Here is a 114,956-nt window from a genome sequence, read left to right as displayed (position 1 = left end):
CTGCCGCGGGTTGGCATCCGCCGGGCAGTTGTCGACATCGCCGCACAAGCCATCGCCGTCTGCGTCGTTGTCCCGATCGTTCGGGCAGGCGTCGCAGCCGTCGGGCTTACCGTCGCCGTCCACGTCGATTCTGTCGTCAAAGCCCGGGCAGATGTCGCACGCGTGGCCTGTGCCGTCGCCGTCGGTGTCCGTAGCCGTCTGCGCGGGGTTCGCGACCGTCGGACAGTTATCCACGTCGCCGCACACCCCGTCGCCGTCAATGTCATTGTCCCGGTCGTTCGGACACGCGTCGCAGGCGTCGCCGATTCCGTCGCCGTCCGTATCCGTCTGCCGCGGGTCGGCATTCGCCGGGCAGTTGTCTTTTGCGTTAAGCACGCCGTCCCCGTCTATGTCCGGGTCGCACGCGTCGCCGATGCCGTCCGCGTCCGTATCCTCGTGCAGTAGGTTGGCGTCCGCCGGACAGTTGTCGCACACGTCGCCCACGCCGTCCTCATCCGCGTCCTCCTGCAACGGGTTGGGCACCAACCAACAGTTGTCGCAGACGTCGCCCAAGCCGTCCTTGTCCGCGTCCTCCTGCCGTGGGTTGGCATGGAGTTCCGGCCCGCTCAGGCCGTAGCGGGGGGGGCCACATGGTGCGAGGCGGACAACGAGAGCATCCGGGCCTTGAAGCTGGATGCCCGGGCAGTTGTCGCTCGCGTTGGGCACGCCGTCTCTGTCGGCGTCCGGGCACTGCTCGAGCACGATGGCCTTGGAATCCACGCCCTTCACCCGGCTGTCGGTAACCGATGCGGAAGAATCCACGCCCTTTACCGAGGTGTCTGTGGCGGTGACCCAGGAACTGACGCCCCTCACCGCTGTATCGGAAACGAGCGGGCAGGAGGCGTCAATCTCTCCGTTCGCGTCCAGCTTCAGAACCCAGACATCATGACCGCCCACGCCGAGATGCGTCTGTCCCCCCACGATGTAGCCTCCGTCCGTGGTCTGCTTGATGGAGGTAGCGGCCTCGCCATCACTGCCGCCGTAGGCCTTCTGCCATTGGACTTTGCCAGAGGCGTCCAGCTTCAGAACCCAGACATCAACGTTGCCCGCGCCGAAGGAACGTGTCCATCCCGCTACCACAAAACCGTCGTCTGTGGTCTGCTGGATGGCAGGGGTGCCATCCGCATCAGCACCGCCGTAGGTCTTCTGCCACTCGACGTTCCCCGAGGCGTCCAGCTTCAGAACCCAGGCATCATACTGGCCCGCGCCGAAAGAACCTGTCCGTCCCGCCACGGCGAATCCGCCGTCCGAGGTCTGAACAACAGATAAAGGAATGTACTGGCGCCCTGCTCGACGACGCCGGTCGCCTTCATCGCCACCACCATAGATCTTCTGCCACTGAACATCACCCAAAGCATCTAACTTTAAAATCCATACATTATAATCTCTCTTACCGAAGGAACCCGTAATTCCTCCCACAACAAAGCCGCCGCCCGAGGTCTGTTGGGCGGAATGTGCATAATCGGAGCTCGAGCCCCCATAGGTCTTTTGCCATTCGATACTCCCCGAGGCGTCCAGCTTCAGAATCCACGCATCAGAACTGGCCGTAAGGCACTTCGTACATCCCGCCACGACGAAGCCGCCGTCTGAGGTTTGCTGGATGGAACTGGCTACACCACCGGAGTAGACCTTTTGCCACGTGATGTTGCCCGAGGCGTCCAGCTTCAGAACCCACGCATCAGAACTGTCCGTAAAGCACTTCGTACATCCCGCCACGACGAAGCTGCCGTCCGTGGTCTGCTGGATGAAGTAGGCTTCGTCACAGGAACCGCCGCCGTAGGCCTTCTCCCACTGGACGTTTCCCGAAGCGTCCAACTTCAGCACCCAGAAATCGTCGTCGCCCGCGCCGAAGGACTCCGTAAATCCCGCGACGACGTAGCCGCCGTCCGTGGTCTGCTCGATGGATCGGGTGAAATCTTCCAAAATGTCGCCGTACAGCCGCGCCCAGGTCGCCTGCGCGAAGGTGGAGGGATGCAAAAGCGCGAGAAGAGCTCCCGCGAGGAAAGCGATTCGAAGTGATTTTATCACGGTTTTTCTCTTTGGGTTGAAGCAAAAGGACAAACCATCGCTTTCGTGCCATGGTCGTCTCCTACACATATTATGTGCCTTCTCGTCCGAAAGTCAAACGCCTGGGGCCAGCGGCATAAAACGACAACCACTTCCTCAAGAGCGACAGCGCGTCTTTCGAGCCATAGCGCCCGCCTGACGAGGGGAGGCTGCTCCGGCAACGCGGGAGCTTGCCCCCCCGCGGAAGTCTGTTACCATGCCTTCTCCTTGAAAACGATTCCGGGAAGTTAAGAAGTTAATAAGAGATGCTTTCCTATCTTAGTCCGCACTGGCTGGGGCTTACGCTTACCGCGTTGGTTCTCTACGGGCTGGCGCAGGGATTCATGCGGCTGTACATCGAGGACGTGCCGCCCGCCCGCTTCTGCCTGTACGCTCTGGCGACCGATGCGGTGGTGAACATAAGCTTTATTCTGTACCAGCACCTGGCTCACACCGAGCCATGGCCTTTCGCTCCCTAGGGGCGGCCTTTCTTGTTCTTCGCGCTGCTGTCGGGGCTGCTGGGCGGGACGTCGTCGATCCTCTATTTCGAGTCCGTCGCGGGCGGCCCCATCAGCATCGTCGGCACGGTGTCCGCCACCTATCCGGCCTGGACCGCCGTGATTGCCCGCTTATTTCTGGCGGAGCATCTGTCCCCTCTCCAATACGTGGGGGTCGTGGTCGTGATCCTCGGGTGCATGGGCGTTGCGTACGAGCCCTCCGACAAGTCCGACGCGGGCGAGAAGACCACGAACCGGCTGTGGTTTCTGCAGGCCAACCTTGCCGCGGCGGGATGGGGGGTCTCGGGGGTGGTGACGGACCACGCCTACGAGCTGCCCAACGCGAGCGAGGCCAACCTCGTTCTGTTCGCCTTCCTAGGCGGAGTGCTCACCCTGGGGCCGTACGGCCTGCTCCGGAGCCGCGGGAGAAAATTTTCTCAAAGAGAGTTTACCCGGGGCGCCCTGCCAATGGCGATGTTCACCGTCGGCAACCTGCTGCTCACGTTCGCCTTCCGCCACGGCGACGCCACGCTCGTTCAGACCCTGTCGTCCCCCTACCCGGCGATCACGCTGGTGTTCGCCTTCATCATCCTCAAGGAGAGGCCCACGTTCTTGCAGTGGGTGTGCATCGTGTTGATCCTGGTGGGCATGGTTTTATGCCCCGGGGTGGCGTAGGGAAGAGTTTTCTCTATTCAGGAGCCGATCCAGCGCTTCGTGAGCGGACCATAGGCGTCCACGCGGCGGTCGCGCAGGAGCGGCCAGAGGCGCCGGACCTGTTCGAGATACTCGAGGTTGCACTCGGCCACGAGCACTTCCTCGCCGTCTCCCGCCTCGGCGAGCATCTCCCCCAGCGGCCCGGCCACGAACGAGCGGCCCCAGAACTTGATGCCCTCGTCTTTTGGTGCGTTCGCGTTCGCGCTCTTCTCGTACCCGACCCGGTTGAGCACGGCCACGTAGCAGCCGTTCGCGACGGCGTGGCCGCGCTGCACCGTCTGCCACGCATCGAAGTAATGGCGGTCGCTCATCTCAAATTCCGGTTCCGGCTTTTTCCGCTGGGTGGTGTAGGCTATGACCGGATCGGGTGTCGTGTAGCCGATAGCCGTCGGATAGAAGATCACCTGCGCGCCCGTGAGCGCCGTCAGCCGCGCGGCTTCCGGGAACCACTGGTCCCAGCAGACGAGCACGCCGATGCAGCCGTGGCGCGTCCGGAACGAGCGGAACCCCGTGTCGCCCGGAGCGAAGTAGTACTTTTCGTAATAGAGAGGGTCGTCGGGAATGTGCATCTTGCGGTAGACGCCGAGCAGCTTGCCGTCGGCATCGATGACCGCGGTGGTGTTGTGGAAGACGCCCGGCGCGCGGCGCTCGAAGAGCGGCACGACGAGGACACAATTGAGCTCGGCCGCAAGCGGAGATAATTTCTCGGTCGTCGGGCCCGGAATCGGCTCGGCCAGGTCGAAGCGCTCGGCGTCCTCGGTCTGGCCGGGGTACTGCATGCCGAACAGCTCCTGCAGGCAGATCACCCGCGCACCGCGGCCGGCCGCCTCCCGGACGCCGCGCACGGCCCGCTCGACGTTGGCCTCGGGCTCCTCGGTGCAGGTCATCTGTACCAGGCCGACGGTCAGTGTCGTCGCATCCGTGGAATCTTTCATGGTTCTCTAACCTCCGTCAGCGAATTCCGAATTCGTTGCGAGTGTAGCACGCCCGCTCGGAGGCCGTCAAACATCTCACGGTTCGATGTTCGACGGCGCGGGACGGCAGCTTGAGATGTGCGGCGAGGTAAGATACCATACGCTTTTTGACCAAGTGAAGCTATCGTAAGAGGAGAATGAACACCATGAAAAAAGATAGCCCGTTGACCCACCACGGTAGTGGATTCGACACATTGCTCCGGCTGCGCGTCACGCGCAGGCGCTTCCTGGCCGGTGCGGGCGTCGGGGCCGCGGGACTTCTTCTTCCGGGATGCGCGAGGAAGCCGACTCAGGCCGAGCAGGCCGGGCGTGCGTCCGCCCAGGCCGCCGTCCGTGCGCCGGCGGAGTGGGAGCCCCACGAGCGCTGCCTGATGAGCTGGCCCCACCGCAAGGACATGTGGGAGGACATGCTGGAGGTGGTGCAACAGGAGTATGCCGCCGTGGCGAAGGCCGTCACACAGTTCGAGCCGGTGCTCATGATCGCCAACTCGGGTAGCGGCGCCGAGGCGCAGCGGCAATGCGGGGAAAACGTCGAGGTGGTGGAGTTTCCCATCGACGACGCGTGGATGCGCGACAACGGGCCCATCTTCGTCGTCGAGGAGGAGCGGCTGGTCGGCCTCGACTTCCGGTTCAACGCCTGGGGTAAAAAGTTTCCCCCCTGGGATAAGGACGACGCTTTGCCGGAGCCTCTCTGCGAGTACCTCGAGGTGGAGCGGCGCCCAGTGGACATGGTGCTGGAGGGCGGCGCCATCACCATGGACGGCCAAGGCACGCTGATTACGACCGAGCAGTGTCTCCTGAACCCCAACCGCAATCCGGACATGTCGCGGTCGGAGATCGAGGCCGTCCTGCGCGAGAGCCTCGGGGTCAAAAAAATCATCTGGCTGCCGGGGATAGTGGAGGACGATCTCACCGACGGGCACGTGGACGGCATGGCGGCGTTCCTTGCTCCCGCCAAGATCATGGTCGAAACGGCCCTGCCGAGCGATAAAGGCAGCTCGTGGTATGCCGCCGTATCGGAAAACCGCGTCGTGCTCGAAGCGGCCACCGACGCCCAGGGGCGAAAGTTCGAGATCGTGGATGCACCGCCGGCTCCGGCCCTTAACGTCGCCGGCGATGAGATCTACCTCGGCTACATTAACTTCTACCAGGCCAACCAGGGGGGAGTCGTGGTTCCGCTCGGCGGAGTGAGCGAGGACGACGAGGCCTTGACCCACCTGAGGAAGGTTCTTCCGGACCGGCAGGTCGTGGGCGTTCCGACACCCACCGTGGGCTGGGGCGGGGGCGGAGTCCATTGCATCACCCAGCAGATGCCCGCGCTGCCGTCCTAAAAGGTTTCAGGTACTTGAGACTTGAGACTCGAGACTTGAAACCTGAAACTATCGTAAAAAGGAGAACGAACATCATGAGCAAATCCTCCGTTCGCGCGCCAGCTGAGTGGGAGCCCCACGCGCGCTGCCTGATGAGCTGGCCTTGCCAGAAGCATGATCTGTGGGAAGGCGAGAGGTTTAAGCCTGCGCAAGAGGAGTACGCCGCCGTCGCAAGAGCGATCGCGCAATTCGAGCTCGTCCTCATGGTCGCCGATCCCGGAAGCGGCGAGGACGCAAAGCGGCAGTGTGGTGACAGCGTCGAGGTCGTGGAGTTTCCCATTGACGACTCGTGGATGCGCGACAACGGGCCCATCTTCGTTCTCGAAGATGGGAAGAAGGTCGTCGGCCGCAATTTCCGCTTCAATGCATGGGGCGAGAAATTTTACTCCTGGGACAAGGACGACGCCCTGCCCCCGATTCTCTGCGATTACCTGAAAGTCGAATGCCGCCCCGTCGACATGATACTGGAAGGCGGCTCCATCCTTACGGACGGCCAGGACACGCTGATTACGACGAGGCAGTGCCTGCTCCATCCCAGCCGCAATCCGGACATGTCCCAGTCGGAGATCGAGGCCAAGCTGAAAGAGAGCCTCGGCGTCAGGAAAATCATCTGGCTCCCGTGGGGGCTCGACTGGGGTACCGACGGGCACGTGGACTGCGTGGTGTCGTACCTGGCACCGGGGAAGGTGCTCGCCCAGACGGCGCCGCCTGGCACGCAGGAGGACAAGTGGCTGAAGAAAAACCTCGCCGTGCTCGAATCGGCCACCGACGCCGAGGGACGGAAGCTCCAGGTTCTGAAGACGCCTCCCATCATGCCGGAGATCCCGCGCCCCGCCCAGGACGGAGATGACGAGCTCGTCGCCTTCCCTTACGCCAACCTCTATCATGCAAACGGAGGGGCGGTGGTTCCGCTCGCGGGCGTGCCCGAGAGCGACGAGCAGGTCATGGCCAGTGTGAGAAAAATTATCACTGACCGGAAAGTGGTCGGCGTTCCCATACCGACCGTGCACTGGGGCGGCGGCGGCATCCACTGCATCACACAGCAGATGCCGGCTGCGCCGTCCTAAAAGGAAAGCGAACCCAATGAAAAAATCTACTGTTCGCTGGCCGGCGGAATGGGAGCCCCATTCGCGCTGCCTGATGACGTGGCCCCACCGCGAGGACGTGTGGGGCGACAGGAGCCTGAAGGTGGTACAGGGGGATTATGCCGCCGTCGCGAAAACCATCGCGCGCTTCGAGCCGCTTCTCATGGTGGCCAATCCCGGAAGCGGCAAGGACGCGAAGCGCCAGTGCGGGGAAAACGTCGAGGTGGTGGAGTTTCCCGTGGACCAGGCGTGGATGCGCGACAACGGGCCGATTTTCGTTTTCGAGGACAAGCGGCTTATCGGCCTCAACTTCCGGTTCAACGGCTGGGGCGCGAAGTACCCCCCCTGGGAGAACGACGACGCCCTGCCCGTACCTCTATGCAAACATCTGAACGTCGAGTGCCGCTCCGTCGACATGGTGATGGAGGCCGGCGGCATCATCACGGACGGCGAGGGCACGCTCATTACGACCGAGCAGTGCCTGCTTAATCCCAATCGCAACCCGAAGATGTCCCGCTCGGATATCGAAGCGGTTCTACGGGAACGCCTCGGCGTTAAAAAAATCATCTGGCTCCCCTGGGGTCTGCACGACGACACCACCGACGGGCACGTGGCCTGCGTGGTGTATTTCGCGGCGCCCGCCAAGATTCTCGTCCAGACGGCCCCGCCGGACACCGTCGACGGGCCGCGCCTTCGGGAGAACTGGAAAATACTGGAGGCGGCCACCGACGCCCGTGGACGGAAGTTCGAGATGATAGAGATGCCGCTCCTTCCATCCCTTACCGACCCAGGACCGATAGGCATACACACCTACCTCAACGTGTACAGCCCGAACGGCGCGGTGGTGGTGCCGCTGGCCGACGTGCCGGAGGACGAGGAGGCGTTGGACCGCCTGAGAAAAGTTTTTCCGGACCGGGAGGTTGTGGGCGTCCCCCTTACGAACATAGCCTATGGCGGGGGCGAGGTCGACTGCATCACCCAGCCGATGCCGGCGGTGCCGACTTAAAACGAGCGTCATGAAACAACCCGTGGTTCGCACCCCGGCGGAGTGGGAGCCCCATGCGCGCTGCCTGATGAGCTGGCCCCACCGCGAGGACATGTGGGCCGAGAGGCTGAAGGCGGTGCAGGAGGAGTACGCCGCCGTGGCGAAAACCATCGCGCAATTCGAGCCGGTTTTGATGGTGGCCGATCCCGGAAGCGGCGAGGACGCGAGGCGCCAGTGCGGGAAAAACGTTGAGGTGGTGGGGCTTCCCGTTGACGACTCGTGGCTGCGCGACAACGGGCCCATCTTCGTTCTCGAAGACCGGAAGAAGGTCGTCGGCCGCAATTTCCGCTTCAACGCATGGGGCGAGAGGTTCCACCCCTGGGACAAAGACGACGCCCTGCCTGATATTCTCTGCGACCATTTGAACGTCGAATGCCGCCCCGTCGACATGATATTGGAAGGCGGCTCCATCTACACGGACGGCGAGGGCACGCTGATCACGACCAAGCAGTGTCTGCTTTGCCCCAATCGCAACCCGACCATGTCCCAGCCGGAGATCGAGGCCGCGCTGCAAGAGAGCCTCGGAGTCCGCAAGATTATCTGGCTCCCCTGGGGTTTTCACGATTCCCAGACCGACGGGCACGTGGACGGCGTGGCGGCGTACCTGGCGCCCGCCAAGGTCATGCTCCAGTCGTCCCCGCCGGGCACGCCGGACGAGTCCCGCTTCAAGGAGAACCGCGCTGTGCTTGAAGCGGCCACCGACGCCCGGGGGCGCAAGTTTCAGATCGTGGACATGCCGTTTCTTCCGGACGTCGACGTCGGCGGCGACGTCGGCGTGATGCACCACATCTACGCCAACTTCTACCTCCCGAACGGGGGCGTGGTGGTGCCGCTGGCCGGGGCGCCGGAGGACGACGAGGCCATGGCCCTTTTGAGAAAAAATTTTCCGGACCGGAAGGTAGTGGGCCTTCCCGTCCCCAACGTGCGCTCGGGCGGGGGCGCAATCCATTGCATCACGCAGCAGATGCCGGCGGAGCCGGCTCAGAAAGGAGATTGAACATCATGAAAGAATCCACCGTTCGCGCACCGGCGGAGTGGGAGCCCCATGAGCGCTGCCTGATGAGCTGGCCTTGCCGGAAAGACTTGTGGGGCGAGAAGTTGAAGGCGGCGCAGGAGGAGTACGCCGTCGTTGCGAAGGCCATCGCGCAGTTCGAGCCGGTGCTCATGGTCGCCAATCCCGGAAGCGGCGAGGACGCGAGGCGGCAGTGCGGAAAAAACATCGAGGTCGTGGAGTTTCCCATTGACGATTCGTGGATGCGCGATAACGGGCCCATCTTCGTTCTCGAAGACCACAAGATTGTCGGCCGCAATTTTCACTTCAACTCATGGGGCGAGAAATTCGCCCCGTGGGACAAGGACGACGCCCTGCCGCCGCTTCTTTGTGACCATCTGAACGTCGGGTGCCGCCCAGTCGACATGGTGCTGGAGGGCGGCGGCATCGTCACGGACGGCCAGGGCACGCTGATTACGACCGAGTCGTGTCTCCTTAATCCAAACCGCAATCCAGACATGTCACGGTCGGAGATCGGGGCCGTGCTGAAAGAGAGCCTCGGCATCCGCAAAGTCATCTGGCTCCCCGGGGGGCTCGACTGGGGAACCGACGGGCACGTGGACGGCGTGGTGGCGTACCTGGCGCCCGCCAAGGTTCTGTTCGAGTGGGCGCCGCCGGACACGGAAGAGGGAAGGTGCTTCAGGGAAAACCGCAAGGCGCTCGAAGCGGCCACCGACGCCGAGGGAAGAAATTTCGAAATTTTCGAGACGCCGCCCATAAATGCGCCGGAAGTTCCGTACTTCGCCCCCGGCGGGAGCGACGAGTACGGCCTCTTCTTCTACATCAACTTCTACCTTGCAAACGGGGGAGTCGTGGTGCCGGTCGCCGGAGTGCCGGCGGAGGATGAGAAGGTTTTGGCCTGTTTGAGAAAACTTTTCCCAGAGCGGCGGGTCGTGGGTGTCCCCGCACTAACCGTGGAGTGGGGCGGGGGTGCAATCCATTGCATCACGCAGCAGGTGCCGAAGACGGTTCCTCGGTGAGTCCTTAGAGCAGGAAGGGGAGGGTTGGGAAGATACGGCGACGACGGAAACTACGGCTTCCGCGCCGCGTCCGCGTCGCCGTGCCACAAACCCTCCCGGCTCACGAAGGAGTGCCTATGCTCCCAGGCGGGCAGCGTTTCGGGGAAATCCTCCCGGGAATGGGCGCCGCGGCTTTCCTCGCGCGCCAGTGCGCAGCGCGCCATCAAGAGCACGTCGAGCGCGATGTTTTGGACCTCGCCCGCCCACTGCTCCGCGAAGCGGCCTTCAAGAGTCGGTAGCACGCGCTCCATGTGCTCGACGGCGCTTTGAAGCGTGCGCTGGCTACGGGAAATCCCTATTTTTTCCCACGAGAGCGTCAGGATGTCGCGCTTCACTTCGGGCTGGATGTAATGCTCCTTGAACTCCGGCAGGGCGCCCGAGGCGCGCTTTAGCCGGGGCGAGTCCTCCCGCATGGCCTGCGCCACGCGCGCGCCGTAGACGAGCCCTTCGAGAAGGGAGTTGCTCGCCAGGCGGTTGGCCCCGTGGACGCCCGTGGACGCCGCCTCCCCGGCCGCGTAGAGATTCTCGACCGTCGTCCGCCCCCAGAGGTCCGTCCAGACGCCCCCCATAAAATAATGGGCCGCCGGAAGCACCGGCGCGCGCGCCTTGGTGATGTCGACGCTGCAGGAAAGGCATGTCTCGTACACGTTCGGGAAGCGCTTTTTAACAAACGCCGCGCCCAGGTGCGTCATGTCCAGGTAGACGCACGGGTGGTGCGTGAGGTTCGCCTCGAGGAGGATCGAGCGCGAGACCACGTCGCGCGGCGCGAGGTCGCCCAGATCGTGGTATTTTTTCATGAACGGCTCGCCGCGCACGTTCATAAGGCGGCCGCCCTCGCCGCGCAGGGCTTCGGTCAGGAGGAAGCGCGGCGCTCCCGTCTGGTAGAGCACCGTGGGATGGAACTGAAAGAACTCCAGGTCCATCAGCGCTGCTTCGGCGCGGTAGGCTATGGCCGGGCCGTCGCCGGTCGCAACCGGCGGGTTGGTCGTCTCGAGGAAGACGCGTCCCGCGCCACCCGTGGCGAGGAGCGTCGCGCGGGCCTCGACGACGAGGCGCTTTCCCTCCGCCGTCAAGAGCTCGGCCCCTGTGCACGCGCCGTCCTCGACCAAAAGGTCGAGCGCGAAAGTATTGTCAAGGACTTGGACGTTCTGGCACCCTTCGGCCCTGCGCTTCAGGATGCGCATCACCTCGCGCCCCGTCGAGTCGCCCCCCGCGTGGAGGACGCGCCTCGCGCTGTGGGCGCCCTCGCGCGAAAAGTGCAGCGTTCCGCCCTTCTTGTCGAACGCCGCGCCCCACGCAATGAGCTCTTCGATGTAGCGCGGGCCTTCCTCGGTCAAAACACGGACGGCCCCGGCGTTGCACAGGCCCGCGCCCGCGCCCAGCGTGTCTTCGTAGTGGAGCGACACGGTGTCCTCGTCCGACAGGACGACGGCGACGCCGCCCTGCGCGTGCTCGGTGTTCGAGTCGGAAATTTTTCCCTTCGTGGCGACGAGGACTTTTTCCGACCCCGCCTCGCCGAGAGCCGCCACCGCCCGTAGGCCCGCGACGCCCGTGCCCAAGACAAGAAAATCGGTTTGAATCCGCTCGATGGGAAGACTCATTTCTTTCCCTATGGAACAATTGTAGCAGAATGCTCCGGACCGTGCCCGGTTTCGACTTTTCCGGCGGTTTCGTGTATCTTGTTTCCTTCGCGGACGCGCCGCGCGCCCGACAAAGAAGAAAACACTTACCCGCTATGGCCTTCGACACCGAGTCCTATCTCCGCGAGCAAAAAGCCATCGTCGACAAGACGCTCGACGAGTTCCTGCCGCCCGAGGACACCATGCCCAAGGTGATTCATCGCGCCATGCGCTACAGCGTTTTTGCGGGCGGCAAACGCATCCGCCCCATCCTAGCCATGGCGGCGGCCAAGGCCGTCGGGGGCAAGGAGGAGGTGCTTCTTCGGCCCGCGTGCGCGCTCGAATGCATCCATACCTACTCGCTCATCCACGACGACCTGCCCGCGCTCGACGACGACGACCTCCGCCGCGGCAAGCCCTCGTGCCACAAGCAGTTCGGCGAGGCGAACGCCATCCTGGCCGGAAGCGCCCTCTTGACGCTCGCGTTTCAGATTCTTTCCGCCTACCCTCCGGGCAAGGAGCACGCCGCCGCCCGCGCGCGCGCAGTCGAGGAAATTTCCAGGGCCATCGGCGCCGCCGGCATGATCGCGGGACAGGCGGTGGATCTCGAAATGCAGGACCGCGAGTTCACGGAGGAGGAAATTCTTTACATCCACCTTCACAAGACCGGCGCCCTTATCGCCGTCTCGCTCAAGCTGGGCGGCATCCTCTCGGGAGCGGAGGAAGAGGCCCTCGCGGCGCTCGAAGAGACGGGGAAAAAGCTCGGCCTCTGCTTCCAGATAGTGGACGACGTTTTGAACGTCGAGGGCGACGCGCGCGCCCTCGGAAAGGCCACGGGCTCGGACGCCTCGGCACGGAAAGCCACCTACCCGGCGCTCTTCGGCATTCCCCAGTCCCAAAAGCGGGCCAAGGCGCTCACGGACGAAGCGCTCGACGCCATGAAGGACTGGGGCGAGGACGCCGAGCCTCTCCGGGGACTGGCGCGCTACCTTCTCGCGCGCTCGTCGTAGGCGGGCTGCGGTAACCCCCCCTTTAAACAAAAGAGCCCCTTGCGGGGCTCCTTCGTTTGAAAGGTTGCCGTGACTCAGGCGACCTTCACGTCGACGACCTTGGGCTTGGCCTCGGGCTTTTTGGGAAGGCTCACCCGAAGGACGCCGTCCTTGTGCTTCGCGGAAATCTTTTCCGCGTCCACGGTGTCCGGGAGTGCGAACGAGCGCGTAAACGCCCCGTAGGCGCGCTCGACGCGGTGGTAGTTCTCCTCTTTCGTTTCCTTGGAGAGCTTCCGCTCGCCCTTGAGGGTGAGCACGCCGTCCTCCACGTTCACCTTGATGTCGCCTTTCTCCAGGCCGGGCAGCTCGGCCTCGACGACGAGCTCGCCGTCACCTTCGTAGATGTCCACGGCCGGAGCCCACGCGCCCCGGAAGACGTCGCTTCCGTCGAGCGAGCAGGGGACGGTGCCCTCAAAGATCCGGTCCATCCGGTCCTTGAGCGTCTGCAGGCCGCGAAACGGGTCGAATCGCACGAGTGTGTTCATGGTTGTTACCTCCGTTCTTCAGCGATTTTTTGGTTGATGTCTTATCGTTGGCGTTGCGAAACGTCAATTCCTTTCCGTCGCAGCCCACCTCGACGGCGCCTTCCTTGAGAGTGCCTTCGAGGAGGCGCTGAGCCAGCGGGTCCTGCACCGAGCGCTTGATGGCGCGCGCGAGCGGGCGCGCCCCGTACTTCGGGTCGTAGCCGCGCTCGGCGAGGAATTTCCTCGCGCCGTCGCTGAGGCGCAGGCGGAGCTTTCCCTCCGAAACCTGGCGCTCCCAGCGCCGGATTTGAATGTCCACAATCTTCAAGAGGTCCTCGCGCTCCAGCGAGCGGAAGATGAGCGTCTCGTCGATGCGGTTCAGGAACTCGGGCCGGAACGATTGGCGGAGCGCCTCGTTGATGCGGCGTTCGAGCTCGGCCCGGCCGCCGGAGGGTTTTTTTCCGACCAGGCCGACCCGGTGCTCCTCGATCAGGCGGTTTCCCACGTTCGAGGTCATGACGATGATCGCGTTCCGGAAATCCACCGTCCGGCCCTTGCCGTCCGTGAGGCGGCCGTCGTCCAGCACTTGGAGCAGCACGTTGAACACTTCTGGGTGCGCCTTCTCGACCTCGCCGAGCAGGACGACGCTGTAGGGGCGGCGGCGCACGGCCTCCGTGAGCTGGCCGCCTTCCTCGTAGCCCACGTAGCCGGGCGGGGCGCCGATCATGCGCGCCACGGAGTGCTTTTCCATGTACTCGCTCATGTCGAGGCGCACCACGCTGGCCTCGTCGTCGAAGAGGAACTCGGCCGTCGCGCGCGCGAGCTCGGTCTTGCCGACGCCCGTGGGCCCGAGGAACAGGAACGTTCCGATGGGCTGGTTCGGGTTTTGCAGCCCGGCGCGCGAGCGGCGCACGGCGCGGGCGACGGCCGCCACCGCCTCGTCCTGCGCCACGACGCGCTCGCGCAGGCGGTCCTCCATGCGGAGGAGTTTTTCTTTCTCGCTCTCAAGCATCCGCGAGACGGGAATGCCCGTCCACTTCGAGACCACGGCGGCGATTTCCTCCTCGCCCACTTCCTCGCGAAGCACGGGGTTTTCCCCCTGGGCTTCGACAAGGGCGGCGTGGCGCCGCTCGAGCTCCGCTTCGAGCTCCCGGAGGCGCCCGTAGCGAATCTCGGCCGCCCGGTTCAGGTCCGCCTCGCGCTCGGCGCGCTGAAGCTCCACCTTGGCGGCGTCCATCTGTTCATTAATCTCGCGCACCTTTTGGATGGCCTCTTTCTCCGCGCTCCAGCGGGCGCGCAGCGATTTCGCCCGCTCTTCAAGGTTAGCCAATTCGCGCTTGAGCTCTTTGAGGCGTTCTTTCGAATCCTTGTCGGTTTCCTTCTGAAGCGCCTTGCGCTCGATTTGAAGCTGCATGATGCGGCGCTCGAGCGTGTCGAGCTCGGCGGGGCGCGAGTCGATAGCCATCTTGACGTGCGAGGCGGCCTCGTCCACGAGGTCGATGGCCTTGTCGGGCAGGAAGCGGTCGGCGATGTAGCGCGCCGAAAGCCGCGCCGCCTCGACGAGGGCCGCGTCCTTGATGCGCACGCCGTGGTGGAGCTCGTAGCGCTCCTTGAGGCCGCGCAGGATGCTCACGGCGTCCTCGACCGAAGGCTCGGCCACGAAGACGGGCTGGAAGCGGCGCTCAAGCGCGGCGTCCTTCTCGATATGTTTGCGGTACTCCGAGAGCGTCGTCGCGCCGATGCAGTGCAGGGCGCCGCGCGCAAGCGCCGGCTTCAGCATGTTCGATGCGTCCATCGCGCCCTCCGCGGCGCCCGCGCCCACGACGGTGTGGAGCTCGTCCACGAACAAAACGATGCGGCCGTTCGATTTTTCAATTTCCTTGAGCACGGCCTTGAGCCGGTCCTCGAACTCGCCGCGGTATTTCGTGCCCGCGATCATCGCGCCCAGATCGAGGGCCAGCACGTCGCGGTCGAGAAGGGACTCGGGCACGTCGCGGCTTGCGATGCGCTGCGCGAGGCCCTCCACGATGGCGGTCTTGCCGACGCCCGGCTCGCCGATGAGCACGGGGTTGTTCTTCGTGCGGCGTGCGAGCACCTGAATGATGCGGCGAATCTCTTCCTCGCGCCCGATCACCGGGTCGAGCTTGCCGCGGCGCGCCTCGTCCGCAAGATTGCGCGTGTAGCGCCGAAGCGCCTGCATCTTGTCCTCGGGATTTTGGTCCTCGACGCGCTGCGTGCCGCGCACCGATTCGAGCGCCTTCATGACGGCCTCGCGCGAGACACCCGCTTTCGAAAGCTCCTTCGCGGCGCCCTCCCCGTCGCGTTCCCCGAGGAGAGCCAAGAGAAGGTGCTCGGTGGAAACATAAGTGTCACCGAGTTTTTCGGCTCCGTGTTCGGCGCTTTCGATAACACGGACAAGGGCAGGCGAGGCGCCCATCGCGGAAGCTCCCTGCACGGAAGGGAGATTTTCCAGCTCGCGCTCCATGGCCTGCGCGAGCTGTTCGGGCCGCGCCCCCACTTTTTGCAAAACGGCGGGAACGATGCCTTCTTCCTGGGTGAGCAGCGCCTTGAGGAGATGCTCCGGGCGCACCTCGGGATGGCGTGCGCTTGAAGCAAGTCGCTGCGCCCCCGCAAGGGCCTCCTGAGCCTTAATCGTGAAGCGTTCCAAGTTCATAGAGATACCTTGTTCCTTTCTTGGTTATCCACTGTAATTATAATACATTAGTGTTTATTTGTCAAGTAATTTTAGTGTGTTTTTATAAGGATTGTAATTGCTTGAAAATAAAAGGTTTTTTGCTGTTTATGTTGGGGGGAGCACCCAAATCAAGCGAAAAATCTTTTGCAGAAGCCTCAAAAACCAGCCGTTTGGAGGCTTAAATTTTTCCTTGAATTTTTCGGTTTTTTTTGTGGCGGAAATGCCGTCCTAACACTATAATAGTGTCGGGTGGTGAACCCAAATGGCTATAGCAATTCAACGAATTCGCAGGCGTGCAGAAGTGAAGGACATCGTCCGGATGTTTCGTCACTTTAATCGCCTGCACTTCCGGAGTGCGATTCCCCTGCCGCGCATTGTTCTGAGCCGCCGCCTGAAGCGCGCCGGCCAAGTGCTTTACCGCCGATGGCGGATGGAAATTTCCATCCCCTACCATGACCGCTACGGATGGGGGCGTGAGCTCGAGCGCACCTTGAAGCACGAGATGATCCATCTTTTCCTTTACCGCAAGGGACGCGACCCTTCGCACACGGAAGAATTCCGGGCGTGGTGCAAGCAGATAGGCGCCTTTTTTTATTGCAAGGACTACAGCTCTCCTGACCGCTACGTCTATCGCTGCCCGAACGGCCACCGCGTCCGCACGAAACGCCGCCTCTCCTCGGTTTCCTGCGCCCGCTGCGACCCGGAGCGCTACAACCCGCGCTTCCGCCTCGCCCTGGTGCGCGTCCTTCGCCCGCCCGTCCGGCGCGCCGCTTAATATTTAGGAAACCGGAACTGGCCCCGACATTATCAAGGTAAGCCGCCAGCATGAGTCGTAAGCAAGAAGTCGTCGGCTGGCAGACGCTGGGGGGAAAGCGAACGGCTAAACGTTGAACTCAACCTCGGTTTATGATATTCTCGCATTTTGCGAGATTCGTATACGAGATTCATTAAGGAAAACCATTCGGAGCCATGTTAAAGCTTAGGTTAAAACGCACCGGGACGAAGAAGCGTCCCGCGTATCGTGTGGTGGTGGTCGAAGCCCGGAGCAAGCGGGACGGCCGTTCGGTCGAAGAGGTTGGATTCTACAACCCTCGCACGAACCCGCCGACGATTCACCTCCAGATGGAACGCATTGAGCACTGGCTCGGGTGCGGTGCCCGGACCTCGGACACGGTGCGCGGCCTCATCGCCAACGTGCGAAACCGGGCGCGCATTCCCGTGACCGAGTCCATGGTGATGGATGAATCTTCCTTCGAAGAAACGAGCGCTTCGGACTCGCCCCTACACGCCGAGGATTTGCCCGACAGCTCCCCGGCCGCGCCGGCCGTAGAGCCCGACATAGGAGCCGAAAGTCCCGGCCCGGGGGCTGGCGAGTCCGCCGACAAATCGGAGGCGCCCTCCTCCTCGCCGGAAGAGGCGCCCGCGCCGGAAAGTTTGGAACCAACCACGCAAGAGGAAAAGCCCGCAGACCCGACGGAGTGAACGCAACGCTATGAAGGATATCGTGGAGCAGATCGCGAAGGCGCTTGTGGATCAGCCGGACACGGTGGAGGTGCGCGAAATCGAGGGCGAGCAGACCACCGTCTACGAGCTGCGTGTTGCCAAAGAAGACCTCGGCAAGGTAATCGGCAAGAGCGGCCGGACGGCCAAAGCCCTGCGGACGATTTTATCGGCCGCCGGCATGAAGCTGAACAAGCGCTACGTGCTTGAAATCTTGGAATAACCCCCGGTCGGCGCCCCGAGCTTTTACTTCAAGACAAGGAAAAAAACCAAAACCATGCGGTGTGACTTTGTAACCATTTTCCCGGGATTTTACGACGGGATCCTTCGGGAAGGCCTCGTCGCCAAGGCCATCGCGGGGGGCCTTGTGGACGTGGGCGTGCACAACCTTCGCGACTGGGCGCTCGACCCGCACGCAAGCGTGGACGACGCTCCCTACGGCGGCGGAGCGGGCATGGTGTTTAAAGCCGAGCCTTTCTTCCGCGCCGTGCGCAGCTTGGCGCAAAAGAGCCAAAGCCCGCCCTCGGTGGTGCTTCCCTCGGCGCAGGGCGTGCCGTTTTGCCAGGCGCTCGCCGAGGAGCTTTCCAAGAAGCGCCACCTCGTGTTCCTCTGCCCGCGCTACAAGGGAGTGGATGAGCGCGTCGTAGAGGCGCTCGTGGATTACGAAATTTCCCTCGGCGACTACGTAATTCAAAGCGGCGACGCGGCCGCATGGGCCGTCTTCGAGGCGACCGTGCGCCTGGTTCCCGGCGTCGTGGGCGACGAGGAATCCGTCGAGACCGATTCCTTCTTCAAGGACGCCCTCCTCGAGGGGCCGCAGTACACCCGCCCGCGCGAGGTGGAGGGCCGGTGCGTGCCCGACGTCTTGCTCTCGGGCGACCACGAGGCCGTCGCCGCGTGGCGCAAACGCAAGGCCGTCGAGAAAACGCTCAAGCGGCGTCCGGAGCTTCTGGAAAAAACGCGGAATGCCGGGCTTCGCGAGCTGGCCGAGGAGGTGGGTAAGGATTTAAAGAAGAGCCGCCGCGAAAACCTCTCTTACGCGCCGGCGGTGAAACGGGTACATTCCCAGTAGAGGAAGCCAGGTTATGGACGACATCATTCAAGGCGTCGAATCAGGGTTCCGTAAAGAAACCGTGGCCCCCTTCGTGCCGGGCGACACGGTGCAGGTGCACCTGCGCATCAAGGAAGGGGAGCGCCAGCGCACGCAGGTCTTCGAGGGCGTCGTGGTGGCGCGCCGGGGGAGCGGCCTGAGCGAAACCCTGACGGTACGCAAGCGCTCGTTCGGCGTCGGCGTTGAGAAAGTCTTCCCAGTGCACGCGCCCACGGTGGAGGAGATCCGGGTCGTGCGGCGCGGGCGCGTCCGACGCGCAAAGCTCTACTACCTGCGCGAGAAAATCGGCAAGGCCGCGCGCATCGCCGGGCTCGCGGGACTGGAAGAGCCCACGGCAGCCGACCCTGCAGGCGAAGCGGCGGTGGAAGCGGCACCGGAAGCAGCATCGGAGGCGGCACCTGATGAAGCCGCTCAGGAAAAAACTTCCGAAGATTCCGCCCCTGCCGCGCCTCAAGCGGCGGAAGACGCACCGACCGAAGAGATTCCCCCTCCAAGCAAGCCAACCTAGGGGCACGCTCCGGCGCGGAGCGCCATCATCCCACCGTCACCAGCTCCAGCTGGCCCTTCCAGCGCTCGAGGACGCCGAATAGAGCCGCGCGGCGCTCGCTCTCGCTCCTGCCTTCAAGTGACGCCAGGAACGACGCCGCGGTGCGCCGCGCCTCCTCCATGAGCTTGCGGTCGCGGAGAATGTTCGCCACGCGGAGCGGCATCATCCCGCTCTGCGCCGTGCCGAAGAAATCGCCGGGGCCGCGAATCTCAAGGTCTTTCTCGGAAATCTTGAAGCCGTCGTTCGTCTCCTCCATCACCCCAAGGCGCATCCGCGCCTCCTCGGTGAGGCGGGCGCTGGCGAGCAGAATGCAGTAGGATTTCCTCCTGCCGCGCCCCACGCGCCCACGGAGCTGGTGCAGCTGTGCGAGCCCGAAGCGCTCGGCGTTCTCGATGAGCATGATGGAGGCGTTCGCCACGTCCACGCCCACCTCGATGACCGTCGTCGAAACGAGAACGTGCACGCCGCCCTCCTTGAAGCGCTGCATGATGGCGTCTTTTTCCTCGCTCTTCACGCGGCCGTGAAGAAGGGCGATCGACAGGTCGGGAAACACGTCCTTCTGGAGGTGCTCGAACATCTTGACGGCCGCCTTGAGGTCGGTCTTCTTCGGAGAATCCTCGATGAGGGGATAGACGACGTAGGCCTGCCCGCCTTCTTCCACCTCGCGGCGGATGAATGAGTAAACCTGACCGCGTTTCGCCTCGTCGGTGATGCGCGTGACGACGGGCGTGCGTCCCGGAGGCATCTCGTCGATGACGGACACGTTCAGGTCGCCGTAGAGCGTGAGGGCGAGCGAGCGCGGGATGGGCGTCGCCGTCATGACCAGAACGTCGGGCAGCCCCTCGTCCTGCCGGGACGCGGAGGAAATTCCCGACTTGTCGGACGAGTCCGAAAGGCGGCTTTTCTCGATGAGGCGCGCGCGCTGGAGGACGCCGAAGCGGTGCTGCTCGTCGATTACGACGAAGCCGAGCCTGTGAAACTGCACCTGCTTCTCGATGACGGCGTGCGTGCCGAGCACGATGTGCGCGTCGCCCGCGGCGATCGCCTGGAGGGCCGTCTTCTTGGCTTTTCCCTTCCGCGGCCCCGTAAGGAGGACCGCGCGGTAGCGCGTACCCTTGAGAAGCTCGCGGATGTTGAAGTAATGCTGCTCCGCGAGAATTTCGGTCGGAACCATGAACGCCGCCTGGCGGCCGTTTTCGACGGCGATGAGCATGGCCAAAAGCGCGACGATGGTCTTGCCGCAGCCCACGTCGCCCTGGAGCAGGCGGTGCATGGGGCGCGGAACGGTCATGTCATCCACAATCTCCTTGAGGGCGCGGCGCTGGGCGCCGGTGAGGTGAAAGGGAAGAATTTTCTTGAGAATCTCGCGTATCTCGTCGCTCGTCTTGAAAGCGATTCCAGGCGACTCCTCCGCCTTGCCCTTGCGCAGGAGCAGGCCGCACTGAAGGGCGAACAGGTCTTCAAAGATGAGGCGCCGGTGCGCCGGGGACGCGAAGTCGTTCAGGGCGGCGAGGTCGCGAAAACTTTTCGGGAAATGCGCCTCATGGAAGGCCTCGCGCCGCGGCATGAGTCCCGCCTCACGCACAATGGAGGGGGGCAGCACCTCGGGAATCTCCGGCGGGATTTTTTCGAGAAGGCCGTGCATGAGCACGCGCACGGCCTTGGGAGAGACGCTCCCCAGGCGCTCGTAGACCGGAACGATGGCGCCCATGTGGACGGCGTCGCGCTCGTCCCCGGCTATCTCGAAGTCCGGTCCCTCCATCTGAAGCACGCTGGGCCGGCCGCGAAACGCGCGCAGCTTGACGACACCGTAAAGGATGACGCGCTGGCCGCGCTTGAACAATTTTCTCAGAAACGGCTGGTTGAACCAGATGGCGCCGAGCGTGGCCGTGCCGTCGTCCAGCACGAGCTCGCAGTTCTCCATGCGGCGGAGGCGCGTCCTCCGGACGCCGCACTCCACCACCTCGCCGGCGACCGTGACGGCCTCGCCCGGCCGCACGCTTGCGAGGGGGCGGAAATGCGTGCGGTCCTCGTAGCGGAAGGGCAGGCGGCAGAGGAGGTCCTCGACCGTGTGTACGCCGGCCTCGGCAAACTCCTGCGCTCGGCGCGGCCCCACGCCTTTGACGTACTGGACGGGAGTGTCAAGCCCGGGCGGTTTTTTCATTTCGAGGCGACCGTTTCGACCTCCAGCCATTATACGGAGAAACGTGCGGCGCGCCCACGGATTTCTTCCGGCAAAATTTTTTCCGGCCGAATTGGTTTGACTCCTTCCAGCATCTTGGCTATGCTTGCTTGTGCCCGCAGAGGAAGTGACCGTCGTCATTCCCGCGCGCTACCGTTCGGAGCGCCTGCCAGGGAAACCCCTTGTCCCCGTCGCGGGAAAGCCCCTCATCCGCCGCGTGTGGGAAAGCCTCGCCGAGGGATGGAAGGGCAAAATTCTTGTCGCCACGGACGACGCTCGCGTCTTGGATGCTGTCCAAGCGTTCGGCGGCGAGGCCTTCCTCACGTCCGCGAACCACAAATCGGGAACGGAGCGCGTCGCCGAGGCCTCGAAAAATCTCCCCGCCGGCATCGTGGTCAATGTGCAGGGCGACGAGCTGTTCGTCGGGGCGGCGATGATTCGGGAAATTACCGAGCCGTTCGGCAAAGACGCGAGCCTGAAGATGGCCTCGCTCCGAAGGCCGCTCGAATCGACGGAAGATCTTCTCAATCCCAACATCGTCAAGGTCGTCGTCGATTCGCAAGGTTTCGCCCTCTATTTTTCCCGCCGCGCCTTGCCCTATGTGCGCGGCGAGGCAGACGGCGTTCCTCGGGATATTTCCAATTCCTCGATCTTCCATCGCCATGTCGGCCTCTACGCCTACCGGAGCGATTTCCTCCAGGAGCTGGCCTCGTGGCCGGAAACGTTCCTCGAGCGGGCCGAGCGCCTGGAGCAGCTGCGCGCTTTGGAGCATGGAGTCCGCATCCATTGCGCCGAGACGTCGGGAAAACCGTTCGGCGTGGATACGAAGGAGGACGTCGAGGAGGCGGAAAGGAGGATGAAAAAGAATCCATGACCCCCACCCGCAACGCCCGCAAGCGAGTCATAGGAACGAAATACATCTTCGTCACGGGCGGCGTCGTCTCGTCGCTCGGCAAGGGCCTCGCGTCGGCCTCCATCGGCTGCCTCCTCGAGCACCGCGGCTTCACGGTGGGCCTCCAGAAGCTCGACCCTTACCTCAACGTCGACCCCGGCACGATGAGCCCCTACCAGCACGGCGAGGTTTTCGTGACCGACGACGGAGCCGAGACCGACCTCGACCTGGGCCACTACGAGCGCTTCACGGCGCACCGCACCTCCAAGGCGAGCAACTTCACGACGGGGCAGGTCTACGAATCGATCCTCAAAAAAGAGCGCAAGGGAGACTATCTCGGAAAAACCGTCCAGGTGGTGCCGCACGTGACGGAGGAAATCAAGTACGCCGTCGAGAGCGCCGCGCAGGACAACGACATTCTCATCGTCGAGGTGGGGGGCACGGTGGGCGACATCGAGTCCCTTCCCTTCCTCGAGGCGATACGGCAATTCCGCTACGAGGTGGGGCCCTCCAACGCCCTTTTCATCCACCTGACACTCGTTCCCTACATCGCGGTGGCGAAGGAGCTCAAGACCAAGCCCACGCAGCACACGGTGCGCGACCTGCGCGCCATCGGCATCCAGCCCGACGCGCTCCTCTGCCGCGCCGACCGGCCGCTTCCCGCGGAGCTCAAGGCGAAGATCGCCCTCTTCTGCAACGTCCCGCCCGAGGCCGTCATCACGGCGCAGGACGTGGAAAGCGTCTACGAGGTGCCGCTCGCGCTTCATAAGGAAGGCCTCGACTCCATCATCACGAAGGAGCTCAACCTGCCGCCCTCCCACGCGAACCTCTCGGAATGGGAGACGCTGGTGCACGAGATAAAGCACCCCCGCGACGAGGTGGTCATCGGCGTCGTCGGAAAGTACGTCGGCTACGAGGACTCCTACAAGAGCCTGAACGAGGCGCTCGCGCACGGCGGCTTCGCCCACAAGTTGCGGACGCGCCTCGAGTGGGTGGACGCCGAGGCCCTGAGGGACGGAAACACGGCCGAGGCTCTGAGTCACTTGGACGGCATCCTGGTTCCGGGGGGGTTCGGCGAGCGCGGAATCGAGGGAAAAATTTCCGCCGTCCGCCACGCGCGCGAGCAAAAGGTGCCGTTCTTCGGAATCTGCCTCGGCGCCCAGTGCGCCGTCATCGAGTTCGGGCGCAACGTGTGCGGCATCAAGGGCGCGAACTCCACGGAGTTCGACGAAAACGCCCCGCACAAGCTCGTCTTCAAGCTCCGCGACCTCCTCGGCGTCGAGGAGATGGGCGGCACGATGCGCCTCGGGGCCTACCCCTGCCGCCTGGAGAAGAACTCCCTCGCGGAGTCGATCTACGAGGTGCCGGAGATAAGCGAGCGCCACCGCCACCGCTACGAGTGCAATCCCGAGTTCGTGCCGCGCCTCCGGGAGGCGGGCCTGCGCTTTTCGGGAATGTCGCCCGACGGGAAACTCGTCGAGATCGTGGAAATTCCCGACCACCCGTGGTTCCTGGCCTGCCAGTTCCACCCGGAGTTCAAGTCGCGCCCGCTCGTCCCGCAGCCCCTTTTCGCGTCGTTCATCGGCGCCGCCTACGAGCACCGCAAGAAAAGGAAGGCGTCCTAGAAGAAGTCTTCCGTTCGCGAACGCCCGCCTGAGGTTTATTCCGGCTAAAGCTTGCCCCGATTTTAGTTGGGGTTCGTTCCCGGAGAAATCAAAAAAGTCTTTATTCATATATACTTAGCGGCTTTGTTTGAGTTTTAAAAAATCCTTTATCCACGCGACTTAGTGGCTTTGTTCCTAGGGCCAATTTAAAAATCCTTTGTTGACGCGATTTGTAGGCTTTGTTTTGTAGAATCGCCCTTTTTTAAAAAGTTTTTCTTTCCCGGCTTTACGTTCATCGTCCTATCGTTCTACGTTCTTCATGACCATACTCCTTACTCCATACTTCTCCATGTATGCCACCCCGGCGATTTGTCAAGGATTTTGCCGGATTTGCCGTTTTTGCCGTTCTTGCCGCTTTTGCCGTTCTTGCCGCTTTTGCCGCATGTGCCGGATTTTGCCGCCCGCCCCTCTCGTGTCATTCCGAGCGGAGGCCGATCCCTGCGCCAGCGCTTGCGCGGCGAGAAGGCCGTAGTCGAGGAATCGTCTTCTCACGCTACAAGAAAACCGATCCCTCCGCTTCGGTCGGGATGACGCGCGGGGGAGCGCATGCGTGCGTTGGAGTTTACCGGATTTTTTTAGGGCGCGGGCTACCTCGCTCCGCCGAAGCCTAGCTGCGCGAAGGCGAGCACCCCGCGCCTTCAAACCACTACGAGAAAGACTTGCCCCGACTTCGTCGGGGTTGGCCAGTTCCTGTCCCCCGAGCGCTCTGAACGAGTCCCGCTTACTTAAACAACAGCGCAAGGACACGCGACGAGTGCCCCGAGTTGTTTAAGAAAAAATATAAGTGATAGAGTGTAGGTCAGTCCCATGAAAAAGCGAATCGTCTACACGAAGGAATCGATCCTGCTGCTTCTGATTGTGGGCGCAGTGTTGTGGGTTATTGGAAGCATCCCCCACTGGGTAATGATTGGCCTATTGGTGGCACTTTGCATCGTGCTCCACGTCGCCACGGAGTATAACAAGAGGCAAGAGCGAAAGAAGGAGGAGGAAGAAAAGGAGCTCGATTCACAATAGCATGCGGACATTCAACCAGGCATTTTAGAATCTCAACAAAGAAGCTCTGTTTGTCTTACCCTTCTTTGTTAGGGTTGCTGAGCGCATTGCTTATTTCCAACTTTACACCGTTGTACGTTGTCTTGTGGAAAGCTTTTCGACAGAGCAGCCCCCCTACTTCAGCCTCACTACTTCCCAGCTGCCCTCCTCCCGCGCCGCGTCGGCCTCCTGCTTCGTGCGGAATACTTCCCTGATAACGCGAACGCAGCCTTCCCCGTCCTCGACAGCGAACGCCCGCGCTCCAGCGTGCTCCACCTGTGCCTTCAAGTCCACGGGGCCGCAGAGCGGCTCCGTGCCGAGCGCAAAAAGCGGCCCCCCGGCACGCTCAAGCATGGCGCCCCATACGCGGAGCGCTTTCGCGGCGTCCCCCTCCTCGAGGAGCGCCCGCCGGCCCAGGGCGAGGGCCGCTTCGCTTACCGGCCCTCCCCCTTCGGGAGGCGGAAGCGCCTCGGGACTTTTCACTAGGGGCGGCTCGAACACCCGCATTCCCTGAAGCAGATCTTCCCCGCGCGGCGCCTCCGCCGGGGGCGGCACGCCTTTCGAGTAGGGCGACTCGAGCGAATCGAAGCGCTCCCCGTAGCGGCGGACGACCTCGCCGGTGACGTCGAGCGCGGTGCTGTAGATGACAAGCTGGCCGCGGTCCTCGAAAACGAGAGCGGCCCCGCGCTCCTCGGCAAGCTCTCGAACGAGAAAGACGAGTTGTTCCTCGATGGCGTCGCGCACCTCGAGGCGCCGCTCGGCGATCCCGGAAGCCACACGCTCGAATTCCTTCTCGAAGGCGCCCTGGCGCGCAAGGAACGTTTCCTCGAGCGCCCGCGCTTCTTCCGAAAGCCCCATGTCGCGAAGCTCCTCCACCTCGCGGCGCAGCCGGTGGAGCGCCTCCTGCTCGGCCTTGATGCGCTCGTTCTCGCGATTCACCCACGCGTTGAACGACGCGCTCTCACGCCGGACGTGCGGGAGCTCTATTATCTCGCCGAAACCGCGCTCGGTGTCGCAGACAAGAACGAGCGAGGGGCGCTCGTCTGAACGCAGAGGCGCGGAGCAGAGAGCGAGCGTCAAAAGACAAAAGACGAAAGACGCCGCCCTCGACGGTTGATAGTCGATGGTCGATAGTCGATGGTCCTGTTCTATTGGCCGAAATAGTCTGACCATCGACCGTTGACCGTCGACCATCGACCGGCCTTGCCTCAGCATTGGTGCAGGAAGCCGAGCGCTTCCTCGCGGCGGCTCGTGAGGCGGCACGGGGGAAGCGTTTTGAGAAAAACCTTGCCGTAGGCCCGCTTGACGATGCGGCTGTCGAGCACGCACAGGACGCCGCGGTCGGTGCGGCTTCGAATCAGGCGCCCGAGGCCCTGCTTGAGCGAAAGCGCCGCCTGCGGCACCTGGTAGTCCCAGAAGGGGTTTTTTCCGGCCGCCTCGACCCGGGCGAGGCGCGCCTTCAAAAGCGGGTCGTCGGGAACCTCGAAGGGCAACCGGTCCACGACGACCGCAACGAGCGCGTCGCCCTGGATGTCCACGCCCTCCCAGAACGAAGCGGTGCCGAACAGGACGGCCCCTTCCGTCTCGCGGAATTCTTCCAGGATGCGCTCGCGCGGGGCGTCGCCCTGCCGGAAAAGCCGAAAAGATTTCAGCGGGCCGCGCAGCCGCTCGTAGATGGCCTCCAGGTAGCCGAAGCTCGTAAAGAGGAGAAACGTCCGCCCCCGGGCCGCCTCGACCAGCGCGCGCGCCTCCCCAGCGGCGCCTTCGAGGAACGCGTCGCGGGCGTTGGGCGCGGGAAGGCGCGTCGGCACGTAAAGGAGCGACTGCTCGGCGTAGTCGAACTGGCTCTCGAAGGATTGCGAAAGACTCTCCTCCGGAGCGCCCAGGCGGGAGCGCACGAAGTCGAAGGTGCCGCCCACCGTGAGGGTCGCCGAGGTGAGGACGGCCGTCTTGGGGGGCGCGAAGACGCGCTCGGCGAGAAGCGGCCCCACCTCGATGGGATAGGCGCGCAGGATGAGCGTGCGCTCCGAGGTCTCGACGAAGTACGCGAAATTCCCGTCGCTCGCGGAAGCCAGAAACTCCGTGCGCCCGAGCAGGTCGGCGCCGCGCTCGAGAAGCGCCTCGGCATCGCTTCCGGCGGCGCCCGCCCGCGCCTCCAGGCGCGCGAGCGCGTCCCGCATCCGCTCGTGCAGGTGCAGGAACTCCGCCTCGTCCGCATGGGGTTGAAGCGGCGCGCGCTGGGCGAAGTCCGAGGGAGCGCGGCGGTCGAAATAGGCGAAGGCGGCCTCCTCGAGCTCCGAGAGAAGCGCGGCGTCTTTTTCGTGACCTTCTTTCTCGGCCTCCGAGCGAGGGGGCGCGAGGCGCTTGCGCGCGTCGGCCGCGAACCGGGCGTACGCGCCGCGCGCCACGCTTACGCCGAAGAACTGCGTGGCCACGCGCTCCAGCGTGTGCGCCTCGTCGAACACGACGACGTCGTGGTCGGGAATGATTTTTCCGAACCGCGTGTCGCGCACGGCCAGGTCGGCGACGTAGAGGTGGTGGTTGACGACGATCAGGTCGGCGGGAAGCGCCCTGGCGCGCGCGCGGGTGACGAAGCAGTCGTCGTAAAAGGGGCACTTGCTCCCGAGGCATTCCTCGCTCGACACCGTGAGGCGCTCCCAGAGGGGAGAATCTTCCGCAAGGGCGGCCATTTCGGAAATATGTCCCGTCCCCGTCTCGTCCGCCCAGGCGCGCACGGCCCCGAACGCCCCGGCCTCCTCGCTCGTATGAAAAAGCGCCCGCTCGTGCGCCTCCCGCATCCGCCACAGGCACAGGTAATTCTTTCGCCCCTTCAAAAGCGCCGCCTCGAAGTCCACATCGAGCACGCTGCGCAGGAGCGGAATATCCTTTTCCCAGAGCTGGCTCTGGAGCGTCTTGGTGCTCGTCGAGACGACGGTTTTTTTCCCCGACATGAGGGCGGGTGCAAGGTAAGCAAGGGTTTTTCCGATGCCGGTCTCGGCTTCGAGGAGCGCGTGGCGCTTTTCGAAAATGGCCCGCTCGACGAGCCGCGCCATCTCGAGCTGCCTCGGCCTGAACTCGAAGCGCCCGTGGGTCCGCGCGAGCGCGCCGTCAGGCGCGAAAATCCTCTTCAATGCGTCCCCCGCCGGCCCGGGGGCCACGGCTTCGCCCGGCGCGGCTTGCCCGACCCGGAACGGCGGCGCGGCTTCTGCCTTTGTGGCCATCACCGAAAGTTTACGCCGCCGGGGCGGTAAATCTCAAGGGTTTCCCGTTGCGGGCGGGAGACTGCTACGGCGATTTAACGACCCTTGAAGCCGAACTTCCGGAGAATTTCCCGCAGCGTGGGCCTGCCGATCTCGGCGAGCTTGTAGGTGGCGCGCATGGCCGGCTTGTCGATCCGCAGCAGGCGGCGCAGGTCCACGGGCGTGCCGATGAGGACTACGTCGCAGGGCGTGCGGCTGATGGTTTTCTCCAAATCGAGCACCTGCCTCTTCCCGTAGCCCATGGCGGGAAGGAGTTTTCCGATGTGCGGGTATTTCTTGAAGGTCTCTTTGATGGACCGGACGGCGTATTTTCTGGGATCCACGAGCGTCTTTGCCCCGTACTGCCGCGCGGCGATGACGCCGGCGCCGTACGCCATCCCCCCGTGCGTGAGCGTGGGGCCGTCCTCGACGACGAGGACGCGCTTTCGGCGCAGCCTCCTTCCGTCCTCCACGAAGATGGGCGAGTCGGCTCGGACCACGACGGCGCCGGGGTTCGCGGCGCGGATGTTCTTCTTAACCAGGCGAACGTCCTCCGCCTTGGCGGTCGCCATCTTGTTGATGACGATGACGTCGGCGCGGCGCAGGTTGGCCTCGCCGGGGTGGTACAAAACCTCGTGCCCCGCCCGGTGCGGGTCGACGACCACGATGTCGAGCGTGCGCGTGCCCTCGTAGAACGGCAGGTCGTTGTTGCCGCCGTCCCAGACGATGACGTCGGCCTCGCGCTCGGCGCGCCGGAGAATTTTTTCGTAGTCCACGCCGGCGTAGACCACGGTGCCGCGGCGGATGTGGGGCTCGTACTCCTCGCGCTCCTCGATGGTGCAGTCATGCCGGGCGAGGTCCTCGAGGGTCTTGAAGCGCTGCACGGCCTGGCGCTCGAGGTTGCCGTAGGGCATGGGATGGCGCACCACCACCACGCGGCGGTAGCCCAGGGCTTGAAGCTCCAGCGCCACCTTGCGCGTCGTCTGGCTCTTGCCGCAGCCCGTGCGCACCGCCGTCACCGTGACGACGGGCACTTTCTTTGCCCGCACAGCCGTGTGCCTAGTGCCCATGAGACGGAAATCGGTGCCGCAGGCGATGACCTTCGACGCGAGGTGCATGACGTGCTCGTGCGAGACGTCGCTGTAGGAGAAAACCACCTGGTCCACCTTGAGCTTTCGGACGAGCTCCTCGAGGCGCGACTCGGGGTAGATGGGAATCCCCTTCGGGTAAAGGCGACCGGCGAGCGACGCCGGGTAGCGGCGGCCCTCTATGTTGGGAATCTGGGTGGCGGTGAAGGCAACGACCTCGTAGTCGCGCCGGCTGCGGAAGAAGGCGTTGAAGTTATGGAAGTCGCGCCCGGCGGCGCCCATGATCAAGATGCGCTTTCTGGCCACGAGATCAACCCTCTTTTATTGACGAAGCACCGGAGCGGGCCGGCGGCCACGGCCTCCTACGCGCCCAGTTTTTTAACGCCTTCCTCGATGACGTCAAGCGCCCGCGTCATCTCGTCCTCCGTGATGACGAGCGGCGGGATGAGGCGGATGATGTTGCCGCCCGGGCCGCAGCTGATGAGTATGACGCGTTTCTCCAAGGCATGGCGGGCGACGGCCTGGAAAGCCTCGGCGTCGGGCTCCTTGGTGCCGGGCTTGACGAACTCGATGCCGATCATCAGCCCTATGCCGCGGACGTCGCCCACGGCCTTGTATTTCTTCGGCCATTCGTTGAGGCGCTTGAAAGCCGCCGCGCTGACCTTGGCGCCGTTTTCGAGAAGCTTCTCCTCGCGGATGGCGTCGATCGTGGCGCACGAGGCGGCGCACGAGATGGGGTTTCCTCCGAACGTCGTGCCGTGCGCCCCCGGGGGCCACTTGTCCATAATCTCGGGCGTCGAGGCGACCACGCTCAGGGGGAAGCCCGAGGCGATGCCCTTCGCCATGGCCATGATGTCGGGCGTGACGCCGAGGTGCTCGGCCGCGAACCACTTGCACGTGCGCCCCATGCCCGTCTGCACCTCGTCGAAGATAAGGAAAATGCCGTGCTCCGTGCAGAGCTCGCGCAGGCGCTGGAAGAACCGCTTCGGCGCGACCAGGTATCCCCCCTCGCCCTGCACCGGCTCGACCAGCATGGCCGCGATCTCCGACGGCTTCACCTCCTGAGCGAACATCTTCTCTATGTACGCGAGCGCGAAGTCGCACGCCTCCTCCGCGCCGCCGCTCCCCGGATGGCGGTACGTGTCGGGGAAGGCCGCATGGTAGATCTCGGGAAGCAGGGGCCGGTACTGCGCCCGGTACTTGGACGCCGACGTGGTGAACGTCAGTGCCCCCATGGTCCGTCCGTGAAACGCCCCCTTGAAGGCGATGACGGAGGGGCGGCCCGTCACGAACTTGGCCAGCTTGACGCAGCCCTCGACGGCCTCGGCGCCGCTGTTGGAAAAGAAGAATTTTCCGATGTCGCCCGGCGTAATGCTGCGCAGGCGCTCGCCCAGCTCTACGAGCGACTCGTAGTGGTAGACGCAGCCCGAGTGGATCAGGGCCTCCAACTGCCGGCGCGCCGCCTCGACCACCTTGGGATGGTTGTGGCCGATGTTCGTGGTGGCCGTTCCGCAGGAGAGGTCGAGAAAGCGCTCCTTGTCGGCGGTCTCGACGTAGGCGCCGGCGCCGCGCTTCACGACAAGGCCCGAGTCCCAGCCCAGGGCTGGCGTAAGAATCTTGGCTTCGCGTTCGAGTAATTCTTTGCTTGTCATAATGTAAAAACTCTACCACGGGGCTATAAGAAAATCAATGCGTCGCGTGCCTGAAGAGTCACCTTTTTTCGCGGCGGCGTCCGGCTTTTTTTGGGAATTTCCATTGCAACCGTTGCGTTCCCATGCTACGATAGGACATACGCTGATGCAAAGCCACTAACACAAGCAACCGTAAGGGTATTATGCTGACCGTTTCCTCCAATCCGGGTCTCGCCTCCAAACTCGAAGCCCTCGAGGCACACCTTCCGGAAATCCTGCACGCCAGCAGCCCCGAGCTCCAGCAGGTGGGCGAAGCGTTCTTTTTCACACGCGGCAAGCGCATTCGCCCCGCGGTGGCCATGCTCTCGGCGGAAATGGCGGGCTACCGGGGCGAGGACGACGTCCGGCTGGGCGTCGTCGTGGAGCTCATCCACCTGGCCACGCTGGTGCACGACGACATCCTGGACGAATCCCGCCTGCGCCGCGGCGACCGGAGCGTCAACTTCCAGTGGGGAAACGAGCTCGCCGTCCTTTTCGGCGACTACCTCTACACGAAGGCCATGGACGAAGCCATCGCCCTTGGACGGCTCGACGTGCTCCAGACGCTGTGCGGCATCACCGTGGAGATGATTCAGGGGGAGCTCGTCCAGCACTACCGGCGCGGCGCGGCCGAGCTGACCGAAGAGGAGCACTTCGACATCATCCGCCGCAAGACCGCCCTGCTTTTCGCTGGCTGCGCCCGGCTCGGGGGACGGCTCGCGGGCGCCCCGGAAGAAACGGAGGAAGCGCTCTGGCGGTTCGGCCTTCATTTCGGCATGGCGTTTCAACTGGTGGACGACCTCCTGGACTACACGGCGCGCGAGGACATCCTGGGAAAGCCCATGCTGGGCGACCTGGCCGAGGGCAAGGTGACGCTGCCTTTCCTGTGCTTTACGAAGGACGGCAACCTGCGCCTTAGGCAGGTTTTAAGGGAATCCCTCGGAGACGCCGAGGCTGTCGCCCGCCACCGTGACGACATCCTGCACATGGCCTCGGAAAGCGACGGCGTCGGCCGCGTGCAGGCCCATGCCCAGGCCTTCGCCCGCGAAGCCAAGCGCGCCCTGGAGACGTTTCCCAAGTGCCGTGCCCGCCGCGATCTGGAGACCCTGACGGAATTCGTCCTCTCAAGAAAAAAATAAGTGTTTTTTTAAAAGCTTGCAATGTCCGTCGTTTTCGATTAAGCTGTCCCGACCTATAAAAAAACTTGCAATGTCCACCGTTTTCAATTAAGCTACCCCACAAGTTGCCCTATGCGCATAGGAATACCCAGAGAAACATTCCCCAACGAGCGGCGCGTCGCCCTTATCCCCGCCTCCATTCCCGCCCTTAGCAAAGCGGGCTTTGAAGTTTTGGTGGAAGCGGGAGCGGGTTCGGAAGCCGGCTTCCCCGACGCCGCTTACAAAGAAAAAGGCGCGAAGATCGCCGGCTCCCGCGCCGAGCTTTTCTCCTCCGCCGACATCATCCTCCAGGTGCGTGCCCTTGGGGCCAACCCCGAGGCGGGCCGCGCCGACCTTGACCTCCTGCGCAAAGACCAGGTTGTCATCGGATTCAGCGAGCCTTTAGGCGAGCCGCAGTCGACCAAGGCGCTCGCCGAGCGCGGCGTGATGGCCTTCTCGATGGAGCTCATGCCGCGCATCACCCGCGCGCAGAGCATGGACGCCCTCTCCTCGATGGGCACCGTCGCGGGCTACAAGGCGGTGCTCCTTGCGGCGGACGCCCTTCCCAAGATATTTCCCATGCTCATGACCGCGGCCGGGACGCTCACCCCGGCGCGCGTCTTCGTAGTGGGCGCCGGCGTCGCGGGTCTCCAGGCCATCGCCACGGCGGGCCGCCTGGGCGCGGTGGTGCACGCCTACGACGTGCGCCCGGCGGTCAAGGAGCAGGTGGAAAGCCTCGGCGCCAAGTTCGTCGAGCTCCCGCTCGAAGCCGCGGAAGCGGAGGACAAAGGCGGCTACGCCAAGGCGATGGGCGAAGAGTTCTACAAAAAGCAGCGCGAGCTCATGGGAAAGGTTCTCGCGGAAACCGACGTGGTGATTACCACCGCTGCCGTTCCCGGAAAAAAAGCGCCGGTGCTCATCACTGGCGAAATGGTCAAGGGTATGGCGCCGCACTCGGTGATTGTGGATCTCGCGGCCGAGCGCGGCGGCAACTGCGCGCTCACGCGTCCCGGCGAGACCGTCGTCGAGAACGACGTCATCGTCCTCGGGCCCATGAACGTTCCCTCGACCACGCCCTATCACGCGAGCCAGATGTACGCCAAAAACATTACCACGTTCCTCATGCATCTCGTGAAGGACGGAAAGCTCCAACTGGATATGGAAGACGAAATCACGCGCGAAACCATAACGACGCGCGGCGGTGAGGTCGTGCACCCTCGGGTGCGCGAGATCCTGGGCCTCGCGCCGGCCGCGTCGACGCAGAAAAAGGAAAGCTAATGGAAGCTTTTGTTATTACGTTCACGATATTCGTTCTCGCCATCTTCGTGGGCTTCGAGGTCATAACCAAGGTGCCGCCCACGCTGCACACGCCGCTTATGTCGGGCGCGAACGCGATCTCCGGCATCACCATAATCGGCGCCATCCTTTCCGCCGGGAGCCAGCAGACCATGCTCACAACGATTCTGGGCCTTTCGGCCGTCGTGTTCGCCACGATTAACGTCGTGGGCGGCTTCATGGTCACGCACCGCATGCTGGCAATGTTCAGAAAGAAGGATTAATCCGTGCCCTTTCAGGTGATAAATCTAAAAATATCGAGAAAGCACTATGCCACCTACCCTGATTAACATCGCCTATCTCATCGCAGCCGTCCTGTTCATCTTCGGGCTGAAGGGGCTGTCGCACCCGCGCAAGGCCGTGCGCGGAAACATGCTCGGCGCAACGGGGATGCTCCTCGCCATCGTGGTGACCCTCTTCGACAAGGACATCCTGACCTTCGAATACATCATCGCGGGGGCCGTGGTCGGAGCCGCCATCGGTGCGGTGCTCGCCATAACAATCAAGATGACCGCGATGCCGGAGCTCGTCGCGCTCTATAACGGCTTCGGCGGCGGCGCCTCGGTGCTCGTCGCTGGCGCCGCGCTCATCGAAGCGACGACGGGCGGAGGGAAGCCCCCGAACCAGCTCACCGTAGCCACCGCCACCTCGGGACTCATCGGCGCGGTCACGTTCTGGGGAAGCCTCGTGGCTTTCATAAAGCTTCAAGACATCATCAAGAAGAACCTCCATTACCCCGGCCAGCAGGTGGTCAACGCCATTTTGTTCCTCGCGTGCCTGGGATTCGGCGCGGTGGTGGTGACAAACCCGGCCGAGACCATGGCGTACTGGGCAATCGTCGCCATCGCCTCGGTGCTCGGCCTGCTGTTGGTGTTCCCCATCGGCGGGGCCGACATGCCGGTGGTGATTTCGCTTCTCAATTCCTACTCCGGTCTGGCCGCCGCGGCCACGGGCTTCGTTCTTTCGAACAACGTTCTCATCATCGCCGGCTCGCTGGTGGGCGCCTCGGGGCTCATCCTCACAAACATCATGTGCAAGGCGATGAACCGCTCGCTTGCCAACGTTATTTTCGGCACGCTCGGCCCGACCGAAGGCGCCCCCACCGCCGACGAGGTCTACGCCGGCAAGGTCAAGAGCACCTCGGCCGAAGAGGTGGCGATGCTCTTCGACGGGGCGCGCCGCGTCGTCTTCGCCCCCGGCTACGGCATGGCCGTCTCCCAGTCGCAACACTCCGTTCGTGATTTGACGAACCTTCTCGAAGCGCGGGGCGTCGAGGTGGAGTTCGCCGTCCATCCCGTCGCGGGCCGCATGCCGGGACACATGAACGTCCTTCTGGCCGAGGCGAACATCCCCTACGACAAGCTCAAGGAGATGGACGAGATTAACCCCATGTTTGCGCAAACCGACGTGGCGATTGTCGTCGGCGCCAACGACGTCGTGAATCCCGTCGCCCGCACCGACCCCACCAGCCCCATCGCGGGGATGCCCATCCTCGACGTGGACAAGGCGCGCACCGTCGTGGTCATCAAGCGCAGCCTCAGCCCCGGCTTCGCGGGCATCCCGAACCCGCTCTTCGCCGCCGACAACACCCTCATGTTCTTTGGAGACGGCAAGAAGGCGCTGATCGACCTGGTTGCGGCAGTTAAGGAAGGGTAGCGAAACACCCGCCAGGGACAATCAAGTTTGGGCCCCGCGCCCGCATGCGAAGCGAGGTGCGCGCGGCAGCGTTGAGCGTACCCACGGTGCAGGCGTCCCGCCGGAGCGTTGTGGAATCGGCGCAACCGTAAATAATTCCAAATACCAAAAGGAGATCCCATGAAACACCTATTCAAAAAAACAACCTCTTTCGTCCTTGTCTTCGCCGTGGGAATGCTGGCGGGGCTCTGCCTCGACGGTGGCCGCGTCGAGGCCGGATTTCTCGACAACCTCAAGGTCGTGGACAACTTCAAGGTCGTGGACGACCTCAAGTCCGTCGGAAAGTCGCTCAAACAAATGAACAAGGACATCCGAAGCCTTCAAAAGGAAATGGAGGAAGTCCGAGAGGCCCGCATGAACATCGCCAAGCGGCTGCATGTGGAGAGCTTGATTGACGACGATGACGACGAGGGGAAGAACGAAGGAGAGGATTAGAGCCCGTTCCAAAACCTGTTTTAACCGCGTCCCTGAGGAGGCGCGCCCTGCCCGGTGAAAACGCCCCGCTCAATCGCCCTGAGCGGTAAATAACGGCACCGCGGCATCCTCCCGCCCGCTCCACCACGAGAGGAACGCCGTTCCACGTGGAACATCGGCGACCGCGACCGATTTGCCCGCCGCAAGATCGAAAGCTTTCAGCACGGGTGCCGCATTCAAGGATATCGTCTTGTGCAGTGGTCCCGGGTGCAAGAGGTAGACCAGGTGCGAGCCATGGGGTGTGGTGCCGAGGAACGTCACGTTTTTCGTCTTCAGCCCTCCCGCCCGTGAAGTCGCCCCGTCCGCCAGGCCGTAGAGATACACGTCCGAGCCGTAGAGCTTCTTGGGCGAGGGGGCCACATAAACCACCGCGCCGCTTTCGGAAGCCCACGAGAAATGAGAAAAAACCTTGTCGGTAATTTTTTTGAACCTCCCGTCCGGGGCCATGACTAGGAGCCCGAGTTTTCCGCCGTCGTGCACCAGGAATAAATCCTTGTGCGGCGCCCAGCGAATCGGCGCATCAGGCACAATCCACTTCGGGAGCATGGAATGTTTGTTCTCCTCACGGTCGTACATATAGGCCCGACCGCCCGCCGCGTATTTCACGTAGCGGTTCGAGGAGGAGAATTCCGGCTCGATCTCAGGCATCGGCGCCTGCTTGTGCGTCGCCCTGAAGCCGGTTTTCCCGTCGTGAAAGACGAGCTTGCCCTGATCGACGTAAACCCGCAGCCCGCCGTCCGGCGAAACGAAAGAAAACGCATCCTGAGTCCCCATGGCTTCCTCCAACGTCTCCCTTGAAGGGTTCTCGTACGGAGAAACGTTAATCCGCTCCCCCTGTCGATTCCACACGACGACGTTTCTTCCGTCCGGCAGCCACCTCGGCGCGCGGTATGGGTCCAGGTCCTCGACCTCCCGCACGGCAGCGTCGCCCTCCGCCAGGAAAACGACTTCTCCCTGCCGGGTCACGACGAACCGGCCGCACTCCTCAGCAGCAAGCTCTCTTTTTTCCTCCGCCGTGAGCGGGGAAAGGAAAAGAGAAAGAAAGAGCGCCGGAACGAGAAGTTTGCGTCTGGATGCGCGAGTCATACGGCCAACTCAAAGCTACCACGCCAGAGCCGGCAAAACAACGCTTCCGCCGCGCCGTGAACCCGAGCCTTCTTGATTCAGGCCGGGGCGCGTGCTACGTTGCCTTCCTTATGAAGCGGCGCAAGCACTCGCCTCGCCTTTCCGAGAAGAGACGCGCGGAAATCGGCGTCGTGGGCGGCACCGGTCTCTACGCCATAGAGGGATTGCGCGACGTGCACGAAGTGCGCGTGACGACGCCTTTCGGACGGCCGTCCGACGCCTACGTGGTCGGGACGCTCGGGGGGCGGCGCGTCGCCTTCCTGGCCCGGCATGGGCGCAAGCACAAGCTGCTGCCCTCTGAAATCAATTTCCGCGCCAACCTCTACGGCTTCAAAAAGCTGGGCGTCCGCCGCCTCATCTCGGTAAGCGCCGCGGGAAGCATGCGCCAGGGCATCCGCCCCCTGGACATGGTCTTTCCAGACCAGTTTCTGGACCGCACGCACCGGCGGGAAAACACCTTCTTCGGCGGGGGCGTGGTGGCCCACATTTCCTTCGACCGCCCCACCTGCCCCGTGCTTCGCCGCCACCTCCACCGCACCGCCAAGCGCCTGCGCCTCCGGGGCCACGAGGGAGGCGCCTATCTTTGCATCGAGGGTCCGCAGTTCTCGACGCTGGCCGAGTCGAAACTTTTCCAATCGTGGGGCGCTTCCGTGATCGGCATGACGAACCTTCCGGAAGCGCGCCTCGCGCGCGAGGCCGAGATTTGCTACGCCACGGTCGCGCTTGCGACGGATTACGACTGCTGGAAGAAAGGCGAGGCTCCCGTGAACATCGAGCAGGTCATAGAGAATCTGAAGCGATGCGTTCAAAACGCAAAGCGTCTTATCGCCGGGGCGTTGCGGACCTTTCCCGCGCGGTGGGACTGCCGCTGCGGGAGCGCCCTGGAAAATGCCGTTCTTACGGCGCCGGAAGCCGTTCCGCCGACTGCGCGGCGGCGACTGCGCCTTCTCCTCCCCGCGGACTTTTTTACAAAGCGAAAATGACGCCCGCTCCCCGACCCAGGCGTCCCGTGCTACGGCAGGCTCCGGCGGAGCTTTCGCCGAGCCGAACAGGCTCCGCCCTGCTGCTGGGGCGTCGCGCTACGACGGGCTCCGCCCTGACGAGGGGGCTGAGGCTATTGAAGCTCCGCCTCTCCCCCGAGGGGGGCGGGCTCCTCGGAGGCGGCGTAGGAAGGCGCCGCGCTTTCAAAGCGCGTCTGCTGAGGAATAAACACGAGCTGAATGACGCCTGTCGGACCGTTTCGATGCTTGGCGATGATGAGCTCCGAACGGGGCGTCTCCGGCGCAAGCCCGCCAAGGTTGTTAGGGCGGGCAAGCCCTGACGAGTCCGCCTCCTCACGGTCTCCGTTTCGCCCCCGCTTGTACATATCGGGGCGGTAGAGGAAGGCCACGAGGTCCGCGTCCTGCTCGATGGCGCCCGACTCGCGCAAATCGGCGAGACGCGGGCGGTGGTCGGGACGCTGCTCGGGCGCGCGGCTCAACTGGGAGACGGCGATGACTGGAATCTTGAGCTCCTTCGCCAAATTCTTGAGATACCGCGTGTAGGCGGCGATCTCCAGGGTGCGGTTCTCGAAGCGAATCTCGCTCGGCGACAGGATGAGCTGAAGGTAGTCCACGATAAGGAGGTCGAGCCCGTGCTTTCTTTGAAGGCGGCGCGCCTTGGGGCCGATTTGAAAGATAGTGGAGGGGCTGTCGTCAATGTAAAGGGGCGCCTGCCGCAGCTCCGCCTCTGCGCGTATGAGATTCGCCCAGTCCTCGCGGTTAATGCCGCGGCCGCGCGACACCTTTTCCGCGTCCACTTTCGCCACGGTGCAGAGCATGCGGCGGACGATGTTGTCGCGCGAGTCCTCGAGGCTGAAAACGGCGACGGTTTTCCCCTCGCGCAACGCGGCGTTCACGGCCACGTTGAGGCAGAAGGTCGTCTTTCCCACGCTCGGCCGGGCCGCGACGACAACGAGGTCGCTCGCCTGAAGGCCGCCCGTTATATGATCGAAATCCGTGAACCCGGTGGGAACCCCGACGGGGGCGCCATGCTTGGCTATCTCCTCGGTTTTTTGGAGCACCTCTTGCGTCAAAGATCCCACAAGGACGTAGTCCAAGCGTACGAGTTCCTCGGCAAGCTGGAAAACTTTCTTCTCCGCCTCGCCCAGGACCGTCTCCGTTTCCTGTTCTTGTTTGAAGCACTCCGCAATGGCCGCCTCCGAACGCTTGATGAGCTCGCGCAGAACATACTTATCATGAACAATGCTGACATAAGAAGGAATATTAAGCTCCTTGGGAAGGCCGTCCACAAGAGAAGCCAGATAATCCGCGCCGCCCGCTTCTTCCAACAATCCGCGCTTGTCGAGATCATCGCGCAGGGTTATTAAGTCAATGACGGGGTTTTCTTGCACAGTGCGAATCCGCTCCATGGCCTCAAAAATCCTTTGATGCGGGGCATGGTAGAAGCCCTCGGGACGAAGGCGCTCGAACGCCAGCTCGCTCTCGCGGTTTCGGAGCAGGATGGAGCCGAGCACTGCGCGCTCTGCTTCGACGGAATGCGGCATCGGGCGGGTTACAGTCCCCGACGCAAGCGTCGGGGCAAGTTCCATGGCCATGGGCTTGCCTCCTGTCAACTTATGGGGTTGTTTGCTTTGGAAGGAGAGGATACTCCTTACCGGCGGAGGATTGCAAGCTATTTTCGTCCCGATTGAAGTCGGGATCCAATTTCAGCCGGGAGCGGCTTTACTTGTTCGCCCTGGCGGAGCAGCCGAGGAATCCGGCCCTTCGGGCGCCACGACATGGTTGAGACATCGACTGCTTCCTCAGTGCTCCCATATCAATCGGTTGCAATGACCGTTCCCTTCCCTGCTACAGATGCGGCTCCACCAAGAGGAGTTTTTGCGTCGGAATTGTAGGGGGAAACCGAGCTGCCGCCCACGTCGAAAAGGAACCGGAAATCATCGAATTCCCGGGCCGCCTTGACGTGGAGAGGAACCGTGGCCACCACTCCCTGCGGGGTTACCCCCAGCGGCTGCTCGCCCTGCCCCAAACCCATTGCCTCGCATCCTGTTGATGCAGTACAGATCCCCTGTTGCTGGTCGAATTGGAGGCATTCCCAGTCTTCTACCTGCAGCAAGGCTTTTTCCGCGCAGCAAATATGTATCTGTTTATCGGCGTCGGGATCACCCGCCAACTCCGTAAAAAGCGGCTGGTCACAGTTGTTGTGGCATTGTCCCTCGGGACTAGTAGCACAGGCCGGATTAGAGTCGGTTCGTCGGCAGTGGCGGGACTGCGGTGCCGTATCACTGCAATTGCAGCAATCGGCCCTTCCCGCGCCAGCCGGGCAAAAACCACCCACTTCCCCTGTGGAAGGGACGCAGGAGCGCTTGATGCAAAGCTTTACATCGTTCGGCTTGAGGTCTTGGGTACAGGTCTCACCTTTCTTGCCCGGGCCCGTGCAGGAATAATCCGTCCATTCGATGCAGCAGCCCCAGCAATTGTCGTCGGCCAGCCCCTCGACCTCCCCCGGACCCGGGTCTGGAAACAAATCCGGAATGCCGGTCCCGATGGGAGGAATCTTTTTCCACGGAACGGCCCCCGGATACTCCGGGCTATGGGACCCCACCCCGGGGGAAGGATAGGTGTATCGGAGCAGATCGCTGTTGAACGTTAATCCAAAGCGGATTCTCCAAGCATTGCTTATGGTGAAGTTGTGAGCCAAAAGGGCAAAACGGGCAACGGCGCCGTCGAACTGTAAAAGCTCCAGGCGAATTTCGTCGGAGCCCGGAGGCGGACATGGGACAGGATCTCCCCCCTCGCAGATGCCGTTTCCGTCGGTGTCACGACATGTATCCAGGCAGTAGTCCTCGTCGGGCTCGTCTATGCTGCCATCCCCGTCATTGTCGATCTCGTCGCAACAAGTGCGGCTGTCGAACTCATAGATAACGTCGTACGCGGCCGACAAGATCGTGATTCCCGTCACATCGCCGCCGGCGCAGGAAAAAAGACCCAGCGCCGCCACGCAGGCCGCGGCAATGCCCAGCGTCCACTTGGCGCGTACGAGTTCTCCGCTTCCCATACGGCGTAGTATAGAGCTTCCTCCCCGCGGATGTCAACCGATTTTATCCCAAAAGACCCCCATGGCCCCGGGAAAAAATCCGCAGCGCTGCCCGCCCGTTTTACGAAATCCCACCCCTGGGGGATCCGCGGGGGGCGCCCCGGATTGGACTTTTCAGAAACCCTATGCTATAATGGTCAAGCTCTGGAACTTGACAAAAGTTCGGGCGTTCATATATAGTACGAGAGCCCTCCTTGGTCCCTCCTTCGGAACCTCCCGGCGCTTGCGCCGGGGGGTTCTGTTTTAAGCCTGAAGTCTTCCTCCGGAAAGCCAAGCCGGTGACGGAGGCTTCGCCGGCCGCCAAAAGGGCCGGGAGGAGCCCCATCGCGCGGAAATCCCGCCCCGCAGAGCTTCAAATCCCGACCTTCCTCAGCCTCAGCGAATTCCACACCACGTTCAGCGACGAGAGCGCCATGGCGGCCTCGGCCATCGCCGGGTGAAGGAGGCCCGCGACGGCGAGCGGGATCATGACGACGTTGTAGCCGAAGGCCCAAAGAAGATTCTCCCGGATGGTGCGGAACGTGGCGCGGCTCAGCGCGACGGCGTCGGCTGCGGCGCGCGGGTCGTCCGAGGTCAAAACGACGCCGGAGGACTCGACGGCGATGTGCGTGCCCGAGCCGATGGCGACGCCCACGTCGGCCGCGGCGAGCGCCGGCGCGTCGTTCAGGCCATCGCCCACCATGGCAACGGGGCCGAATTCCCGGCGAAGCCCCTCGACGGCGCGCACCTTGTCTTCGGGAAGAACGCGGGCGCGCACGTCCTCGATGCCCGCCTCGCGCGCGACCCCGCTCGCGGAGGCGGGACTGTCGCCCGTAAGCATCACGACGTGGAGCCCCATGGCGCGGAGACGCGCCACGGCCTCGCGCGCGCCCGGCTTCAGCTCGTCGCGCAGGGCAATTGCTCCCGCCAGCCTCTGCTCCACCGCGACGCCCACGACGGTTTTCCCCTCGGCCTCAAACGCCCCGAAGGGCGCCGCCGCGGTCGGGACGCCCTCCCCGTCGAGAAAGCTTCTTCCGCCCACAAGCACCGCCTCGCCCGAAACGCGCGCCCGCGCGCCGCGCCCCGGGACGGCGGCGAAGTCTTCTGCCTCACCCCCTTTTCCCCCCTCTCCTTTTGCAGGGGAGGGGGAGGCCGAAGGCGGGGGTGAGGTCGCCGCCTCCACTATGGCCTCCGCGAGCGGATGCTCAGAAAACCGCTCCACCGCCGCCGCGAGCCGGAGCACGTCGTCTTTGAGAAAACCCTCCGCCGCCGCGACGTCCGTCACGCGGGGCTTTCCCTCGGTGAGCGTTCCCGTTTTGTCGAAGGCGACGACGCGGACGTCTTTCATGCGCTCGACGGCCTCGCCGCGGCGTATGAGAATCCCCCTCTGCGCGCCGCGCCCCGTGCCGACCATCAGGGCGATGGGCGTCGCGAGCCCGAGGGCGCACGGGCACGCGATGACCAGAACGGCCACCGCCGCGTAGAGCGCAAGCGAGATATCTCCGAGCGAGCGCGGCGTCCAGAACGCCACGGGCGCCGCCCATTCGAGCACGGCGCGGAAATTCTCCGGGAACGCGAGCCACGCCGCGAACGTAAGCACGGAAAGCGCGAACACGGCGGGAACGAATCTTCCGGCGACGCGGTCGGCAAGCCGCTGGATGGGCACCTTCGAGCCCTGGCATGCCTCGACGAGCGCCACGACCCGAGCCAGGAAGCTCTCGCGCCCCACGCGGGTGACCTCCACCTCGAGCGCGCCCTCGCGGTTCACCGAGGCGCCCACGACGCCGTCACCGGGGCGTTTCTCCACGGGCATGCTCTCGCCCGTGACGAGCGCCTCGTCCACGGCGCCCTCGCCGCGCCGCACGGTGCCGTCCGCCGGGATTTTCTCGCCGGGTTTCACGAGCACCTCGTCGCCCGCGCGGAGCTCTTCGGCGCGAATTTCTTTCCATTCGTCGCCCCGCCGCACGCGCGCCGTCTCGGGGCGGAGCTCCAAAAGCGCACGGACGGCCTGCGAGGCGCGGCCGCACGAGCGCGCCTCAAGATAGCGCCCCGTGAGGTGAAACGCCACGATCATGGCGCCGATCGCGGAGAAATCGGCCACCTGCGGCGAGCGCAACGCGGCGAGGCCCGTCAAGAAAGAGACCGCCGCCGCCATGGCGATGAGCGCGTCCATGTTCGGCGCAAGACGCCCGAGCGAGCCGAAGCCGCTTCGCAGCACCTCGCTTCCCGCAAGGAAAACAACCGGGGCGGCGAGCGCAAGATAAAGAAGCGGGTGCGCAAACACGTGGATGCCCGCCGCCCCCTCTACAAGGCCCGGGGCAAGCATGTGAAGCCCCATCAGGGCCATGGCCGGCGCCGTGAAAGCCCACGCCAGGAGAGCGCGGCGGCGCGCCGAGCGTAATTTCCGAATTTCTTCGGTTTCGATGCCCTCGCGCCGCTCCTCGTCCAGGACCGACGCGCGGTAACCCGCGCTTTGGACGGCGCCTAAAAGCGCCTCGACGTCCGCGCCGGAGGAAAGCCCGACCGACGCGCGCCCCATGGGGAAATTGACCACAGCCGAGACGACGCCCGGCGCCTCGCGGAGCGCCTTTTCAATCGTAGCGGCGCAGCCCGCGCAGTGCATGCCCTCGATTCGGAGGGTGATTTGACTCACGAAACGCGAAGCCTTTTCAGGGCTTCGTTTCCATCAATCCCCTGCGATGAAACAAGCCATGAACCATTTGCCGTCTGTTTTACGGAAGTAGGCACGATAGTCGGTCGCACTTCGAAGATATTTCTGGGAAACGAACCCTGCTTTGCCGTCAGGTGTGATAATAAGCATCCACGTGTGACCATCAGCTTTTATTTCCCCCATTACGGAACAAAGAACATACACACGTTTCACAATATCATAAGAAAGGGTATCAATTACGGTGGCAGTTAAACTGGGCTCAAGCCGAACACTGACAGTTTCTCCTACGATGGCCATATATTCGTAAGCGTCGTACTCGTCCGGCCAACGAGCGGAAACGTAAGGTGCTTCGAAGCTTGTTTCGCCCAAGTATTCTCCGAACGCTCCTCCAAGCGTTAAGACCACAAGCAGCTCATTCCACAACTCGCTTTCGGGCTTATCGAGCTTCCACAAACTCTTAAATTCTTCAATCCCGCCATCACCACCAAAACTGTTTTTGATGTCAGGATCGAGTATGCTCAAGATATAGTCTTTATCTCGATTCCTAATTGCTTCCACTATCTTTTTCCTGAATTCCAAAAACGACGCGTCTTGAGAAGCTTCATCCACAGGATAGAGCTTACCTTTCGGTGGGGCAGAATACGTCAGGCAAACCAATAGCGTAAGTCCTATCACCAATTTGCTTGTCCAGCGTTGCATGGCTGTTATCTCCGGAATTTTGGTGTGTTTTTGTTCGAAAAATTCACCTCTCGCTCGACGGGCAGATGTCGTTCAAAACGCACTCGCCGCAGAGGGGCTTCCTCGCCCGGCACACGTGGCGGCCGTGGAGGACGAGCGTGTGGCCGAGCGCCGTCCAGTCCCGGCGCGGAAAAAGCGCCATTAAATCGCGCTCGATCTTTACGGGGTCGTCGTGCTCCGTCAGGGCGAGGCGCCTCGAGAGGCGGTGCACGTGGGTATCCACGACGACGCCCTCGGCCTTGCCGAAAGCGGTGCCAAGGAGGACGTTCGCTGTCTTGCGCGCGACGCCCGGAAGCTCCACAAGCTCGTCCATCGTGTCGGGCACGCGGCCCTCGTGCCTTTCCTGAAGAATTTTCGCGGCGCCCAGAATGTTCTTCGCCTTGTTTCGGTAGAATCCCGTCGAGCGGATGTCCTGCTCAAGCTCTTGGGGCTTCGCCGAGGCGTAGTCCCGGGCCGTCTTGTACTTTCTGAAAAGACCTTTTGTAACCTGGTTGACACGCTCGTCGGTGCACTGCGCCGAAAGCACCGCCGCGACCAGAAGCTCAAGGGGGCTTTTAAAATCGAGCGTGCAGCGGGCGTCCGGCCAGCGCTCTTTCAGACGCTTCCAGATCGTCGCGGCGTGCTGTTTAATATCTTTCGCCCCGGCTTTCGTGGTCATTGCGGCAAGGACGTAGGAAGTAGATTTAATGACCGATTATCGATTACCAATGACCAATTCAGGAATCGGTCATCGGTTACCGGTCATCGATTATTGATCTACGTTCTCACCTACCGTCCCATTCCCAACTCGTCGAGCTTCTGCTTGGCGAGCCTAGCCTCGGGCGCGTGCGGATGGCGCTGGATGAGGCTCTGCAAAACGACGACGCCCTGCCCGATCTGATAGAGCTCCATGTAGGCGTAGCCTTTCTTGAGGAGCACCGCGGGAATCTTGTCACCCTCCGGATATTTCTCAAGCACGCGGTCGAACACCCCGATCGCCTCCTCAAATTGGCGTTGAGCGTAGTGGCACTCGCCTACCCAGTAGAGGGCGTTGTCGGCAAGGTCGTTTTGCGAATCCTGCTTGACGAATTTCTCGAAGCCCATAACGGCGAGGGAGAAATTTCCCTTGGTGTAATCGGCGTAGGCGGCCTGGTAGGCCTGCTCGGGGGACATGGGAGGCGGCACCGGAGGTTCTGCCCCGGCGGTTTCCTTTTGAGGCGACACCTGTTCTTCTTTTTGGGGAGAAGGCGGCTCCCCCGACTCGCTTGTCGCAAGACCCGCCGGCCAGTCCGTCGGTAGGGCCGCTTGAGCAGGTTTTTCCAAGATGGGCGCGGGCGCCGCCGGTGCCGCGGGGCGGTGGCTGCCCGCAAGGGCGAGGCGATAGTTGGCGTCGCTCAGCTTTTCGGAAAGCACGAGGATTTCCGAAGTCACCTCGTCGAGCTTCGCGGCGAGGCGTGCGTTCGACTGCGCCGTGCCGCCGCACCGCTCTTCGAGGAGGGCGAGAATCTGCGCCATCTGCTCCTTCAGCTCGGCCTGCCCTTTCTTGAGCTTCCATACCTCCTCCTGAATGCGCGCGACGTCCTCGCTCGAGGCGGGAATAACCTTTTCTCTTGCGGCCTGGGAAGGCATCGCGCCAAGGAGCGCGAAGCCCAGAAATACGGAAAGCAGCGTTTTCTCACGAAGATGCATCGTCAAAAACCTCCACGGCGTTTTAGGATAGCAGGAAATTGAGAGGAGCGCAAAGGCCGGAAGGAAAAAAACAGCGAGGCGCGGCGTGCCGGGAGGAGGCTGTGATACAATAATGGTTCTGCGGGGAGTTGCCGGAGTGGTCAAACGGAGCAGACTGTAAATCTGCCGCCCAACGGGCTACGGAGGTTCGAACCCTCCACTCCCCACATGTTTGAGCTCCAATGGGAAAAGCCTGCAAAAAGCCGTACTGGAAAAAATCATGAAGCGTAAGGTTCTGATTGGTGTCCTTGTTTTCATAGCGATCGTTCTCGTCGCGCTCGCCCTCATCATCCCCCGCCTCGTTGACCTCGAACAGTACCGCCCCGTAATCGAGCTCAAACTCAAGGAGGTTTTGCGCAAGGATGTGCGCCTCGGAGAGCTCGATTTGCGCATCCTGCCGCGCCCTGCCGTGCGCGTCTACGATGTCGCAATCTACGACGAGCGCCCCGAGGATGCGCTCTTTTCCGTCGAGGCGCTCGACATCGCGCCGCGCCTCCTGCCCCTCCTGAGGAAGCGCGTCGAGGTAAAGAGCGTGAAGGCCCTGCGCCCTCGCGTCACGCTCGACTTCGACCAGGCGGGAAAACTTCTTTTGCTTCGCGACCTCGCACACCTCGTCGAGGAGAAAGACGCCCCGAAGGACGCAGCAGCGAAAGAATTTTTCCTGGGTCGCCTGCGGCTTAAGGACGCCTCTCTTACGCTGCGCAAGCCGAACGGCTTCTGGGGTTTCCCAAGCGAGCTCGGCCTCGACTCGCTCGATTTGACCCTTCGCAACGTCGGCAAGAACCGCCCCGTCGAGGTGGAAATGGAAGGCCGCGTCGTCCCGTACGATTTCACCATCGGCGTGTCCGGGCGAACCGAGCCCAGCGACTTCAGCGACCTTGCGTCGCTTGCCTATCGGGGGCGGGCACGCATCACGGGGCTGCGCCTCGGTCCGTTTGAAGCACTTCTCCGGGAATACGACGTTCCCGTGCAGGACGGAACGCTCGACATGGATACGGACGTATGGAGTCAGGGCCGGGACGACCTCCATCTCGAAGGGAGCGTCGCGGTGCAGGACCTGAAGCCTCAAAACACAAGCCTTCGCGCCCGTTACCGCCTGGGCCTCCAGGAAAAGGCCGTGTCGGTCGAATCGGCCGAGCTTGAAGTGGAGCCGTTCGAGGTGGCCACGCTCGAGCCGCTCCTTGCGAAGCTGGGGCTTCCCAAAATCGAGGGGACGGCGAGCCTCGACGCGGACCTCGACGGAAAGCCCTCGGCGTGGGCGTCGCGGGGCACGGCCTCGTTGACGCTTCGCGCGCCGCGCGCCGTCGAGCTGGCCGTGGATTACGACGCCGCGCTCTCGGACGAGGGCGAGCGCCTCGATATCAAGCACCTTTCAGTGAGCACCAAGGCGGCGGACATCTCCGTCCGCGGAAGCGTCGCGTCGCTTTCCTCGAAGGCTCCGAAGCTCAACCTCGAGCTCTCCGCTAAAAACACGCGCCTCGAAGAAGCGGCCGCGCTCTCCGAGGCGGGCCTCCTGGGCGGTGTCGACTTCTCAAGCCTCAAGGGCCGAGCCGACGCGGAGGTGAAGGCGAGCGGCACGACGAAAAAACCGCTCTTTTCGGGAAAAGCATCCCTCGTGGACTTTTCCGTCCGGACGGACTACCTCGCCGCGCCCATTGCGTTCCCGCGCCTCGAAGCGGCCTTCGAAGGCGAAACCTTTACGCTCGAGCCGGTGCATCTCGCGCTCGGCGAAACGTCATTCGAGGGGCGCGTCGTGCTCGAGGGACTCGACGCACCCGACATTAATTTCGCGCTGCGCTCGCCCGAGCTGGACATCGGAAAATTGTTCGCCCTTCTTCCGGCGGAGGATACTCAGGCCGAGCCCGCGCCTTCCCCCGAGACGCCGTCTCAAACCGAGAGCCCGCTCAAGAAGACAACCCTTCGAGGCACGTTCGAGACGCCGAAGGCGCTCTACGGTGGACTCACGTTCACCGATGTCAAGGCGAGCGTCCGCATGGAGCGCGGCCTGTTCCACGTCGAGCCCCTCTCCCTCGTGCTTTATCAAGGCCGAGCGGACCACTTGTTCGAGATGAATCTGACGAGCGACGTGCTGCCCTTCCGCCTCGCGAGCACGCTCGAGGGCGTTGACATCAAACAGATGGTCGAAAGCGCCACGGAGCACAAGGATCTTCTGAAGGGCAGACTCTTCATGAAGCTCGACGCAAAGGGCGAGGGGTTCGAGGAAGGAGCCATGGGGAAGCGCCTGCGCGGGCAGTCTCACTTCGAGGTCAAGGACGGAGCGCTCACGTCGTTCAGCCTCCTAGAGCAGATTCGGAAAGTGGGAGGCCTCGTCGGCATCAAGGAAGGCATCGATCCCAACACTACCAGGTTTGACGTGATGGACGGAGACTTCAAGATCGGCGGCAGGCGCTTCACGACAGAAAACACCCGGCTCGTCTCGGAGGACCTCGACTCGCGCGTCCGCGGCTCGATGGACTTCGAAGGCAACCTCGACTTCCACGTCACGACGTACCTTTCCAAGGAGCTCACCGCCCAGATCAAGGAATCGGACGCGAAGACGTTCTTCACGAGCGACGACGGCCGGGCCACGATTCCAGCCTACGTGAAGGGCACGATCTACGAGCCCAAAACGACACTCGACATGGAATTCATCCGAAAACGCGTCCAAAAAGAAGTAAAGAAAGAGATTAAGAAAGAGATCAAGAAAAAAATTTTCGGGATTTTCGGAGGGGATTGAAGCCTGCCCGCCCCGACGACCTTGGCGGGCCTGCCCTATGTTGAGGGATGGCCCGCTCCTGGCGGGGCCAGGCAACCGGGAATTGAAAAAAACCCTAAAAAGGCGCTTTTTTTGAGAAACGCCAATAAGTGGCGTAAATAAAGGCATTTTTTTTAGAGACTTTCGGGTATTTTTGGGCTTGACTCTTCACTATGCTCCACGTATACTGGCCTGCGCTTTTGTATGATTAAGCTAAAAACAAAATTGCCGGGGCCCAAGAACCGGGCCATGATGGCTGAGCGGAAAAAGCATGTTCCGCGCGGCGTCGCCCACTGGCTCCCTCCCGTCTTCGTGGCAAAAGCCCACGGTGCCATCGTGGAAGACGTGGACGGGAACCACCTGATGGATTGGACATGCGGCTTCGCCGTCGTCAATCTGGGCCACACGCCCGAGCCGGTCGTCCGCGCGATCCAGAAGCAGGCGGAACGCATCCTGCACCCGGGGTTCTTCGTCACCCCATACGAGCCGTACCTGGAGCTCGCCGAACGCCTATGTAACGCGACGCCGGGCGACTTCCCCAAGAAAGCGATGTTCGCAACCTCGGGCGCCGAGGCCGTCGAGAACGCCGTCAAGATTTGCCGTGCCGCCACGGGCCGGCCCGCCATCGTCTGCTTCAGCCACGCCTACCATGGGCGCACCTACATGGCCATGACCCTGACGGACAAGGCCAAGCCCTTCAAGCGCGGCTTCGCCCCCTTCTGCCCCGAAGTCTACCGCGCGCCCTTCCCCTATCCCTATCGCTGGCCTGGAGGGGGAGAAGAGGGGGCGGATCCTGACGTGGTGGCCGAGGAGTGCTTCCGCCATTTCGAAGACCTCGTCGTGACCAGCATCACCCCGGAGAAGGTGGCGGGCGTCATCATCGAGCCTGTGCTGGGCGAAGGCGGATACGTCCCCGCGCCCAAGAAATTTCTGAAAAAGCTCCAGGCCTTCTGCCGCAAGCACGGCATCGTCTTCGCGGCCGACGAGATTCAGACCGGCTTCGGCCGCACGGGTGCGCTCTTCGCGTGCGAGCCGCTGGAAGCTGAGCCGGACATGATGATCCTATCGAAAGGCCTCGCCAGCGGCATGCCGATTTCCTGCGTTGTCGGCCGGGCGGAGATCATGGACGTGCCGGACGTGGACTGCCTCGGCGGCGGCACGTACGGCGGCAATCCCGTCGCGTGCGCGTCGGCGCTCGCCGTCCTGGATATGCTAGAGGACGGCACGCTCCTCAGGCAGGCGCGGGAGTTCGGAAAAACTCTGGAAAAGAAGCTTCGGTACTTCAAAGATAACTATCCGGTCATCGGCAACGTACGGGGCCTCGGCGCCATGTGGGGAATAGAATTCGTGGAAGACCGCACGACCAAGGAGCCCGACGATGAAGCATGCGAGGAAATGCTCACCGGCTGTTATAAGCGCGGCCTGGTCATCCTGCCCGCCGGAACGTATGACAACCTTGTGCGCCTGGTCCCGCCGATCACGATCGAGCCGAAGCAATTCGAGCAGGGATTCGAAATTGCGGAAACCGTGCTCAAGTCCATCCAAAAATCGAGGAAATAACCGGTTCCATGAGCTCAAAGCACATAAAACTCAAAACCGAGCTTCCGGGGCCGAAGAGCCGCGCCCTGATGGAAAAGCGCAAAAAGTACGTTCCGCGCGGGCTGGGCCAGTACACGAACATCGTCGTGGCGAAGGCCCGCGGAGCGATCCTCGAGGACGTGGACGGCAACCATCTGCTGGATTTCGCCTCCGGCGTAGCCGTCGCCAACGTGGGCCACTGTGCGGAGAAAGTCGTCAAAGCGGTCCAGAGGCAGGCGGCGCGCGCCATGCACACGAATTTCAACATTGCGCCCTACGAGCGAGCCGTGGAGCTCGCCGGGCGCCTGGCCAGCTTAACCCCGGGCTCCTTTACCAAGAGAGCGCTCCTCGTGAATTCCGGCGCCGAAGCCGTCGAGAACACCGTCAAGATCTCGCGCGCCTCGACGAAACGACCCTCGATCCTCTGCTTCGAGCACGCCTTCCACGGGCGCACCTACATGAGCATGACCCTCACGCACAGGGCCAATCCCTTCAAGATGGGCTACAGCCCGTTCTGCACCGACGTCCACCGCGCGCCTTATCCCTACGTCTATCGCTGGCCGGGAAACAAGGATTCCGACGTCGTAGCGGACGAGTGCTTCCAGTTCTTCTCGGACATCGCCGCCAGGACGTCGCCGGGCCAGATCGCGGCCGTCATCATCGAGCCGATGCTCGGCGAGGGCGGCTTCGTCCCCGCGCCCAAGAAATTCCTGCAGAAACTCCAGGCCTTCTGCCGCAAGCACGGCATCGTCTTCGCGGTCGACGAGATCCAAACGGGCTTCGGCCGCACTGGAACGCTCTTCGCCTGCGAGCAGCTCGGCTTGGAGCCGGATATCATGATCTTGTCCAAGGGCATCGGCGGCGGGATGCCGATCGGCGCCGTGGTCGGCCGGGCGAAGGTCATGGACGCGGCGGGCGAGGACGGCATCGAGTGCGGCAGCTACGGCGGCAACGCCGTGTCCAGCGCCGCGGCGCTCGCCACCCTGGACTTGTTCAAGAGCGGCTCGCTCGTCAAGAATGCGCGTAAGATAGGGAAAACGCTCGAACCGCGATTTGCCGCCTGGAAGGAAAAATACAAGTTCATCGGTGACGTGCGGGGAATGGGCTCGATGCAGGCGATGGAGTTCGTGAAAGACCGCAGGAGCAAAGAGCCGGATCCCGAGAAGGTGAATAAGCTCCTCGACTATTGCTACGAGCGCGGCCTCATCGTCATATCGGCGGGAACGTACAACAACGTCGTGCGCCTGCTCACGCCGCTCGTGACGGAGCCGGACCAGCTCGAAGAGGGCCTGGAAATTATGGAATCCGGCCTGCAGGCCATCGCCTAGACCGCCTAAGACACGCCAGCGTCCCCAGCTTTAATCCCGCCTTTCAGGCGGGATTTTTTACGCCGTAACATCCGCCGGTTTCACCTTTAGTTTTGGGGAGGGGAATCGTGCGACGCAATAATCCGTACCTGGATGTCGTAGTTGCGCCATCCTTTGGAGCGCCTCACCGGCACCTGCACATTCGCTTGGACGCGCTCCCCGGGAGGCGGAAGTTTTAGAAGCGTGAGCACGACGGCGTACTCCCGCTCGTTCTTAACGGGCTCAGTGTGCGCATCCACGTAGCTCCGAAGGCCCGGCGTCACGACAACCCGGTCGACGAAGAGCGTTTCGTGAGGGTCGAGGCTCCGGATGTGCACGACCTGCCACTTGGGTGGCGACGGCCCTTCAAAGTAGACGAAGGGCTCTGGGTCGAACTCTATGGGCCCCATCAGGAGCACGCGCAATTCAAGCCGATGCTCGTTTTGACCTTCGGGTTCGTTCGTCTGAACCCGGGCATAGCTTTGGTACGGGCCTTCCTCCCCTTTGAGCCTCAGCGTGACCGTTCCCGTCTCGCCGGGCTTGATCTTCTCCGTAAAGTCAACCACGGTGCAGTCGCATGAGGGAAAAACGCCCTCGATCCGAAGGACGGCGTCCCCCTCGTTGCGCACGGGGAAGGCGTGTTCGACCTCCTGGGTAAGATGCTGGGCGCCGAGGTCCTTGAACGTTTCCTCGAACACCGCCTTGGGGCCACGCTTGCCCTCGACCTGTTGGGGCTTGGCACCTGCCGCAACTCCCGCCGCGGCGGCAAGCACCGCAAGAAAAAGGCCCGTCGACAAACCCCTGCGAAGCATGGGGAAAGAGCTACTCCAGCGAGAGGGTCGTGACCTCGCCCAAGGTGGAGAGGGGCTTGTCGAACTTTGCCTCGTCCCCCACCACGAGGATTACCGTTTTTTCGGGATTCATGTGCCTGCGGGCCATGTCAAGCACCTGCTCCGCCGTAACGGCACGAATTTTTTCGAGATACGTATCCCAGTAATCTTCCGGATAGCCGAAAAAGTGGTTTTCGATGCTTTTCCAAAGAACGTCGCTCGCACCCTCGAATTGAAAGACAAAGCTGTTCACGGTGGAGCGCCGGGCCCGCAGAAGCTCCTCCTCCGTGGGCGGTTCCACGCGGAGGCGCTCGATCTCCACGAGGATGGCTTCGATAGCCTCGACCGTCGTCTCGGGCTTGGTGGAACATCCGACCGAAAACGTTCCCCGGTCGAGTCCGTCCCGGACGCCTCCCCCCACGCTGTAGGCCAGCCCCTTCTCGGAGCGCACCTTCATAAAAAGGCGGGACGACATGCTGGTGCCAAAAATATGATTCATCACTTCGATGCGCCGTATGTCCGGATCATGACGATTAACGCCCAAGTGGCCGATGCGGATGCTCGTCTGCTTCAAATTCGTGCGCGGGATGTAATATACGCGGCGTGCAAGGCGGTCTTCCACTTTCGGAAGCTCCGGGAGCACGGCTTCGCGCGGCTCCCAGTCTCCGAACGCTTCCTCCAGCTTTTGAAGCATCGCTTCGGGCTTGAAATCCCCGTAGGCGCCAAGAAGGATGTTTTCGGGAACGAAGACGCGCCGGTGAAAATCCCTTAAATCCTTTTGCGAAATGCGCTCGAGGGACTCTTCGGTTTCGTAGCGCGCCCAGGGGCTTTGCTTTCCGTAAACGAGCTCGCCGAATTTGTGCGACGCGACGACCCGCGGATAATCCCAGCGGCGCCAGACCCAGTCGAGCATCTTTCCTTTTTCCACCTTGACGGGCCCGGTGCGGAACGCGGGATTGCGCAACACGTCGGCGGCGACCGAAAGGGCCCACTCGAAATCCTTCTTGAGCGCCTCCACGCCGACCCACAGCATCTCTTCTTCCATGTCAACGGAGAGTTTTACGGCGCGTTGCTCGAGCTCCTCGTCGAGCACCTCCGGTTTCCACCGCTTGGTGCCGCCCGCACGCATGGATTTGGCTGCGAGTTCCGCCAGCCCCTCCTTGCCCGGAAGGTCGTAGACGCTTCCCGCCCGCACAAAGGCCTGCACCGAAACGATGGGGATCTCGTGGTTCTCCACGAGGAAGACGAGCATGCCGTTCGAGAGCGAAGCCCGCTCGGCCTTGCGGGGCTCAAAGACCTCGTCGGGGTATTCGAGAGTCGAGGGGTGGAGCTGCGCCCACGCCGCGCCTCCGGCGAGCCCCGCCGCGACTAAGAGTAAAAAAAAGGATTGGCGTTTCATGGTGCGTCTGTTTCCCTCGCAGGCTCCGCTGGGTAAAGCCATCCAAAGCCAAGTGCGGAAGGTACAGAAGGTGCGGAAAATACAGAAGCCCTCATCCTCTCTGCGCCTTCTGCACCTTTGACCGCTCTTCTCACCCGCACCGCGACCGTGCGGTTCGATTCCGTCAAGTACGCCTTCGCCGCGCGCTGAACGTCTTCCGCCGTCACGCTCCCCACCTTGTCAACGTAGGTCAGCATGTTGCGCCACGAGCCCGTGAGAAGCTCGTACTCCGTCATGGAAAAGGCGAGCCAGAAGTTCGAGCCGAGGCGCCGCACCGCGTTGGCCTGAAGATTGTTGCGGACGCGCTCGAGCTCGCGCTTCGTGAGCGGCTCGCGCTCGAGGCGCTCGAACTCGCGGTAGAGAATCCGCTCGACCTCTTCGGTCGTGTGCGGCGCAATGGGGTCGGCACTAAGCATAAAAAGGTGCGGATAGCGCTCGCCGGGACCGAACCATGCGTCGACGTCGGACGCCACACCTTCCTTAACAAGCGCCTTTTCGAGGCGCGAGGCGCGTCCCTCCGTAAGCGCGTAGGAAAGCGCCCGCAGCGCGTAGAAGTCCTCGTCCGGCCACGTCGGCACGTGGTAGGCCACCATCAGCCCCGGCTCGGCGTCGAACTCCAGCCTGACGCGCCGCTCCCCCTTCTGCTCCGGCTCCACGGTGCGTACCGGCGGCGGATCGGGCGCCTTGGGAATGTCGGAGAAATATTTCTGGGCGAGCTCTGCGGCGTGGGCGGGGTCCACGTCGCCCACGAGCGCCACGACACTGTTCTGGGGCACGTAGTGTTCGGCGAAGAATTTTTCCGCGTCGCCGACGGTGACGGTCTTCAGGTCCGACATGTAGCCCACCGTCTCGATTCGGTAAGGATGCACCGTGAACGCGGCATGGATCAGCGCCTCGTAGAGCGCACCCCCGGGGCTCGTCTCGATCCTCATGCGGCGCTCCTCGGCCACCACGTCGCGCTCCTTGTAAAACTCGCGCATCACGGGGTGCTTGAAGCGCTCCGACTCCATGAGCATCCAAAGCTCGAGGCGCGACGAGGGAAGCGCCACGAAATACGTGGTGAGGTCCGCGCCGGTGGTGGCGTTCAGGAAGGTGCCGCCGTTTTCGTCGTACACGGTGTCGAACTCGCCGGGAACAATCAGAGTCTGATGCTTTTCCTCCAGCGCCTCGAGTTCCTCCCTCAAAGCCTTGACCGTCTCCTCGTCGCCTTCCACCACGGCGCGCGAGAGGGCTTCGCCCACGCGCTCGATCTCGTCGAGCACCGCGCGCTCCTTCTCCCACGCGCGCGTCCCAATCGCCGTCGTGCCCTTGAAGACCATGTGCTCGAACAAGTGCGCGAGGCCCGTGATGCCCGGCACCTCGTCCACGCTTCCCACCTTGAAGCGCACCAGGCCCACGAACACCGGCGACTCGTGCCTCTCCACGATGAGGAAACGGAAGCCGTTCGGGAGCGTGAACTCGCTGACCTTTTCTTCAAGGCTCTGGCCCAGAAGCGGCGCGGCCAAAAAAAAGGCCAGCGTTCCGGCGAGCGTCCGGCCATGCATGGTAGGGAAAGTTTATCAGAGACTGGCTTTTTCCGCAAACGCGGGCTCCAGCACCGGGCGAAGGAAGCTTGAGGAAAGGGGGGGTGCAAGCGAGAACGAGGGGGCTTGCCTGTTGCACCCCCCCGCCGGCATTCAGGATTTTTTTGCTTTTTTTCTTGACAAACCGGAATTGACCATATATCCTTGGGGTCGAATGTGGTCAAAAGTGGACTAAAACACACCCGCTTCGAGTGGACCTTGACCCCATTCCCCTTTTGGGAAGGCCGAGTGCCCCCCGAGAGAGGCAGGCCGAAGCTAGGGCGAGCCGTTCCGCTTCAGCGGTATGGGACGCGATTGGCAAGCCTCGTTTCGGAGCCTTCCGCAAGAGGTGGCTTTTCCGTCCCGGCGCTCGTCCGCCGCAGTAAGGTGGACGGGTAGGGACGGGGAAAGCGGGAGTTGTCCCGGTAGGTGCATCGGGACGGGCGGCGGCGGAGCGTGCCCTGAGGGCAAGTTTGCTTAAGGCGGGCAACGCTTTTTTAGATGCATGATATTGCCTCCCCCGGTGGCGCACAGCCTATGCGCCCCTCGGAACTCCTCGAAAAACGAGAAAACATGGCGGGCGCTTCAACGGGGCGCGGCGCCTGTTTGTTCTGTCCCGCTCAAGCGGCGGGGGAGAAGGTAAATGTTTCGCGGAAATTTTCAGGCGAAGGTAGACGAGAAAGGGCGGCTTAAAATCCCGACCCGTTTTCGCGACATCCTGCGCAAGCAGTACGGCGACGAGGTCTACGTAACCTGCTTCTCGACGAAGGGTGAGTATCTGCGCGTCTATCCGCTTTCGGTGTGGCAGCGCATCGAGCAAAGCTTATCCCGCATTCCGCTCACCGAGCCCGCGCGCCAGCCGTTCGAGGACGCCGTAAGCTACTACGGCCTCGAGAGCAAGATGGACCCCCAGGGGCGCGTACTCGTTTCGCAGATCCTGCGCCAGACGTCCCAGGTGGAAGGCCAGGAGGTATGCGTCCTCGGCAAGGGTAATTTTCTCGAAGTCTGGAGGCTCGCGGCCTTCAAGCAGCGCCTCAGAAGGACCCCCTCGACGAACAAAACCCTGCACCGCTTAAGCCAGTATCCCGTCTGGGACGACGGGGGCGAACAGAAAACGTAAGCCCATGACCACGACACACGAACCCGTGCTCTTGGAGGAGGCGATGCATTACCTTGCCCCCGGCGAGCGGGACGGCGTCTTCGTGGACTGCACCGTGGGTGGCGGTGGACACGCCGCGGAAATCCTGCGCCGCGCGGGTGCCTCGGCGAAGCTCCTCGGCATCGACGTGGACAAGGCCGCTATCAAGGCCGCCCGAAAGGCCCTCAAGAAGGAGGAGAAAGCGGGGCGCGTGACGTTTCTCCAGCGCAACTTCAAGGAACTGCCCGAGGCCCTGGATGAGCTTAAAATCGAGCGTGTCTCGGGCGTTCTTGCCGATCTGGGTGTTTCGTCGCTCCAGCTTGAGGATCAAAAGCGTGGATTTTCTTTTATGCGGGACGGCCCTCTCGACATGCGGATGAATCAAGCGCTCGGCACGACCGCCGCGGATTTGGTAAACACGCTTCACGAGCGGGCGCTTTCGGATTTAATTTTTGAGTTCAGTGAAGAGCCCTTCGCACGCCGCATAGCGCGGACCTTGGTCGAGGAACGCGCGAAAAAGCCCATCAAGCGTACCTTGGAGCTTCGGCAAATCGTGGAGCGCGCGAAGCCCCCTCAAGGTGGAGCCATCCATCCGGCCACGAAGACTTTCCAGGCGCTCCGCATCGCCGTGAACCGCGAGCTAGACGGCCTCGCCGCCTGGATCGACAAAACGGCCGAGCGCCTGAGCCCCGGGGCCCGAATGGTCATCCTGTCGTTCCACTCCCTCGAAGACCGCCTCGTAAAACACGCTTTCCAGTACCTTGAGCGAACGTGCGTTTGCCCCCCGCGCCAGCCCCAGTGTGAGTGCGGGAAAGTGCGCGCCGCCAAGATCCTTACGAAGCGGCCCGTGGAGCCCCGGGAGGCCGAAATCGCCCGCAACCCTCGCGCCCGGAGCGCCAAGCTTCGCGCCTGCGAGCGAATCTAGCCCCATGCGTCACCGCCGCTACGTCCAGCACCACACGACTAGAAACCGCACCCTTTGGATGCAGCTCAACCGCAAGCGCGGCCGCGAGGTGCTTGTGTTTTTCGTCCTTGCGGTACTCGTGGCCGTGCCGCTCCTTCTTTACATCGGCTTCCGTGTCGAGCGCATGCGGCTCCTCACCGCGATCGACAAGATCCAGCGGGAGACCCTCACGCTCCGGGAGAAAAACCGGATGCTTCGGGTGGAAAAGGCCCGCCTCGAATCCCTGAATCGTGTCGAGGCCACGGCGCATGCGGAGCTCCACATGGTGGACTCGACGGCGCAGAACGTGACGCTCGTGTTTTCCGAAAATGAGCTGCGGCGCGCCGAGCTTGCCGGACACGGCGCACGCGTTCTTCCCGAGGAAAAGACGCAGCCATGAAGGCACGAAAAAACCGTCAGTCAGCCGGGGCCGCAAAAACCCGTGTTTCGCGCGTGCGGCTTGCCATGGTGGCGGTGGGATTTCTTGCCGCAGTGAGCACCATAGGCTGGCGCTTGGTCGAGGTGCAGGTCTTTGCACACGAGGACTACGCCGAGCGCGTCCGGGAGCAGCGCCAAGGCATCTTGAAGATTCCTTCCCGGCGCGGCACCATCTACGACCGCCACGGCGAAGAGCTGGCCCTGAGCGTGGACGCCGTATCGCTCTACGCCATCCCGGCGCACGTGGATGACCCCAAGGGCCGCGCGCGAACGCTCGCGAAAGTACTTGAGCGCCCGGTTCGTGAGATGGAGGCACGCCTGCGCAAGAAGGCATCCTTCGTATGGATCGCACGCAAGATTTCAAAGGAGACATGGAAAACCCTTGAGGCGCGGGGATTCTCGGAAGAAACCGGTTTCGGCGTCCTGAGCGAGTACCGCCGCCGTTACCCGAAAGAGACCCTCGCCTCCCATGTCGTGGGCTACGTGAGCGTGGACGATGTCGGCCTCGGGGGCGTGGAGTACGCCTTCAATGAGCACCTGAGCGGAACGCCCGTCCGCCTCGTCGTGGCCAAGCGCCCGAGCGGTCGCGTGGCGCTCCTGCCTCCCCAGTTTTTTGAAGAGCCGTCCACCGGGGGACACGTCACGCTCACGCTCGACCATGTGGTGCAGCACTACGCGGAGCGGGAGCTCGACCGCATCGTCTCGGAGCACAACCCGCGCAGCGCCTCCATCGTTGTATTAGTCCCTGACACCGGCGCCGTGCTCGCGATGGCCAGCCGCCCCGCTGCGAATCCCAACCGCTCCCACGCCGAGTACCCCGAAGCCGCCTGGCACAACGCGGCGATTGAAAACGCTTACGAGCCCGGGTCGGTTATGAAAATTTTTATCGCGGCTTCGGCGCTCGACGAAAAGCTCGTCGGCTCGCGCGAGTTAATTTTCTGCGAAAACGGCTCCACCCAGGTAGCCGGCTTTCGCATCCGTGACCACAAGCCCTTCGCCACACTCTCCGTCTCGGAGATCATAGCGCATTCGAGCAACGTGGGCGCCATTAAGATCGGCAGACGGTTCAAGCACCGTGAAACCCTGTACCGCCGCCTGAGGGCGTTCGGCTTCGGTGCACCTTCGGGTATAGAGCTTTCGGGCGAGAGCGCGGGCATCCTGCGCAAGCCGCGCCGGTGGTCGGCGCTCTCCCGGGCGGCGCTCTCGATCGGCCAGGAGATGAGCGCCTCCGCGCTCCAACTCGCGCGCGCGACGGCCGTGCTCGCAAACGGAGGCCACCTCGTCATGCCCTACGTCGTCCAGGAAAGCACGAGCCCGGACGGTGAGGTGGAGCACCGCGAGGCGCAGCCGGGACCAGTGGTAAAAATTCTCGGCACCCGCGCGCTCTCCGCCATTCGGCACATGATGGAGGAAGTGGTCGAGTACGGCACGGGCGAGCTGGCGCGCGTCGAGGGCTACACGGTGGCCGGAAAGACCGGCACGGCCCAGAAAGTGGACCCGGCCACGGGACGCTACGCCGAGGGACGCTACGTGGCGTCGTTTGCCGGATTCCTGCCGGTGGAAGAGCCGCGAGCCGTGATCGTCGTGCTCGTGGACGAGCCGTCGCGCGGCTTCTACTACGCAAGCGACGTGGCGGCGCCGGCCTTCAGCCGCCTGGGAAAAGAAATCATGCTCCAGCTGGGGGTGCCGCCTTCGTTCGGAAACCGCGTGCTCACGGCGGCCTACACCAGCGCCGAGAACACCGTGAGCCGCACGGCGGAAATCACGGTGCGCTCAGCGGGACGAACGGCGGGGGCAGCGCCGCTATATGACCAGTGAGGAACCGCGAGGTCGAACGGTGCAGGCGATAGCGAAAGAAATCGAGGGAGCCCGGGCGCACGGCCGGACGCGCGTCAAGGTGCGCTCCGTGGCATGCGATTCACGCCGAGTAAGGGCGGGGGCGCTCTTTTGCGCGATTCGCGGTGAACACCTCGACGGCCACGCGTTTCTCGACGAGGCCCTCAAGCGCGGCGCGAAGGCCGTCCTGAGCGAAGAGGCGCCGCAGCGGGACCTTCCATGGATTACGGCGTCCGATGCGCGGCGCGCCATGGCCCGAGCGGCCTGCCTTGTCTACGAGCATCCTTCCCGCCGCCTCAAGGTGCTGGGAGTCACGGGAACGAACGGAAAGACAACCGTCGTCCATCTCCTGGGCCACATGCTGCGCGCCCTGGGCAGCCCCTGCGGTGTCCTGGGGACGCTCGGATACGACCTCGACGGCGAAGCCCTCCCGGCCGAAAACACGACGCCCCAGGCCCCGGATCTGCAGGAAATGCTTTTCCAGTTGGCCAGCCGGAGCGTACCCTACGCGGCCATGGAGGTCTCGTCCCACGCGCTCAGCTTGGGACGCGTGGAGGGCACGCGCTTCGCGGGCGCCGTATTTACCGGCCTCACCCGCGACCACCTCGACTTCCACGGCTCGATGAAAGCGTATTTCGAGGCGAAGCGCCGGCTGTTCGAGGCGCTTCCGGAGGACGCCTGGGCCGTGCTCAACGCCGACAACGAGCACGCCGAGCCGATGCAAAAAGCCTGCCGCGGACGCACCCTGACCTACGGCCTGGACGCCGGGGCGCAGGTGCGCGCCGAGTCGGTCTCTCTCGCGCTCGACGGGCTGCGCTTCGACGTCGTCTCGCCGCGGGGGCGCAGGCGAATTCACTCGCCGCTCATCGGCATGCCGAACGTCTCGAACCTTCTCGCCGCGTCCGCCGCCGCGGAGATGCTCGAGCTTCCGTTCCGGGACGCCCTCAACGCGCTCGCCCAGGCGCCGCCCGTGCGCGGGCGCTTCGAGCACATACGCGCGCAGCAGGGGTTCGACGTCCTCGTGGACTACGCCCACACAGACGATGCGCTTCGAAACCTTCTGCGCTCGGCGCGCTCGCTTCGGCCCAAGCGGGTGCTCACGGTGTTCGGGTGCGGCGGTGACCGCGACAAGGGTAAACGCATTCCCATGGGGCGCGCCGCCGGCGAGTGGAGCGACCTTGTATTTCTGACTTCCGATAATCCCCGCGGCGAAGGCCCCCAAAAAATTCTCGAGGACGTGGAGCCCGGCGTACGGGAATTCCGCGCTCCCGGAGAATACGTGATGGAGGCGGACCGGCGCCGCGCCATCAAGCTCGCGCTCCGCGCCGCACGGCCGGGCGACCTGGTCGTCGTGGCGGGCAAAGGGCACGAGACGCACCAAATCCTGGCCGACCGCACCGTGGCTTTCGACGACCAACAGGTGGTGGAAGAAATTTTAAAGACTCTTTGATGAGACTCGAAGAGATGATCCAAGCCATGGAAGGAACGCTTCTCCAGGGCTCCGCGAAGGCGGAGGTGCAGGGCGTCTCGATTGATTCGCGCACGATTCGCCGGGGCGAGCTTTTCTTCGCCGTCGAGGGCCCGCGCTTCGACGGCCACGCCTTCTTGGGCGAAGCGGCCTCGAAGGGTGCCGCCGGCGCCGTCGTCTCAGGGAAAACCGCGCCTCCCGTGTCCGCGGAATTTCCGCAATGGCCCCTCGTGGGCGTGGACGACACGACGCGGGCGCTCGGGCGCCTGGGCCGCGCCTTCAAGGACCGTTGGCCCTGCGTCTCGGTCGGCGTCACGGGAAGCGCCGGCAAGACGGGGGCGAAAGAAATTCTGAAGGCGTTTCTCTCCGCCTGGTACGAAGTGTTCGCCTCCGAGGGCAACCTGAACAACCTCTACGGGCTGCCGCTTTCGCTCACCCGCCGAGAGCCACGCCACGACGCGCTCGTCTGCGAGATGGGCATCAGCACGCCCGGGGAGATGGAGCGCCTCGTGGAAATTTACACGCCCGATGTCATGCTTTTCACGTGCATCGCACCCGCGCACTTGGAATCCTTCGATTCCGTTGAGGCCATCTACCGCGAAAAGACCTCCGTCCTCAAGCGCATGGGCGCGAATGGCACGGCTGTGGTAAACGGCGACGATGCCTTTCTGGTCCGTGTCTGCGATGAGCTTGCCGGTGCAAGCGCGTTCCAGGGCCGCGTCATCGCGTACGGGCTTTCGCAGTCCTGCGACGTGCGGGCCTCCGACGTGGAATCCAGGGGATTCGAGGGATCGTCTTTCAAGGTTTCCTTCCCGGACGGACAAGGCGCGTCGCTTCGCCTGATGCTCCCGGGGCGTGCGAACGCCCGGAACGCCCTAGGAGCGGCGGCCGCGGCGTGGAGCCTGGGCGTGAGCGCCGAGGCAATGGCGGAGAAAGCGGTGTCGCTTGCTCCCCTCGAAGGACGGGGGCGGATGCTGCATCTTCCGGGAAACATCCGCGTCGTGGACGATTCCTACAACGCCAACCCTGAATCATTTCGCGCGGCGCTCGAGGCGCTCAAGGAGACGCCCCCGTCCACGGGGCGGGGCCGCAACGTCCTCGCGGCGGGTGACATGCTGGAGCTCGGTCCCGGGGAGCACGCCTTTCACGAGGATGTCGGGGCCTTGGCGGCCTCGTGCGAGGTGGACGCGCTTTTCGCCGTGGGCGAACGGTCGCGCCGCATGGCCGCGGTCGCGCGGAAGGGCGGCGTCCCGAACGTACGGGAATTCACCACTGCGGAAGAGGCGGGCGAAGCGCTCGCCTCGTTTCTGCGCGAGGGCGACCTCGTGCTCGTCAAAGGCTCGCGGGGCATGCGGATGGAAGAAGCTCTCGCGGCGCTGCGCGAGCGCCTCGGTGCGGAGGAGCGTTGCTGATGCTCTACCACCTCCTCTATCCGCTGCACGAAGTCTGGGGACCGTTCAACATCTTCCGCTACATCACGTTCCGCTCGGCGGGAGCCATCCTGACGGCCATGCTGTGCGCGTTCGTTCTGGGACCGTTCGTCATCCGAAAACTGCGCGACCTCCAGATCGGCCAGCACATCCGCGAGGAAGGCCCGAAGGCGCATCACGCCAAAACGGGGACGCCCACCATGGGCGGTCTTTTAATTCTCGCCGCCGTCGCGCTCGCCACGCTCCTTTGGGCCGACCTGAGAAACCCATACGCATGGTTCGCCTTGCTGACGATGCTCGCCTTCGGCGTCATCGGCTTTCTCGACGACTACCGCAAAACGGTGCGGCGGCGCTCTCAGGGCCTTTCGGCGCGCGCGAAATTCTCACTGCAGATTCTTGCGGCGGTCACCGTAGGTGTCGCCTTGGTGATGCTCGCGGCCCACGGAACGTATTCCACGAGCCTCCAGATGCCGTTCTTCAAAGAAGTCGCTCTGAAGCTCGGCTGGTTCTACGTGCCGTTTGCCGTGCTGGTGCTGGCGAGCTCCTCGAACGCCGTGAACCTGACCGACGGCCTCGACGGCCTAGCCGTGGGCTCGATGCTCATCGTCTCGGCCACCTACACGGTGCTCGCCTACGTCGCGGGCCATGCCATCGTCGCCGACTACCTGCACGTCGTTAACATCAAGGGCGCGGGCGAAGTAACGGTGTTCTGCGCGTCCCTGGTGGGAGCGTGCCTGGGGTTTTTGTGGTACAACGCGCATCCGGCCGAAATCTTCATGGGCGACACGGGCGCGCTCGCCCTGGGCGGGGCAGTAGGCGTGGTGGCGCTCATCATCAAGCAGGAATTTCTTCTCATCCTCGTGGGCGGCCTCTTCGTGGTGGAGGCGCTTTCCGTGATTCTCCAGGTGGTGTCGTTCCGCTTCCAGGGAAAACGCCTTTTCAAGATGGCGCCCCTGCACCACCATTTCGAGCTTTCCGGATGGCCGGAGTCGAAGATTGTGATTCGCTTCTGGATTCTTTGCATCATCTTCTCGCTCGCAAGCCTGAGCACGCTCAAGGTGAGGTAGCGCGATGAACGAAATGCAGGGCGAAAAAATTCTGGTGGTGGGCCTCGGGGAAAGCGGCGCGGCGGCCTGCGAACATTTTCTCAAGCGCGGCGCCCGGGTCACGGCCACCGACCTTCGCGCCGAATCCGAAATCGCGTGCGCGCAGGCATTGCGCGAGCGCGGCGCCGCGCTCGAATGCGGCGGGCACCGCGAGGAGACGTTCGTCTCGGCCGACCGAATCGTCCTGAGCCCCGGTGTTCCCCCGACGATTCCCTCCCTCGAGGTAGCCCGCCGAAAGGGTATTTCCGTCACCGGGGAGCTGGAGCTCGGGGCGCGCGAGGCCAAGGCGCCGCTTCTCGCCGTGACCGGCACAAACGGCAAGGGCACCACGGTGTCCCTTCTGCACCACATCCTCGCGCGAAACGGAGTCAAGAGCGTCCTCGCGGGAAACGTCGGGCGCCCGCTCCTGCGCGCCGTCGAGGAGCAGCCGGACGCCGAGGTGTTCGTCGTGGAGGTGTCCAGTTTCCAGCTCGAGACGATCGAGCAATTCCACGCTCGCTCCGCCGTCATCCTGAATGTCACGCCCGACCATCTGGAGCGTTATGCCTCGTTTGAAGCGTATCGGGAGATGAAGGCGCACGTCTTCCTGAATCAGGAGGCAGGCGACCTGGCCCTCCTGAACGCCGACGAGCCGTGGCAGCGCGCCCTGGCAGAAAAGGCTACGGCCAGGGTGTGGTGGTTCGCCATGGGCGACGTTGTCAAAGGCCAGGGCGCCGTCGTCCGGAACGACACCGTTTTCGTGACGACGAATGAGGGCCGGCACGTCGAGGAGCTTATTTCGCTTTCTGAGACTAAGCTTCTGGGGCGGCACAACCTTCAAAACATCATGGCGGCGGCCTTGATGGCGCAGGATCGTGGCGTTCCCCTTCAAAGCATCCGCAAGGAGATCCGCTCCTTTCATGGGCTTCCCCATGTTATGGAGTTCGTGGCCGACGTCGGAGGCGTTGCCTTCTACGACAACTCGAAGGCCACGAACGTCGCGGCGGCCGTCAAGTCGCTCGAGGCCCTCGAAACCCCGCCCGCCGAGGCGGGCGAGCGCCGCGTCGTGCTTCTTTTGGGCGGGCGTGACAAGGGAGGCGACTACGCCCCCCTCCTCGAGGTGATTCCGCGCACCGTAAAGCGTCTGGTCCTGATGGGCGAGAACCGGGAGGCGCTCCGAAAAATTCTAAACGGTACGGGTGCGGAACTGGTCGTCTGCGACTCGCTTGAAGAGGCCGTCGTGCGCGGCGCGGCGGGACTCGAAGCGGGCAACACCGTGCTCCTTGCGCCTGCGGCGGCCAGCTTCGACATGTTTCAAGACTACCGCGAGCGCGGCCGGGTTTTTTCCGAGGCCGTGAAAAAACTCCGCTCGGGGGTTCGCGCATGATTCACCACGGCTCCGATCGCATACTGCTCTTCACGGTGGCGGGGCTGATCGTCTTCGGCCTCCTGATGGTGTTCTCAACGTCGGGCGCGCTCGCGGCGCACGCGTTCGAGTCGCCCACCTATTTTCTCGCAAGGCAGGGTGTGTGGTTTCTGCTCGGCATCGCCGTCATGCTCGCTTCGAGCCTCGTGCCCTACCGCGTACTTTCCTCGCCCCTCGTGGCCTACATGCTCATCCTTGTGTCTGTGGTGCTCCTCGTTGTGGCGCTCCTGAGCCGCGACGTGCACGGGGCCCAGCGCTGGATTTTTTTCCACGGCTTCAGCTTCCAGCCCTCGGAATTTGCCAAGTGGGCCTTCATCGGCTTTCTCGCCTATTCCGTTTCCAGCCGCGGCGAGGATCTTCAATCCCTTCGAGGCTATCTGGTAAGCCTCGCCGTCCTGAGCATGCTGCTCGTTCTCATCGGCCTCCAGCCGGACTTCGGCATGGTGGCGCTTCTTACGCTCGTCGCCGGAGCGATGTTTTTCCTGGGTGGCATGCCGTGGCGATACGTTTTTTCCCTGGGCGCCATGAGTGCGGCTGCCCTTGTGGTGTTCCTCTTTGCGGCCCCCTATCGCATCAAGAGAATCTTGACGTTCCTGGATCCAAACTCCGATCCTCTGGGCGAGGGGTTCCAGATTCGACAGTCCCTCCTGGCCATTGGCTCGGGCGGCATCTTCGGCAAGGGACTGGGAGGAAGCGAGCAAAAACTTTTCTTCCTGCCCGAGCCGCACACTGATTTCATGTATGCCATCATCTGCGAGGAGCTCGGCCTCTGGGGGGGCCTGGCCGTCCTCGGGGCGTTCCTGCTCATCCTGTGGCGCGGGCTGCGCACCGCCTGGAAGGCGCCCGATTCGCTCGGCATGCTTTTGGCGGCCGGGTTCACCGTGTCCGTCGTGGCACAGGCGCTTCTCCACATGGGCGTCACGCTCAATCTTCTTCCCACAAAGGGCCTTCCGCTCCCGTTCCTTTCCTACGGCGGCTCATCGCTCGTGATGAACTGCGCCGGCATAGGAGTGCTTTTAAATGTTTCATCGCATACGGAGTCGTAGCCCATGGAACAAGGGATGCGCGCGCTCGTTATGGCCGCGGGCGGAACGGGCGGCCACGTCTATCCGGCTGTGGCCGTGGCGCGGGCCTGGCTTGCCCGCCATCCGGGCGACCGCATCGTCTTTCTGGGCACGGAGCGCGGACTGGAGCGCACGGCGGTGCCGCGCGAAGGATTCGAGCTTCGCCCGCTCCCCGCACGCGGCGTTGTGGGAAAAAACCCGCTCGCCGCTCTTCGGGGGCTCTGGAGCGCCGCCATGAGCTTCAAGAAATCCCGTACGCTGCTTGGAGAAATCCGGCCGGTGGCCGTGCTGGGCGCGGGCGGGTACGCGTCGTTCGCGCCGACGCTCGCGGCCTGCACGCTCGGCATTCCCACACTGGTGCTCGAGGTGAACCGCACGCTGGGCCTTGCGAACCGCATCCTGAAAAAATTCGCGGACGCGACGACGGTCTCGTTCGAGGAAACCCTTCAGGATGCGGGCCCGCGCGCCCACTGGACGGGAACGCCCGTGCGGGCGCTCGGCGAGCCGGCGCGCGAGCACGAGAAATTCGGCCTCCTCATCGTAGGAGGAAGCCAGGGAGCGGAAAGCCTCAACCGAATGATGCAGCACGCCGCGCCGCTTCTCGCTCCCCACGCGTCGCGGCTTTTCGTCATCCATATGCGCGGCCGCGGCAAAGGCGAGGAGCTCGAATCGGCTTACGAGTCGGCGGGACTCGAAGCGCGCGTCGTGGAATACATCAAGGACATGGCCTGGGCCTACGCGCAGGCCGACTTGGTCGTCGCGCGCGCCGGAGCCACGACGCTCGCGGAGCTCGCGTTCCTTGGCAAGCCGGCCGTTCTGATTCCTTTTCCACATGCCGCGGGACACCACCAGCGAGACAACGCTTTGGCGTTCGAGAGGGCGGGGGCAGCCCATATGCTCGACCCCGACGCGGGAGGCCAAAGCCTCGAGGAAGCGGGGGCAAGCCTCGCCGAAGCGATTGTCTCCATGCTCGAGAACCCGGAGCGGCTCCGACTCATGCAGAGTCGGAGCCGCTCGCTCGGGCAGCCCGGCGCCGCGGAGCGAGTGGTGGAGATTCTCGAAAAACTTGCGGGGGCAAAAGGTCGTGTTTAAACGCACCGAGCACGTTCACTTCGTGGGCGTCGGAGGCGCAGGGATGAGCGGCATCGCCGAGGTGCTCCGGAATTTGGGCTACCGGGTGAGCGGCTGCGACTTGAAGGCCTCGCCGGCGACCGAGCACCTGCAGCAAATCGGTTGCACGGTGAACCTCGGCCACGACGCCCGCCACGTGGAAGACGCCGACGTCGTGGTGCTTTCAAGCGCCGTCCCGGCGGATAATTCCGAAGCACGCGCCGCGCGTCGGGCCAACGTTCCCGTCATACCGCGGGCCGAGATGCTCGCCGAGCTCATGCGCATGAAGTACAGCGTCGCCGTGGCGGGCACCCACGGCAAGACGAACACGACCTCGATGGTCGCCTCGGTGCTTCAGGCGGGCGGCCTGGATCCGACGGTGGTTATCGGCGGGCGCCTCCGAACGCTTGGAAGCCACGCTCGCCTCGGGAAGGGCGATTTCCTCGTGGCCGAGGCCGACGAGAGCGACGGCTCGTTCCTGCTCCTTACGCCCACGCTCGCGGTCGTCACGAACATCGACCGCGAGCACATGGATTACTACGGCTCGATGGACGCGCTACGGCAGGCCTTTCTCGATTTTCTTAACACGGTGCCTTTCTACGGCGCGAGCGTCTTGTGTTTCGACGACGACGTGGTGCGGGCGCTCCGCCCGAAGGCCACGCGCCGCGTCCTCACTTATGGATTCTCGGAAGACGCGGACGCACGCGCGGGAGACGCCAAGTTCGAGGCGTTTCGAAGCTCCTACGCCGCCTCGTGGCGCGGAAAGCCGCTCGGACGGATTGCGCTCCAGATGCCCGGCCGCCACAGCATCCAGAATTCGCTCGCCGCCGTCACCGTGGGACTCGACCTGGGAATCTCTTTCAAGACGATACGCGGGGCGCTCGAGGGCTGCCCGAGCGCCGACCGCCGCTTCGAGCTCAAGGGCGAAGCCCCGTCCGAAAAGGGCGGGATCATGGTGGTGGACGATTACGGCCACCACCCGACGGAGATCCGCGCGACGCTACGCGCCGCGCGCGAAGGCTGGCCCGAGCGGCGCCTCGTCGCCGTGTTCCAGCCCCACCGTTACACGCGCGTGCGGGACCTGCACAAGGAATTCGCGCACGCCTTTGACGATACGGCGGTCGTGGTCGTGATGCCTATCTACCCGGCGGGCGAGGCGCCGATGGAAGGCGTAAGCGCGGAAAAGTTATCCGGCGAAATGAAAGAAGCCGGACACCCGTCGGTCCACTTCACCCCCGGTCGCGACGAAGCCGCCCGCGCGCTCGAAACCCTGACCCGGGAAGGCGACATGGTCATCACGCTTGGGGCGGGTGACGTGTGGCGCGTCGGCGAGGTTTTTTTGAAGCACCTCGAGGGCAAAGCGGCATGAAAAAACCGTTCACGCGCGCGGAGCTCGACCAAGCCATGCAGGGTCTCTCGTATCGCGTGGCCGAGGACGAGCGGCTCGCGCCCTACACAACGCTCCGCATCGGCGGCCCCTGCCCTTACATGATCTTCCCCAAGGACGAAGAGGCGCTCGCGCGTGCGGCGGCGTTCCTCCGGGAGCGCCGCGTCCCATGGCGCGTCCTCGGGGGCGGGACGAACCTGCTCGTGCACGACGAGGGCACCGAGGACGTCGTTCTCAACGTCCGCGAACTCGAAGAGACCCTTTGCACCAAGGACACGCGCCCCGAGGCGAGCGCCGGCTGGCGGATGTCCAAGCTGGCGCACGCGTTCGCCGAGAAGAACTTGACGGGTTTCGAGTTCGCCGTGGGCATTCCAGGCTCGCTCGGAGGTGCCGTGTGCATGAACGCGGGGGCGTTCGGCCGTGAAACGAAGGACGTGGTGGAAGGCGTCTACGCGCTCGGGCGGGAAGGAAACCCGTACTGGCTCGAGCGCGGGGAATGCGAATTCGGCTACCGAACGTCGCGCTTTAGGCAAAGCGGAGAGGTCGTGCTGCGCGCGAGGTTCTCGCTCGAGCGGGGCGAGCGCGAGGCCATCTTCGCCGCCATGCGCGAGCATCAGGAGAGCCGAAACCGCACCCAGCCGGTGGCCTCGCAGTGCGCGGGATGCATTTTCCAAAACCCGCCCGGCGATTCGGCGGGGCGCATCATCGACGCGCTGGGGTTCAAGGGCATGCGCGCGGGCGGCGCGTCTGTTTCGACGCTTCACGCAAACTACATCGTAAGCGACGGGGCCACGGCGCAGGACGTCCTCTCGCTCGTGGACGCCATTAAACGCACCGTGCGCGAGAAGCAGGGCGTCACACTCCAAGAGGAAATTGTCGTATGGTAGCCCGCCACGATTCGTTCACGCGACAGCACCGGCTCGTCTCGGCCACGAAGGAACGCTGGATGCGCAAGGCGTGGCGCATCTTGCGCCGAAGCATGGGAGCGCTGGCGGTGCTTTTCCTCTTCGGCACCGCGGCCGCGGCCGCCTGGCGGGGCCTCACGACGTTGGAGTTCTTTTTCATCGAGCGCGTCGAGTTCGCAAGCGGCGAGCGTACGCCGGCCTCGGACTTCAAGAGCATCGCGTCTCAAGCGCTTGGAAAGAATCTCTTTTTGCTCCCGCTTGAAGAGCTGCGGGCCGAAGCGCTGAAGCATCCTTGGGCGCGCGAGGTTGTCATCTACCGTGCGCTTCCCAACCGGTTGCGCATCGCGATTGAGGAGCCCGTGCCGACGGCTCTCGTGGAGCAGGACGGCACGATGGTCTGGGTGGACGCCGAAGGAAATTTCATCGAGGCTGTCGCGGCGAACGAGCTCGTGCACGGCGTGGACGTCCCCCTTCTCGTGGGATGCGGCTCGGGGGAAACGCAAAAAGGCCGCTTGCGGCGCGGTGCGTCGGCGCTTGATGAGCTACGCCGAAATTTTCCCGCTTTTTACCAGCGCCTTGCTTCGCTTGACGTGTCGCACGGAACATACCTCGTTGTTCATCTTAAAGACTACGGCGGCCCCTTCTGGTTCCACTCCGAGGACGTACTCCGGAACGTGGCGAATCTCGAAGCCGTGTGGGGGGTGCTCTCCAGGCGCCACCCTGCCCCGGCGTACGTGGACCTGAGGTGGCGCAACCAGATTGTCGTCATGCCCACCGCGGCGGACAAGCCCGGTCAGAGACCGGACAAGCCTTGGGAGGCCCAAACCAAGAACGCGGCCTCGCCACGCCTCAAGATAATGTAAAGGGATACCGAAATGGCCAAAAAGGGAAAACACATTACAGGCTTAGACATCGGAACCTCCAAAATCAACGTGCTTATTTCCGAAGCCCGTGACGACGGCGGCCTCGACGTCATCGGCCTGGGCAGCGCGCACTCGGAGGGCGTTCGCAAAGGCGCCATCGTCAACCTGGAGCGCACTACGGAAGGCATCCGCCGCGCAATCGAGGAGGCGGAGCTCATGGCGGGCATTACGGTGGATCGCGTGTACGCCTCCGCAAGCGGCCAGCACATGAAAGGCGTCAACAGCCGCGGTGTCATCGCCGTCTCGAACCGGGCCAAGGGCGTGGGCGAGCAGGACATCCGCCGCGTCATCGAGGGTGCACGCGCCATCCCAATTCCTCCCGACCGTGAAATCATCCACGTCATTCCGCAGGAGTTCGTCGTGGACGACCAGGACGGTATCGGCGACCCGCTCGGCATGACGGGAAGCCGCCTCGAGGCTAGTGTGCACATCGTCACCGGCTCGCGCACGGCGGTGCAGAACATCGAAACGTGCATAAACCGCGCTGGCCACGCGGTGGCGCAACTGGTCGTAAGCCCCCTTGCGGCGAGCGAGGCCGTCCTCACGTACGACGAAAAGGAACTGGGAGTTGGCCTCCTAGAGCTCGGCGGGGGCACGACCGGCGTCGCCATTTTCGAGCGCGGCAGCCCCATCTACACCGCGGTGCTTGCCGTGGGAAGCGACAACATCACGAGCGACGTCTCCATCGGCCTGCGCGCTTCCATCGAGGAGGCCGAAAAGATTAAAAAGCGCTACGGCTGCGCAATGACAAGCCTCGTCAGCGAGGATGAGACGTTCGAGGTCACGGGCCTCGGGCGCACCAAGCCGCGGGTGGCAACGCGGCGGCTCCTTGCCGACATCATCCAGCACCGCGTGGACGAGATTTTCCGTCTTATCCTCGAGGAAACCCACACGGCGGGGTTCGACCGTGCTCTCAACGCGGGCTTCGTCCTGAGCGGCGGCGGCTCGGCCCTCGAAGGCCTGACCGAAATCGGAGAATCCATCCTCGGTGCGCCCGTTCGCCGGGCCGTCCCCACGGGCATCGGCGGGCTCGTGGACGTCGTAAAGAATCCGGAGTACGGCGTGGGCGTGGGGCTTGTGCTCCATGGCCATGCCGAGGAACAAAAGAAGCTGTCCCGGCCGTCTCTTTCCCAGCTCGGGGAGCGGGTCGCGGGATGGCTCAAAACGCTCTTTTAACCGAAAAACCACTTTAGGAGGTCATCACCCATGAAGCACGACAACGACCTGACAGGCAGCGACCTGAGCGGGCTTATCTTATCGACGGACGATGAGGCGCAAGCTGCTCCGAGTCCACCGACCGGCGCAGGCTCTGCGGATTCCGAAGGCGCTTCTCCGGAAGAGCCGTCCGCTCCGCAAGACCCCGACGCGGGCACCAGGGCAGGCGCAAAAGAAACTCTTGCGCCTCCTCGCGCGGAAGCGCAAGCGGCCGCGGCGAAACCCAAATCACCACGCCCTCATAACACATCTTTGGCCATTTCGATGGTGGAAGAGGAATCGGCGCCGCTGGCCAAGCTTCGTGTGGTCGGCGTGGGCGGCGCAGGTTGCAACGCCATCAATCGCATGGTCGCAGCGGGCGTGCATGGCGTCGAGTTTGTCGCCGCGAACACCGATTTACAGAGCCTGCGCAGCGCGCGCGCGAACACCAAAATTCAGCTTGGCAAAAAGTGCACGAAGGGTCTGGGCGCCGGCTCGAATCCCGAACTGGGCCGCAAGGCCGCCGAAGAGGCCTACGACCAGCTCCTCGATCCCCTGCAGGGTTCGGACATGGTCTTTATTACCGCCGGACTTGGCAAAGGTACCGGCACGGGGGCTTCGCCCTACATCGCGGCGCTCGCCGCCGAGCTTGACTGCCTCGTCGTGGCCGTCGTCTGCACGCCCTTCAAGTTCGAAGGCACGTTCAAGATGCAACAGGCCGAAGCGGGCCTCGCCGAGCTTCGCACAAACGTGGACACCGTCATCGTCATACCCAACGAAAGGCTTCCCGGAATCATTCCCCAGGAGATGACCATTCCCGCGGCCTTTGCACGTGCCGACGAGGTGCTCTGCCAAGCCGTCCGAAGCGTCTCGGACCTCATCACCGTCCCCGGCGAGGTGAACCTCGACTTCGCCGATGTCCGCCGAACCCTCAAAGACCGCGGCAAGGCTTTCATCGGAACGGGCGAGGCGGAGGGCGAAGACCGCGCCTCCCAAGCCGTCGAAGCGGCGCTCCACAACCCGCTCCTCGGCGAGCAGAGCATCGAAGGAGCAAGCGCCCTCCTGGTCAACATCACCACGGGAGAGGACGGCACGTTCCAGGAAATGAGCAAGGCCATCGAGACTATTCACGACGCCATCAAAAACGAGCAGACGTTCGTGAACTGGGGATGCGCTCATATTCCCGAGTTTAACGGAAAATTCCGTGCCACGGTGATTGCCGCGGGCTTCTCGGAGGAGGCCGGAGCGGCGCGCCTCGCGGGGCCGCGAATCTACGCCATGGGCGGGCGCCCGCTCGCCGAGCACGAGATTCCCACCCCCAAGAGCGTCAAGGGATCTTCCGAGGCCGCGGCGGCTTCCGCAGTGTCCCCGAAACGCAGTCCGACGTTCGCTCTCGGCAAGAATCCGGCGGCTTCTTCCGCCGCTCTTTCGCATTCGAAAAGCGGTGCTTACCGCAAGCCATGACATGAAATAAAGCAGCGATAACCTCGGCATGCACAAGAAAACGTCGACCCACCCCAGGACCCGGACGAGACGGAAAAAACCGAAAGCCTCGGTGCTCCGGAGTCCGGGCGTTCTGCGCCAGTGGCCGTGGAGCAAGGCGGTGACCTCTCCCGAGGAGCCGGAAGAGAAAAACAACACGGCGGCCGAGTTGCATGCCAACGACAACAGTTTTGAAGGCCACGGTGCTGAAGGAACCATCACCACCCTCCACACAACAACCCTCCTTCAACGCAAAAGCGTAACCCACGCCTTCAGTACCAAAGTGGGAGGTGTGAGCCCTCTCGCTCAGCGTGCGCTGAGTCTGGGCTCCACCTCCCACGACTCTTTGGAAAACATCGAAGGAAACCACTGCCGCTTCGCATTCGAAAAGCGATGTTTACCGTAATCCATGACATGAAATAAAGCAGCGACAACCTCGGCATGCGCAAGAAAACGTCGGCCCGCCCCAAGACTCGGACGAGACGGAAAAAACCGAAAGCCTCGGTGCTCCGGAGTCCGGGCGTTCTGCGCCAGTGGCCGTGGAGCGAGGCGGTAACCTCTCCCGAGGAGCCGGAAGAGAAAGACAACACGGCGGCTGAACCGCATGCCAACGACAGTTTTGAAGGCCACGGTGCTGAAGGAACCATCACCACCCTCCACACAACAACCCTCCTTCAATGCAAAAGCGTAACCCACGCCTTCAGTACCAAAGTGGGAGGTGTGAGCCCTCTCGCTCAGCGTGCGCTGAGTCTGGGCTCCACCTCCCACGACTCTTTGGAAAACGTCGAGGAAAACCGCCGCCGTTTCTTCGACGCGCTCAATCTATCGGCAATTCCAACGGTGCCGCTCCGGCAGATGCACGGCGACACGGTGCACTTCATCGAGCGCCTTCCCGCCGCGACGCTTATGGGCGACGGCGTGTTCACCGACCGCGAAGGCCTCGTCCTGGGCGTGGCGACCTCGGACTGCCTGCCGATTCTACTCGCCCACCGGGATGACCGCTTCGTGAGCGCCGTCCACGCGGGCTGGCGCGGCACGGCGGCGCGCATCGCCGAAAAGGCCGTGAAAGACGCGTGCGCCCACTATGGGACGAAGGCCGGCGACATCTTCGCGGGCCTGGGCCCGTGCATCCATAAATGTTGCTATCCCGTGCGCTCGGACGTGCGCGAGGCGTTCCAGGGCGCGGGGCTCCCCCTCGACGTGTTCGAGGAAAACGGGAATCCAGACGAGGCCCCGCCCCCCGCAAGTGACGCCAAAGCACCCTCGTGGCGCCTCGACCTCGTCGAGGCCAATGTTTTACAGCTCCTCGCGGCGGGGCTTCCACCCCGAAACATCGAGGTCGTTGACCGGTGCACGTCGTGCGACGCGTCGCTTTTCTTTTCCTACCGCCGCGACGGGGAGTACGCGGGGCGCATGATGAGCGTGATTGTGAAGGGGGAGGGCTGAGCGACAACTGCGCGGCGCCCCGTGTGAAAGGTCAAATGAACCTGCGGCTTCCTTTTTGTTTCCTCGGCGTTTCGCTCTCGTGCTTCTCTTTCCTGCCCGCAATCGCCCAAAGCGAACCGTCGCCCGGCGCGCCCTCGTTCGCGGAGCGCCTCGTGGAAGGTGCGCGCCTCTCCCTCGAGCGCGCGCCGCGCTACGACCGGAGCTACGTGCGGCTCGCCTACCCGGGCGGCGACCCGGGCTGGGAGCGCGGCGCATGCACCGACCTCGTCGTCCGCGCCTTCCGGCACGCTGGAGTGGATTTGCAGCGCCTCGTGCACGAGGACATCTCGCGCGCCCCCGAAATCTACGGCATTTCCTCCCCCGACGCGAACATCGACCATCGCCGCACGCGCAATCTGAAAAATCTCTTCGAGCGTCACGCCCTGGCTCTCCCCGAAGAAATTTCTAAGGAGACGCTTCCCGCGTGGCAGCCAGGCGACGTGGTCGTCTGGAATCTCACGCCCGCGGCGAGCCCCGGCACGCCGAACCACACCGGCATCGTCTCCGACCGCCTCAGCGATGACGGCGTTCCCCTGGTGATTCACCACAACTGCAAGCGCCACGGCGGCACCGACTACCCGGCGGAGGAAGACTGCCTCTCGAAGTGGCCCATCCTGGGCCACTACCGCTGGGAAAATCAGCCGCTGGCTTCCAGTAGCCAGTAGCTGGTTGCTGGTACCTGGCCCCTGACGGCTACTCCAGCCGCTCGAGCTCCGCTTGGGATAGGCAATACTGGTCGCTCTGAGTGGACTCCGTCGCGAGGCTCTTTTTGAAATACTCCTTAGCTTTTCCCCGCTCGCCGTCGACAAGGCGGCGCATGGCGAGGTGGTAGTAGGCCTCGCATTCCCGCCGGTATTCCTCCCCCTCCGGGCCTTCCTTTACAGCCTCAAGGACGTCTCTTTCGGACGCCTCGCCCGCGTAGAAGAGCGCAACGGCCGCAGGCCACACCTGGTTCTCGGCCACGCGCGCCAGCTCGCTTCGATACTGGGCGGCTTCATCGGACCGGCCCGCCCTCTCGAGCGCAACGATATGGTATAGCTGAAAATAGAGATCGTCCGGGTCGAGGTCGAGCATTGTCCGGTACACCGAAACGGCCTCCTCGTGCCGGCCGAGAATATCGTATACGTCGCCGAGGCCGTTTTGGGCCTCCACGTAGTTCGGGTCGAGCTTGAGGGTTTTTTGAAATTGCGCGAGCGCCTTCTCGTATTCCCCCCCGAAGAGGTAAAGCCATCCGAAGTTGCTGTGCAAAAAAACATTGTTCGGCGCGATCTCGAACGCCTTGCGATACTCCGCATGCGCTTCCTCGTATTGGCCGTCCTCGAAGTAGAGCCAGGCCAGTTCGTCGCGCAGTTCGACGTCCCGGGGATTGAGCTCGATGGCTTTTTGAAACTCCGCAAACGCCTTTTCGGTCTCGTCCTCCCAATAGTAAACCCATGCCAAGTCGGCATAGAGCATGGCGTCGCTCGGGCTGAGCTTGACGGTTTCCTGAAACTTCGCAAGCGCTTCCTTCGGCTTGTCCTGATGAAACAGCGAAAGCGCCTCCCCGAGGTCGCCGCTCTGCACCTCATGCCCGCCGCGCTCCAGGGCCTCTATCTTGGCCAGCGCGATGGCTTTGAGGTACAGCCGCTCCGCCTCCTCCAACTGCTGCCCGCGGTAATAAATGTTGCCCTGCCACCGCAGGCTCTCCGATGTGGGGGGCGTGATCTTCTCAAGGAAGCCGAGCGCCCGCTCGGGTTCGGCCTGGTAGTACGCGGCCGCCACGAGGAGCACCGCCTTCCGCAGCTCGGCCACCTTGTCCTCCCTCGACGCCCCGTGCAGGAGATAGACCTCCTTGACGGATTTCTCCTTCTGCCGAAACCACTCGATCGGCGTCACCGTGGCAAGGCGGGGCCGAATTTCCACGTAGTCCGGAAACACGCTCACCTCTCCCCAGAGCACGATGTCCGCACGCAGCTTGATACACAGGGCTTCCGCTTCCTCGTCGGTGCCGGGCGCTTCGGAAATACCTTCCGCCAAAATCACGACGTCCTTCCCCGGCAATTCCCGATGAAACGTCTCCGCCACCAAGTCCTGCATGGCTCGTCCCTCCCGCATGGCTTCTTTGTCCGCGCCCCAAAACGGCGCCACCACGATGGTGAATTTTACTCCATCCCGTGCTCCTTCAAGCTGCGCGGACTCGCGCCCCGCGTCCGCGGGACCCAGGCCGCCGCCGTATTTCTTCCACCCCCACCACGCCGCCGCAACGATCAATACGACGACCACCGCCCACAGGATTATTTTCCCCGCCCCTCCCTTCTTCCCGCCGCCTTCAGATGGAGGGGAAGCGGGAGAGGTGGAAGTACCAGAAAACGGCTCTTGAGCTTTCATGGGTATAGCCTTCTTAAAATATAGCAACTTCTCGTAAGCTTTCGCAAGCGGACAAGTTCCCTCGCGCCGCCTAATGGGAAAGCCATGCAGGCGCCTCGGAAAGGGAGATTCCCCACATCGGATAGATGACGAAGAACGCCATGAGCGTGAGCACGAGCGTCGCCAGCAGGTTCAGGATGAAGCCCGTGCGCGCCATCTGGGGAATGCTTACGCGGCCGGAGCTGAACACGATGGCGTTGGGCGGCGTGGCCGTGGGGAGCATGAAGGCGCACTCGCAGGAGAACGTGGCGGGAAGCATGAGCGCAATCGGGTGTATGGAGATCGCCTTTGCAAGAGCGGCAAGCACGGGAAGCGTCGTGGTTGCGATAGCCGTATTCGACGTGACCTCGGTGATGAAAATGAGCGCAAAGCACACGCCGAGCAACAGTGCCCACGGAGGCAGAGCGCCGAGGGCATGCAGCCGCTCCCCGACCCACTCGTCCAGGGTCGAGGCTGCAAACCCCCGCGCGAGCGCGAACCCGCCGCCCAGAAGGAGAATCACGTGCCACGGAAGACGCGCCGCCCACGTCCAGTCGAGCACGCGCTCGCCGCCGCCGGCGGGCAGCGCGAACAAGAGAAGCGCCATGGCCATGGCGACCGTGCCGTCGCCCACCATGTCCGGCCAGGGAAGCAGGTTCGCCCAGCCGCGAAAGGTCAGCGTCTCTCCGAAGCGGATGTCGGCGCGAGAGATCCACAAAAGCACGGTGGCCCCCCCCACAACGGCCACGATGCGCTCGCCCGTGCGCATGGGGCCCAGGGCGCGCAGCCGCTCCTCGAACACCTCGCGCGGTGAAACAGCCTCTTTGGCGACGCGGCGTATCCGCCACGCGAAGTAGCCCCAGATGAGAAGGGCCATGGTGATGCTTACGGGCAGCCCCGCCGTCATCCACCCGACGAACGAGATGCGCGGCGCCTCGGGAAAGATTTCGCCCACCATGCCGAGCATCACCGCGTTCGGGGCCGTGCCGATGGGCGTTGCGAGCCCGCCCACGTTGGCCGCGTAGGCGATGGACAGCGAAAGCGCGAGCGCGAACTCTTTCGCCTCGCCCGGGAAGCAGGCGAGAACGCTGAGCACGATGGGAAGCATCATCATCGTGGTCGCGGTGTTGGAGATCCACATCGAAAGAAAGGCCGTCACCACTATGAAGCCCAGGAGGATGCGCCGCGGCTCGGTGCCCACGCGAAGCATGAAGGCCATGGCGAGCCGCTCGTGCAGGCGCCACTTCTGCATCGCAAGCGCGATGAGGAAGCCGCCCATGAACAAAAAGAGCACGGGATGCGCGTACGACCGTGTGGCCTCCTTCGCGGGAAGAATTCCCAGGAGCGGATAAAGCGCGATGGGAAGCATGGCCGTTGCCGCAAGCGGAAGCGCCTCGGTAACCCACCACACGACCATCAGGGCCACGACGGCGAGCATCGTGCGCTGGGCCGGGGAGAGGCCGGCCGCCCCCTCGGGAAGCAGGAGCAGCGCCAGAAAAAGCACCGGCCCAAACACCCATCCGATGCGGGGTCGTGAGATAAATCCGGTCATGTCCTAAACGATAGCGGAAAAAGCCGTGGCGCGCCCAGAGGGATTTGAACCCCCGACACCAGGCTCCGGAGGCCTGTGCTCTATCCGGGCTGAGCTATGGGCGCAAGCAATCCCTTTTGCCCCCTAGAAGTGCCACAGGCACTCAAAGCCGAACCGCAAAGCGAGCAAGAACTCAAAAAATACGGTGCGGGGCATGGCCGAGACGTTCAGCGTAAGGATGCGGCCGGTCCGGAAGCGGTGGAAGACGTCCCGCCGGTACGCGTTGAGCCAGCGGCGCTTGGCGACGTAGCGGATGGCGAGCTCCTCGTAGCCCGCGAGGAGGTTCTCCTTGACGAAGCGCTCGGCGTGAACGATGTGCTTCCAGTTCGGAATCTGCCGCTCGAACGTGCGCAGGTATTTTTCGATTTCCCGCGCCTTGCGGCGCAACTCGCGGCGCAAGGCGCGGTTTTTCTCGATCCCGCCCCTGAGACTGGACGGGTTCAAGACGCTGCCGGAGACGCTGAGCTTGCCCGCGCAAGCGAGCTGGTACATGCGCTTCGAGGCGGTGCGCAGCATGGCGCGAAGCTCACGCGCCGCGTCGCCGCAGCGGCCAGCGCTGCCGCTTTCGAGGAGGCGCTGCCGTACCTCGACCCACTTGGCGCGCAAGTCCGCCAGCACGGCCCAGCGCGGGTCCTCGCGCTCTCTCGTCAACATCCAGATCTCCTGGAACTCGAAGAACAGGTGCGCGATGACGCGCGCCTGCTCGAGCATGTCTTTGGCGCGGCGCCAGGCGTAGCGCGGAACGCTTTCGCGGGGAAAGGTGTGGCGGCGGCCCTTGCGGTCCTTGAGCCGGATGAAACCCGTAATCATGGGGTGGGTCCGCAGGAGCGTGGAATATCGATTCCACAGGAAAAGCCAGAACATCCTCCAGTAGCGCTCGGGCGGGGTCCGCAGCAACACGTCGACCATGTGCTCCTTGAGGTAGAACATGTCCCATGCCTCGTTGTAGAGGCCCCGCCACTCGCCGGGGGCGATGTTCGGATGACGGAACGTTTCGTGGAAGCTGTCGTAGTTGTTCAGGTCCGCGTCGAGCGGGACGCGCTTGCGCACCATTTCGAGGTGATCGCGCGAGCCCGGCAGGGGCGTGAGCATGAAAAACGCGGCCTCGTCCACCTTTATGCGATCCCTCAGGGTGGCAAGCTCGTGCCGGACCGATTCGGGCGTATCGTGGGGCAGGCCGATGATGTAGGCGCCGTAGACGAGAATTTTCTCCCGGTGCCACGTCTCCACCATCTCGACGAATTGATGCGCCTTGTTCTGCCGCTTGCCGGTGGCGAGAACGTTCTCGGGGTTGATGGTCTCCATGCCGATGAAGACGAGGTAGCAGCCGGCGGCCGCGGCCTTCTCGACGAAGCGCGGTATGCGCCAGGCCTGCGTATCCACCTGCATCATGAACTGGATGTCCATGCCGCGCTCCCGGAGCCGGGCGAGGCCGTCGAACAACTCCTCCCACACGGGGCTGCGGGCGATGTTGTCGTCGGTAAAGAAGTAAAAAGTGATGCCCCGGGCGTAACCTTCCTCGATGCTCTTGAGCATGCGGGCCGTGGACCGGTGCCGCATCTTGCGGCCCTGAACGTTGATGATGGTGCAGAAGGAACAGTCGAACGGGCAGCCGCGGCTCGTGTCGATCGTGCCGGTGTCCTTGTAAACAAACCGGCTCAGATACTCCTCGTCGGGCTGGGGAACGGCCGCCTCGGTGATGTCGGGCGCATGGACGATGTTGTAGACGGGCTTCATCATGCCGTTGAGCGCGTCGCGGAGGATGCCCGCGAGCACGCCGGGGCCCTCGACCTCGCCGCGCACGAGGGTCACGCCGTTGTCCAGGAGGTGCTGGAGCTCGGGGGAGGGGCCGTCCGACAAGGCAAGCACGCCGCTCACGTGGAACCCCCCGATCATGACCGGCACGCCCTCGGCGCGGAATTGAAGGGCCAGGTCGGCGGCGCGGGGGAACTGGTTGCTCTGGACGCCCACGAGGCCGACGAGGAGCCGCTCGCCCCTCCGGCGGCTCCGGCGGATGATGCGCCGCACGGGAATGCGCTGGACGGAGTCGTCGTAGATCTCCACCGAGACGCCGACGTCTTCCCCGAGCTCGCCGGCGTTCGCAAGGTCGCAGGTCAGACTTTTCAAGCAGCACAGCGTGTTGGAAGGCATCACGCCCCGCCAGTAGCGGTATATATACCCCTCGTCGTCGTAGCGCGAGGGAAGTATGTAGACGATTTTGAACTGCGTCGATTTCACGGTGTGTCCAATCTTCAGCCGTTACGCACGGCAGAACGTATTGTAACAGGAAAACAGCAGCAAATAAACCGCTTTATCAGCAACCTCCCCCTTCATTCTTCTTTCACTCCTCCCAGAAGGCCCTTCGCTTCAAGAAATTCACGCGCGACGTCGGCGGGCGCGCGCTTCTTCTCGTCCACCTCGTAGTTGAGGCGCTGCATCGCGGCGGCGTCGGCTATGCCGGCAAGCGCGTCGAGGGCCCCGCGGAGTCCGGGGTGGGCCTCGAGGGCTGGCTGGCGGACGACCGGCGCAGCATGGTAGGGTGGGAAAAATTTCCGATCGTCCTCCAGCGGAACCAGGTCGTAGGCGGGGATGCGGCCGTCCGTGGCGAACCCGTTGATGAGGTCCACCTCGCGCCCGGCAACGGCCCGATAGGTGAGGCCGGGATCCAGGTCGCGCGCCGAGCCGAACCCGAAGCCGTAGGCCGCCCGAAGGCCGGGGTAGCCGTCGGGACGCTCGAAAAACTCAGCGGTAAAGCCCGCCTGGAGCGACGAGGCAACCTCGCGCAGGTCGCCGATCGTTTTCCACCCGTTCGCCTCGGCGTCGGCCCTTCGAACCGTGATCGTGTACGTGTTGTTGAAGCCGAACGGCCGGAGCCACTCGCAGTCGAAATTTTTCCGGTACGCCGCCGCTACCGCCTCGTACGCGGCCTCCGGGGAGGCGAGAGCCTCGCGATGAAGCACCGCCGTCAGGCCCGTTCCCGTGTACTCGGCGTAAAGGTCAATCTCCCCTTTGACGAGCGCGCCGTGGCAAATCATCGTTCCGCCTAGGTTGAACAGCCGCTCGACCGCGAGATCGGTCCGGTCCTCGATCATCTGTGCCATGAGCTCGCCTAGGATGAACTGCTCGGTGAAGTTCTTCGTGCCGACGCGCACGACGCTTTTTTCCGCCGCGTCGCGCGCCCCGCCCCCCCCGGGACGGGTGCAGCAGAGAAGCCCCGCAGCGAGGAAGGAAAAGACGAAACAGAGGAGGACCCGACGGGCTTTCACGGCTTTTCTCAGCGAGATCCGCGGCCGAGCGCCCTTTCGGCGAGGCCTATCAGAAAATCAAGTAGCAGCGCGAGCGTCGCCGCGGGGACGGCGCCGAGCAGGATGAGGCGCGTGTTGTTGAGGGCGAGGCCGCGGTTGATGAAATCCCCCAGCCCTCCCGCCCCGATGAACGCGGAGAGGGTCGCAATGCCCACGCCGATTACCGCCGCCGTTCGAACGCCAGCCACGATGACGGGAAGCGCGAGCGGCATCTCGACCATCCAGAGCCGCTGCCGGTCGGTGAATCCCAGCCCCTGCGCCGCCTCGATGACGTCTGCCGAGACGCCGCTCAAGCCCGTGAACGTGTTGCGCACGATGGGCAGAAGGGCGTAGAGCGTGAGCGCGGCGATGGCGGGCTTGGCACCGATTCCAAGGAACGGCAGAAGGAACGCGAGGAGGGCGAGGCTCGGCACGGTCTGAAGGACGCCGGCCGCGCCGAGCACGGGGCCGCGCACCAGCGAATTTCTCGCGATCCAAACCCCCAGCGGTATTCCGATGAGAACCGCCGCGGCGGTGGAAACGCCCGTGAGGGCAAGATGCTCCAGGGTCTTGGCCCACAGCTCCGGGGCCTTCTGGACGAGGAACTCCGCGAGCGGCTGGCCGGTCATGACAATTCTTTCCGGAAGGCCGCAAGCTGCCTGGCCGGCTTTTCAAAAAGCTCCCGCACAAAAGCGGTCACCGGTGCCCCCAGAATTTCCTCCTTCGTCCCCACCTGCTCCAGCCGCCCCCGGTGCATCACGGCGATGCGGTCGGCGAGCGTCAGTGCCTCGAAGATGTCGTGGGTGACGAAGATGATGGTCTTGCGCAGCTTCTCCTTGAGCCGCAGCATCTCCTGCTGGAGCATGTCGCGCGTCAGGGCGTCGAGGGCGCCGAAGGGTTCGTCCATGAGCAGCGTGGCGGGATCCGCCGCGAGCGCCCGCGCCACGCCCACGCGTTGCTGCTCGCCACCCGAAAGTTCCCTCGGGAAGCGCGGGGCATAGCGCTCGGCGTCGAGCTCGACCAGGGCGAGGAGCTCCCGCGCCCGCTCGCGGCGCTCCGTGCGCGGCGCTCCAAGGAGGCGAAGCACGACCGAGACGTTTTCCTCCACCGTCATGTGCGGAAACAAGCCGATGCCCTGGAACACGTAGCCGATGGAGCGCCGCAGTTGGACCGCGTCGATCTCCTGAATGCTCCGGCCGTTCATCTCGACGCGGCCGCCGCTCGGCTCCACCAGGCGGTTGATCATCTTGAGGGTGGTGGTCTTGCCGCAACCCGAAGAGCCCAGGAGAACCAGCGTTTCGCCCGGGGCAATCTCGAGGGAGATCCGATGCACTGCGTAGGTGCGCCCGCCGTCGAACGACTTTGAAACGTCCACGAGGCGCAGCATCGCTACGGCCTATCCCGAGACGCGGCGTTCGGGCTCATTCCGACGCTCACGTTGGGACTTGTCCTCCGAAAGGTCCCCACGGCGCGAACCGGCTAAGACGCGCACTCCGTGACGAGCGATGGGGGAATGTCGGCTTCCTTCCTGGCGATGATCGCGATGTAGTGCAACGGGTCCCCCGTGATGGAGAGCCGGTGGCGGTAACGCTCCCTGGTCCGGGCGCGCATGATGCCGTCGCGAAGCATGCGTCGTATGAGGCGGGAAAAACCCGTCGTGTCCCTTTCGCCCAAAAACGTCTCTTTGATGTTGAACGCAACCCATCCGGGCGTGGAGATGATATTGTAGGCTTCCGCGAAGGCCAGCGGGGGAATGTCTCCAAACCCCAGGGCCGCGACCGACGTAAGGCAGTTGAACTCTTCGCCTTCGAGTTCCCCCCGCAACGATTCCGAAAGCTCCGTGAAGTCGGCCACATGGTAGTCGTCGTACACGTCGGGGCGGTCCCGCTTCGCGGCTTCGGCGGCCTCCCTGATAATGTCCACGCCGACGAGGGACTCCACGTCGAGCCTGGCGAGCCGCTCGCCCACCATGCCGTTTCCGGCGCCGAGGTCGAGAACCTTCAAGTCGGAGAAGTCAAAGGAAGATTTCTCAATTTCCTGCTCCAAAAGAGAGCAAACGGTCCGGGGAGAGGTGCACCGGAGCGTGTCGTAGAAGAGATGCTCATAGAGTCCGGGGATGGAGTAAATCTCATGATAGTCATGAAACCGAATCTTCCTGTGCTCCCCATTGAATTCGACGACGCACCACTCCTCGTCCTGGGAAATGTTGTCCGCGTGGACCTGGGGGAGTTCAAGGGAGAATTTCTCCTCTTTGCCAAGCTTCCGTCCGTCCGGAGTTGTCTTCAAAACTCAACCTCCTTTCATGCCAAAGCGAAAGACAAGTCCCCGTGGGGCGAGAAGCCCCCGGGTCCATGTCAAGGCCCAAAAAATTTTCAGGTGCTTATTTTTGAGGTTAACAGATACTTACAGATACTTAACGTGTCATCATACGCGATTTGCGTCCCGATTGCAAATATCTCGGAAAGAAAAGAAAAAAAGGGGAGCCGGGCCGCTTCGCCTTCGCGCAAACGGCGGCCCGCTTTGCAAGTTCTTGGAAAGCCGGTTACCATGGTTATGCGCGCTACAATGGCTACCATGGAGAACCGTAAACAGCGGTGCCCGCGGCGATGGAGCACGGCCGTCGCCCTGGGCCTCTGGTATCTCCTCTTCTCCACCAACGCGGTGTTCCTCGCCTTTGACTGGATCGCGCCGCCCGCAAAGCCGACGGCCGAGGCCGGTTCTCTCTGCGCGAATCTGGGGTGCGGGTGCGACGCGGAGCAGTGCGCCGTGCAGTGTTGCTGCTTTCCCGAGCTCTCCAAGCCCTCCGATCCCGCACCTTCGGACGGAACCGGCAAGCAGCGGAGCGAGCCGGGCGTCTCGAAGGCAAGCTACCTTTCGGCGGCGGCGTGCAGCGGCCAGCTTGACGGCGCGGCGTCCGGAAAAAAGAATTACTCGCACACCTTGGCGGCGGTTTCTTTCCTTGTTTTCCTCCCGGACACAGAGAAACTGATTTTCCCTGAAGAAAACACCTTGCCTTACGTTTTTGCGGACCCCATCGACAAGGTGCCCCGCCCCTTCTCCCGAAACCAAGCGATTAACACCTGACCGAGAGCCGGAAAAATTCCGGCCGTGTCATAGTTACAAAAACCAACGGCCCTGCAGGCTGAAGGGCTCGCCGGGCCAATTTTTGGAGAAGGAATGATACGCGATGCTCGATATCTCGTAGCTGCATGCGCGCTGCTCGGCACCGTTGCCGCAGCTTCCGGGGCGCAGGAAGCGCCCCAAGACAAAACACAGGACCCGGCCTTCCGGGAGGAGGTCGTTGTTACCGGGGAGGAGGAGCGTTTTCGTCTGCGCCTGGACGAGCTGGCCCTGGGTGCGCTGGCCGACAGCGCCGAATTCCTGAAGCGCGTTCCGGGCGCGAACGTGAATCGAAACGGCCCGCTGGCCGGCATCGCCCAGTATCGCGGGCTTTTCGGCGACCGGCTGAACGTCGTCGTGGACGGCGTTCCCATGGCCCCCGTATGCCCGAACCACATGGACCCGCCGCTGGGTTACATCCCTCTCTTGCAACTCGAGTCGATCGAAGTACATCGAGGGATCGCCCCGGTCAGCTCGGGCCTGGAAACGCTCGGGGGCACGATCATCGCCCGGTCGAGGAGTCTCGACTTCGGGGCGGGCGAAGAATGGGAATTTCGCGGCACCCTTGCCGCTTTCTACGGGAGCGTGAACGACGGGCGCTCCGCCGGTCTGGCGGCGTCGCTCGCGAACGCCCGGCATCTCTTCCACGCAACCGGCGCCGGGGAGGAAGGCGGCGACGCGGATTTTCCGGGCGGAACCGTCGTTCCCAGCCGCTACAAGCGCACGCACTACGGCGCCGGATACGGGTTCAAGCTCGAGGACCATCGGTTGAACTTTGCTTTTCGCCGCGACCAGGTCGGGAAAACCGGCTCGCCGTCCCTTCCGATGGACACTCTCTTTCACGATGTGAGCATCCTGAACGCCGAGTACGACGGGGTATGGAGCGGCAAGAAATTGGAGGCGGCGCTGTATCACAGCACCGGGGAGCACGAGATGGACAACTTCAGCCTGCGCCCGCCGATGGATCCGGCCAAGAAGCGCATTTCGGCCGCCGACAACCGCCTGGTCGGCTACAGACTCTCGGTTGGGCTCGCGTCATGGAGAGGATGGCTGGAGCTGGGCGCCGACGGGAACCGCACGAGGCACGACGCCGTTATCCGGGACCCGGACAACGCCATGTTCCTGGTGGTGAACTTCCGCGACTCCACCCGGGAGCGCTACGGGCTCTACGGGGAGTGGAGAACGCTGACGGAGCGGAAGTGGGGCGTGCAGGCCGGGCTACGCTACAACCTCGTGAGAACGCACAGCGGGCCGGTGTCCACGTCGATGGGGATGGCGCAGGTCCTCGCGGACGGCTTCAACGGCGCGGACCGTAGCAGGACCGATCACAACGTGGACTGGGTATTTTCGCTTTGGCGCTTCGTCACGAAGAGGCTGGTTTGGTCCGCCGAGGCGGCGCGAAAAACCCGCTCTCCGAGCCACCAGGAGCGCTACCTGTGGCTGCCGCTCCAATCCACCGGCGGCCTCGCGGACGGCAACACCTACGTCGGCGACGTGGAGCTCGACCCGGAAGTCTCGCACGAGGCAAATGTCGGCCTCGAGTGGGGCGGGAAGAGGGCGTACGTCCACCCCCACGTTTTCTACCGCCGGGTGGACGACTACATCCAGGGAACGCCCGCCTCCGACGCGAGCGTCGTGATGGTCAGCACCATGATGGGCGATCCCACGCCGCTGAGGTTCCGAAACGTCGAGGCCGAGCTCTACGGCGTCGACGCCGACTGGAACGTCGCCCTCTACGGGAATTGGAGCGTGGGGGGCGTCGTGAGCTATGTGCGCGGCGAGCGGCGCGACGTGGACGACGACCTCTACCGCATCGCTCCCCTCAACGGCTCGGCGGCCGTGCGCTGGGAGAAGGGCAAGTGGCTCGCCATGGCCGAGGGCGAGTTCTACGCGCGCCAGTGCAAGGTGTCCGCGACGAACGGAGAGGTGGAAACCAGCGGCTACGGCCTGCTCAACCTCCGGGGGCGATTCAGGGTCTCCGACGTGATGACCCTCACCGCGGGCGTCGAGAACGTCGCGGACAAGAAACATTACGATCATCTGGGAGGATATAACCGCGTCAAGGGAGGCGACGTCGGCCTCGGGAAGAGGCTGCCCCGTCCGGAGCGCCGCGCCTTCGCCACGTTGAACGTTTGGTGGTAAGGGGCGCTTCCGAACGTCGCCTACGGCCCCGGGGCGGCCGGGGCCGTCGGACGTGCCTCCGGCCGCAGCTCCGTCGAGGGGTGGAAAGCGTACCAGGCGAACCAGAAAAGGCGCATCGCCGTGAACGCCTCGCCCGTCCCGGCGTCGCGGACGGTGACGCTCCCGTCTTCTTCCACTTCCACCGCGAGCTCGCGGCCTGCCACGTTGTCGGTGAGCTTTCCCTTCTCTCTAAGCCAGGCCGCCTCGTAGGCGATGGGCGTATTCTCCACCATCACGCCGTAGACGGCCGTTTTCGGCGGAAGCCTGTCGTCCCGGGCCGCGACGGGAAAGAAAATTTCCTGATTCGTCTCGTAGTCGCCGTAGGGGTAGCGGTCGTAGTCGCTCGCGGAGCCGGTGTCCGTGGACAGGACGAGCGTGCCGGGATGGTGCTTTTTCCACTCGCCCCACGAGGTGTGGGCGAGCGGCAGGGTGCGGAGAAATTTTCCCGAAAGCGGGCCCGCGATGGCCCTGCCCTCGATCTGGCTCCAGAGCGTGTTCGTGGCGCGGTCGTACATGACGAGGTCGCTCCGGTAGAGCAGGCCCGAGACGCCGAACTCCGCCGTCTTCCCCTCGACGCGCCGCTCGAAGGCGACGCCCGAGCCGCAAAGCGGGCAGTAGGAGATAAGGACCGGTTTTTTCCCGACCGTGTCGTTCACGAGCTCGTGCCAGTTGAGAATTTTTAGGGGATACGCCTTGGCCTCGCCGCCCAGCGCGAGCGCGAGCACCGCGTCCCCGTCGCCGAGAAAACCGGCCTCGTCGGCGGGGACGAACCGGGGCTCGTCGAGCGCGGGGATGCAGTCGCGCCGGGGGCAGCCCTCGTGAATCTCATCCCACGGAACGAGGTGCGGCGTCGCCTCGGTGAAGCCGAACGCCCGGCGCAGAATGGGTGCGAGCGGCGCGGAGTTTCCTCTTGGCGACGCTTGCTCCTCCTTGCCCTCCGGCGCGGAATCCGGGGCGCGCATCAAGGAAACAAAGAGCGACAGGACGAGAAGCCCCCCGGCGAGACCCCAGACCACGAGACACGGCGAACAGCGTATCTTCATAAAAAAATCCAGCAGGGGGGCGCCCCCGCCCTCACTCGCAGGGCGTGTAGGGCAGCGGTTCGTGCATCTCTCTCAGCGAGACCGCGTCGCCGTCGCGCTTCCAGATCAGCGTGAACTTCTCCTCGCCCTTCAAGGTGAGCCGCGCCTGCTTCGGAGGCGTGCTGTAGAGCCGGACGACGTACTCGCCCGCGGGAAGCTGAAACACTTCGTTCACTCCGAGCGTGCCCGTCCCGATCCTTACTTCCTCCCGCAGTATCTCGAACGGCGTTCCCACGGTAACCGTAAGCGCCTCGCGGAGCGCCTCGGCGCTTCCCGCCGTGAGAAACTGCCCGTCCGAGGCATCGGCGATGGCCCTGAGGCTCGCGAGGGCTTCCCTGTTTTCCCGGTCCGAAAGCCCGAAGCCGATGACGTGGACGGGCAGGCCCCTGTCTTCGCGTTGAAGCTCGCGGGCGGCCTGCGCCGGGTCGCCGTTGCAGCTTTCGATGCCGTCGGTGAGAAGCACCACGGCGCGCTCGCCCTCGAAACCTCCGAAATCATCGACCACCTGCCTGAGCGAATAGGCGAGGGGCGTCTGCCCCTTCGGCTGAAAGCGCGCGATGGCCGCCCGGATTCTTTCCCGGTTCCCCTCCCCGAAGGGAACGAGAAGCTGCGAGTCCCGGCAGTCCTTGCGCTCGCGGGGGGACTGGTGGCCGTACACGCGGAGCGCGAGACTGAGGTCGCGCGGCAGCCAGTCCAGGGCATCGCTGAGAATTTCCTTGGCGATGGTAATCTTGGCCGTGCCGCCGATCTGGCCCCACATGCTTCCGGAGGCGTCGAAGACGATCTCGACGGAGCGGTCCGAGATGGAGAGCGCGGGGTGCCCGTCCCGCTCCGCCGCGATAAGCAGCGCGCCGCAGCCCGGCGGCCGGACGGTCACGCGCGTCCGGGCTTCCGCCGTCTTGCCGTCGATGCTCGTCGCCGTGGCCACGATGATGTTCCCCCCAATCTGAAGCGGGACGCGCCCGACGAACTTTCCCTCTGTGAGGTGCGTCGTGTAGGGCGGCGAGTTGTTGACTCTCAACGTGACGCTCTCCACGCCGAGCGTCGGGTAGGACGCAAGGAGACTTTCCGACACATCCTTCTCAAGAAAGATGCTCGCCGAGCCTTTCACGTCCGTGTCGGATTCCCGCCTCGTAAAGAGCATCCCGTCGGCGGGGTGCTCGATGGCCACGGTAACCGGGCTCGAAACGATGACCGTGACGGCGTCCTTCTCCGTCTGGCCGTCGAGGCTCGTCGCGGCGGCCACGATGCGGTTCTCGCCCATCTTGAGCGGCACGCTCCCGCGGAACGACCCGCCGGTAAGCTCCGTGTCGATCGGCGCGGAGCTGTTCACGCTGAGCTTCACGAAATCCACGCCCGTCGTGCGGAGGTTCAGGAACGCCTTGGGAAGTCTTTCCGGCTCCGTCACGTAGAGGGAGGAGCCGCCAGTCGCCTCGGCGATTTCCTGAAGAAGCTCCTCGCCCTTCTCGCGGCTTCCGAGAAGAAGCGTCTGGACGGCTACGCCCTGCTCACGCGCCTCGCGGGCCGCGTCGCGGGCGGGCTCGGCCTCGGAGATTCCATCCGTGAACAGGAGCACCACGCGCGAGGAGTCGGGCCGCGCGCCCTGCTTGAATCCCTCGAGCGCCGTGCGGATTCCCGCGGCGAGATCGGTCCCTCCCTTCTGGTCGCACCCGCGGAGCGCCTCGACCACCGCCTCCCGGTCGTCCGTCAATTGCATCACCAGGTCGGACCGGTCGTCGAAGTCCACGACGCCGATTTGAATGTCGCTCTTTTTGGAAAGATTCTCGACGAGGGCGACGGCGCCCTGGGTGCGGTAGTTTTCAGGATCCCGGCGTGCCAGGCTCCCCGACGTGTCGAGCACCAGGAAAAGGTCGAGGTACTTGACGCCGCCGAAGACCGACGCCATGCCCTCCACCTCGATGGAGGTTTCCCTCTTGGTAAGGAGCAGCCCCTCGGAAGGGGTGTGGATGCTCACCTTCAGCTTGCCCGACTGCGCCGAGGGCTGCGCGCCGAAGGCCTGATGGGCGACGGCCAGGGCCGCCCAGGCGGCGATGGCTGCCAGAAAGACGAGTGGAAGGATCCTTCTACAGAAGCTCATGTCAGCTAAGTATAGCACACACGGGAGACGAATCCCTGAAAAAATCATTATACCACTTTGTAAAAAGCCCTCGCTCGTGCGAGGTTCCCGGCCCTGTTTTTTGGCGGGGTAAACCCCGCTCCGACTCGCCGGGATTGCCGGCCCCGATGCGTGCGTCGGGGTTGCCGCCTACTCCGTCACCCACTCGGCGTCGGCGATTTCTCCTCCCGGGGAGGCTTCCTCCCCGGAAGGCTCACTCCAGTCGAAGCCCTCTTTCTGAGGGGGCTCGTAGCGCGTGAGGACGCCGCGCAGTATGCGAAGAAATCCCTCGGCGTCCACGTAGGCCGTGAGGCGCTCGAGCTCCCCGCCGTCGGGCGATAGGAAAAGAATCGTGGGAAGGCCGGCGATCCCGAGCTCCGCGGCGAGCTCCCGGGGCATCTCGTCGTAGTTGATCTTGACGGGCACGAAGGCCGTGTGGACGAGATTCACCACGTCCTCGTCGCGGAACGTCGTCCTGTCCATCTTGAGGCAGTAGACGCACCAGGGGGCCCAGAAATCAACGACGAGGGGCTTCCCGCTCGCCCGGGCCAGCGCGAGGGCGGCGTCGAGGTCTTCCTTCTCCCACGCGACGCCCGGCGCCTCCTCTTCCTCGCCCGGCGCCCGGAAAGAAGCCGCGCCCGCCCAGGGGCCGAGGCCCCCGACGCCCCGAAATGTGAGCGAAATGCCCAGGACGACGAGGACGAGGCCCGCGGCGCGGCGGAACCTTTCCCCCTGCGTCCCGGCGGCCGTGAAGACGAGGCCCCCGAGCGCGTAGCCCAGGAAGACGAGCCCCACGCCCGCGGCGAGCACCCCGCCCGGCCAGAATTCCAGGCCCAGAATCTCGGTTGTTTTACCGTAGTAATACACTGCAACACCCATCAGAACTACCCCGAGAAACGCCTTGACGCCCACCATCCAGGCCCCGCTCCGCGGGATGGCGCCCGTGAGCGAGGAAAACAGCGCGAGCACGCCCAGGAGAGTCCCGAGGCCCACGGCGAAAACGAAGAGGAGCGAGAAGCCGAGCACGGGACTCGCCTGCGTGGCCACGTAGGCCAGCAGCGCCACCAGGATCGGCGTCACGCACGGCGACGCCACGAGGCCCGCCACGGCGCCCATGGCGAACGCGCCGAGGACGCCCTCGCGCGGCTTCGCCTGCACGCCCCGCATGAAAGCGAAGTCGAGGTCGAAGAACCCCACCAGGCTTAGCCCCATCACGAACAGGAGCGTCGCGACGCCGAAGAGGACCGGCGCGTTCTGGGTGAGCGACCCGAAGGCCTTGCCGCCGAGCGCCGCCGCGAGGCCGAACGCCGCGTAGACGAGCGCTATGCCCAGGATGTAGAGGGCGATGCTCAGGAGAATCTTCGCGCGCCTCTGCCCCGCGCGCGCGCCGAAGAAGCCGACCGTGATGGGGATCATCGGGTAGACGCACGGCGTGAAGCTCGCGAGCACCCCTCCCAGGAACACCAGGCCGAAAAGCGCAAGCAGCGGGATCTCTTCACGTCCCTCGAGCACCGCCGCCACGCGGGCCGCCAAGCCCCCGCCGCCCTCCGGCGGAGCCGGGGCCGCGCCCGCCGCCACCTCGACGGAAAGGGAAAATTCCTTCGCGAGGCGGTAGCAGACGCCGGCCTTCTCGTCGCAGGGGAAGTAGGCCAAAACGACTTTCACCGCATGCGCGCCCTCTGGGGCGTCCGCCGCGACTATGAGCCGCTGCGCCATGTCGACGTCGCCCCCGTAGACGTCCGACTCGAGCGTCTTGCTCCACCTCTTGTGGCCCTCGAGGGCCGCCTTGGGCGCTTCGAGCCACCCGGCTTCGGGAAACCCGACCTCCGGCAAGGGCACGGAGTTGAGGTGCACGCCGGGCGGAAGCAGGAAGCGGATGGAAAGAAGCGCCTCGCCGCCAGGCGCGAGCTCGAACGACAGGGGCTCCATCTCCATCGGCACCTCGTCGAGGAACCTTCCTCCGGCGGGTCTTCCTCCAACGGGCTGCGCCTGCACCGCCGCGCCGAGCGCCAGCACCATCAGAAGGATTATCGAGATACGGCGTTTCATCGTCATAAGTCCTTTAAACGCGCGGGCGGGGGAAAGTATTCCTCATGGCGCCGCCCGCACCACCTCGATGCGCGGCCTCTTCGAGCGGACGATTTTCCCGACCTCGGCCGCGGCGGGCGTCTTCGCGCGCCGGAGCGCCCGCAGCAACTGCGCCTTGCGGCGCTGCGATACCGCGATAAGGAGACCACCCGAGGTCTGGGCGTCCGCGAGCACGAGGCGCTCCTCCTTCGAAATCCCTTTCTCAAAGCGCGTGAACTTCGCGGCGTGGTGCAGGTTTTTGAGGCTTCCGCCCGGGGCGCAGCCCCGGCGCGCGAGCTCAAGCGCGCCGCGAAGGAGCGGAATTTCCTCGCTCCACACCTCGGCGCCCGCCTTGCTGCAGAGCAGGATCGTATGCAGGTGGTTGAGGAAGCCGAAGCCCGTCACGTCGGTCGCAGCGCGGGCCCCGGCGCGCACCATCGCGCGCGCGGCGCCGCGGTTGAGCTCCACCATCGTGCGCGTCACGTCCCGGACCATCGCCCGCGTCGCCCTGCCCTGCTTGATGGCCGTCGTGAGAACGCCGGTTCCGAGCGGCTTCGTCAGGACGAGCGCGTCGCCCGGCCGTGCGCCACGCGCCGTGACCAGCTTCCCCGGATGCACGCGGCCCACGACGCAGAGGCCGTACTTCGGCTCCGCGTCGCGGACGCTGTGGCCCCCCACGACGGCGACACCCGCCTCGCGCGCCTTCTCGGCCCCGCCGCGCAGCACCTCGGTGAGCGTGCGCTCCGGGAGCGCGTCGCACGGGAACGTCAGAATATTCAGCGCGAAGAGAGGCTCGGCGCCCATGGCGTACACGTCGCTCAGGGCGTTCGCGGCGGCGATGGCGCCGTATGCGTAGGGGTCGTCCACGATGGGCGTGAAGAAGTCGAGCGACGCCACGAGCGCCGTGTCCCTCGAGATGCGGTAGACGGCGGCGTCGTCCGGCAGAGACACCCCTACCATGACCCGCCTGTCGCGGGCCTTCGGCAGCTTCTTCAACAACTCGGCCAGAGCCTCCGGCGGGAGCTTAGACGCTCAACCCGCGGCCCGGCTCAGGGAGGTAAGCGGAACGCTTCGCGGTGCCATACCGCCATAGGATAGGAGAGCCCCGAGGGCAAAACAAGGGCTTGCCCCGACGCTGTCGGGGCTTGCCGCCCTTGGGGCGCTGCGGGTAACATGGGGGCGTGCTCTGGATTCTTTACGTCCTCGATCGCCTCGTCTCGCTCTACATCGTCATCGTCCTGGTGCGCGTGCTCTGGTCGTGGACGGACCATTTTCCCCACAATCCCCTGGTGCGCAAGGCCTACCGCCCCCCGTTCGTCCACGTCCTGAGGACGCTCTTCCGGCTGGTGGACCCCGTGGTAAAGCCCTTCCGGAAATTCCTGCCCCTCGGGCGCGGCGGGATGTTTCTGGACGTGGGGCCGCTCATCCTGATGCTGATCTTGATTCTGATCCAGGCGTTCCTGAGGCGCCTGATGCTTGCCCTGGACACTTCGGCAGGGCTCGGCGGGCCATGGTGACGCGGGAAGACCGCCCCACGGAGCCCGGGGAAAAACGCCTATCCGCCGCGGCGCTCCTCGCGCTCGGCTTCATGTTCCCCGCTTGCCTCCTCGCCGGCTACGGGCTGGGCTACGCGGCGGACGCGTGGCTCGGCACGAGGCCCTGGGGCGCGGCCGCGGGAGTGGTGCTCGGCGCCGCGGCCGCCTACGTCAACATGGTGCGCCTCGTTCGCATGGTCTCCTCGAGGACGGATCACGAGTGACCGCCCGGGCGGCGCACAGCACTCCATGGCGATTCTCTCCTGGCACACGGTTTGCTTGAGCGCGGTGCTCGGCGCGGCGACGGCCCTGGCGTCCGGGGTGTGGCTCGGCTGGCCGGCGGCCGCGATGGCCGCGGGAGGCGCGGCCCTCGGCCTGTGGATGGTCTGGGGCATCGAGAAAAGCACCGCGCTCCTACTGCATCCCCCGCGCGACCGGGGCGCGATGGAGAAGACGCTTTTACTTCTTTTCGTGCCCCTGCGCCTGGGGTTGCTGGTCGCGGGAATCTATGTTATGCTCGCCCTCTGTTTGCCCCGGCTTTCGATCGGGGCACGCCTTGGTGCGACCGCGTTTGCCGCGGGGTTCACCGTGACCGCGGCGGCGCTCCTGCTTCAAGCGGTGCGCTCCGCGAGGAAACGGCGCTAAGCGAGATGTCCGAAGAACTTTCCCTTCCGACCCAGCTCATTGAGAAGGCGACGGGGCACCCGGTCCCCGATACGCTCGTCATGGCCTCGCTCGTCGTCCTGGGAAGCGCCGTCGCCCTGCCGTTGATGCGGCGCCGCTTCAGCGTCTCGGAGCCGGGCGCGGGCCAGCAGGTTCTCGAGGGGATCGTCGTCTTCATGAGAGACCTCCTCCGGCAGGTGGCCGGGCCCCACGGGAGAAGGTACATCGGCCTCCCGGGGACGTTCTTCGTCTTCATCCTGCTCTGCAATCTCTGCGGCATGGTCCCGGGCCTCGGGACCCCCACGGGCACGAGTCCGGGCGTCACGTTCGGCCTCTCGTTTTTCGCCTTCTTCTATTACCAGACCCAGGGCTTCCTCGCCGCGGGCCCCCGGGCCTACGTCCAGCACTACTTCGGCCCCGTGCCGCTGAGGGGATTCCCCCTGCCCATGAGCATCCCGCTGAACCTCTTTCTGGGACTCCTGTTCCCGTTCATCGAGATTCTTTCCCACCTCTCGCGCGCCCTCACGCTCTCGGTCCGGCTCTTCGGCAACATCCACGCCGAGCACGTCGCCTCGCTGAAATTCCTCACGCTCGCCCCCTTCGGCGCCCCCCTGCTCATGTCGGCCCTCGGGGCCTTCGGTTCGGTTCTGCAGGCCTTCATCTTCTTCTTCTTGACCTCGATTTACATCGGGCTTTTTGTCTCGCATGAACACTAGGCACCCGCACTCCACAGTCCCGCCCCGGGCAAGGAAGGAGGGTGAGAGAAACATTACCCAACTGTTTCAGGAGGTAACACTATGAAAAAATTAACTCTCGTATTGGCCGGAAGCGGAATCCTGCTTTTCGCGCTGTTCATGGTCATGCTCCCCACGACGGTGCTCGTCGCCGAGGAAGGCGCCGCGGCTGAGGAAGGCGCCGCGGCCGAGGAAGGCGCCGCGGCCGAGGAAGGCACTGCGGCCGAGGAAAGCGCTGCTGCGGCCGAGGAAGGCGCCGGATCCGCCGAGGAGGACGCCGAAGCCCACGAGGAAGAAAAAGCACCACGCAATCCCCTAAGCGACCTTGCGAAAGCCCTGGCCATCGCCGTCGCCGTGTTCGGTGGAGCCTTCGGCCAGGGCATGGCAACGTCAAGGGCCGTGGAGAGCATCGCGCGAAATCCGGTCGCGAGCGCCGACATCCGGTTGAGCTTAATTCTTGGACTCGCGCTCATCGAATCGCTGGTCATTTACGCGCTCGTCATCGCGTTCACAATTTAGGAAAAGCCAGTCGGGAAAACGTGCCTGCCGAGCACGCCGTAGCCGCCGATGCTTCACCTTTGGCACACCAAGGCAGGCAAATTTGTGGGGTAAAGCGATCTGTTTTCTCCCTGACATGCCCGTTTAAGCCTCTCGGTGAGCTTCTTTCGGCCTGTCAGGATGGAGCTGTGCAACGTTGAATTTTTTCTTAGGCTATATACTGGATGAAGCATAGCTCATGTTACAATTTATGACCGTGAAATATGCGAAATACTTTATATTCTGGCTGTTCCGAGGGTCAAATCCGTATGAAATACACCCATCATACGCAAGGAAACGGCTTGGGTCACTAAAAGCCCCAAAAAATATGGAATTTTGCTTGTTGAAAACGCGCAAATGACACTAAAATCTAAAGCAAATCTTTTCTGATGCTTAAAATGGAAGTACTCAAAATAAAAAAATGCATTGAATTTATACTTTCATCAAGCGCAGTTACATAAAATCTACTGCAGGTTTATATAAAAATTAATGGGGATATTTTTTAGGAGCAGAGGGCGCTTTTTGGCGTGAAATTCCTTGAAAAACAGGCAAATTAACTTAAGGTTTTACGGCATTGTGAAATGTGCGCAATTTTTGACAGAAATTTATGGCAAAAATTGCCGTTTAAACTGCCCTTTTTCATACCAAGTTTTCAGAAAACGCCAAAAAAGCCCATGTCTAAAAATACTCAAGCTATAAAATGGAAAAATCAAATTGTCTCGATGCTCCCTTATGCAGGGCAAGAACGTATACGGCAATAAACGTCAACACCCATATAGGATAAACTTCAGAGTTTTGCTTTTTCTCGTCCCGACACCTATCAGAAATCTCGGTGACATGACGCTTCGCGCGATCGAGGTGCTAAAAACACGGAAGATTCAAATTATCTCGATGTACTCTTACATAGGACAAGAGCTTACATGGCAATAAACGTCAACACCCATTAGAAAAAACTTCAGAGTTTTGCTTTTTCTCGTCCCAACACCCATCGGAAATCTCGGTGACATGACGCTTCGCGCGATCGAGGCGCTAAAAAGCGCCGACGTCGTGGCCTGCGAGGACACGCGGCGCACGCGCAAGCTCCTGAGCCGCTACGATATTCATCCCAAGCGCCTTGTGTCCTACCACGAGCACACCGAAAAGCGGCGCTCGCGGGAGCTCCTCAAACTTTTGCGCAGCGGGCAGAGCGTCGTGCTCGTTTCGGACGCCGGCACCCCCTGCATCTCCGATCCCGGCTACCGGCTGGTTCAGGAGGCCGTCGAGGCGGGCGTGCCCGTCGTGCCCCTTCCCGGAGCAAGCGCCATCCTGTGCGCCCTGCAGGCCTCGGGGCTTCCCACCGAGCCTTTCGTTTTCCTGGGTTTCCTGCCTTCCAAGGCCGCCGCACGAAAAAAATTTCTAACAGGTTTTCAACAGAAGGCGGAAACACTCGTGTGTTTCGAATCTCCACATCGCATTCTAGAGGCTTTATCGGACGTGGAAGCCGTTTTGGGGGACCGGCGGGCGGCCCTGGCGCGCGAACTCACGAAGGTGCACGAGGAAATCCTGCGCGGCTCCGTCTCGAGCATCCGCGATATTCTTGAGGGCCGGGAAAAAATTCTCGGCGAGATAACCCTCGTCATTGAAGGGGCGCCGAAGGGCGCGCGGACCGCGTCAGAGGAAGCGCCGGCCGCCCTGATGGAGCGCCTCCTTCAGGCCGGGATGTCGGGCCGGGACGCGGCGCGCGTGGTGTCAGATTTTTTCGGAATTCCGCGCCGCGAGGCTTACAGGATGGCCCACCAGGCAGGCGGCGGGAAGTAGGCACACCGCGCTCTTGCGGGGGGAAAGATTCCCCCCTCTTCCGCACGCCCCCGCCGGGCGCTATCATGGGGATGAAACTGGAGAAGGAGCATTGGACGAAGAAAGAAGCCCTTCCGATGAAATCCCCGCCCGCGACGCCGAGCGGGTCCGGGCCGCCCTGGAGCGCCTCCGGGCGTGCAGCGTGTGCCCGAGGGCGTGCGGGGTGGACCGCCTGAAGGACGAGGAGAAATTCTGCCGCACGGGGCGCTACGCGCGGGTGGCGAGCGCGTTCTGCCACTTCGGCGAAGAGCCCCCCCTGACCGGCTGGCGCGGGTCGGGAACCATCTTCTTCTCCCGCTGCAACCTCGCGTGCGTGTTCTGCCAGAACTTCGACATCAGCCAGCGCGATGCGGGAGAAATTCTCCGCCCGCAGGAGCTGGCCTCGGTGATGCTTCGCCTGGAGGCTCTCGGCTGCCACAACATCAACTGGGTGAGCCCGAGCCACGTCGCGCCCCAGGCCCTCGAGGCCCTGGTGCTGGCGCGCCGGGGGGGGCTGAGCGTCCCGGTCGTCTACAACTCCGGCGGGTACGACCACGTGGACACCCTCAAAGCTCTCGAGGGCTACGTGGACGTTTACATGCCTGACTTCAAGTACGCCGAGAACGCCCCGGCGGAAAAGTTCTCCTCCGCGCCGGACTACGCGGACCGGGCCAGGGAGGCGGTCAGGGAAATGCACCGCCAGGTCGGCGACCTGGTGACGGACGAAAACGGGCTCGCCGCGAAGGGCCTCCTCGTGCGCCACCTGGTCCTGCCCGGTGGGCTGACCGGGACGGAAGCGGTGATGCGGTTTCTGGCCGAGGAAATCTCCCCCCACACGTACGTCAACGTGATGGCGCAGTACCGCCCCGCCAACAAGGCGCACAGCTACCGGGAGCTCGCGCGCCCCATCCGCTCCTCGGAGTGGCGGGAGGCCGTTGAGTGCGCCCGCTCCTTCGGCCTGCACAGGGGACTGGATTAGCGCACCCCGCCAACACGGGGAAGCTGGCTTGCATCTTCGAAATCCCCGTGATAGTGTCTCCCGTTACGTAGGTGACCCCGACTGAGAAAAGCCGGGGTTGAAAAGGGAACCCCGTGCGGGGCCTCGACGCGTCCTCCGGACGCCGCGCAGGCTCCAATTCGGGGGCGGTTCCGCCACTGTGAGCGCGGACGAAGCCCGGAAGCCCTGACTGCGTCCTTCAGACGGGACGGAGCCGGGGCGGCCACTGGTCCCGGACACCCATCGTGCCGGGAATGGGAAGGCCCGGGCGGAGGTTGATGCGCAAGCCAGGAAACCTGCCTGCGGCGCGACGCGCCCCGATGCGCCACCGTGTCGGGGGGGCCTGCGAGAACAGGCGACGCAGCCCGGCTGCCGTCACAGCGTCGCACCGATAGGACATTTCAACCCCGATGACGGCTCTGAAGGTCATCGGGGGTTTTTTTTGGAGGGCGCGCCCCGGCGGGGCCCGCCCTGCGGCGGAAAAGCTTCGCCCCACGGAACGGGGCTCCTTTCGAAAAACCGTCCCGACTTTGGTCGGGGCACAAAGGAGCACGAGCATGAAGACGTCCGCACGCCTTACGAAAACGTTTACCCGCCGCGGCAGGTTTATTCCGCTCGCATCGGGGCTGGCCGCGCTCGCGGCGTGGCCCGCCCTCGCGGGAGAAGGCGAATCGCCCGCCGCCCCGGGCGAGCCCGAGGTCGTCGTCGTGACCGGAGAGCGCGTACGCGACCGGGGCGTCCGCAAGGAGCGGCTCGCCGCGCACGTGACCGTCTATACGGAGGAGGACATCCGCAACTCGGGTGCGCGCACGCTCGCCGAATTCTTCACCTTTCTCCCAGAGCTCACCGTGTTCGACGAGGTCGGAAACGGCGTGCAGTCCACCGTGGACATCCGGGGGTTCAACTCCGAGGGCGGCACCCCCGGAATGAGCGTGTACGTGGACGGCGTGCGCTTCAACGAGCCGCGCCTAGGCGCCATGAACTGGGAATTGCTCGATCCCGCCTTCGTCGAGCGCATCGAGATAATCCGGGGCCCCGCCTCGGGCCTGTACGGAAGCGGCGCCCTGGGCGGCGCCGTGTTCATCCTCACCAGGACGGGGGCCCCCGGAGAAAAGCGCGGCTCTGTGGAGTTTTCTCAAGGGGCGTTCGACACGGACCGCTACCGCGCCCACTCCGCGTGGGGTGGCGAGCGCTGGTTTGCGAACGCTTCGGCGAGCCGCTCGCTCTCGGACGGCTGGCGGCAAAACAGCGGCCACCGCGCCACGCGCGCCCTCGCCCGCGCGGGCTACCGGCGGGGAGGCCACACGCTCACGCTCGGCCACCGCCGCGGCGACGGCCACTACCGCCAGCCGGGCGCGCTTCTTCGAAGCGAGTGGGACGCGGACCCGACCCAGAGTCCCTTCAACCGGCTCGACTTCACCGAGCGCCTGGAGCACCGCACGGATCTCACCCACCGGTGGGAAGGGGCAGAACATTCCTCGATCTCGGTGCTGTCCTGGCGGCGGCTCGACTCGGACTCCCTCACGACGGGGCGAAGCCCCTGCCGGTTCCGGCCCGTCGAGTCGGCGGACCTCGTGTCCCTGGTCTCCCAGGCCACATTCTCGAAAAAATTCCGGCGCGCCCGCGCAGCGTGGATCGCGGGCGCAGACGCCGCGAGCGACCGCTTCAAGGACACGGCGTTTTCCAACTTCGGAAATTTTTGCGCCGACGACGCGCTGGCCTTCGACTCGGAAACCCGCACGACGCAGGAGGCCCTGGGGTTCTTCGCCGAACAGGTAATTACCTGGCGCGACGCGTGGACGCTGCGCTCGGGGCTGCGGGGGGATTACGTCGGATTCGACTTCCGGCGCGACGAGGTTTCCGGAGGTGCACCCCGCTCGTTCTCCAAGCGGAAAAGCTTCGACCGCCTTTCGCCCCACTTCGGCGTGCGCTGGCACCCGAAGCCTCGGCGCAGCCTCTTCGTAAATTATTCCAGGGCCTTCCGCGTGCCCTCGGTGCAGCAGATGTTCGCGTTCCCCTCGTTCGGCTCGAACGAGAACCTCGCGCCCGCGCGCTCCCGCGGCATGGAAGCGGGATGGAGCGAGCGTTGGGGCACGCACGTAGAGACCTCGCTCAACCTTTTCTCCGTCGTGGTCCAGAACGAGATTTTCTTCGTCGTCACCGACCCCGCCATGTTCAAAGGGCAAAACGAGAACGCCGCGAGAACCCGCCGGCGCGGGGTGGAGGCCGGCGTGCATGGGGCGTGGAAGCGCGTCCGGGCGCAACTCGCCTACGCCTTCGTCGACGCCGAGTTCGATTCGGCCTTCCAGACGTCCTTCGGAGGCGGGGGCGTGGAGCCCGGAAAGCGCCTGCCGCAAATTCCCGAACACAAGATCCTCGCCGGCCTGGACGTGACCGTCTCCGAGCACTGGAGCCTCTACGCGCGCAACGTGTACGTGAGCGGGCAGTTCGCGACGAGCGACCACCAAAACGCGGGGCCAAAACTTTCCTCCTACAACCTCCTGAGCGCGGGGCTCCGGTTCGGGCGCGGCCCGTGGAGCGTCTTCGCGGACGTCCACAACGCGCTCGACCGCACCTACGCCACGCGCGGCATCACGGCCGGCGGCCAGGCGTTCTTCACGCCGGCGTTGCCGCGCCGCATCTCACTCGGTGTTCGAGCGGAGTGGCACAAAAAAGATGCTTCGTAGCTTTTTTCTCAACGCCCGCGCGCGCCGCATTTGTTATAATGGCGAACACCATGGCTGAGAACGGAAAACCCCGCTTCTGGCTGATGCTGGGCATGGTGGCCGCCGCGGCGGTGCTTCGCATCGTGCCGCACCCGCCCAATTTCGCGCCGGTGGCGGCGATGGCGCTTTTCGGGGGAGCTTATTTCGACCGCAAGCGGTGGGCGTTCGCCGTGCCGCTCGCGGCTATGCTCCTGAGCGACGCCGCGCTAGAGCTTCTGTTCGGGTGGGGATTTCACTCCGGCATGCCCGCCGTGTACGGAACCTTTGCCCTGGTCGTCTGCCTCGGACTCCTCCTCCGGAAGAGGAAGACGGCACCGCTTCCCGTGGTGGGCGCGGCGCTTGCGTCCTCGACGCTCTTCTACCTCACCACGAACTTTTCCGTGTGGCTGACGAGCGGCATGTACGCGGCGACGCCCGCGGGGCTTGCGGCCTGCTACGCGGCGGCGATCCCCTTCTTCGGCCCCACGCTCGCGGGCGACCTCTTCTACACGGCCGTCATGTTCGGTGCCCTGGCTCTCGCCGAGCGGCGCTTTCCGGTCTTTGCCACCGCGCCGCGGGCGTAGGCGTAAGGAAAAGCTCCCGTCGGCCCCTACGCTTCCACTTCCGGCGAAAGCACGCGCCAGCCCATGCCGCGCTTCGAGAGAAGGATCACTCCCCATACGCTGAGCGGCAAGTAGCTTATGCCGTGGGCAAGAAGGATACCGGCGGCCGCCTCGCCCGACGCGACGCCGCAGACGTCCACGAGAACCACCTGGGCGGCGGCGTGGTAGCCGCCGACGCCCCCGGGCGTGGGAAGCATAATACCGATGGCGCTTACGGGGATGAGAAGAAGCATGCTCGAAAAGCCGGTATTCACGCCCACCGATAGGAGCGCGAGCCATGTGTAGAGGGCGATCACGAGCCACATGGCGGCCGAGCCGAAAAGGAGCGGCGCAAAAAGCTTGCGTCGCCCGAACACGGCGAGGCCGTCGAGGAAGCGGTGAAGCGGCGCGTCGAGGCGCGTGCGCACGCGCTCGGGAAAAAAACGGAAAAGCTTTTCCATGGCCCGTGCGGCGGCCTCGCGCCGAAAGAAAGCGTAGCCAAGCACCCCCAGGCCCGCGACGACGCTGGCCAAGGCCGCTATGGCCCCCGTCCGCAGAGTGTATCGAAACGCTTCATCCTCGACCCCTTTGGCGTAGAGCGCAAGATAAACCCCCAGAAACGCCGTCACCGTGAGCATGTCGAGGATCCGCTCGATGACGACGGTCGCAAGCGCCGAGGAAAAGGGCACGTGCGGCTCGTCGCGGCTCAAAAGCCAAGGACGCACCACCTCGCCCACGCGGCCGGGCAGAAGGTTGGTCACGGTGTAGCCCTCCATGAAGGTGCGAAGGCGGCTCCAAAGGGCGGTGCGCCCGAGGGGCACCAGAAGATAGCCCCAGCGCACCGCGCGCAGCCAGAAGGACATGAACACCACTGAAAACGCCGCCGCGAGGTACCCCACCCGCGCCTTCAGGAACGCCGACCGGAACCCCTCCCAGTCGGTCCGCCAGAAAAACAGCCCCAGGAGCAGGGCCGCAAGCACGAAGCCGAAAAACAGCGCCAGGAACCGGCGCTGCGGCCTGGATTTTCCGTCGGTTCCGCCAACCTGAGCCTGGCTCACGTCGTTATGATGCCATGGAAACGGCGGCCGGGAAACGTGCCTTCACGAGGGAGAGCGGTATTTTTCACAGCTCCGTAAAGGCGGGGTCGCGAAAAACCTCCTCGCCTTCGAGGAGCGTGAGGACGACCCTGGTTTCGTTGATCTCGTGCGGTTCGATCTCGAAAAGATTGCGGTCGAGGACGATGAGGTCGGCCGCCTTGCCCACCTCAATGGAGCCGGTCTCCTCTTCCTGGAAGCCGAGGCGGGCTCCCTCGATGGTGTACGCCGCGAGGGCGGTCGGAAGATCGATGATTTCCTCCGGAAGCCACGCGGACCCCGGCCCCGTCTCCGGGTCGCGGCGCGTCACGGCGACCTCGATCCCCTCAAGCGGGTTCATGGAAGAGACCGACCAGTCGCTCCCGAAGGCCACGCCTGCACCGCTCCGTACGAGGCTTCCTATCTGGTAGAGACGTTGCGAGCGCTCCGGCCCGAGCAGCGGCTCAGTGAGAACCGTAATGTACTCGTCGGCGTACGCCCAGAGGGGCTGAAAATTCGCCACGACGCCCAGCTGCTTGAAGCGCGGGACGTCGTCGGGGTGGATAAGCTCGAGGTGGACGATGTGGTGGCGGGAGTCGCGGCTCCCGTTCGCGGCGCGCGCCTTCTCGAAGGCGTCCAGGGTCATCCGGACGCCGCGGTCCCCGATGGCATGGACGTGAATCTGAAATTTTTCCTTGTCGAGCGCCGCCACCATACGGTCGAGGGCCTCGGGCGACATGGTGGGTTTTCCGAGGTCGCCCGGCCGGTCAACGTAGGGCTCGAGGACGGCGGCCGTGTAATTCTCGACCACGCCGTCCACGAAAATTTTGACCGCGTCGGCGCGAAGCCGCCGCCCGCGGTACTTGTCTTGCCACTCGATGAACCTAGGAATCTGCGATTGCCACTCCTCTGGGTCTATGGTCATCGACACGACGACGCGCGCGCTCAGCTCCCCGCGGCGGTCGAGCTCGGCGTAGGCCTCTAGAATTTCTTCGTCCGCCGACGCCTCCTGGAGCGACGTGATCCCAAAGCGGGCGGCCATATCCAACGCGCGGCGCAGCCCCCCGAGGTAGTCGTCCATCGTGTACTCGGGCAGATGCTCTTCCATGAGCTCCATCGCGGTTTCGTGAAGCGCGCCGGTCGGCTCCCCGGAGGAAGGGTCACGCTCGATGCGGCCCGCCGGAGGGTCGGGCGTGTCGCGGTCGATGCTGGCCGCCCCCAGGGCGCGCGAGTTCACCCAGAGCGAGTGCCCGTCGGACGACATGAGGCAGACCGGGCGGTCGGGAACGACCTCGTCCAGGGGCTCCTTGCTCGGGTTCCCGCCGGGGAAAAGGGTCATTTCCCAGCCCCCTCCTCTTATCCATGGCCGGCCGGGATTTTCTTCCGCGTACCGGCGAATCGCCTCGAGCGCTTCTTCCTGCGAGGCAAGGTCGGTCAGGCTGCACTCCGCAAGCTCGATCCCGCTCGTCACGGGATGCAGGTGGGAGTCGTGGAACGCCGGAAGTACCATCCGGCCCTCGAGGTCGACCGTTCGAGTGGCGGGGCCCGTCCAGGCGGAGGCGTCGCGTCCGCTTCCGACGAACACGATCCGGCCGCCTGCGACCGCCACCGCCTCGGCCCATGGAGAACTCTCCGAGAGGGTGTAAACCGTAGCGTTGAGAAGAACGAGGTCGGCGGGCCTCGGCTGCTCCTTCCCTCCCCCGCAGCCCAGGAGGCAGCAGACGGCGAAGCACCAAAAGAAATGTTTAATGCTTAATGTTTGACGTTTAATAGTATTAGGCATTAAACATTAAGCATCGGGTTGCATGGCAACGATCTCTATCTATTACAAACAGTGGAGATGTTCATCAACCAACTTTTTAATCTCACCTCCCTTACCATATAATCTCTCACTCAAGTTCCTATCATCGTAACTCTTAAGCTTCTTCGCTATCCCATCAACTACCATCGAAGGAAAGACCCCGTCCCTCTGGTATATTTCACGATCTTTCAGAAGACTTTCGGCTGATTCCCAACATGAGGTGGGCAACTGCGGCAGCTTCTCCTGAACCTCCTTATATTCAGGGGAAAAGATATTCACGTCCACATAGAGTTTCTTAGCCAATTCTAACGCGCCTTTCATCTCTAATCCGTATCGAGCAGCTACGGCCAGCCCGGATAGTAAAAGATAAATGTCAGCTGAACCATCAGGACAGCGAAATTCCACCGTCTGGCTATCGATGAGCTCCGAAAATTCTCCCTTTTCCTGCGGATTGGCATCTCTCACCATATTCTTAACACCCAACCACCCCAAGGGGACCCTTACTAATACAGACCGGTGTCTATCACCCCAGCATACATTCGTTGGCGCTTCCTGATGAGGAACTAATCTCAAGTAAGAAGTAGGGACGGTATTACCAAAGGCGGTCAAGGAAGATGACAGACTTAAATAGCCTGCAATAGTCTTTTTGGCCATGTCGCTTAAGCGGCTTCCCTCAATCGTCACATTCTTCCCGTCCTTGACCAATTTCGTATGAACATGAAGGCCGCTGCCGGCATGTCCAACCAAAATCTTGGGAGCAGCGCTGATTGTAACCCCGTGTTTATACCCGATCATCCTTAACATCCATTTGGCGATAACAATTTGATCAGCCGCATCTTCCACAGGCACGGGAAGGAACTCAATCTCATGCTGCTCCATATCATGGTCTCCTCCACAAACATAGCCCACCTCAGAGTGACCGTACTTTATCTTTCCTCCCGCCTGTGCGATAGCTTGCAAAGCCTCGCATCTTAAGCTCTCCCATTTAAAAAATGGGGAAGACTCCTGGTAACCCTTCTGAGCTATGCCCGGATAAAGATGCTGTCTGTCGTAAAAAACATAATACTCTAACTCGCCCATAGCCTCGAAACTTAACCCGGTGCTATTCTTCAATACCTCATGAGCCTTTCTAACAATATTTTCCGGAGAACTCGGCAGCGGAACCCCTTCATTTGTATAGTAAGAGCAAAGTATATCTACCGTAGGAATAGCAGCGAACGGGTTAACATAGGCGGTTTTATAGCGGGGGACAACGTACAGATCGCTTGAGGCCGCATCGATATAAGAGAATAGACTGGAGCCGTCTACCCTTTCTCCCGCTGAGAGCAATCGATCCAGTTGAGCTTTGCTGGTAATTACAAAATTGAGGGTCTTTAACCTGCCGTCTCCTCCTACATACCGGAAGTTGACCATCTTAATCTCATTCTCCTCTACGAACTTGATCAGGTCTTCTTTGGTAAATTCTTCCGGCGGTTTTCCCAAATACTGAACTATTTTGTTGGGATTCATTGCTACCTGAGTGTCTTTCATAACTCACCTCACTTTTTGAGCCACCTACGAGTTCATCCAAGAGCTTAAAGAGACGCCGCGCGAGAGCATAGCAGGAAACGAACGAACGGGCAATCGTCTCCTCCCCCGGGAAGGCCCTCGGATTCCCGTCCCGCGAGGAGCGGAGGCGGGATATGGAGGAGGATGCGCGCGCTTCGTGCGAAGCGGTTCAGTAAATGGGCAGGTACGTCTCGATCTCCCACGGGGTGACCTGGTGGCGGAAGTCGTTCCACTGCGCCCGGGCCGAGCGGGCGATCTCCTTGAACGCGTGCTCGCCTATCGTGTCGCGCGCGAGGTCGCTCTTTAGCATCTCGCGCAGCGCCTCGTTCAGGGTCTGGGGAAGCATTCCGATGCTCATCTCCTCGAGCTTCTTGTCGTCGAAGTCATAGACGTTCTCCTCCACCGGAGCGGGCAGCTTCAGCTTCCGGCGGATGCCATCGAGCCCGGCGCGGAGCATCGCGGCGAACGCGAGATACGGGTTGCACGAGGGGTCGGGGCTCCGCAGCTCGCAGCGCGTCGCCTGCTCGCGCCCCGGCGTGTAGCGCGGAATGCGGATGAGCGCCGAGCGGTTAACCTGCCCCCAGCAGATGTAGACGGGCGCCTCGTAGCCCGGCACGAGGCGCTTGTAGGAGTTGACGCACGGCGAGAGGAAGATGCAGATCCCGCGGATGTGCTTCAGCTGCCCCGCGATGAACTGCATCGCCGCCTTGGACAGCTTGTAGTCGTGCTTTTTGTCGAAGAAGGCCGACTTGCCGTTCTTTTTGTGGAAAAGGCTCTGGTGGACGTGCATGCCGCTCCCGTTCACGCCGGTTATGGGCTTCGGCATGAAGGTGCAGTAGACGCCGTGGTCCTGGGCGATGCTCTTGAGGGCGTAGCGGAAGGTGACGGTGCGGTCGGCCGTCGTGAGGGCGTCGGCGTACTCGAAGTCGATCTCGTGCTGGCCGGGCGCCACCTCGTGGTGGCTCGCCTCGACGGTGAGCCCCAATTTCTCGAGCGAGGTGACCATCTTGTGTCGTATGTGGTAGGCGTCGTCCGTGATGAGGTCGAAGTAGCCGGCGCGGTCCTGCGGAAGGGGCTTTATCCCCTCCTGCTTGAACAGGAAGAACTCAAGCTCCGGGCCGGTGTTGAAGACGAACCCCTCCTTCTCGGCTTCCCGCATGGCGCGCTTGAGGACGTAGCGGGGGTCTCCGGGGAACGGGTCGCCGTTAGGCCTGTGAACGTCGCAGATTAGCCGCGCCACCTTTTCCTCGTCGGTCCCGAGCCACGGCACTACGGCGTAGGTCGCGGGGTCGGGCATCAGGAACATGTCGCTCTCGTAGATGCGAGTGAAGCCCTCTATGGACGAGCCGTCGAACCATGATCCCTGGTTCAGGGAGCTTTCGAGCTGGTGGATGGGAATCGTCACGCTCTTTACGATGCCGTTTATGTCCACGAACTGGAGCGCTACGAGGCGCACCTTGTCGCGCTTTACCTGCTCCAGGACTTTCTTCTTTAGGTTTTCGCTCATGGATTGCTTTCTTTCCTCCGAAGGTCGAGCCCGAAACGTTAGAGCCAAGTGTAGCGAGCGCCCTGCCTAAAATCAAGGAAGATTTCTTTGTGGTCGCGCCTCCCCCGCGCTGCGAGCTTTAAGAAAGCGCCGCGCAACGCTATAGCTACCGCCACCCCCCGGACTGCCCCCTAGACTGCCCCCCGGTCTGCCCCCCCGTCTGCCCCCCGGTCTGCCCCCCAGACATGAACCCCTGTAGAGAGTCCAGGCCCAGCGGCTGCTCCAAAGGCACGCGGGGCGGCGGCTGGGGGGCGTTCGCCAGCATGTTGCGAAGCCTCATCTTCCGAAGCTGCCTCTTTTGTTCCTCTACCGCGACGTTCTCCATCACAAAGAACCACTCGCTGTATTTCTGTCGGCCGTAATAGCTCCGGAACCCTTCCGCCTCGCTTCGGGACACGACGCCCCAGATGGGGCCCGTCGTGCGCTCGGACGACCCTTTCCCGATGCCGCCCGGCGTCAACGTCCTTCCCTTAGGCAGATCCGGCTGTTTATTCCCCTGGCCCTTTCCCATGAGCTGCTGCTTGAACTCCATATACTTCGGGTCCCCCACGCGGACGACGTGCCACTCGCCGTCCTCCACCATTGGGTCGGGGTAGAGCTGGCGGATGAACCGGTGCGGCTTCTTCGTAAGTTGCTCCATTTCCACGGGATAGGTGCCTACCTTTTTGCTGTAGTAGTAGAGGGCCAACACGTACTGTTCGCCCCGGAAGATGAGCTCCTCCTCGCGCTCGCGCATGCGCACGGTGCTCCACGCCTGCTCAGCCGCCAGAAGCCCGATGGACATCACCGCCATTAGGATGAGAAGCCCCACGAGGGTAAAGCCGCGATGGCTCATCCGGCCCCGGAGAATCATTGCGTCGCCGTCGTCGTGAAGATGCGGCATCCGCTCTTCTTAATGCACGTCGTTTGGTCCGTCGTGCTCGTAAACGTCGCCTCGACGTGCCAAGCGTACGTCGTGCTCGGATCCAAGAAATCGCCAAGCTTGTACGAGGTCGCCTCCGCCCCGAGATCACCGCTCGTGCGTTCAACCGTTCCGGAGCAAGCCGTCCCCCAGAAGATCTCGACGACGTGTTTTTCAACGTCTATGTCCGGTTCGTTGTCCGACTTGGCGGCAGTCCACTGAAAGCCGGGATCCCAGGCCACCGTGCCCCCGTCCGAGGGCTGCGAGAGGACCGGCGCGTCGAGATCCGCCCCGACGCAACCCCCGACGGTCGTCGGGTCACCGCCCTCACACGCGGCAAGGAGAAACACGAAAGCCCCTACGGCCAAAAACAGGACGTAGGACGTAGGACGGTAGGATGTAGAATTCCTTTGCTTTATCGTCCTGCGTCCTTTCTTTCCGCGTTTCATCATACTATCATCCTTTCCTCACCACTCACCATAGGAAATGTTGTTCGTTCCGACGCCCGAGGCGCCGCTTTTGACGTCGAAGATTCCTCCAGATTCCTCGGGAGGGCCGAAGGGATTCGACTCGGCCGGAATCGTCTGCCACGTGTTGCTCGACTCCGTGAACGGATCCACGGGCACGGAGCGCAGGTAGCCCGCCCTCACCAGCTCTTCGAGGCTTTCGGGGTATTTCTTCTTGTCGGCGAAGTACTGGTCGATTACGGACCGCATGACATGGAGGTCTTGCTTGAGCGCCGCCTCGCGCGCCTTGAGGATGGCGCGCTGATATCTCGGAATGGCGATGGCCGCAATCAGCGAGATAATGAACACCACCGCCAGAAGCTCAAGAATCGTGAAGCCGCGCGCCAATGGCCGATTTTTTAAATCCAACGTCGTTTTCTTATCGGTAACCGGTAATCGGAAATCGGTCATTTTTCTCACCACTCCTTGTATTCCGTTTCATCGAGCGCCACGCCGTCGCTTTCCGTAAAGACATCGTAAAGATTTTCCCTTCCCCAGAGGGTCGAATCGAAGTCGTCCTGATAGGAGCGCTTGCCCCATTCGTCCGTCTTCATCATCGGGTCGATGGGGACGCGCCGCAAAAACTTCAGCTTGCTGCCCACTCCCACGGTGGCGTCGACGCCCTCGACGAGCTGGTCGAAGTCCTTGGGATAGTTCATCTGGCCGACGTCGCCGATCTCGCGCGGATTGATCAGCCCCCCCATGGCGGCTTCGTGGAACTGGTCAATGGCCGTGCGGATGGTGCGCAGCGCCCGGCGGAGCTCGACCTCTCTGCTGCGCTGGAGCGCCACCCGCGTAAGCGGAAGGGCAATGGCCGCGAGGATAAGAATGATCGCCACCGTCGCCGCAAGCTCCACCAGTGTCAGCCCCCGTGAGTTAAATGACCTAATGACCCGATGACCGGATGACCAAATACGTTGCATTCGGTCCCTTCGGCTCCGCTCAGGACAGGCATTTGGGAATTTGGTCATTTGGTCATTGGCCATCGGATTCTACTCTCCTTCACTCACCCTAATGCGCCCATGCACGAGCGAAACCGGAATTCTCTGATTCTGTGAATCGCGAAGCTCACTCCTAGTGAGAAAGAGAGGCGACGCGCCCACGCCCACACTCTTGAGGGTCACGCGCACGAGCATGCCGTCGCCGCTCACACCCTGCGGAGCCTGGCGTGAATAGCCGACGACCGCGGAGCCTTTGTCGTTATCAATGTCGCGCACGAACGTAATCGGCGCGCCGCCCTGCCGCAGATACCCGAGTTCGACCACGTCGAGCACGTGGAGAATCTCCGCGTTGTAGCCAAGCACCAGGGGCGCATGGGCCACGTCCACGCCGTTTCCGATAACGATACTAATTTGAAGTTCCTCGCCCTTTTTCATGGCCTCGTTTTGGGGCACGATGCGCAGGACGGCCGGCCTCGGAGGCCTCGGCGGCTCCTTGGGTGCGGGCGGCTCCTCCGGAGCCTCGTCCGGCGGTGCCTGCGGTGCTTCTCGCCCGACCTTTTCTTCGGCTTCCCCGGTGGGCTTCGGCCGCTTGGGCGGGGAAGGCGTCCCGCCCTCGCCCTTGCCCAAAAGCACGCTGGGAGGCGGCTTTTCCATGAGCCGAATGCGGTCACCCGAGCCGATCCACAGCGCCTCGAGATCCTCCGACGTGATGTTCGGCATGCGGACGATGTGCGGCGTAAGAGACAGCACGATGTCGGTCTCCTCTTTTGAGCGGCTGGTGTTTCCAAACAGCCGCCGCAGAATGGGCGTGTCGCCGAGGCCCGGCACACCTGAGAGGGAATCGCGCTCGTCGTCGCGGATGAGGCCGGCAAGAATGTTCACCTGCCCGTCCTTGAGCCGGATGATGGTGTCGATGCTGCGGGTGCCGATGATGGGCTGGGCGCCCACGGTCGCCTGCACTTCCCCTGTGATGGAAGAAACCTCGATTTGCACCTTGAGCGTGATCTCCTGATTGTGGTGAACGCGGGGTTCAACGCTAATCTGGACGCCGACGTTCTGGTACGTGAAGTTCGTAATCGGCGCGCCGCCGATTCCACCCACCGTGGAGGCCACGTTGTAGGTGGTCGTGGGAATGGGAACCTGGTCGCCGATGTTGATGCTCGCCTTCTCCCCTTCGGTGACCCGGAGCTGGGGACGGGCGATGGTGTTGGCTTCCGTGACGGACTTGAAAAAGTTGTAGGTGAGGGAGGGGATCCCCACAACCCAGTTGTACTGCTTTTTAAGGAGATCCAGCTCATGGAGCCGGATATTGGAGCCGCCACCGTCAAGCGAGTCCACGGCATCGAACGTTTCATTCAGCGACTGCGGAAGCTCGACGCCGATGTCCCGCCGGCGCATGCGTTTCACCTCCATAAGCTCCACGTCAATCACGACCTCGCCCTTCGCCTTGTCGTTCGCGCCGATGATGCGCTCGGCGACGGCGATTTTGTCCGGGGTGTCCTTGATCGTGATGGCGTTAAGCTCATCGTTTTGCGCCACGTTGCGCGCGTCAATAAGACCCCTCAACAGCCCGAACACGCCCTTCGCCTCGGCGTTCGAGAGGTAAAACGTCTTGATGACCTGGTCGTCGTACTCCTGGCGCTTTTGACGGTTGTCGGGCGCTATGATGATCGTGTAGGAGTTGATGATTTTGTAGAACGTTTTGGTCTGGATATTCAGGATGTCGAGAGCTTCGAGGAACGTCACATCCTGCAAATCAACGGAAATCTTTTTGTCTGCGATGGCCGCGTCGAAAAGCACGTTGACGCCCGCCGCCTTGCAGAGAGCGGTGAAAACATCCTTCAGGTCCTGGTCGGCGAACTTGAGTTTTATGGGAATGTTGGCCTGGGGATCAAGGCGCGGCGTCGGTGTAATCTTCGCCGCCGCCTCCTTCATTTCCTCCAAGCTCATGCCGAGCTTCTGCGCCTCGGCCTCCTCCTCCATGATCGCTATGACTTTCTGAAGCTCGTCGGCGGCGAACTGGCTCGTCGGGTCGAGGGCCAGTGTTTGCTGGTATTCCTCGGCGGCCTGGGGGTAGAGTCCCGCCACATGGTATTTCTTCGCGCGCTCGATGTGCACCTGCGCGGCCTTGATGCGCGCCCGCATGAGCTTCATGCGGTACTCGAGGTTGCCGGGGTTCTGGGCGACTGCGCGGGCGTAATGGAGCACGGCCTGGTCCCAGTCCTCCGTCATCGAATACTTTTCCGCCTTTCGTACGTCCTGCCGCCCCGCGCATCCGACGAACGACACCGCAACGAAGAGAACCAAGATGAACGCCCCAGCGAAAGAATGTTTTTGAACGGTCGATGGCCGATGGTTGATGGTCGATAGTTTTTTGACCATTGACTGTTGACTGTTGACTGCCGGCTGTTTCATAGCTCTCCTACTTGCTGAAAATGGATTTTACCTTCGTGGCCAAGGGATACCGTTTCGTTTGCTGTGTGCCCGCGACCCGAATTTCCACGGACTCATATCCGATGTCCACAACGACAAATTGTTCCTTCAGAACCTCGCCCCGCTTGGCGTAAATGAACGTCTTCCCGTCGCGGAAGATGGCGATTTCGTCGTCGGGCGGGCCGATGTAGCCTATAAAAGGCATCACAAAGTTCACGCTCCCCCCAGAGGCAGCCCTATCTTCCTCAATACGCTTCTTGATTTCTTTCTCCTTCCGCTCACGCTCCCGCGCGGCCTGTTCGCGCATTTGTTGAAGTTTCTCCTGCTGCTCATCACGCACCGCTTGCGGTGTGGGGATGTGGCCAAAGCTGAAGAGATTGCGCTCCGCGCCCTCGTATTGGGGGCGCGGCGCTTCGAGTTCGTCGATTCGGAGAGACTCCACGGAGATGGCCCCGCGGGACTCCCCGAGCCGAGCCACCGCCAACGGCGCGTCATCGCCGCCCCGGAAAAGCAGTGGCGCATAATTCCAAAGCGCCATCAGGAGCACGATCAAGGCCGCGACGCCGAGTGCCTTCTCACGCGTGCTCATGCGATGCCTCCCGTCAAATCCAAGTGCCGAAAGTGCAGAAGCTTGCCCGAGGGTAGCCAGGGATGCGGAAAGTACAGGAGAGCCATGTCCGCACCTTCCGTACTTTCTGCACCTTCCGAACCCCCGATTGCCGCCGCCATCGCCGGGGACTTCCCGGTCTTCGGCTCAACGCCCTCGAACTCAAAAAAATAGGTCGAAAATTCCACGTTGAGGCTGATTTGGTTGACGCGATCCGCCGCGTTGCTCCGAAGCGTCAGCCGCTTGATGACCAAAAAGAGGCCCGGGTTGTTTTCCACGGCGCTCAGGAATTTCCGGATGGCTCTATAGGTTCCCTCGAGAGGAAGGGTCGTGGAAAACCGGACCAGTGCGCCCTCCCCCGCGTCTGTCCAGGCCGGGCCCAGATTGACGGCGCCCGGCAACCCGCGGTTTTCCCGAACTTCTTCAGCGCTGTACCCGATGGTTTCGAGCCGCACGCCCGCCTGCTGCGCCATGCGGCGGATTTCCCGCTGAAAGAACGTCATGCGCTCCCGCTTCGTGGAAAGCACTTCTCTGTGGAAGTACTCAAGGCCGTCGCGGTTTTTTTCGATCTGCCCCTCGAGCGCGACGAGCCCGTCACGCTCGGCTTCGAGTGAGCGCACCTCTTTTTCAAGCGCCCGGCGCTCCTTGTCAAGCGAAGTCGCAGAACGCGAAAGCGGAACCGTGGCCAGCCCCGCAACAAGCCCGTGGGCCACCAACGCCGCCGCCGCCACGATAAGAAGCGGGCGGCGATTGTCATAGGCGAAGGTTTTCGGAAGAAGCAGGATTCGCTTCATGGCTGCGCCTCTTCTTTCTGCCCTCGCTCTGTTTGGGGTTTTGTGCTCCGCGGGGGCGCGGCGCCCGTCCCCTCTACAGGAGGAGGAAGAGGCCCCACCACTGCCGGTTCCTCCGCCCCTGCTTTGGGTTTTTCGCTCGATGGGGGCGCGGCGCCCGTCCCCTTTACAGGAGGAGGAAGAGGCCTCATCACCGCCGGTTTCTTCATCTCTGCCTTGGGTTCTTCTCTCGGCAGGGGCTTCGACGATGTCGGGGCCACTATTTTTTCGGGTGCTTTCTCCTCAACGGCCTCGGCTTTCCCCTCACCCAAGGGCTCACCCTGAGCTTCGCCGAACGGAACATACAGCACTTCGACCTCCGAGGCGATGCCGCGTCCGAGTGTTTGAAGCGTGTCCTCCCGTTCGTTCTGAGGATAGGCGTGCGAGAAGTGAGGTGAGAGCTCGAGTTCGTTTAGAAAATCCACCAAATCAGCCGGCTCCTTGGAAATCGTGGAAAGTCGCAGCTTGACGCCCTCTTTCTGAATCGAAGGAGAAATGTTGTGGACGAAAACGCGCATGGGAAGCACCTGCTCAAGGTCCGTGAGGAATTGCGTCCACGAGAAGCGCCGCGAGTCGATGAGCGCGTTCGCAGCGATGACTTTTTCGTTAAGCGCCTTGATAGCGTCGACATCAAGCTGCGCCGCGCGCGTGCGCACCTCCTCGCGCAGGGCGTCACGCCGCGTCTCGAATTCTCCCAAAACCTCGCGTGCGTCTTCGCGCGCAAGGGTGCTTCGGTAGAACCAAAGCCCGTGGAGAGCGGTCAGGGCAAGCACCGCCACAATGCCCATGCGAAAGCCCAGCGAGTAGATGCCGTAGTGGCGAAAGGGTTGTGAGGCGAAATTTGAGGCTTCGTGAATCATCGCTTACGCCTCCCGTCCCATGGCTGTCCAGACAAGCGCTGCAAGCGCGTCGCGCACAGGCGGCCCCCCCGGCTGAGCGGGCAAGTCAACGGCCTCGCCCCC

The 114,956-nt window shown here is 63.3% G+C and carries 96 protein-coding genes, 2 tRNA genes, 1 pseudogene and 1 riboswitch (2 of these 100 only partly in view); of the genes and pseudogenes, 55 read left to right on the top strand and 44 right to left on the bottom strand.

Features of this window, described 5'->3' with window-relative positions:
* Window positions 1-2,067, bottom strand: the 5' portion of a protein-coding gene (locus tag JSV08_06670; protein UCF80197.1) for a thrombospondin type 3 repeat-containing protein. The gene continues 57 nt to the left of window position 1, outside the view; 2,067 of the gene's 2,124 nt are visible here — the first part of the coding sequence; its start codon is at window positions 2,065-2,067; the stop codon falls past the left edge of the window.
* Window positions 2,068-2,351: 284 nt separating this feature from the next.
* Between JSV08_06670 and JSV08_06665 the strand changes: the two genes are divergently transcribed.
* Both JSV08_06665 and JSV08_06660 read left to right on the top strand, forming a co-directional pair.
* Entirely contained in the window at window positions 2,352-2,564 is a 213-nt protein-coding gene (locus JSV08_06665; protein UCF80196.1) for a hypothetical protein, read from the top strand.
* A 12-nt stretch (window positions 2,565-2,576) separates the two neighbouring features.
* The gene (locus JSV08_06660) at window positions 2,577-3,257 is read left to right on the top strand and encodes a DMT family transporter (protein ID UCF80195.1); all 681 of its coding nucleotides are present in this window, start codon (window positions 2,577-2,579) and stop codon (window positions 3,255-3,257) included.
* Between the two features lie 17 nt (window positions 3,258-3,274).
* Here the strand turns inward: JSV08_06660 and JSV08_06655 are convergent, their stop codons facing one another.
* Window positions 3,275-4,231: a carbon-nitrogen hydrolase gene (locus JSV08_06655; GenBank protein UCF80194.1), complete on the bottom strand. Its 957-nt coding sequence runs from the start codon at window positions 4,229-4,231 to the stop codon at window positions 3,275-3,277.
* 185 nt (window positions 4,232-4,416) lie between these two features.
* Here JSV08_06655 and JSV08_06650 point away from each other — a divergent pair, with 185 nt between their 5' ends.
* The 5 genes from JSV08_06650 (at window position 4,417) to JSV08_06630 (ending at window position 9,801) form a co-directional block, all read left to right on the top strand.
* Window positions 4,417-5,601 (top strand): agmatine deiminase family protein, encoded by a 1,185-nt coding sequence (locus JSV08_06650; protein ID UCF80193.1) that lies wholly within the window; start codon window positions 4,417-4,419, stop codon window positions 5,599-5,601.
* A 74-nt stretch (window positions 5,602-5,675) separates the two neighbouring features.
* Window positions 5,676-6,707 (top strand): agmatine deiminase family protein, encoded by a 1,032-nt coding sequence (locus JSV08_06645; GenBank protein UCF80192.1) that lies wholly within the window; start codon window positions 5,676-5,678, stop codon window positions 6,705-6,707.
* A 16-nt stretch (window positions 6,708-6,723) separates the two neighbouring features.
* On the top strand, window positions 6,724-7,731 hold the full coding sequence (locus JSV08_06640; protein ID UCF80191.1) for an agmatine deiminase family protein: 1,008 nt from the start codon (window positions 6,724-6,726) through the stop codon (window positions 7,729-7,731).
* 10 nt (window positions 7,732-7,741) lie between these two features.
* Window positions 7,742-8,767, top strand: a complete 1,026-nt coding sequence (locus JSV08_06635) for an agmatine deiminase family protein (GenBank protein ID UCF80190.1) — start codon at window positions 7,742-7,744, stop codon at window positions 8,765-8,767.
* Between the two features lie 5 nt (window positions 8,768-8,772).
* The gene (locus tag JSV08_06630; protein UCF80189.1) at window positions 8,773-9,801 is read left to right on the top strand and encodes an agmatine deiminase family protein; all 1,029 of its coding nucleotides are present in this window, start codon (window positions 8,773-8,775) and stop codon (window positions 9,799-9,801) included.
* A 50-nt stretch (window positions 9,802-9,851) separates the two neighbouring features.
* Here the strand turns inward: JSV08_06630 and nadB are convergent, their stop codons facing one another.
* Window positions 9,852-11,441, bottom strand: a complete 1,590-nt coding sequence (gene nadB / locus JSV08_06625; GenBank protein UCF80188.1) for an L-aspartate oxidase — start codon at window positions 11,439-11,441, stop codon at window positions 9,852-9,854.
* Window positions 11,442-11,575: 134 nt separating this feature from the next.
* On the opposite strand from nadB, the gene JSV08_06620 reads away from it, so the two are divergent.
* Window positions 11,576-12,469 (top strand): polyprenyl synthetase family protein, encoded by an 894-nt coding sequence (locus tag JSV08_06620; protein ID UCF80187.1) that lies wholly within the window; start codon window positions 11,576-11,578, stop codon window positions 12,467-12,469.
* A 74-nt stretch (window positions 12,470-12,543) separates the two neighbouring features.
* On the opposite strand, the gene JSV08_06615 is transcribed toward JSV08_06620, so the two are convergent.
* The gene (locus tag JSV08_06615) at window positions 12,544-12,993 is read right to left on the bottom strand and encodes an Hsp20/alpha crystallin family protein (GenBank protein UCF80186.1); all 450 of its coding nucleotides are present in this window, start codon (window positions 12,991-12,993) and stop codon (window positions 12,544-12,546) included.
* Window positions 12,920-15,646 (bottom strand): ATP-dependent chaperone ClpB, encoded by a 2,727-nt coding sequence (gene clpB / locus JSV08_06610; GenBank protein UCF80185.1) that lies wholly within the window; start codon window positions 15,644-15,646, stop codon window positions 12,920-12,922. The genes JSV08_06615 and clpB overlap by 74 nt, the downstream gene beginning before the upstream one ends.
* A 322-nt stretch (window positions 15,647-15,968) precedes the next feature.
* Here clpB and JSV08_06605 point away from each other — a divergent pair, with 322 nt between their 5' ends.
* From JSV08_06605 to rplS, 5 genes are all read left to right on the top strand, one after another.
* Window positions 15,969-16,442, top strand: coding sequence for a SprT-like domain-containing protein (locus tag JSV08_06605; protein UCF80184.1), 474 nt, complete (start codon window positions 15,969-15,971; stop codon window positions 16,440-16,442).
* Between the two features lie 194 nt (window positions 16,443-16,636).
* The gene (rpsP, locus tag JSV08_06600) at window positions 16,637-17,149 is read left to right on the top strand and encodes a 30S ribosomal protein S16 (protein ID UCF80183.1); all 513 of its coding nucleotides are present in this window, start codon (window positions 16,637-16,639) and stop codon (window positions 17,147-17,149) included.
* A gap of 10 nt (window positions 17,150-17,159) precedes the next feature.
* Entirely contained in the window at window positions 17,160-17,390 is a 231-nt protein-coding gene (locus JSV08_06595) for a KH domain-containing protein (protein UCF80182.1), read from the top strand.
* Between the two features lie 54 nt (window positions 17,391-17,444).
* A complete protein-coding gene (gene trmD / locus JSV08_06590) occupies window positions 17,445-18,239 on the top strand; it encodes a tRNA (guanosine(37)-N1)-methyltransferase TrmD (GenBank protein ID UCF80181.1) in 795 nt (264 codons plus the stop codon).
* Window positions 18,240-18,252: 13 nt separating this feature from the next.
* Window positions 18,253-18,786 (top strand): 50S ribosomal protein L19, encoded by a 534-nt coding sequence (rplS, locus tag JSV08_06585; protein ID UCF80180.1) that lies wholly within the window; start codon window positions 18,253-18,255, stop codon window positions 18,784-18,786.
* 25 nt (window positions 18,787-18,811) lie between these two features.
* Here the strand turns inward: rplS and recG are convergent, their stop codons facing one another.
* Entirely contained in the window at window positions 18,812-20,989 is a 2,178-nt protein-coding gene (gene recG / locus JSV08_06580) for an ATP-dependent DNA helicase RecG (protein ID UCF80179.1), read from the bottom strand.
* 145 nt (window positions 20,990-21,134) lie between these two features.
* Between recG and kdsB the strand changes: the two genes are divergently transcribed.
* The 3 genes from kdsB (at window position 21,135) to JSV08_06565 (ending at window position 24,577) form a co-directional block, all read left to right on the top strand.
* The gene (gene kdsB, locus JSV08_06575; protein ID UCF81850.1) at window positions 21,135-21,881 is read left to right on the top strand and encodes a 3-deoxy-manno-octulosonate cytidylyltransferase; all 747 of its coding nucleotides are present in this window, start codon (window positions 21,135-21,137) and stop codon (window positions 21,879-21,881) included.
* On the top strand, window positions 21,878-23,524 hold the full coding sequence (locus JSV08_06570; GenBank protein UCF80178.1) for a CTP synthase: 1,647 nt from the start codon (window positions 21,878-21,880) through the stop codon (window positions 23,522-23,524). Before kdsB ends, JSV08_06570 begins: the two co-directional genes overlap by 4 nt.
* A gap of 846 nt (window positions 23,525-24,370) precedes the next feature.
* Window positions 24,371-24,577 (top strand): hypothetical protein, encoded by a 207-nt coding sequence (locus tag JSV08_06565; GenBank protein UCF80177.1) that lies wholly within the window; start codon window positions 24,371-24,373, stop codon window positions 24,575-24,577.
* 153 nt (window positions 24,578-24,730) lie between these two features.
* On the opposite strand, the gene JSV08_06560 is transcribed toward JSV08_06565, so the two are convergent.
* From JSV08_06560 to JSV08_06545, 4 genes are all read right to left on the bottom strand, one after another.
* Window positions 24,731-25,675, bottom strand: a complete 945-nt coding sequence (locus JSV08_06560; protein UCF80176.1) for an OmpH family outer membrane protein — start codon at window positions 25,673-25,675, stop codon at window positions 24,731-24,733.
* A 128-nt stretch (window positions 25,676-25,803) separates the two neighbouring features.
* Entirely contained in the window at window positions 25,804-27,816 is a 2,013-nt protein-coding gene (locus JSV08_06555) for an ATP-dependent DNA helicase (protein ID UCF80175.1), read from the bottom strand.
* Between the two features lie 74 nt (window positions 27,817-27,890).
* Window positions 27,891-29,204: a GTPase gene (locus tag JSV08_06550; protein ID UCF81849.1), complete on the bottom strand. Its 1,314-nt coding sequence runs from the start codon at window positions 29,202-29,204 to the stop codon at window positions 27,891-27,893.
* 80 nt (window positions 29,205-29,284) lie between these two features.
* Window positions 29,285-30,574: an aspartate aminotransferase family protein gene (locus JSV08_06545; GenBank protein UCF80174.1), complete on the bottom strand. Its 1,290-nt coding sequence runs from the start codon at window positions 30,572-30,574 to the stop codon at window positions 29,285-29,287.
* Window positions 30,575-30,756: 182 nt separating this feature from the next.
* Between JSV08_06545 and JSV08_06540 the strand changes: the two genes are divergently transcribed.
* The 5 genes from JSV08_06540 (at window position 30,757) to JSV08_06520 (ending at window position 35,214) form a co-directional block, all read left to right on the top strand.
* On the top strand, window positions 30,757-31,731 hold the full coding sequence (locus tag JSV08_06540) for a polyprenyl synthetase family protein (protein ID UCF80173.1): 975 nt from the start codon (window positions 30,757-30,759) through the stop codon (window positions 31,729-31,731).
* A 111-nt stretch (window positions 31,732-31,842) separates the two neighbouring features.
* Window positions 31,843-33,027: a Re/Si-specific NAD(P)(+) transhydrogenase subunit alpha gene (locus JSV08_06535; protein ID UCF80172.1), complete on the top strand. Its 1,185-nt coding sequence runs from the start codon at window positions 31,843-31,845 to the stop codon at window positions 33,025-33,027.
* On the top strand, window positions 33,027-33,308 hold the full coding sequence (locus JSV08_06530) for an NAD(P) transhydrogenase subunit alpha (protein UCF80171.1): 282 nt from the start codon (window positions 33,027-33,029) through the stop codon (window positions 33,306-33,308). The genes JSV08_06535 and JSV08_06530 overlap by 1 nt, the downstream gene beginning before the upstream one ends.
* Before the next feature lie 46 nt (window positions 33,309-33,354).
* Window positions 33,355-34,740, top strand: coding sequence for an NAD(P)(+) transhydrogenase (Re/Si-specific) subunit beta (locus tag JSV08_06525; GenBank protein UCF80170.1), 1,386 nt, complete (start codon window positions 33,355-33,357; stop codon window positions 34,738-34,740).
* A gap of 159 nt (window positions 34,741-34,899) precedes the next feature.
* A complete protein-coding gene (locus JSV08_06520) occupies window positions 34,900-35,214 on the top strand; it encodes a hypothetical protein (protein UCF80169.1) in 315 nt (104 codons plus the stop codon).
* A 69-nt stretch (window positions 35,215-35,283) separates the two neighbouring features.
* Here the strand turns inward: JSV08_06520 and JSV08_06515 are convergent, their stop codons facing one another.
* On the bottom strand, window positions 35,284-36,339 hold the full coding sequence (locus tag JSV08_06515) for a hypothetical protein (protein UCF80168.1): 1,056 nt from the start codon (window positions 36,337-36,339) through the stop codon (window positions 35,284-35,286).
* Window positions 36,340-36,449: 110 nt separating this feature from the next.
* Between JSV08_06515 and mtnP the strand changes: the two genes are divergently transcribed.
* The gene (gene mtnP / locus JSV08_06510; GenBank protein UCF80167.1) at window positions 36,450-37,361 is read left to right on the top strand and encodes an S-methyl-5'-thioadenosine phosphorylase; all 912 of its coding nucleotides are present in this window, start codon (window positions 36,450-36,452) and stop codon (window positions 37,359-37,361) included.
* A 131-nt stretch (window positions 37,362-37,492) separates the two neighbouring features.
* Here the strand turns inward: mtnP and dnaB are convergent, their stop codons facing one another.
* The 6 genes from dnaB to ybgF all read right to left on the bottom strand — a co-directional run bounded on the left by dnaB (window position 37,493) and on the right by ybgF (window position 45,532).
* Window positions 37,493-38,923 carry a replicative DNA helicase gene (dnaB, locus tag JSV08_06505; protein UCF80166.1) on the bottom strand — a complete coding sequence of 477 codons (1,431 nt, stop codon included), beginning with the start codon at window positions 38,921-38,923 and terminating at the stop codon, window positions 37,493-37,495.
* Between the two features lie 272 nt (window positions 38,924-39,195).
* Window positions 39,196-40,437: a hypothetical protein gene (locus tag JSV08_06500; protein UCF80165.1), complete on the bottom strand. Its 1,242-nt coding sequence runs from the start codon at window positions 40,435-40,437 to the stop codon at window positions 39,196-39,198.
* 391 nt (window positions 40,438-40,828) lie between these two features.
* A complete protein-coding gene (locus JSV08_06495) occupies window positions 40,829-43,108 on the bottom strand; it encodes a copper-translocating P-type ATPase (protein UCF80164.1) in 2,280 nt (759 codons plus the stop codon).
* A gap of 33 nt (window positions 43,109-43,141) precedes the next feature.
* Window positions 43,142-43,825, bottom strand: a complete 684-nt coding sequence (locus JSV08_06490) for an SH3 domain-containing protein (GenBank protein ID UCF80163.1) — start codon at window positions 43,823-43,825, stop codon at window positions 43,142-43,144.
* A gap of 43 nt (window positions 43,826-43,868) precedes the next feature.
* Window positions 43,869-44,522 (bottom strand): endonuclease III, encoded by a 654-nt coding sequence (gene nth, locus JSV08_06485; GenBank protein ID UCF80162.1) that lies wholly within the window; start codon window positions 44,520-44,522, stop codon window positions 43,869-43,871.
* A 110-nt stretch (window positions 44,523-44,632) separates the two neighbouring features.
* Window positions 44,633-45,532 (bottom strand): tol-pal system protein YbgF, encoded by a 900-nt coding sequence (ybgF, locus tag JSV08_06480; GenBank protein ID UCF80161.1) that lies wholly within the window; start codon window positions 45,530-45,532, stop codon window positions 44,633-44,635.
* A 122-nt stretch (window positions 45,533-45,654) separates the two neighbouring features.
* Between ybgF and JSV08_06475 the strand changes: the two genes are divergently transcribed.
* The 4 genes from JSV08_06475 (at window position 45,655) to JSV08_06460 (ending at window position 51,232) form a co-directional block, all read left to right on the top strand.
* Window positions 45,655-45,738: transfer RNA gene (locus tag JSV08_06475), tRNA-Tyr, on the top strand.
* A 53-nt stretch (window positions 45,739-45,791) separates the two neighbouring features.
* A complete protein-coding gene (locus JSV08_06470; GenBank protein ID UCF80160.1) occupies window positions 45,792-48,308 on the top strand; it encodes an AsmA family protein in 2,517 nt (838 codons plus the stop codon).
* 222 nt (window positions 48,309-48,530) lie between these two features.
* Window positions 48,531-49,886 (top strand): 4-aminobutyrate--2-oxoglutarate transaminase, encoded by a 1,356-nt coding sequence (gene gabT / locus JSV08_06465; GenBank protein UCF80159.1) that lies wholly within the window; start codon window positions 48,531-48,533, stop codon window positions 49,884-49,886.
* Between the two features lie 8 nt (window positions 49,887-49,894).
* On the top strand, window positions 49,895-51,232 hold the full coding sequence (locus tag JSV08_06460; GenBank protein ID UCF80158.1) for an aspartate aminotransferase family protein: 1,338 nt from the start codon (window positions 49,895-49,897) through the stop codon (window positions 51,230-51,232).
* A gap of 86 nt (window positions 51,233-51,318) precedes the next feature.
* On the opposite strand, the gene JSV08_06455 is transcribed toward JSV08_06460, so the two are convergent.
* From JSV08_06455 to JSV08_06445, 3 genes are read right to left on the bottom strand one after another with little or no spacing between them, the layout of a single operon-like run.
* The gene (locus tag JSV08_06455; protein UCF80157.1) at window positions 51,319-52,062 is read right to left on the bottom strand and encodes a DUF1573 domain-containing protein; all 744 of its coding nucleotides are present in this window, start codon (window positions 52,060-52,062) and stop codon (window positions 51,319-51,321) included.
* A 10-nt stretch (window positions 52,063-52,072) separates the two neighbouring features.
* On the bottom strand, window positions 52,073-53,479 hold the full coding sequence (locus tag JSV08_06450) for an insulinase family protein (protein UCF80156.1): 1,407 nt from the start codon (window positions 53,477-53,479) through the stop codon (window positions 52,073-52,075).
* Window positions 53,476-55,062 carry an insulinase family protein gene (locus JSV08_06445; protein ID UCF80155.1) on the bottom strand — a complete coding sequence of 529 codons (1,587 nt, stop codon included), beginning with the start codon at window positions 55,060-55,062 and terminating at the stop codon, window positions 53,476-53,478. Before JSV08_06445 ends, JSV08_06450 begins: the two co-directional genes overlap by 4 nt.
* Window positions 55,063-55,723: 661 nt before the next feature.
* On the opposite strand from JSV08_06445, the gene JSV08_06440 reads away from it, so the two are divergent.
* The 18 genes from JSV08_06440 to JSV08_06355 all read left to right on the top strand — a co-directional run bounded on the left by JSV08_06440 (window position 55,724) and on the right by JSV08_06355 (window position 75,059).
* Window positions 55,724-56,200, top strand: coding sequence for a division/cell wall cluster transcriptional repressor MraZ (locus JSV08_06440; GenBank protein UCF80154.1), 477 nt, complete (start codon window positions 55,724-55,726; stop codon window positions 56,198-56,200).
* 4 nt (window positions 56,201-56,204) lie between these two features.
* Complete coding sequence (gene rsmH, locus JSV08_06435; protein UCF80153.1) at window positions 56,205-57,143, top strand: 16S rRNA (cytosine(1402)-N(4))-methyltransferase RsmH; 939 nt, start codon at window positions 56,205-56,207, stop codon at window positions 57,141-57,143.
* Window positions 57,144-57,147: 4 nt separating this feature from the next.
* Window positions 57,148-57,561: a cell division protein FtsL gene (locus tag JSV08_06430; GenBank protein ID UCF80152.1), complete on the top strand. Its 414-nt coding sequence runs from the start codon at window positions 57,148-57,150 to the stop codon at window positions 57,559-57,561.
* Window positions 57,558-59,417, top strand: coding sequence for a penicillin-binding protein 2 (locus tag JSV08_06425; protein UCF80151.1), 1,860 nt, complete (start codon window positions 57,558-57,560; stop codon window positions 59,415-59,417). The genes JSV08_06430 and JSV08_06425 overlap by 4 nt, the downstream gene beginning before the upstream one ends.
* Window positions 59,407-60,885, top strand: coding sequence for a UDP-N-acetylmuramoyl-L-alanyl-D-glutamate--2,6-diaminopimelate ligase (locus JSV08_06420; protein ID UCF80150.1), 1,479 nt, complete (start codon window positions 59,407-59,409; stop codon window positions 60,883-60,885). The genes JSV08_06425 and JSV08_06420 overlap by 11 nt, the downstream gene beginning before the upstream one ends.
* Entirely contained in the window at window positions 60,885-62,315 is a 1,431-nt protein-coding gene (locus JSV08_06415; protein ID UCF80149.1) for a UDP-N-acetylmuramoyl-tripeptide--D-alanyl-D-alanine ligase, read from the top strand. The genes JSV08_06420 and JSV08_06415 overlap by 1 nt, the downstream gene beginning before the upstream one ends.
* Complete coding sequence (locus JSV08_06410) at window positions 62,315-63,400, top strand: phospho-N-acetylmuramoyl-pentapeptide-transferase (GenBank protein ID UCF80148.1); 1,086 nt, start codon at window positions 62,315-62,317, stop codon at window positions 63,398-63,400. Before JSV08_06415 ends, JSV08_06410 begins: the two co-directional genes overlap by 1 nt.
* A gap of 4 nt (window positions 63,401-63,404) precedes the next feature.
* Window positions 63,405-64,805: a UDP-N-acetylmuramoyl-L-alanine--D-glutamate ligase gene (murD, locus tag JSV08_06405; protein ID UCF80147.1), complete on the top strand. Its 1,401-nt coding sequence runs from the start codon at window positions 63,405-63,407 to the stop codon at window positions 64,803-64,805.
* Complete coding sequence (ftsW, locus tag JSV08_06400; GenBank protein ID UCF80146.1) at window positions 64,802-65,890, top strand: putative lipid II flippase FtsW; 1,089 nt, start codon at window positions 64,802-64,804, stop codon at window positions 65,888-65,890. Before murD ends, ftsW begins: the two co-directional genes overlap by 4 nt.
* A gap of 3 nt (window positions 65,891-65,893) precedes the next feature.
* Window positions 65,894-67,000, top strand: a complete 1,107-nt coding sequence (murG, locus tag JSV08_06395) for an undecaprenyldiphospho-muramoylpentapeptide beta-N-acetylglucosaminyltransferase (protein ID UCF80145.1) — start codon at window positions 65,894-65,896, stop codon at window positions 66,998-67,000.
* The gene (locus tag JSV08_06390; GenBank protein ID UCF80144.1) at window positions 66,993-68,387 is read left to right on the top strand and encodes a UDP-N-acetylmuramate--L-alanine ligase; all 1,395 of its coding nucleotides are present in this window, start codon (window positions 66,993-66,995) and stop codon (window positions 68,385-68,387) included. Before murG ends, JSV08_06390 begins: the two co-directional genes overlap by 8 nt.
* Window positions 68,384-69,292 carry a UDP-N-acetylmuramate dehydrogenase gene (gene murB / locus JSV08_06385; GenBank protein ID UCF80143.1) on the top strand — a complete coding sequence of 303 codons (909 nt, stop codon included), beginning with the start codon at window positions 68,384-68,386 and terminating at the stop codon, window positions 69,290-69,292. Before JSV08_06390 ends, murB begins: the two co-directional genes overlap by 4 nt.
* Window positions 69,286-70,173: an FtsQ-type POTRA domain-containing protein gene (locus JSV08_06380; GenBank protein ID UCF80142.1), complete on the top strand. Its 888-nt coding sequence runs from the start codon at window positions 69,286-69,288 to the stop codon at window positions 70,171-70,173. Before murB ends, JSV08_06380 begins: the two co-directional genes overlap by 7 nt.
* A gap of 12 nt (window positions 70,174-70,185) precedes the next feature.
* Window positions 70,186-71,409, top strand: coding sequence for a cell division protein FtsA (ftsA, locus tag JSV08_06375; protein ID UCF80141.1), 1,224 nt, complete (start codon window positions 70,186-70,188; stop codon window positions 71,407-71,409).
* 291 nt (window positions 71,410-71,700) lie between these two features.
* Complete coding sequence (gene ftsZ, locus JSV08_06370; protein UCF80140.1) at window positions 71,701-72,891, top strand: cell division protein FtsZ; 1,191 nt, start codon at window positions 71,701-71,703, stop codon at window positions 72,889-72,891.
* 28 nt (window positions 72,892-72,919) lie between these two features.
* Window positions 72,920-73,315 (top strand): hypothetical protein, encoded by a 396-nt coding sequence (locus tag JSV08_06365; protein UCF80139.1) that lies wholly within the window; start codon window positions 72,920-72,922, stop codon window positions 73,313-73,315.
* Between the two features lie 35 nt (window positions 73,316-73,350).
* Window positions 73,351-74,355 (top strand): peptidoglycan editing factor PgeF, encoded by a 1,005-nt coding sequence (gene pgeF, locus JSV08_06360; GenBank protein ID UCF80138.1) that lies wholly within the window; start codon window positions 73,351-73,353, stop codon window positions 74,353-74,355.
* 35 nt (window positions 74,356-74,390) lie between these two features.
* The gene (locus JSV08_06355; protein ID UCF80137.1) at window positions 74,391-75,059 is read left to right on the top strand and encodes a DUF1287 domain-containing protein; all 669 of its coding nucleotides are present in this window, start codon (window positions 74,391-74,393) and stop codon (window positions 75,057-75,059) included.
* Between the two features lie 28 nt (window positions 75,060-75,087).
* Here the strand turns inward: JSV08_06355 and JSV08_06350 are convergent, their stop codons facing one another.
* The 7 genes and pseudogenes from JSV08_06350 to JSV08_06320 form a co-directional block, all read right to left on the bottom strand.
* Window positions 75,088-76,761 carry a tetratricopeptide repeat protein gene (locus JSV08_06350; protein ID UCF80136.1) on the bottom strand — a complete coding sequence of 558 codons (1,674 nt, stop codon included), beginning with the start codon at window positions 76,759-76,761 and terminating at the stop codon, window positions 75,088-75,090.
* 70 nt (window positions 76,762-76,831) lie between these two features.
* Window positions 76,832-78,331: an SLC13/DASS family transporter gene (locus JSV08_06345; GenBank protein ID UCF80135.1), complete on the bottom strand. Its 1,500-nt coding sequence runs from the start codon at window positions 78,329-78,331 to the stop codon at window positions 76,832-76,834.
* A gap of 26 nt (window positions 78,332-78,357) precedes the next feature.
* A tRNA-Arg gene (locus tag JSV08_06340) sits at window positions 78,358-78,435 on the bottom strand.
* Between the two features lie 19 nt (window positions 78,436-78,454).
* Window positions 78,455-80,608, bottom strand: coding sequence for a radical SAM protein (locus JSV08_06335; GenBank protein ID UCF80134.1), 2,154 nt, complete (start codon window positions 80,606-80,608; stop codon window positions 78,455-78,457).
* 92 nt (window positions 80,609-80,700) lie between these two features.
* A pseudogene (locus tag JSV08_06330) lies at window positions 80,701-82,283 on the bottom strand (ABC transporter permease subunit).
* Window positions 82,280-83,041, bottom strand: a complete 762-nt coding sequence (locus tag JSV08_06325) for an ATP-binding cassette domain-containing protein (protein ID UCF80133.1) — start codon at window positions 83,039-83,041, stop codon at window positions 82,280-82,282. The pseudogene JSV08_06330 and the gene JSV08_06325 overlap by 4 nt, the downstream one beginning before the upstream one ends.
* 92 nt (window positions 83,042-83,133) lie before the next feature.
* Window positions 83,134-83,940 carry a methyltransferase domain-containing protein gene (locus tag JSV08_06320; GenBank protein UCF80132.1) on the bottom strand — a complete coding sequence of 269 codons (807 nt, stop codon included), beginning with the start codon at window positions 83,938-83,940 and terminating at the stop codon, window positions 83,134-83,136.
* Between the two features lie 288 nt (window positions 83,941-84,228).
* On the opposite strand from JSV08_06320, the gene JSV08_06315 reads away from it, so the two are divergent.
* Window positions 84,229-84,738 carry a hypothetical protein gene (locus JSV08_06315; protein UCF80131.1) on the top strand — a complete coding sequence of 170 codons (510 nt, stop codon included), beginning with the start codon at window positions 84,229-84,231 and terminating at the stop codon, window positions 84,736-84,738.
* A 93-nt stretch (window positions 84,739-84,831) separates the two neighbouring features.
* Window positions 84,832-86,916, top strand: coding sequence for a TonB-dependent receptor (locus JSV08_06310; GenBank protein UCF80130.1), 2,085 nt, complete (start codon window positions 84,832-84,834; stop codon window positions 86,914-86,916).
* A 20-nt stretch (window positions 86,917-86,936) separates the two neighbouring features.
* Here JSV08_06310 and JSV08_06305 read toward each other — a convergent pair whose 3' ends face one another.
* The 4 genes from JSV08_06305 to selD form a co-directional block, all read right to left on the bottom strand.
* Window positions 86,937-87,998: a DUF3179 domain-containing protein gene (locus JSV08_06305; protein UCF80129.1), complete on the bottom strand. Its 1,062-nt coding sequence runs from the start codon at window positions 87,996-87,998 to the stop codon at window positions 86,937-86,939.
* 31 nt (window positions 87,999-88,029) lie between these two features.
* Window positions 88,030-90,135 (bottom strand): VWA domain-containing protein, encoded by a 2,106-nt coding sequence (locus tag JSV08_06300; GenBank protein UCF80128.1) that lies wholly within the window; start codon window positions 90,133-90,135, stop codon window positions 88,030-88,032.
* 168 nt (window positions 90,136-90,303) lie between these two features.
* Complete coding sequence (locus JSV08_06295; protein UCF80127.1) at window positions 90,304-92,202, bottom strand: thioredoxin family protein; 1,899 nt, start codon at window positions 92,200-92,202, stop codon at window positions 90,304-90,306.
* A gap of 42 nt (window positions 92,203-92,244) precedes the next feature.
* Window positions 92,245-93,303, bottom strand: a complete 1,059-nt coding sequence (gene selD / locus JSV08_06290; protein UCF80126.1) for a selenide, water dikinase SelD — start codon at window positions 93,301-93,303, stop codon at window positions 92,245-92,247.
* Window positions 93,304-93,401: 98 nt separating this feature from the next.
* Here selD and JSV08_06285 point away from each other — a divergent pair, with 98 nt between their 5' ends.
* The 9 genes from JSV08_06285 to JSV08_06245 all read left to right on the top strand — a co-directional run bounded on the left by JSV08_06285 (window position 93,402) and on the right by JSV08_06245 (window position 101,790).
* The gene (locus JSV08_06285; GenBank protein ID UCF80125.1) at window positions 93,402-93,737 is read left to right on the top strand and encodes a YggT family protein; all 336 of its coding nucleotides are present in this window, start codon (window positions 93,402-93,404) and stop codon (window positions 93,735-93,737) included.
* Window positions 93,731-93,979 (top strand): AtpZ/AtpI family protein, encoded by a 249-nt coding sequence (locus JSV08_06280; GenBank protein UCF80124.1) that lies wholly within the window; start codon window positions 93,731-93,733, stop codon window positions 93,977-93,979. The genes JSV08_06285 and JSV08_06280 overlap by 7 nt, the downstream gene beginning before the upstream one ends.
* Window positions 93,980-94,004: 25 nt before the next feature.
* Window positions 94,005-94,400, top strand: coding sequence for a hypothetical protein (locus JSV08_06275; protein ID UCF80123.1), 396 nt, complete (start codon window positions 94,005-94,007; stop codon window positions 94,398-94,400).
* A gap of 5 nt (window positions 94,401-94,405) precedes the next feature.
* Window positions 94,406-95,134, top strand: coding sequence for a F0F1 ATP synthase subunit A (locus JSV08_06270; protein UCF80122.1), 729 nt, complete (start codon window positions 94,406-94,408; stop codon window positions 95,132-95,134).
* Window positions 95,135-95,278: 144 nt separating this feature from the next.
* On the top strand, window positions 95,279-95,671 hold the full coding sequence (locus JSV08_06265; protein UCF81848.1) for an ATP synthase F0 subunit C: 393 nt from the start codon (window positions 95,279-95,281) through the stop codon (window positions 95,669-95,671).
* A gap of 1,023 nt (window positions 95,672-96,694) precedes the next feature.
* Entirely contained in the window at window positions 96,695-97,486 is a 792-nt protein-coding gene (gene rsmI, locus JSV08_06260; GenBank protein ID UCF80121.1) for a 16S rRNA (cytidine(1402)-2'-O)-methyltransferase, read from the top strand.
* 121 nt (window positions 97,487-97,607) lie between these two features.
* Window positions 97,608-98,483, top strand: coding sequence for a radical SAM protein (locus JSV08_06255; protein UCF81847.1), 876 nt, complete (start codon window positions 97,608-97,610; stop codon window positions 98,481-98,483).
* A 52-nt stretch (window positions 98,484-98,535) separates the two neighbouring features.
* Window positions 98,536-98,820: riboswitch (cobalamin riboswitch) on the top strand.
* A 238-nt stretch (window positions 98,821-99,058) separates the two neighbouring features.
* Window positions 99,059-101,188 carry a TonB-dependent receptor gene (locus JSV08_06250; GenBank protein UCF80120.1) on the top strand — a complete coding sequence of 710 codons (2,130 nt, stop codon included), beginning with the start codon at window positions 99,059-99,061 and terminating at the stop codon, window positions 101,186-101,188.
* Window positions 101,189-101,238: 50 nt separating this feature from the next.
* Complete coding sequence (locus JSV08_06245) at window positions 101,239-101,790, top strand: hypothetical protein (GenBank protein ID UCF80119.1); 552 nt, start codon at window positions 101,239-101,241, stop codon at window positions 101,788-101,790.
* A 26-nt stretch (window positions 101,791-101,816) separates the two neighbouring features.
* On the opposite strand, the gene JSV08_06240 is transcribed toward JSV08_06245, so the two are convergent.
* The 13 genes from JSV08_06240 to JSV08_06180 form a co-directional block, all read right to left on the bottom strand.
* Complete coding sequence (locus JSV08_06240) at window positions 101,817-102,866, bottom strand: flippase-like domain-containing protein (GenBank protein ID UCF80118.1); 1,050 nt, start codon at window positions 102,864-102,866, stop codon at window positions 101,817-101,819.
* Between the two features lie 64 nt (window positions 102,867-102,930).
* Window positions 102,931-104,664: an amidohydrolase gene (locus tag JSV08_06235; GenBank protein UCF80117.1), complete on the bottom strand. Its 1,734-nt coding sequence runs from the start codon at window positions 104,662-104,664 to the stop codon at window positions 102,931-102,933.
* A 42-nt stretch (window positions 104,665-104,706) separates the two neighbouring features.
* Window positions 104,707-106,212, bottom strand: a complete 1,506-nt coding sequence (locus tag JSV08_06230) for a glutamine synthetase (protein UCF80116.1) — start codon at window positions 106,210-106,212, stop codon at window positions 104,707-104,709.
* Between the two features lie 187 nt (window positions 106,213-106,399).
* Window positions 106,400-107,737 (bottom strand): glutamine synthetase, encoded by a 1,338-nt coding sequence (locus JSV08_06225; GenBank protein UCF80115.1) that lies wholly within the window; start codon window positions 107,735-107,737, stop codon window positions 106,400-106,402.
* 145 nt (window positions 107,738-107,882) lie between these two features.
* Window positions 107,883-108,659: a type II secretion system protein gene (locus tag JSV08_06220; protein ID UCF80114.1), complete on the bottom strand. Its 777-nt coding sequence runs from the start codon at window positions 108,657-108,659 to the stop codon at window positions 107,883-107,885.
* Complete coding sequence (locus tag JSV08_06215) at window positions 108,626-109,129, bottom strand: hypothetical protein (protein ID UCF80113.1); 504 nt, start codon at window positions 109,127-109,129, stop codon at window positions 108,626-108,628. The genes JSV08_06220 and JSV08_06215 overlap by 34 nt, the downstream gene beginning before the upstream one ends.
* Before the next feature lie 15 nt (window positions 109,130-109,144).
* Window positions 109,145-109,594 carry a prepilin-type N-terminal cleavage/methylation domain-containing protein gene (locus tag JSV08_06210; GenBank protein UCF80112.1) on the bottom strand — a complete coding sequence of 150 codons (450 nt, stop codon included), beginning with the start codon at window positions 109,592-109,594 and terminating at the stop codon, window positions 109,145-109,147.
* 5 nt (window positions 109,595-109,599) lie between these two features.
* Complete coding sequence (locus tag JSV08_06205; GenBank protein ID UCF80111.1) at window positions 109,600-110,106, bottom strand: prepilin-type N-terminal cleavage/methylation domain-containing protein; 507 nt, start codon at window positions 110,104-110,106, stop codon at window positions 109,600-109,602.
* A 69-nt stretch (window positions 110,107-110,175) separates the two neighbouring features.
* A complete protein-coding gene (locus JSV08_06200; protein UCF80110.1) occupies window positions 110,176-112,356 on the bottom strand; it encodes a hypothetical protein in 2,181 nt (726 codons plus the stop codon).
* 190 nt (window positions 112,357-112,546) lie between these two features.
* Window positions 112,547-113,146 carry a hypothetical protein gene (locus JSV08_06195; GenBank protein UCF80109.1) on the bottom strand — a complete coding sequence of 200 codons (600 nt, stop codon included), beginning with the start codon at window positions 113,144-113,146 and terminating at the stop codon, window positions 112,547-112,549.
* Window positions 113,143-113,958 carry a hypothetical protein gene (locus JSV08_06190; GenBank protein UCF80108.1) on the bottom strand — a complete coding sequence of 272 codons (816 nt, stop codon included), beginning with the start codon at window positions 113,956-113,958 and terminating at the stop codon, window positions 113,143-113,145. Before JSV08_06190 ends, JSV08_06195 begins: the two co-directional genes overlap by 4 nt.
* The gene (locus JSV08_06185; protein UCF80107.1) at window positions 113,955-114,854 is read right to left on the bottom strand and encodes a hypothetical protein; all 900 of its coding nucleotides are present in this window, start codon (window positions 114,852-114,854) and stop codon (window positions 113,955-113,957) included. Before JSV08_06185 ends, JSV08_06190 begins: the two co-directional genes overlap by 4 nt.
* 3 nt (window positions 114,855-114,857) lie before the next feature.
* A protein-coding gene (locus JSV08_06180) for a hypothetical protein (GenBank protein UCF80106.1) crosses the window boundary here: on the bottom strand, window positions 114,858-114,956 show its end. The gene runs 1,080 nt beyond the window's last position; 99 of the gene's 1,179 nt are visible here — the last part of the coding sequence; the start codon falls outside the window, past its right edge; the stop codon is at window positions 114,858-114,860.

The organism is Acidobacteriota bacterium (assembly GCA_020349885.1).
Taxonomy (GTDB): Bacteria; Acidobacteriota.
The sequence above is the reverse complement of the archived record's forward strand: the minus strand, read 5'-3'. Positions and strand labels throughout refer to the sequence as shown.

Excerpts from the sequence above, each read along its gene's own strand:
- murB (UCF80143.1), top strand. The coding sequence starts at position 68,384 with ATGAAAAAACCGTTCACGCGCGCGGAGCTCGACCAAGCCATGCAGGGT.
- JSV08_06515 (UCF80168.1), bottom strand. The coding sequence starts at position 36,339 with ATGACTCGCGCATCCAGACGCAAACTTCTCGTTCCGGCGCTCTTTCTT.
- JSV08_06650 (UCF80193.1), top strand. The coding sequence starts at position 4,417 with ATGAAAAAAGATAGCCCGTTGACCCACCACGGTAGTGGATTCGACACA.
- JSV08_06555 (UCF80175.1), bottom strand. The coding sequence starts at position 27,816 with ATGGCCACAAAGGCAGAAGCCGCGCCGCCGTTCCGGGTCGGGCAAGCC.
- JSV08_06245 (UCF80119.1), top strand. The coding sequence starts at position 101,239 with ATGGCTGAGAACGGAAAACCCCGCTTCTGGCTGATGCTGGGCATGGTG.
- JSV08_06595 (UCF80182.1), top strand. The coding sequence starts at position 17,160 with ATGAAGGATATCGTGGAGCAGATCGCGAAGGCGCTTGTGGATCAGCCG.
- clpB (UCF80185.1), bottom strand. The coding sequence starts at position 15,646 with ATGAACTTGGAACGCTTCACGATTAAGGCTCAGGAGGCCCTTGCGGGG.
- JSV08_06445 (UCF80155.1), bottom strand. The coding sequence starts at position 55,062 with ATGCATGGCCGGACGCTCGCCGGAACGCTGGCCTTTTTTTTGGCCGCG.
- JSV08_06420 (UCF80150.1), top strand. The coding sequence starts at position 59,407 with ATGACCAGTGAGGAACCGCGAGGTCGAACGGTGCAGGCGATAGCGAAA.
- JSV08_06470 (UCF80160.1), top strand. The coding sequence starts at position 45,792 with ATGAAGCGTAAGGTTCTGATTGGTGTCCTTGTTTTCATAGCGATCGTT.
- JSV08_06540 (UCF80173.1), top strand. The coding sequence starts at position 30,757 with ATGCTGACCGTTTCCTCCAATCCGGGTCTCGCCTCCAAACTCGAAGCC.
- JSV08_06460 (UCF80158.1), top strand. The coding sequence starts at position 49,895 with ATGAGCTCAAAGCACATAAAACTCAAAACCGAGCTTCCGGGGCCGAAG.
- JSV08_06525 (UCF80170.1), top strand. The coding sequence starts at position 33,355 with ATGCCACCTACCCTGATTAACATCGCCTATCTCATCGCAGCCGTCCTG.
- rpsP (UCF80183.1), top strand. The coding sequence starts at position 16,637 with ATGTTAAAGCTTAGGTTAAAACGCACCGGGACGAAGAAGCGTCCCGCG.
- JSV08_06265 (UCF81848.1), top strand. The coding sequence starts at position 95,279 with ATGCTCCCCACGACGGTGCTCGTCGCCGAGGAAGGCGCCGCGGCTGAG.
- JSV08_06520 (UCF80169.1), top strand. The coding sequence starts at position 34,900 with ATGAAACACCTATTCAAAAAAACAACCTCTTTCGTCCTTGTCTTCGCC.
- JSV08_06195 (UCF80109.1), bottom strand. The coding sequence starts at position 113,146 with ATGAGCACGCGTGAGAAGGCACTCGGCGTCGCGGCCTTGATCGTGCTC.
- mtnP (UCF80167.1), top strand. The coding sequence starts at position 36,450 with ATGAAGCGGCGCAAGCACTCGCCTCGCCTTTCCGAGAAGAGACGCGCG.
- JSV08_06365 (UCF80139.1), top strand. The coding sequence starts at position 72,920 with ATGCACAAGAAAACGTCGACCCACCCCAGGACCCGGACGAGACGGAAA.
- JSV08_06410 (UCF80148.1), top strand. The coding sequence starts at position 62,315 with ATGCTCTACCACCTCCTCTATCCGCTGCACGAAGTCTGGGGACCGTTC.
- JSV08_06645 (UCF80192.1), top strand. The coding sequence starts at position 5,676 with ATGAGCAAATCCTCCGTTCGCGCGCCAGCTGAGTGGGAGCCCCACGCG.
- JSV08_06550 (UCF81849.1), bottom strand. The coding sequence starts at position 29,204 with ATGGGCGCCGCCGGGCGCGACTTCCATAACTTCAACGCCTTCTTCCGC.
- JSV08_06280 (UCF80124.1), top strand. The coding sequence starts at position 93,731 with ATGGTGACGCGGGAAGACCGCCCCACGGAGCCCGGGGAAAAACGCCTA.
- murD (UCF80147.1), top strand. The coding sequence starts at position 63,405 with ATGAACGAAATGCAGGGCGAAAAAATTCTGGTGGTGGGCCTCGGGGAA.
- JSV08_06380 (UCF80142.1), top strand. The coding sequence starts at position 69,286 with ATGGTAGCCCGCCACGATTCGTTCACGCGACAGCACCGGCTCGTCTCG.
- JSV08_06415 (UCF80149.1), top strand. The coding sequence starts at position 60,885 with ATGAGACTCGAAGAGATGATCCAAGCCATGGAAGGAACGCTTCTCCAG.
- JSV08_06235 (UCF80117.1), bottom strand. The coding sequence starts at position 104,664 with ATGCCTAATACTATTAAACGTCAAACATTAAGCATTAAACATTTCTTT.
- JSV08_06570 (UCF80178.1), top strand. The coding sequence starts at position 21,878 with ATGACCCCCACCCGCAACGCCCGCAAGCGAGTCATAGGAACGAAATAC.
- JSV08_06615 (UCF80186.1), bottom strand. The coding sequence starts at position 12,993 with ATGAACACACTCGTGCGATTCGACCCGTTTCGCGGCCTGCAGACGCTC.
- JSV08_06640 (UCF80191.1), top strand. The coding sequence starts at position 6,724 with ATGAAAAAATCTACTGTTCGCTGGCCGGCGGAATGGGAGCCCCATTCG.
- JSV08_06185 (UCF80107.1), bottom strand. The coding sequence starts at position 114,854 with ATGATTCACGAAGCCTCAAATTTCGCCTCACAACCCTTTCGCCACTAC.
- JSV08_06230 (UCF80116.1), bottom strand. The coding sequence starts at position 106,212 with ATGAAAGACACTCAGGTAGCAATGAATCCCAACAAAATAGTTCAGTAT.
- pgeF (UCF80138.1), top strand. The coding sequence starts at position 73,351 with ATGCGCAAGAAAACGTCGGCCCGCCCCAAGACTCGGACGAGACGGAAA.
- gabT (UCF80159.1), top strand. The coding sequence starts at position 48,531 with ATGATTAAGCTAAAAACAAAATTGCCGGGGCCCAAGAACCGGGCCATG.
- JSV08_06450 (UCF80156.1), bottom strand. The coding sequence starts at position 53,479 with ATGAAACGCCAATCCTTTTTTTTACTCTTAGTCGCGGCGGGGCTCGCC.
- JSV08_06500 (UCF80165.1), bottom strand. The coding sequence starts at position 40,437 with ATGGGAAGCGGAGAACTCGTACGCGCCAAGTGGACGCTGGGCATTGCC.
- JSV08_06655 (UCF80194.1), bottom strand. The coding sequence starts at position 4,231 with ATGAAAGATTCCACGGATGCGACGACACTGACCGTCGGCCTGGTACAG.
- JSV08_06215 (UCF80113.1), bottom strand. The coding sequence starts at position 109,129 with ATGATGAAACGCGGAAAGAAAGGACGCAGGACGATAAAGCAAAGGAAT.
- JSV08_06430 (UCF80152.1), top strand. The coding sequence starts at position 57,148 with ATGCGTCACCGCCGCTACGTCCAGCACCACACGACTAGAAACCGCACC.
- JSV08_06635 (UCF80190.1), top strand. The coding sequence starts at position 7,742 with ATGAAACAACCCGTGGTTCGCACCCCGGCGGAGTGGGAGCCCCATGCG.
- ybgF (UCF80161.1), bottom strand. The coding sequence starts at position 45,532 with ATGCATCTTCGTGAGAAAACGCTGCTTTCCGTATTTCTGGGCTTCGCG.
- JSV08_06200 (UCF80110.1), bottom strand. The coding sequence starts at position 112,356 with ATGACGGAGGACTGGGACCAGGCCGTGCTCCATTACGCCCGCGCAGTC.
- JSV08_06305 (UCF80129.1), bottom strand. The coding sequence starts at position 87,998 with ATGAAGATACGCTGTTCGCCGTGTCTCGTGGTCTGGGGTCTCGCCGGG.
- JSV08_06205 (UCF80111.1), bottom strand. The coding sequence starts at position 110,106 with ATGCAACGTATTTGGTCATCCGGTCATCGGGTCATTAGGTCATTTAAC.
- JSV08_06345 (UCF80135.1), bottom strand. The coding sequence starts at position 78,331 with ATGACCGGATTTATCTCACGACCCCGCATCGGATGGGTGTTTGGGCCG.
- JSV08_06490 (UCF80163.1), bottom strand. The coding sequence starts at position 43,825 with ATGCAACGCTGGACAAGCAAATTGGTGATAGGACTTACGCTATTGGTT.
- JSV08_06300 (UCF80128.1), bottom strand. The coding sequence starts at position 90,135 with ATGAGCTTCTGTAGAAGGATCCTTCCACTCGTCTTTCTGGCAGCCATC.
- murG (UCF80145.1), top strand. The coding sequence starts at position 65,894 with ATGGAACAAGGGATGCGCGCGCTCGTTATGGCCGCGGGCGGAACGGGC.
- JSV08_06310 (UCF80130.1), top strand. The coding sequence starts at position 84,832 with ATGATACGCGATGCTCGATATCTCGTAGCTGCATGCGCGCTGCTCGGC.
- JSV08_06225 (UCF80115.1), bottom strand. The coding sequence starts at position 107,737 with ATGAGCGAAAACCTAAAGAAGAAAGTCCTGGAGCAGGTAAAGCGCGAC.
- JSV08_06250 (UCF80120.1), top strand. The coding sequence starts at position 99,059 with ATGAAGACGTCCGCACGCCTTACGAAAACGTTTACCCGCCGCGGCAGG.
- JSV08_06455 (UCF80157.1), bottom strand. The coding sequence starts at position 52,062 with ATGCTTCGCAGGGGTTTGTCGACGGGCCTTTTTCTTGCGGTGCTTGCC.
- JSV08_06425 (UCF80151.1), top strand. The coding sequence starts at position 57,558 with ATGAAGGCACGAAAAAACCGTCAGTCAGCCGGGGCCGCAAAAACCCGT.
- JSV08_06275 (UCF80123.1), top strand. The coding sequence starts at position 94,005 with ATGGCGATTCTCTCCTGGCACACGGTTTGCTTGAGCGCGGTGCTCGGC.
- JSV08_06530 (UCF80171.1), top strand. The coding sequence starts at position 33,027 with ATGGAAGCTTTTGTTATTACGTTCACGATATTCGTTCTCGCCATCTTC.
- JSV08_06350 (UCF80136.1), bottom strand. The coding sequence starts at position 76,761 with ATGAAAGCTCAAGAGCCGTTTTCTGGTACTTCCACCTCTCCCGCTTCC.
- JSV08_06295 (UCF80127.1), bottom strand. The coding sequence starts at position 92,202 with ATGAAACGCCGTATCTCGATAATCCTTCTGATGGTGCTGGCGCTCGGC.
- JSV08_06270 (UCF80122.1), top strand. The coding sequence starts at position 94,406 with ATGTCCGAAGAACTTTCCCTTCCGACCCAGCTCATTGAGAAGGCGACG.
- rplS (UCF80180.1), top strand. The coding sequence starts at position 18,253 with ATGGACGACATCATTCAAGGCGTCGAATCAGGGTTCCGTAAAGAAACC.
- JSV08_06220 (UCF80114.1), bottom strand. The coding sequence starts at position 108,659 with ATGCCGCATCTTCACGACGACGGCGACGCAATGATTCTCCGGGGCCGG.
- ftsW (UCF80146.1), top strand. The coding sequence starts at position 64,802 with ATGATTCACCACGGCTCCGATCGCATACTGCTCTTCACGGTGGCGGGG.
- JSV08_06325 (UCF80133.1), bottom strand. The coding sequence starts at position 83,041 with ATGCTGCGCCTCGTGGACGTTTCAAAGTCGTTCGACGGCGGGCGCACC.
- rsmI (UCF80121.1), top strand. The coding sequence starts at position 96,695 with ATGACGCTTCGCGCGATCGAGGCGCTAAAAAGCGCCGACGTCGTGGCC.
- JSV08_06355 (UCF80137.1), top strand. The coding sequence starts at position 74,391 with ATGAACCTGCGGCTTCCTTTTTGTTTCCTCGGCGTTTCGCTCTCGTGC.
- JSV08_06620 (UCF80187.1), top strand. The coding sequence starts at position 11,576 with ATGGCCTTCGACACCGAGTCCTATCTCCGCGAGCAAAAAGCCATCGTC.
- JSV08_06440 (UCF80154.1), top strand. The coding sequence starts at position 55,724 with ATGTTTCGCGGAAATTTTCAGGCGAAGGTAGACGAGAAAGGGCGGCTT.
- JSV08_06545 (UCF80174.1), bottom strand. The coding sequence starts at position 30,574 with ATGACAAGCAAAGAATTACTCGAACGCGAAGCCAAGATTCTTACGCCA.
- JSV08_06315 (UCF80131.1), top strand. The coding sequence starts at position 84,229 with ATGGAGAACCGTAAACAGCGGTGCCCGCGGCGATGGAGCACGGCCGTC.
- trmD (UCF80181.1), top strand. The coding sequence starts at position 17,445 with ATGCGGTGTGACTTTGTAACCATTTTCCCGGGATTTTACGACGGGATC.
- recG (UCF80179.1), bottom strand. The coding sequence starts at position 20,989 with ATGAAAAAACCGCCCGGGCTTGACACTCCCGTCCAGTACGTCAAAGGC.
- JSV08_06210 (UCF80112.1), bottom strand. The coding sequence starts at position 109,594 with ATGACCGATTTCCGATTACCGGTTACCGATAAGAAAACGACGTTGGAT.
- JSV08_06665 (UCF80196.1), top strand. The coding sequence starts at position 2,352 with ATGCTTTCCTATCTTAGTCCGCACTGGCTGGGGCTTACGCTTACCGCG.
- JSV08_06565 (UCF80177.1), top strand. The coding sequence starts at position 24,371 with ATGAAAAAGCGAATCGTCTACACGAAGGAATCGATCCTGCTGCTTCTG.
- JSV08_06535 (UCF80172.1), top strand. The coding sequence starts at position 31,843 with ATGCGCATAGGAATACCCAGAGAAACATTCCCCAACGAGCGGCGCGTC.
- rsmH (UCF80153.1), top strand. The coding sequence starts at position 56,205 with ATGACCACGACACACGAACCCGTGCTCTTGGAGGAGGCGATGCATTAC.
- dnaB (UCF80166.1), bottom strand. The coding sequence starts at position 38,923 with ATGCCGCATTCCGTCGAAGCAGAGCGCGCAGTGCTCGGCTCCATCCTG.
- nth (UCF80162.1), bottom strand. The coding sequence starts at position 44,522 with ATGACCACGAAAGCCGGGGCGAAAGATATTAAACAGCACGCCGCGACG.
- JSV08_06190 (UCF80108.1), bottom strand. The coding sequence starts at position 113,958 with ATGAAGCGAATCCTGCTTCTTCCGAAAACCTTCGCCTATGACAATCGC.
- JSV08_06630 (UCF80189.1), top strand. The coding sequence starts at position 8,773 with ATGAAAGAATCCACCGTTCGCGCACCGGCGGAGTGGGAGCCCCATGAG.
- nadB (UCF80188.1), bottom strand. The coding sequence starts at position 11,441 with ATGAGTCTTCCCATCGAGCGGATTCAAACCGATTTTCTTGTCTTGGGC.
- ftsA (UCF80141.1), top strand. The coding sequence starts at position 70,186 with ATGGCCAAAAAGGGAAAACACATTACAGGCTTAGACATCGGAACCTCC.